Below are 114,148 nucleotides of genomic sequence, written 5' to 3'. Positions count from 1 at the left end.
CGGTTACGTCCTGTCCGACGAGGACGAGGACGACGCGCCGCCGCAGCAGGTCGCGGTCGCGGGCGCCACCGCCGACCCGGTCAAGGACTACCTCAAGCTCATCGGCAAGGTGCCGCTGCTCAACGCCGAGCAGGAGGTGGAGCTGGCCAAGCGCATCGAGGCCGGTCTCTTCTCCGAGCACAAGCTCGACGGCGAGGACGGCGAGGCCACGGAGGAGCTGACCCCGCAGTTCCGCCGCGAGCTGGAGATCCTGGTCGAGGACGGCCGCCGCGCCAAGAACCACCTCCTGGAGGCCAACCTCCGTCTGGTGGTCTCGCTGGCGAAGCGTTACACCGGCCGCGGCATGCTGTTCCTGGACCTCATCCAGGAGGGCAACGTCGGTCTGATCCGCGCGGTCGAGAAGTTCGACTACACCAAGGGCTTCAAGTTCTCGACGTACGCCACCTGGTGGATCCGGCAGGCGATCACCCGAGCGATGGCCGACCAGGCCCGCACCATCCGCATCCCGGTGCACATGGTCGAGGTCATCAACAAGCTGGCCCGCGTCCAGCGCCAGATGCTCCAGGACCTGGGCCGCGAGCCCACCCCGGAGGAGCTGGCCAAGGAACTCGACATGACCCCCGAGAAGGTCATCGAGGTCCAGAAGTACGGCCGCGAGCCCATCTCCCTGCACACGCCGCTGGGCGAGGAGGGCGACAGCGAGTTCGGCGACCTCATCGAGGACTCGGAGGCCGTGGTTCCGGCCGACGCCGTCTCCTTCACCTTCCTCCAGGAGCAGCTCCACTCGGTGCTGGACACCCTCTCGGAGCGCGAGGCGGGCGTCGTCTCGATGCGCTTCGGCCTGGCGGACGGCCAGCCCAAGACGCTGGACGAGATCGGCAAGGTCTACGGCGTGACGCGTGAGCGCATCCGCCAGATCGAGTCCAAGACGATGTCCAAGCTGCGTCACCCGTCGCGCTCGCAGGTCCTGCGCGACTACCTGGACTGATGCCCGCCCGGCTGTTCGGCCGGGAAGGACAGGTGCAGCGCCTGGGGCGAGCGATGGATCAGAGTGGGCCGTACGACGACCTGCTGGTCCGCCGCTCGCCCCAGGCGCAGGTGCGGGAACCGGCGGGTGAACAGCTCCAGGGTGATGCGCAGTTGCGCGCGGCCCAGGTGCGCGCCGGGGCAGCCGTGGACGCCGCGGCCGAAGCCGAGGTGCTTGGCGGGGGCGGTGCGGGCGATGTCGAAGCTGTCGGGGTCGGCGTGGCGGGCGGGGTCGCGGTTGGCGGAGCCGTACGCGACGAACACGGTGGCGCCGGCGGGGAGTTCGGTGCCGGCGAGGGTGACGGTACGGGTGGTGAGCCGCCGGAAGCCCTGGATGGGGGCGTCGAAGCGGGCGCACTCCTCGACGGCGGCCGGGACGCGTTCCGGCTCGGCGCACAGCAGCTCCCACTGGGCGCGGTCGCGCAGCAGGTGGTGGAGGGCGCTGCCGATCAGGGCGGTGGTGGTGAGGTGCCCCGCGACGAGCAGGTTCTGGAACTGCGAGACGGCCTCGGCGCGTTGTTCGCGGGTGAGGTCGCCGGTGCCCGGCACGAGGGCGGCCGTCATGGTGGAGACCAGGTCGTCCCGGGGGTGCGCGCGGCGCTCGCGGATGTAGTTGTCCAGCAGGTGCTGGAGGGTGACGACGTCGCGGGCGGCGGCCACCTGCTCCTCCTCGGGCAGCGGCCGGAAGAGGAGTTCCTCGGCGCGGCGGCTGCCGTGGACGGCGGTGCGGGCGTCCTCCTCGGTCAGCCCGAGGAGACGGCCGATGACGTCGCCGGGAAGCTGCTGGGCGTACTCCCCCATGAGTTCGGCCTGTCCACGGGGGGCGAAGGCGTCCACGAGGGCTTCGGCGCGGGCGGCGGTGTACGGGAGGACCGCGTTGACGCGGGCGGAGGAGAGCCCGGAGTTGAGGGGGGCGCGGTAGGCGCGGTGGGCTTCGCCGTCGGTGCTGAGAACGGTACGGAAGCCCCCCAGGCCCCTGGCGAGCTCGGCGAGGGCGGCGGGGCCCGGGCGGACGTCGGGGCGCAGGGCGTTGGCCGAGGAGAAGTCCTCCGGACGGCGCAGGACCTCGCGGACGTCGGCGTCCCGGGCGACGAGCCAGGCGTCGAGCTCGGGCACGAAGGTGAGCCCGGGGGCCGCGCGGGCGCGGGCGCAGCGGGGGTAGGGGTCCCGGTAGAGGGCGTCGAGGCGGTGGTGATCGGCCAGGTCCACGGGGTCATGGTGCACGAGGGGGGCGGGGCAGGGGAAGGGGGTTCCGGGGCGGGTCGTGGACCACGTGCCGTGGGGACGGTGGTGAGGGGCACGCGCGGGTGAGCGCGTGCAGGGGCGGTGCCTTCGTCCCACGGGCCGGGGCGCCGGCGCTTCGCGGAGCGCGGAGAGCTGAGGCAGGGGCATGACAGGGTGGCGGGGGCGTGCGGTAGGTTTTGCGTCTCCTTCAGCATGCGATCACGGGCACTCACCCGTACGCCACTCACCTCGGGGACTGAGACTTCTCAATGGAAGACATCGTCAACGGAATCGGCCGTGCCGCCGCCTACGGCGCCCTCGGCGTCGTCCTGCTCACGCTGGGCATCTTCCTGGTCGACGCGCTGACCCCGGGCAAGCTGGGGCGGCAGATCTGGGAGCAGCGCAACCGGAACTGCGCCGTGCTGCTCAGTTCCGCGCTGCTCGGCATCGGCGGCATCGTCTTCACGTCCATCTGGACGACGTACGACGACTTCGGCAAGGGCCTGGTGTCCACCGCCGCGTTCGGTGTGCTCGGCCTGGTGATGATGGCGGTCGCGTTCTGGGTGGTGGACGTGGTGACGCCCGGCAAGCTGGGCCAGACCCTGGTCGAGCAGGAACCGCACCCGGCGGTGTGGGTGACGGCTTCCTGCAACATCGCGGTGGCCGCGGTGATTTCGGCCTCCATCGCCTGACGCGCGGGGCGCGAGACGCCTGACGGCCTGAAGTACGGGGGTTTCCCGCCCCCGCACTTCAGGCCGTCAGGCGTTCCAGGATGCGGTCCATGCCGCTGTTCCAGTTCTCCCTGAGCGCGCGGACCGCGCTCGGCAGGTCGCCGTTCACCAGGCACTCGGCGATGCGTTCGTGTTCCTCGGCCGACCGTTCCAGCACGTCCTGGTCGCCGAGGGCGACCTGTTCGTAGCGGTGCATGGTGAGTTTGAGGGAGGCGATCAGGTCCATCAGGCGGGCGTTGGGGCAGCCCGAGAGCAGCAGGGCGTGCCAGGCGTCGTCGTACCGCTCGATGACGTCGTGCCGGGCCTGCGGCGCCGAGAAGGCGCGTGCCTCTTCGAGCAGCCTCGGTGCCAGGGCGGCCAGCCGGGTCGGATCGGTGGACTCCAGGGCGAGGGATTCCAGGGTGGCGACGATGGTGGTGAGGTCGCGGAACTCCCGGGCGCTCAGGGGGGCGAAGCGAAAGCCCTTGCCGCGTTCGCTGGTGATGACGCCCTCGCGCTCCAGGGAGATCAGGGCTTCGCGGAGCGGGGTGCGGCTGACGCCGAGTTCGGTGGCGAGGCGGCCCTCGTTGATGGGTTCGCCGGTCGGGATGGTGCCGCGGCCGAGCCGTTTGATCAGTTCCTCCTTGACCTGCTCGCGCAGCGGGCGGTTCTCGATAGGCATGTCGGCGGCCCTTCCCCTCGTCCGGCTCAGATTATCGGCCACCCGGGGCGGGCGGCCGCCCCGGGTGGCCGGTGGGTGGGTGTGCGTCACGCGGTTCCGCCGCCGTCGACGGGGATGATCGCGCCGCTGAGGAACGAGGAGGCGTCGGAGGCGAGGAAGGCGACGGTCTGCGCGATGTCGCGGGGCTGCCCGATGCGGCCGAGGGGGCGGTCGGCGGCCTGCTCGTAGAACACCTCGGCGGATGCGCCGAGTTGGCGGGCCTCTTCGGCGAGCATGCCGGTGGCGGTGTCGCCGGGGCACACGCAGTTGACCCGGATCAGGTCGGGCCCGTGGTCGATGGCCATGGCGCGGGTCATGTTGACGACGGCCCCTTTGGAGGCGCAGTACGAGACGGCGCGGGCGCCGCCCGAAATCCCCCACCCGGAGCCGGTGTTGATGATGGAGCCGCCGCCCTGGGCCGCCATCCCGGGTATCACGAGGCGCGACATCAGCAGGACCGAGCGGACGTTGACGGCCATGACGAGGTCCCAGTCGTCGTCGGTGATCTCGCAGACGGTGGACCGGCGGATGATTCCGGCGTTGTTGAAGAGGACGTCGACGCCGCCGAGTTCGAAGTGGGCGGCCCGGACGGCCTGCTCGCAGTCGGTGCGCCGGGAGACGTCGCAGCGCACGAAGACGCCGCCCGCTTCCTTGGCGGTGGCCTCGCCGGCTTCGGGGTCGATGTCGGCGACGACGACGCGGGCGCCGAGTTCGGCGAGGAGGAGGGCGGAGGCGCGGCCGATGCCGGAGGCGGCGGCGGTGACGAGGGCGCGCTTGCCGGTGAGGTCGATCATGTCGGACTGGCTCCTTGGGGGTGGTTGTCCGGTGGCTGCGGCGTCTTCAGTGGCTGGGGCGTCTTCAGTGGCTGAGGCGGTAGAGGGCGGTGCGGCCCCGGCCGGTGAGGACGGTGGCGTAGCCGGAGAGTTCGGCGTCCAGGGCGTCGTCGCCGGTGTCGATGAGGAGGGGGCGGCCGTGCAGGGCGGCGAGTTTGGCTTCGGTGGCGAGGACGAGGAGCTTGCCGGGGGCGAGGGTGCGGAGGACCTCGGGGGAGATCTGCTGGTTGCCCCGGCCGAGGAGGAAGCCTTGGCCTCCGACGGGGGAGAGGGCGAGGAGGAGGGGGTGGTGCCGGGCCAGGGCGCGGAGGTGGGCGGAGGTGAGGTGGGTGGCGAGGGGGCGGTACGGGGGGAGGCCGGGGGGTGGCGGGTGTGCAGCGGCACTGGGCGGGCGAGGGGGCGGGGGTGCAAGGGCCGCCCGGGGGGACCCAAGGGGAGGGAGCGCCCCGTCAGGGGCGTGGGGAACCGCACGGTCAGCCACCGCGCACCCGCACGGCGACGGGCAGTCGCCGCGGTGGCTCGCCCCACACCCGCCGCCCGCCCGGACCAGCGCCGTGACCCCCGTCAGCGGGATCTCCGCGCCCAGGGCGGCGGCCACCGCCCGGGTGGTGGTGCCCGGGCCCAGGACCAGGAGGTCCTCCGCCGCCGCCCGGGACGCCAGCTCCGCCGCGATCCCCCCGAGCGCCTCCGGGGAGGCCCCCGTGCTGCCCGCCTTGCGCTGCTGGACGCGCACCGGCACGTACGGCACCGGCAGCCAGCCGTAGAGCCGGGAGGCCAGGCGGCCGCGCCGCAGTTCCACCTCGTCGCGGTCCATGACCTCCGCCGGGCGCAGCCGCGGCCCGCCGGACCCGGACGCCCAGCCCGCGGCGATCTCCCCGGCAGCCCGGGGGTTCACCGCGAAGACCGCCGAGTGCATCTTGACCCCGGTCGGGATGCCGAGGACCGGGAGCCGTGCCTCCTCCCCCAGCGCCTCCAGCACGTCGCGGGCGGTGCCGTCGCCCCCGGCGAACAGCAGCAGGTCCACCTCGTCCGCGAGGGCCCGCACGGCCTCGACGGTGTCACGCGGCCCGGTGGCCCCCGGGCGGCGCGGCCGGTGCACCACGCGTGCGGGCAGCCCCGCCGCGCGGGCCGACGCCTCCCCCATCGCGCCGGAGGCGGTCAGCAGCTCGACGTCCCGGGTGCGGCGGGCCAGTTCGGCGAGGGCGGCCGTGGAGCGGTCCACCGCGCACGGCGCCGCCCCCCGTTCCAGCGCCCGCCGCTGGGTCCGCGTACCGTCGCTGCCGCCCAGGCCCACCCGGCCGCCGAGCCCGGCGACCGGGTTGACCACGAGACCGAGCCGGATCATGTGGCGTCCGCGGCGCCCAGCACCTTGCGGCGGTAGGTGCGCCAGCTCGGGGACCAGCGGGCCGGGTCGTCGAGTGCCTCCGGGCGGACCCGGTGGACGGTGGAGCGGTGCGGGGCGGTGCGGACCGTCTCCGGGTCCTCGTAGGCCTCCCGTGCCACCTCGGCGAGGATCGCCGCGTACTCGTCGAGGTCGGCCCGGGAGTAGGACTCGGTGGGCTCCAGGGTCATCGGCTCGGGGACCAGGTAGGGGTGGTGGCTGGTCCAGTAGTGGGCGCCGAAGTCGGCGGCGCGCAGGCCGATCTGCTCGCTGTGGACGCCGGTGTCCGCGTTCAGCTGCTCCCAGCTGTAGCGGACCTGCTCGACGCGGGGGCGCCCGGTGGCGTACGGGACGCTGACGCCGCGGATCTGCTTGACCTTGTGCAGGAGGTAGTTGTTGTTGAGGACGGCGGTCTCAGCGACCTCGCGCAGGCCGTCGGCGCCCAGGGACATGATCCAGGCGTACGCGCGGACCAGGTTCGGGACGACGCCGTGGTGCGGGCGGATCTTGCCGACCGAGTGCGGCCGGTCGCCGTCCAGCCGGTGGCGGCCGCGGTCCGCGTCGTACTCCACGGTGGGACGCGGGAGGTACGGGGCCAGGGCCTCGGTGACGCCGCAGGCGCCGGCCGCCGGGCCGCCGCAGGCGTGCGGGGTGGAGAAGGTCTTGTGCAGGTTGAAGTGGCACAGGTCGAAGCCCGCGTCGCGGGCCCGGGTGATGCCGAGGATGCCGTTGGCGTTGGCCTGGTCGTAGGCGGCGAGGCCGCCCGCCGCGTGGACGATGTCGACGAATTCGGCGATGCGGGGGTTGTAGATGCCCGTGTCCTCGGGGTTGGTGATGAGGAGGGCGGCGGTGCGCGGGCCGACGGCCGCGCGCAGGGCCTCGATGTCCGGGTAGCCGTCGGCGTCCGGGTGGAGGGTGATGACCTTGAAGCCGGCCGTCTTGGCGCAGGCCGCGTTGGAGGGGTGGGAGAAGACGGTGGTGATGATCTCGTCACGGGTCCGGGCCTCGCCCCGGTCGGCGAAGTAGGCGCGGATCATGGCGACGTTGGCGTAGATGGCGGCGGAGCCCGCACCGGGCTGGAGGGAGACCCGGTCCATGCCGGAGACCTCCTTCAGCAGGCCCTCCAGCCGGTGCAGGATCTCCAGGACGCCCTGCACGGTGGACTCGTCCTGGAGGGGGTGCAGGCCCGCGATGCGCTCGTCCGTGACGAAGCGGTCGTTGACCTTGGGGCTGTACTTCATGGTGCAGGTGCCCTGGCCGACGTCGACGTTGAGGTCGGCGCCCAGCGTCTCCTGGGAGAGCCGCAGGTAGTGGCGGAGCACCTGCTGCTGGCCGATCTCGGGGAGGGCGGGCGCGGTGGTGCGGCGCAGCGCGGCCGGGACCTCGACCGCACCGCCGAGGGCTTCGGTGATCTCCGGGTCCACGTCGGGGACCAGGACGCCGCGCTCCCCCGGTGAGCCGAGTTCGAAGATGAGCTTCTCGTCCCAGGACGCCTGGTGGAAGCGGCGCAGCGCGGGCTTGTCCGCGATCCGGGCGTCCTCGGGGGCGACGGGCCCGGCGGCGGGGCCGGCGGGGTGGGTGTCGAAGGGGGCGCTCACTTGACGATCTCCTCCAGGGCGGCGGCCAGCTCGTCGATGTCGGCCTTGCTGTGGACTTCGGTGACGCAGTACAGCGCCTGGTCGACGGCGGTCTCGATGCCGCCGAAGATGCCGCGTTCGCGCAGGTCGGCATGGATGTCGGCGGTGCTGCGGGCGCCGGTGAAGCGGACCGGGAAGTCGGCGAAGTGGACCGCTTCGGCGTGCGGGACCGCGACGCCGGGGACGCGGGCGAGGCGCTGCTTGGCGTACGCGGTGTGGGCGAGGACCGTCTCGCCGATCTCCCGCATGCCCTGCGGGCCCATCAGGGAGAGGTAGACGCCCGCGCCGATGCCGTGCAGGGCGGCGGCGGTGCCGACCCATTCCTTGCCCTCCTCGCGCCGGGCGAAGGAGGTGCGGTCGTACGCCACGTCGCCGAAGCCGTACTCGCCCTCGACGTCGGTGGGGACCAGGCCGAAGAGGCGGGTCGGGTACTCCGCCACGAGGCGCGGGTCGTCGGCGGCGCCGATGAAGCCCGCGGTGCCGCCGCCGTAGCTCATGCGGATGCCGAGCGGTTGGATGTCGCCGCAGGTCAGGTCGGCTCCGTACGAGGACGGTGGGGCCAGCACGCCGAGGCTGACCGGGTTGCAGCCCACGACGTACAGGGCGCCGCTGCCGTGCGCCAGCCGGCCCAGCCCGGGAAGCGCCGGGTCGACCAGTCCCAGCCGGTTGGGGGCCTCCGCGTACACGGCCGCCACGTCGCCCCCGGCGAGGGCGGACCGTACCGCGTCCGCGTCGGTGCCGCCGGTCGCCGGGTCGGCGGGGACGAGGACCACCTCGTGGTCGGGGCGGACGTAGTCGCGGATCTTGGACAGCTTGTCGGGGTCGACGTCGCCGCAGATCAGCAGTCTGCGCAGGCCCGTGACGCGGCCGGCCATGCGCAGCGCCGTACCGGCGGCCTGGAAGCCGTCGTAGACGGGGACGTTGACGACGTCCACGTCGAGGAGTTCGGCCATCAGGGACTGGTACTCCCACATGGCCTGGAAGCGGCCGTGGTCCTCGTACGGCTCGCCCGCGTAGGCGGTGAGGAACTCGGACCGTCCCGTCACCTCGTCGACGACGGCGGGCACGTGATGGGGGTAGCAGCCGCCGCCGAGGAAGCTGAGGGTGCGGGTGGCGGGGGTGTTGCGGCTGAGCAACTGCTCCATGTGGCGCACGAGTCGGGCCTCGGAGCGCAGGGGTGCGGGCAGGTCGAGGGGGCGGCGGAGCCGGATCTCCTCGGGGATGTCGGCGTAGAAGTCCTCGACACCGGCCGCGCCGACGGCGTCCAGCATGGCCTGCCGTACGGCGGGAACCGCGTTCGGAATGTACGGGTGCACCGGGACCCGGGGGTGCGGGCGGTCCGGGGAATTCTCGGGTGGGGTCATGCCGCGCCTCCGCTGGCGAAGAGCTCCCGGAGCCGGGTGCTCGGTCCCGACTTCTGGGATTTCAGGGGCAGTTGACGTTCGACCTCTTGACGCGACAAGGCGTCATTCAGTGTTCTGTATACAGCATTAGGCATTCCGACGGCGGGAGACAAGGGTGTCAACTCGACCGGCACGCAGGGCAGTTCTGGCCGCCGGGCTCGCGGCGGGGGCCACGGCCGCGCTCTCCGGCTGCGCCACCGGGGGCGCCGGCGGCCGGGGCGGTCCGGCTCCGGAGGTGCCCGAGGCGGACGGGAAGCAGCTCAGGGGCACGGTCACCGTCTGGTCCTGGGACGTCGCGGCCAAGGCGATGCGGCGGCTGGCGAAGGACTTCCAGGCGAAGCACCCGGGGACGGCCGTCACGGTCCGCGACATCGGCTACGACAGCGCCTACGACAAGATCACCGTGGGCCTGAAGAGCGGCTCGGGACTGCCGGACGTGCTGACCGTCGAGGGCCCGCGCATGGCGACGTACACGGGGAACTTCCCCCGGGGCTTCTACGACCTGACGAAGCCGGCCGGTGCGCACCGGAAGAACTTCGACGAGGCGTCCTGGAAGACGGTGGTGGACCCGCGGGGCAGGACCGTCGCCCTGCCGTGGGACATCGGCCCGTGCGGGATGTTCTACCGCCGTGACTACTTCCGGGCGGCCGGGATCGAGCCGGGGTCGATCCGGACCTGGGACGACTACGTGCAGGCGGGCGAGCAGCTCAGGAAGCGCACCGGCCGCCGGATGCTCGTCCTGGACTCGGTCGAGGACTCCACCTTCGCGATGCTGCTCCAGCAGCAGGGGCGGCACTTCTACGCCGACGGCAGGGTGGCCGTCGACAGCCCGGAGGCGGTGCGGGCGGCGACACTGCTCAAGACCCTGGCCGACCGGGACCTGGTGGATTACCAGAAGGGCTGGGACGGCCTGGTCACCGCCACGAAGGCGGGCAGGGCGGCCACCGAGACGAGCGCGGCGTGGTGGATGGGCACGCTGCTCGCCGACGCGCCGGAGCTGAAGGGGAGGTTCGGCGTGCTGCCGATGCCCGCCTTCACGGCCGGCGGGGCGCGCACCTCGAACCGGGGCGGGTCCGTGCTCGCCGTGCCCGAGCAGAGCAGGAACCCCGGACTCGCCTGGGCCTTCGTGGAGTTCCTGCTCACGAGCGTGCCGAACCAGGTGTCGATGCTGAAGCGGGAGGGCCTCTTCCCGGCCTTCCTCCCGGCACTCGCCGACCCGTATCTGAGCACGCCGCAGGAGTACTTCGGCGGGCAGGCGGCCCTGAAGGTGTTCGCGGACCTCGCTCCGACGACACCGCCGGTGGAGTACACCGAGGACGGCGCGAAGGCGAGCGAGATCATGTTCTCGACGATCTCCGGAATCCTGACGCGCGACAAGGACCCCCGGGAGGCGCTGGGCTCCGCCGCCGCGCAGATCGCCTCGGCCACCGGCCGGCCGCGGATCGCGGGCTGACGCACCATGGCCGCGCCCACGCGTACGCTCCCGCCCTCCCCCGCCGTGGCGCCCCCGTCCCCGTCCGGCCGGCGCCGGCAGCGGCACCGGGTGGTTCCCTGGGTGTTCGCGGGGCCCGCCGCCGTGCTGTTCGCCGTGTTCTTCGCGTACCCGCTGGGTGCGAGCCTCTTCCAGAGCTTCACCGCCGAGCGCGACGGGGCGTCGGTGTGGGTGGGGCTCGCCCAGTACCGGCGGATGGCGTCGGACCCGGCGTTCCTGGAGTCCCTGGTCAACGTCGGGCTCATCCTGCTGGTGCAGGTGCCGCTGATGGTGGTGCTCGCGCTGCTGCTGGCGGGACTGCTCAACCAGTCCTGGCTGAGGTTCCGGGGCGCCTGGCGGGCGGTCTACTTCCTGCCCGCCGTCACCACGCTCGTCGCGTACGCGGTCGTCTTCCAGGTGCTGCTGAAGACGGACGGGGGGCCGGCGAACCAGTTCCTGTCGGTGTTCGGGCTCGGGCCCGTCGACTGGCTCAACGACCCGGCGTGGGCGCGGATCTCCCTGATCGCCTCGCTGACCTGGCGGTGGGCCGGGTACAACGCGGTGATCCTGCTGGCCGGTCTCCAGGCGATCGGCAAGGAGCAGTACGAGGCGGCCGCGCTGGACGGGGCGTCGGCCTTCGCGACGTACCGCAGGATCATCGTCCCGCAACTGCGCCCGGTGGTCCTGTTCTGCGCGGTCACCTCCACCATCGGCACACTGCAGCTCTTCGACGAGAACTACGTGCTGACGCGCGGCGGCCCCGACAACGCGACCCTCTCCCCCGTGGTCTACCTCTACAGGACCGGCTTCGAACAGCTCGACTTCGGTTACGCGGCGGCCGTCGCATGGGTGGTGGTGCTGCTGATCGCGGTGCTGTCCCTCGCCCAGTACCTCCTGTTCGGACGGCAGGAGCGCCGATGAGCACGGCCGCCCCGGCCCGGGACGCCGTACGCAGGAGCCCCGCGCGGCGGCTCGCGGGACCGGCCGTCGGGCTGGTCCTGGTGGCCGGCGCGGTGATCAGCCTGGTGCCGTTCGCCTGGATGGCGATCGCCTCCACGCACTCCACCGCGGACCTCTTCCGCTCCCCGCCCCCGCTCGTGCCGGGCGGCCGGCTCCTGGACAACCTGGCCCGGCTGGAGGAGACCGTCGGGTTCAGCCGGGTCATGCTCAACAGCGTCGGCATCGCCCTGGTGCACACCGCGCTGAGCGCGCTGATCTCGGCGATGTGCGGGTACGGGCTGGCCAAGTTCCGGTTCCGGGGGCGCGGGCTGCTGCTCGGGGTGGTCCTGGCGACGATGATGATCCCGTTCCAGGTGCTGCTCGTGCCCCTGTTCCAGATGATGGCGAGCCTGGGCTGGGTCAACACCTACCAGGCGGTGGTCCTGCCGTTCCTCGCGAGTTCCTTCGGCATCCTGCTGATGCGGCAGGGCTTCCTGGACTTCCCCGACGAACTCCTGGAGTCGGCGCGGATCGACGGCTCCGGTGAGCTGCGCACCTTCTACACCGTCGTACTGCCCTGCGTGCGCCCGCAGTTGGGAGCCCTTGTCATCTTCACCTTCATGAGTGCCTGGAACAGCTTCATCTGGCCGCTGCTCATGCTGAACTCGGAGGACGCCTACACCGTGCCCGTCGCGCTGAACACCCTGACCGGGCTCTCCCGCGTCGACCACTCCGGGCTGATGCTCGGCTCGCTGCTGGCCACGCTGCCCCTGCTGCTGCTCTTCCTGTGCTTCCAGCGGCACTTCGTCTCCGGTCTGCTGGGCGGGGCGGTGAAGCAGTGAGCCGCGGCTTTCCCGAGGGCATCCAGTACGGCGGGGACTACAACCCCGAGCAGTGGCCCGAGGAGACCTGGGCCGAGGACGCCGCGCTGATGCGGGAGGCGGGCGTCACCCTGGTCACGGTCGGCGTCTTCGCCTGGGCGAGGCTCCAGCCCGGCCCCGACTCCTGGGAGTTCGGCTGGCTCGACCGGCTGATGGACCTGTTCGCCGCGCACGGCATCGCCGTGGACCTCGCCACGGCGACCGCCTCGCCGCCCGCGTGGCTGGTGCGTTCCGCCACCTACGTCCGGCCGGTCACCGCCGACGGCGTACGCCTGGAATTCGGCTCCCGGCAGCTCTACTGCCCCTCCGACCCCACCTACGTCCGCGCCGCCGGGAAGCTGGTGCGCGCGCTGGCCGAGCGGTACGCCAAACACCCGGCGCTGGCGCTCTGGCACATCCACAACGAGTACGGCGACCACGTCACCGAGTGCTTCTGCGAGGAGTCGGCGGCCGACTTCCGCGACTGGCTCAGGAAGCGCTACCGCACCGTCGAGGAACTCAACCGCGTCTGGGGAACCGACTTCTGGTCGCAGCGCTACGGCGACTTCCGGCAGATCGAACCGCCGCGCACCGCCCCGGGCCCGGTCAACCCCACCCAGGTCCTGGACTGGCGGAGGTTCTGCTCCGACGCGCTCCTGCGGCTGCACCGGCTGGAGCGGGACGTGCTGCGCACGCACTCCCCCGACGTGCCCGCCACCACCAACTTCATGTCGATGTTCAAGGCCCTCGACCACTGGGAGTGGGCCCGGCACGAGGACATCGTCTCCGACGACGCCTACCCCGACCCGGCCGATCCGGCGGCGCACGTGGGCGCGGCCCTCAACCACGACCTGATGCGCTCCCTCAAGGGCGGCCGGCCGTGGCTGCTGCTGGAGCAGGCGCCGTCGGCGGTGAGCTGGCGGCCCGTCAACGTGCCCAAGCGCCCCGGCCTGCAACGCCTGTGGTCGCTCCAGGCGCTCGCCCGGGGTGCGGACGGGATCCTGTACTTCCAGTGGCGGCAGTCGCGGGCGGGCGCGGAGAAGTTCCACAGCGCGCTGCTGCCCCACCGGGGCACGGCCTCGCGGGGCTGGCGGGAGACGGTCCGGTTCGGGGCGGAGCTGCGCCGGCTCGCCGAGGTGGCCGGCTCCCGGATCACCGCGCGGGCCGCGATCGTCCTGGACTGGCACTCCTGGTGGGCGCTGGAGGGCACCGACCACCCCTCGGAGCGGATGCGCTGGCGGGAGCTGCTGCGCCCCTGGTACGAGGCGCTGTACGCACGCGGGATCACCGTGGACTTCGTCGCGCCGGACGCGGATCTCTCCCCGTACCGGCTGGTCCTGGCCCCGAACCTGTACCTGCTGCGCGCCGAGCACGCCCGGCGGATCGCCGACCACGTGCACGGGGGCGGGCATCTGGTGTGCGGGCCGTTCAGCGGGGTCGTGGACGAGCACGACCACCTGCACCCCGGGGGCGCGCCGGGGCCGCTGCGGGAGGTGCTCGGGGTGGTCGTCGACGAGTTCTGGCCGGTCCCGGACGGGGAGACGGTGCGGGTCGGCGAGGACGCCCGGGCAAGCGTGTGGAGCGAGTGGCTGGTGGCCGAGGGGGCCCGTCCGCTGCTGGCGTACGCCTCCGGGACGCTCGCCGGGCAGCCCGCCGTCACCCGGAACGCCTGGGGGCGGGGCAGCGCCCGCTACCTGAGCTGCCGCCTCGACGCCGAGGGCCTGGGCCGGGTGCTCGACGGGGCGCTCTGCGAGGCGGAGGTGACACCGGTGCTCGGCGCCGCGCCGCCCGCGGGGGTCGAGGCCGTACGGCGCGGCCCGTACCTCTTCCTGCTCAACCACACCGACCGGGAGGCCGACAGCCCGGCCCTGCCCGGCACCGACCTGCTCACCGGCGAGCAGGTGCACGACCGCGTCCGGCTGGGGCCGCTCGGCGCGGCCGTCGTCAGAACCGTATCCACGGAAAGGTGACCATGAACCCACGCACGCCCGCCCTCGCCGTCGCCCTGGCCTGCGGCACGCTCCTCGCCGGGGCCGTCGCGGCCCCCGCCGCCCCGGCCCCGCCCGCGGCGGCCGGCAGCCCGGGGCCGGTGGCCGGCTACGGCGACGTCCTGGACCGGCGGGGCTCCCCCGCCGCCGCCCGCCCGGACGAGTCCGACGGCCACAACAACTCCGTGAACGTCTTCGCCGACCGGGGCGCCTGGCACGCGTACGCGCTGCCCGAGGCGGGCGACACCGCCGCGTACGGGGGTTTCACCGGGCCCCTCTACATCGCGCAGGAGTACCCCTGGTGGCTGAGCAGGGCCTTCAGCCGCCTCCGCCTCACCGAGTCCGGGCAGCCGTTGGACCTCGCCGCCGGGGGCGCGCCGCGCTTCACCTCGCAGCCGGGCCGGCTGCTCCAGTCGTACGACCTCGGGGGCGGCCTGCGCCTGGAGATGGAGCTCCGCTTCTCCTCCCGGCGCACCGCGCTGGTGCGGGCCGAGATCCGCAACACCGGGCGGCAGACGCGCACCCTCGGCGCGGGCTGGACGGGGTCGCTGCTGCGCCCGCGGGCGGCGCCGATGAAGGACGCGCCGCGGCTGCGGGCGACCCGGCACGGCGTCGGAGTGGACTTCGCGAAGGTGCGCGAGACCTGGGAGTACCTGACCGACGGCACCGAGCGCTTCGAGGTCGTCCACCGGGAGCCGGTCCGCACCACCGTCGACGGCGACGCCTACCGCACCGAAGCCGTCTCCCCCGTCGTCCTGCGGCCCGGCCGCGGTCACTCCTTCGACTGGACCGAGTCGTACACCTTCACCGGGGCCGAGCGGGCCCGCGAGGCGGCGGCGGTGCGTTCCGCGCTCGCCCGGCCCGACGCGGCGGCCGCCTCCGCCGACGCCCGGTGGCGTCGCTATGTCGACTCGGTGACGCGCGGGGTGACGAAGGAGGACCGGCGGGTCGCGGTGAAGTCGCTGGAGACGCTGGTGACGAACTGGCGCGGGGCCGCGGGGAAGCTGGCGCACGACGGCATCACGCCGTCGATCTCCTACAAGTGGTTCACCGGCGGCCTGTGGGCGTGGGACACCTGGAAGCAGGCGGTGGGCACGGCGCGGTTCGAGCCCTCGCTGGCGCAGAGCCAGATCCGCTCGATGTTCGACCACCAGATACGCGCCGACAGTGCGACGCGCCCGCAGGACGCGGGCATGATCCCCGACTGCGTCTTCTACAACGACCCGGCGCGCGGGGGCGGCAACTGGAACGAGCGCAACTCCAAGCCGCCGCTGGCGGCATGGGCGGTGTGGGAGGTGTACGCGAAGTCCGGCGACCGGTCCTTCCTGCGCGAGCTGTACCCGAAGCTCGTGGCGTACCAGGAGTGGTGGTACCGCACCCGCGACCACGACGGCAACGGTCTCGCGGAGTACGGGGCGACGGTCGACCCGGGCAACGACTCCCCCACGGCGCGGTTGCTGGCGGCGGCCTGGGAGAGCGGCATGGACAACGCGCCGCGCTTCGACGCCGCCCTCGGCGCGGCGGTCGTCGCCAACACGGGGGCGGACGGGAAGGTGGTCGGCTACTCCGTCAACCAGGAGTCGGTGGACCTGAACGCCCATCTCGCCGCCGACCAGGGCCATCTGGCGAGGATCGCCCGGGAGCTGGGCAGGCCGGGCGAGGCACGGGACTGGGAGCGGAGGTCCCGGGCGACGCACACCGCCGTACGGGAGCGGATGTACGACCCGGCGACGGGCTGGTTCCACGACAAGGTGCTGGGCGGCGACCGGTTGCTGACCGCGCGCGGACGGGGCATCGAGGGCGCGACACCGCTGTGGACGGGCACGGCGTCCGCCGGGCAGGCGCGGGCGGTGCGGGCGAAGCTGACCGACCCGGCGGAATTCGCGACGAAGGTGCCGTTCCCGACGGTGGCCAGGAGTTCGCCGTACTTCCAGCCGACGCGCTACTGGCGGGGCCCGGTCTGGCTGGACCAGGCGTACTTCGCGCTGGGCGGCCTGCGGTCGTACGGCTACGGCCGCGACGCGGACAGGTTGACCGGGCAACTCCTCGCACAGGCGGCCGGTTTGCGGGGCAACGGGCCGATCATGGAGAACTACGATCCGGTGACCGGGGCCGCCCTCAACTCCACCAATTTCAGTTGGTCGGCGGCCGCGCTGCTGCCGATGCTGCCGCGCGACCGCTGACCTGGCGCCCGCCCGTCGCCCGTCCGCCGCCCGTCCGTCGACCTGTTCAGCGCCCGCCCTTCGCGGCACGAGCACGGCCCGTTCGCCCCGCCGGGGCGGGCGGGCCGTCGCGCGTTATCAAGCCCCACCCGTCACTGTCCCGCGCTTGCGGCATATTCCTTCCATCCGGTGACTCCCTGCACACAAGCGAGCGCCGAACGTACAAAGTCGGTGAGTCTATGCCGGGGACGACGATCGGTGCAGGGGCTTGGCAGAACCGGCCGACGCCCTCACGCGGGCGGGCTAAGCTCGCTGCGCAACAAGCCGAGTTGATGTGAATTCATCCACTTGTTCCCCTAGGTCGCTCTTGTTTGAAAACGTCCCCCAATCACCGCCAGAGGCTCTCCATGGTTCGGGTTGAATCCCCCCCACGTCAGGCAGCACATCAGGCGCGGCAGGCGACACATCAGGCGCATGCGGCACGACAGCAGGAGTCCACCTTCTTCCGGCCGATCGCCCTGGCCGTCGTCCTGACCGTCGCGGCCACCGCGGGCGCGGCGTTCCTCGTCGACGCGTCCGCCCGCATACCCGTCGCCTGGGCGGGGGCCGCGGCGACGGTGGTGATCGCCGCCCTCACGGGTGAGATCGTGCGGCGCGGCAGGGCCCTGCGCCAGGCGCAGGCCGACCACGCGGCGCGCGCGGCCCAGTTGGAGCGGCGGCTGGCCGAGCACGACGACGAGACGGTACGGCTGGCCAAGGAGCTGATGCCGGCCGCGATCCGGCGGCTGCGCTCCAGCGAATCGCCCGCCGAGGTGATGCGGGACGTCGTCGACGCGGACGAGCGCTACCGCGATCTGCCGTACGCGCAGCGCGAGTTGCTGCGCACCGTGCTCGACATCATCGACCTCGAAGAGGCCAGGCGGGAGTCCGCGCAGCGCGCGTTCGTCAACATCGCCCGCCGGGTGCAGGCCATCGTCCACCAGCAGGCGAGCGAGCTGCGGCAGATGGAGGAGGACCACGGGCGCAACCCGGAGGTCTTCGACGACCTGCTGCGCATCGACCACGGCACCGCCCTGATCGGCCGGCTCGCCGACTCCATCTCGGTGCTCGGCGGGGCCAGGCCCTCGCGTCAGTGGCCGCGCCCGGTACCGCTGTTCAGCGTGCTGCGCGGCGCGATGTCGCGCATCCTGGAGTACCGGCGCGTCGACCTGCACTCGATCGCCAAGGTCGCCATCATCGGCACCGCCGTCGAGCCGCTCATCCACGCCTGCGCGGAGCTCCTCGACAACGCGACCCGTTACTCGCCGCCGCAGACCCGGGTGCACGTCACCGCGGTCGAGGTGCAGACCGGCATCGCCATCGAGATCGAGGACGGCGGCGTCAGCCTCAGCGAGGAGGCCCGCCGCCGGGCGGAGAACATGCTCGTCCAGGCCCAGGCCGGCATCGACCTGAACGCGCTGGGCGACACGCCCCGCCTCGGCATGGCCGTGGTCGGACGGCTGTCGCAGATGTACAACCTCCAGGTGTCACTGCGGCAGTCCGCGTACGGCGGGGTGCGCGCAGTGCTGATCGTTCCGCGCGACATCGTCACCACCGGCCCCGCGCCCGGCATCGCCCACGGCATCGGCGCCTCCGCCGTGCCCCGCGGCGGCAAGATCGACGGCATGACGCCCGAAGAGGCCCGGGCGCCCCAGCGCAAGCCCCGTCCCGCCAGGCCGAAGCCGCCGACGCCCGCCCCCGCGGCGCCGGTCGCGCCGCCCCGGCCGGTACCGATGTCGGCCATGGAGGACGACGTTCCCGTGGTCACCGAATGGACCGAGAACGGGCTGCCCCAGCGCCGCAGCCGGGGCCGAGCGCCCCTCGGCTCCCACAACCTCCCGGCGCAGGAGCGTCAGGCCGCGGCCGAAGCCGCCGCGGCGGCAGCGGCGGCCGGCTTCCCGGTCAAGGAGGAACCCCAGCCGGGGATCTGGCTCGAAGCGTTCACCAAGGCGGCCAAGGGAGTGCCGCTGGACCCGCCGGCCGAGGCGGACGGCCCGCCCACGCACCAGGCCGACGGCACACACGACGACAACACGTGGGACAAGGGAGATCTGAAGTGATCCAGCAGCGGGCCAACTTGGACTGGATTCTGAAGGACCTGGCCACCGGCGTACCGCAGATCCACCAGATCGTGGTGCTCTCCGCGGACGGACTGCGCATCGCACGGCACGGCGGCGACCCGGACGTCGCCGACCGCCTCGCCGCCGCCTGCGCGGGGCTCCAGAGCCTGGCGTCGGCGGTCGCCGCGGAGATCCCCGACAGCGACGGGCAGATGCGGATGGTCGTCATCGAGGTGGACGGCGGCTTCTTCTACCTGATGGCGGCGGGCACGGGGGCCTACCTCGCGGTCCTCGCCGACGAGACGGTGGACGCCGGTCTGGTGGGAGCGCGGATGCGCGACCTGGTCGTACGGATCGGAGCCCACCTGACCAGCCCGCCCCGGCACGACGGGCACCACGGATGAAGACACCCCGCCGCGAACGCCGAGACAAGCTGCCCGCCGCCTCCGTCGCCGCCCCCGACCCGGGTGCGGCGAAGGGGGACCCGGAGCGGCTGTACGTCATCACCGGCGGCCCGGACGGCGGGGAGCGAGCCGCGCTCGACCTGGTCACCATGGTCGTCGCCTGTTCCACCCCGTCGCCGACCGTGCAGCCCGAACAGGCCGCGATCCTGCGGCTGTGCCGGGCCCCCCTGTCGGTGGCGGAGATCTCCGCGTACCTGCGCCTGCCCTTCAGCGTGGTCACCTCGCTGCTGACCGACCTCCTCGCCACCGAACTGGTGGAGTCGCGCGCCCCGATCGTGCGCGCCGTACTTCCCGACCGGTCCCTTCTCGAAGCGGTGATGCATGGACTTCAACGGCTCTGACACCATTACGGGCCCCCGTACCGAGGACGTACTGCCCAGCACTGCCACCGCCGCGGTGAAGGTGGTGATCGTCGGCGGTTTCGGCGTCGGGAAGACGACGATGGTCGGCGCGGTCAGCGAGATCCGCCCGCTGACCACCGAGGAGACGATGACGCAGGCCAGCATCGGCGTCGACGACAACTCGCGGATCGAGGGCAAGACGGCGACGACCGTCGCCATGGACTTCGGCCGGATCAGCATCAGCGAGCAGCTCATCCTGTACCTGTTCGGCACGCCCGGCCAGGAGCGCTTCTGGTTCCTGTGGAACGGCCTGTTCGAGGGCGCGCTCGGCGCGGTCGTGCTGGTCGACACCCGGCGGCTCGAAGTCAGCTTCGACGTGATCGGCCGGCTGGAGGAGCGCGGGGTGCCGTTCGTCGTCGCCGTGAACACCTTCCCGGACGCGCCGAGCCACCCCATGGAGACGCTGCGGCACGCGCTGGACCTGCCCGACGAGGTGCCGATGGTCAACTGCGACGCCCGGCTGCGGGCGTCCAGCCGCGATGTGCTGCTGACCCTCATGAACTACCTGCACGCGCTCGCCCTCCAGCGGTCCTGACGCCCGCCGGACCCTCGACTTCCCGATGCTCTTCAGGAGTTGCGATGACTTCCCCCTTCGATCCGACCCCGCTGCCGCCGCCCGAGTGCCCGGCGCACGCCTCGGGCGGCGCGCCCGAACCGGAGGTGAGCGAGATCGGCCCCGGCGGGCTGCGCAGGCTCTACGGCCCGGCGCACGAGAAGGACCCGATGGGCCTGTACGAGAAGCTGCGCGCCGAGCACGGGCCGGTGGCCCCCGTCCTGCTCAACGGCGACGTTCCGGCCTGGCTGGTGCTCGGCCACAGCGAGAACCTGCACATGACGCGCACCCCCTCGCTGTACTCCCGCGATTCGCGGCGCTGGCGGATGCTGCAGGACGGCTCGCTGGACATGACCAACCCGCTCGCGCCGATCTTCGCGTACCAGCCGGTGTGCGTCTTCGCGGACGGCGCGGAGCACGAGCGTCAGCGGGGCGCGGTCACCGACTCCATCGCCCGCATCGACCACCGGGGGGTGCGCCGCTTCATCAACCGGTTCAGCAACCGCCTGGTCAACGACTTCTGCGAGAGCGGGCAGGCCGACCTGGTCAGCCAGTTCGCCGAGCACCTGCCGATGATGGTGATGTGCCAGATCATCGGCATGCCCGAGGAGTACGACGAGGAGCTGGTGCAGGCCGCGCGCGAGATGCTCAAGGGCTCCGAGAAGGCGATCGCGGCCAACGAGCACGTGATGGGGGCCCTGTACCGGCTGGTGGCGCGCCGCCGGGCGGAACCCGAGGAGGACTTCGCGACGTGGCTGGTGGAGCACCCCGCGCAGTTCACCGACGACGAGGCCGCCCACCATCTGCGCCTGGTGCTGATCGCCGCGTACGAGACGACGGCGAACCTGATCGCCAACGTGCTGCGCATGGTGCTCACCGACCCCCGCTTCCGCGCCCAGCTCAGCGGCGGGCACATGACGCTGCCGGAGGCGGTGGAGCAGACGCTGTGGGACGAGCCGCCGTTCACGACGATCCTGGGCCGGTGGGCCGCCGGTGACTCCGAGCTCGGCGGGCAGAAGATCAAGGCGGGCGACGCCCTGATCGTCGGCATCGCCCCCGCCAACGTGGACCCGGTGGTGCGCCCCGAGCCGTCGGCCTCGATGCAGGGCAACCGCGCCCATCTCGCGTTCAGCGGCGGGCCGCACGAGTGCCCCGGCCAGGACATCGGGCGTGCCATCGCCGACACGGGTGTCGACGCCCTGCTGATGCGCCTGCCGGACATTCAGCTCTCGGTCGAGGAGGACGAGTTGAGGTGGCGCAGCACCCTGATGTCGCGTCACCTGATCGAGCTGCCGGTGTCCTTCGCGCCGCGACCGCCGCAGGAGATCACCGGCCCCGTCATTCCCGAGCGGGCCGGGGCCGCGGCCCGCGACTGGCAGATCAGCTCTCCGCGCAGGCCCGACCCGGCCGCATCCGGCACGGTGCCGCAGCCCGGCCCGGTACCGGCGGCGCCCCGGACCGCGCCGCCGGCGGCGACGGTCCCGGCGCAGCGTCGGGGGTCGGCGCCGGTGCGGGCCTGGCGCACGCTGGTCACCTGGTGGCGGGGCTACTAGCAGCCGTCGTACGCGTCCGGGGCCCGGCAGCGCCGGGCCGGGCCGGGGCCGTTCGCGCGTCGTCTCAGGCGGCGTGGCGGACGGCCTCGACGTGTTCGGCCACCTGGTCCCACCACCAGGAGATGGTCGGCAGCGGCAGGGCGTCGGCGCTGTCGTCGGCCGGGCGGTGCTTCCACCAGCCGGCCGGTTTGGCGAGCGGGGTGACCTGCTGGGGCGCCACCCGGTAGCGCGGGCAGCGGGCGGCCCAGTCGAGGTGGCCGCGCACGAACTGCCCCAGGTCGTGGACGTATCGCCGCAGTTCGGCGCCTCCATCGCACAGGACCTGCGCGCGCAGGCGCAGGAAGAGCACCATCACGCGGTCGCGCATGGCGACGGCGTGCTGGAGCGCCTCGGCGGGGGCGCAGTCCAGTTCGTGGCACAGGACGTCGACCAGGTTGAGGTCGTCGTCGGCGCGCAGGAGTTCCTTGTTGCGCGAGTAGAGGTCGTTGTCCCAGCTGACGAGGGTCCAGGTGATCTCGGTGAGGGCCCGCACCCGGGGGTCCTCCAGGTCCTCGTCGGGGACCGAGTAGCCGGCGACTATCTCCATCATCGCGGTGGAGGGGGCCATCCCGATGGCCCGCATCCACAGGGTGACGTAGTCGTTCACGGAGGGCTGGCCGGGGCTGCGCCGGCACTCCGCCTCCCAGACCAGACCGGAGGTGTAGACGCGCATGGCGTCGACCCAGCGGCGGATCTGGCGGGCGGTGGCGTACCGCTCCAGTTCGACGCGCAGGTCGCGCAGGACGGCGGCGTGCCGCGACTCGCCGGGGACGGGGTCGCCGGGGGCCTCGACGGCCCGCATGATGTGGCCGACCTCCCGGGCGAGCTGTCCTGCGGTGGGCCGGGCCTCGTCGCAGACGCCGTCGTCGAGGGAGAAGAGGACGGCGTGGAACTTCGCCATCAGGGTGAGCGGGGCGAGGCGGCCGTAGGGCATGGTGAAGGCGGTGAGCCCGCCGAAGTCGCAGCGCGCGAGCCGGGCGCGCTGGTCCGCGTCGGTGTCGAGGTCCTGCCGGAACATCCAGTCGACGGTCAGCTCGTTCAGCACCTCCGCCGCCGGGTGCGCCGCGGACGGCACCGGGCAGTAGAAGGGCGTGTGCGGCAGGGGCTGAACAAGCCGGTGATCCGAAGTGACGTGCATGGGAATTCCCCCTGGAGTCCAGGTTTCAGCGTGCAGTGCGGTGTTCTGGTCCGTGCTGTGGCCTATCTGCCCATGTCGGATCGTCAATAACGATGCAATTGCCCGCCATCTGCAGAAAGTTGAGCGCGGGGTGTCCGGAGCTGTCGATGGGCCGGACTTCGGGACCGGTGCGCGCTGCGGATGATCTCCAGGGGGCGTACGAGGCCACCGGGACGAATCTTTACCCGTACACCTCTTGCCATCGAGCCGCCCCGGGGGGCCGGATCCGTGATTCCGTACGGTGGACGCACGTACGGGCACGGAAAGGGTTCACGAAGCGCGCGGGTGGGCACGGGTGGCTGCCATGTGGCCGGATATCGCCTTGTTCCGAACGGGATGTTCGAAGGGTCCGGCCCTTACCCGTCCGGGTCCGCGCCGTTGCACGCCTCCGTTCGCGCCGCGAGCGCCGGGTGCGGTGCGCTCCGGTGCGCACTGCCGCGTTCGAATCGCTTCGGACGCCCTCGGGCAGGACACCGGGCCGGCACGCGCGGCGCACCGCCGCACGGTGTCAACAAGGGGCGGGTCCGGACCCGGGCGGATCAGCCGGTGCCGAACCAGGTCTCGGCGACCGCGTCCCACGTCGGCTCGGGCGGCGCGGGCAGTTCGCGGAAGTACCAGGGCAGGTTGGCGTAGACGTGGAGCAGGGTGTACGCGAGGAGCAGGCGCGGGTCGAAGGCGCGGCCGTACTCCTGCTGGAAGCGGGCCATCAGGCCGGGTTCGCCCCTGGTGAGGAAGAGCCCGACGCCGACCAGGTCGTAGGCCGGGTCGCCGAGCATGGCGGGTTCGAAGTCGAAGAGCCCGGTGAGCCGCCAGGTGGCGGGGTCGACCACGAAGTGCTGTCGCATCGGCTCGGTGTGCAGCAGGACGCGGGGCGCGTCGGCGGGCAGGTCGACGGAGTCGAGGAAGGCGGGGATCGTCTCGACCCACTCCTCGGGCAGGCCCCGGGTGCGCTGGCGTTCGACGGCGCCGGCCCGCTGCCGGGCGAGGAAGTGGGCCCAGTCGGCGGGGCCGAGGGTGGTGGCGAGGGGCTGCGGATCGAGGGCGTGCAGGGCGGCCAGCGCCCCGGCGGCCTGGGCGACGACGCCGGCCCGGGCGGCGGTGGGGATGCGCGGCCAGGCCCGGGCCAGGTCTTCGCCCGGGAGGCGGGACATGAGGACGTACCGCCAGCCGTTCTCGTACCCGCCGGTGGAGTGGAGGGCGGGCGTGGCGACGGGGAGGCGTCCGTGGAGGTGGGCCAGGACGCGGCTCTCCGTGTCGGCGTCCGGGGCGTCGACACCGGGGAAGAGCTTGAGGACGTGGGTGTCGCCGACGGCGTAGACGGGCTGCGAGCCCTCGGAGAAGCGCATCAGCGGCAGGTCGCCGAGGCCGAGGCGGGCGCAGAGGTCCTGCGCTCCGGGGCGTACGCGCGCGTCGTCGGGGACGACGGCGTCCCACTCTTCTTCGGTGTTCACCTCGGGAAGCATGACGCGGACAGTAGGCGGATGATCAGCACGGCGGCAATCGAATTGGGGGGCGGCTGCGTTAGGCTGCGGGTCACTCACGCCCGATTTGCACCGTTTTGGGAGCTCCGGGCGTGCCGTGGTGCCGCTCGTGCCGTCCGTACCACGCAGGCCGCTCCCGCCGCTTCGGTTCGCCGCCTGTCGGTTTGCTCCCTGGAGGTCCTCTTGCTTTCGAGCCGCCCCCGCACCGGCCGCTCCTCCGCCGGCCGCTCCCCCGTCGGCCGGGGCCCCTTCCGGCGTCGGCGTCGGCTGGCGCTCGCGGTGCTGCTGGTGGCCTCGCTGGCCGCCGGGTCCCTTCCGGCGACGGCCGACGCCCCCGCCCCGTACACCCTCGTGCACGACGGCACGCTGTCCCCGGACGCGCTGGCGGCGCCGGGGACGAACCTGCTGGTCGTGGGCATCGACCGGCGCACGGGGATGACGCGGGAGCAGATCGCCAGGCTCCATGTCGGCGGCAAGGAGTGCGACTGCACCGACACGATGATGCTGGTGCACTTCTCCCGCGACGGCGACCGGATGAGCGTGGTCTCGCTGCCCCGCGACTCGTACGTACCGTTCGCCCCGCACGACCATCCGCGGCATTCGGGCAAGATCAACGGCGCGTACCTGCACGGCGGGCCCGACCTCGCGGTGCGCACGGTCGAGCAGGCCACCGGACTGCGGATCGACCACTACCTGGAGACGGACTTCGTCCGCTTCGCGGACGCGGTCGACGCGCTGGGCGGCGCCGAGGTCTGCACCGACAGACCGCTGGAGGACCTGAACGCGGGGCTGAGCCTGCGGCCCGGCACCCGTGTGCTCCAGGGCGTGGAGGCACTGCGGTACGCACGGGCCCGCAAGGTGTCGCCGCCCGGCGACCTCGGCCGGGTGCGCCGTCAGCAGCGGTTGCTGCTCGGGATGCTGACCCGGCTGGCGGAGGCGGGTGCGCTGAGCGACCCGGTGAAGCTGGCCGCCGCGGCCTCCGCGCTGCTCCCGCAGGTGCGCACGGACGCGGGGACGGGCGTGGCGACGCTGTTCGGGCTGGGCTGGGGGCTGCGCGAACTGCGTGCCGACCGGGTGGAGTTCGCGACGGTGCCGATGAGGGCCTTCGACCACCGGGTGCCGTCGTGGGGCTCGACGCTGCTGTGGGACGAGGTACGGGCGAGCCGGATGTTCGCCGCGGTGCGGGAGGACCGGCCGGTCGCCGACGAACTCACGCTGCGGGCGGTGCCGGTGGCGATGGACCCGGGCACGGTTCTGGTGCGGGCGGACGACCCGGACGTGGCCGAGGGGCTGCGCAGGAGCGGTTTCGCCGTGACGAAGGCGGAAGCCCCGGCGGTGCGGGCCGAGCAGCCGACCGTGATCGTGTACGACCCGTACTGGGAGCGGTACGCCTCGACGCTGGCGGCGGCGCTCCCGGGCGCGCTGCTGCGGCCGGTCCGGGGGAACGGGCGCACCTTCGAGGTGCGGGTCGGGAGCGCCGGGCAGCCGGTGGCCGAGGTGATGTACGACAGGAGCATGGTCGAGGGGGCGCCGATGACGGGGGAGCAACTGCGCTGCCGTTGAGCTCCGGCCGTGGGTGAAGGGCAACCCCGCGTAGTTCTGGGCGAGTTCGGCCGCGGCGTGCCGTGAGGAGGCGATGCGGTCGAGCTGGGAGATCTGCAAGCGGGTCCGGAACGGGGACTGGCCGGGCTCCGGGTGCAGGGTCGTCGTCATGAAGTACGAGAAGTGCTCGGCCCGCCAGATCCGGCGCAGCGCGGCGTCCGAGGAGGCGTCGAGGAGGTCGCCGCCGGTGAACGGCAGCGCGTAGCCGTAGAAGGGGCCGACCGTCTGGGAGGGGGTGTTGCGGGCGACGGCCCCGGGCATCGAGGCGGACCTCGCGCAGGCCGGGAGGTTCACCCGCACGGCGGCTTGCTGAAAGCACCGCGAAACGCACTCGAAAGGGGTGCGCGAGTGCGGCGGGTCGGCTGCGGCGGCCCCGCTCGCGGGTGGAGGATCGGGAGCGCCGGGGGCGATGTGCGCGCTTCGCCCGCGCGGTCCCGTTCCCTGCCCGCGCGTCGCCGGAGGTGAGTTGCGGCATGGCCCGCACTTCTGTCGTCGGTCCCCGCCTTCGGTACTGGTTCGACAACACGATGACCCGGGGCACCCCCGCCCTGATCGGCTGGCTCTCGCTGGTCTGCCTGGGGCTCGTCGTTCCGGTGAGCGCCCTGCTGGTGCGGGCGGACACCGGCCGGTCCGGCACGCCGCGCAGCCAGCTCGGGGAGATCTGGAAGAACGTGAGCTCGACGCTCAAGCTGGGCGGCGCGGTCGGCGCCCCGGCGTTCGTGCTGCTGTCGATCCTGCTCGCCCTGGTGGGGCTGTTCTTCGCGAGCACCCTGGTCGGGCTGATCGCGGCCGGCGTCAACCGCAAGATCATGGATCTGCGGCGCGGCCGCTCCGTGGTCCTCGAAGACCAGCACACCGTGCTCCTGGGCTGGTCGGAGCAGGTCTACCCGGTCATCAGGCAGTTGGTGGAGGCCAACGTCAACAAGCGCCGGGCGGCCGTCGCGGTCCTCGCCGACAAGGACAAGGCCGAGATGGAGGACCTGATCCGGGTCCGGGTGCCGAACACCCGCAACACCCGGGTGATCTGCCGCACCGGAAGCCCCGTGGACCCCGCCGACATCCAGCGGGTCAATCCGCGGGGCGCGCGGGCGGTGATCGTGCTGACGCCGGGCGTCGAGGACGGTGACGCCGACATCGTCAAGACGCTGCTGGCCGTCACCCGCAGCCCCGGCATGCAGGAGGGCCCGCGGCATGTGCTGGCCGCCGTGCAGAACGTACGCAACCGGGACGCGGCGCGGCTCGCGGCAGGCGCCGGGGCCTGCGTGCTGAGCATCGACGACGTCGCGGCCCGCCTCATCGTGCAGACCTGCCGGCAGCCGGGCCTCTCGGTGGTCTACATGGACCTCCTCACCTTCGAGGGCAACGAGTTCTACCTGACCGCCGAACCGGGGCTGACGGGCCGCACCTACGGCGACGCGCTCCTGTCGTACGCCACCTCCTCGGTGGTCGGCCTGCGCCGGGCCGACGGCGCACTGGAGCTCAACCCGCCCTCCACCAGCCTCATCCACGAGGGCGACGAGATCGTCGCGATCTCGCAGGACGACGACACGATCGTCCTCTGCGACCGCCCGTGGACCGTGGACCGGACGGCGATCGTCACCTCGGCGCCGCCCGCCCGCCGGCCCGAGCGGACCCTGATGCTGGGCTGGAACCGGCGCGCCGCCACCGTCATCGCGGAGCTCGACCAGTACGTCGCCGAGGGCTCGGTCATCGACGTGGTCGCCCGGGAGACGGAGGTCGCCCGGACCCTCACGTCCGTGCCGCTGGAGCGCGGCGCGCTGACCGCGTCCTTCCGGACGGGCGACGTCACGGAGCCGGACGTGCTGCGCGGCCTGGACCTCCCCTCGTACGACCGCGTGATCGTCCTCAGCGACGACGCCGACGGCACGATGGGCCTGCGCGCCGACAACCGCACCCTGGTGACGCTGCTCCAGCTGCGCGGCATCGCCGACGGCACGGGCCGCGCGCTGCCGGTGGTCGCGGAGCTGAGCGACGACCGCAACCGGGCGCTGGCGCCGATCAGCGAGAGGGACGACTTCATCGTCAGCGACAAGCTGATCAGCCTGCTGATGACGCAGGTCTCGGAGAACCGCGGCCTGGCCGACCTGTTCGAGCACCTCTTCCGCGCGCAGGGCAGCGAGGTCTACCTCAAGCCCGCCCGGGACTACGTGGCGGCGGAGCGCGAGGTGAACTTCTACACGGTGGTGGAGTCGGCCCGCCTCCAGGGGCACTCCGCGATCGGCTACCGGCGGCTCTCGGAGGCCGCGCGGCCGCCGGAGTACGGCATCCACCTCAACCCGGACAAGGCGGAGCGGCTGCGCTTCACCGAGGGGGACAGCGTGATCGTGGTGGCGGACGGCTGAGCGGCCGGCCCGCGAACGGCCTCCGCGGAGCGCTGACCGGGCAGGACGCGAGGATTCCGGATCTCAGGGCAGACCCTGATGCCAGGGCCGCACGGGCTGCCTATGGTTGCTTTCACCGGCACCGTTCCGCGGACGACGACGGGGGATCACGGGGGATTTCACGGGGGAGACGTCGTCCCGGAACGGATCGCTGGTACTTCTTGCCGCGTGCCCGGACCCGGTCCGTACGGACCGGGTCCGGGCACGCGGACATTCGGCCGCGCCGACGCTCAGCCAGGTGCTCGGGCGGACGCTCAGGCACGCAGGTACGTCAGCACGGCCCGTACTCTGCGGTGGTCGTGCAGATCGGTCTCCAGCGCCAGCTTGGCGAAGATGTTGCGCACATGCGTCTCGACCGTCTTCGCGCCGATGACCAGGTGCCGGGCGATGGCGTCGTTGCTGCGCCCCTCGGCCATCAGCCCCAGCACCTCCCGTTCGCGGCCGGTGAGTTCGTCCAGCGGGCCCGGTGCGCGCGGGGCGGCCAGCAGCCGGGCCACCACCTGCGGGTCCAGCACGCTCCCCCCCGCGGCGACCCGCTTCAGCGCGCTGCCCAGTTCGTCGATGTCGGCGACGCGCTCCTTGAGCAGGTAGCCGAAGCCGCGCGGGTCGCGGGCCAGTTCGCGCACCGTGTCGGTGGTCTCCACGTACTGCGAGAGCAGCAGGATGCCGGTGCCGGGGTGCCGCTCGCGGATCGTGGCGGCGGCGCGCAGGCCCTCGTCGGTGTGGGTGGGCGGCATCCGGATGTCCAGGAGGACGGAGTCCGGCCGGTGCCGGTCGACGAGCGCGGGCAGCGCTTGGGCGTCGCCGAGTTCGGCGGCCACCTCGAATCCCGCATCGGTCAGCAGCCGTACGATCCCCTGCCGGAGGAGCGCCGAGTCCTCTGCCACGATCACGCGCACGCCGCACCCGCCCCGCCGAGGCCCACTGTCAACCGCACGGCAACTCCGCCCTGATCCGCGTCCCGCCGCCTGCGGGACTGTCGACGTGCAGTATCCCGTCCACGGCGGCGAGCCGGTCGGCCAGCCCCCGCAGCCCGCTCCCCGCGGCGGTGTCCGCGCCGCCGATGCCGTCGTCGACGGTCTCCACGACGAGCCGGTCCCCGGTGTGCCGGGCGGAGACGCTGACCGCGCGGGCACGGGCGTGCTTGGCCACGTTGGCGAGGGCCTCGCAGACGGTGAAGTAGGCGGTGGACTCCACGACCGGGTCGTAGCGCCGGGGTTCGGCGGCGACCACCACGGGCACGGCGGCCTGCTGGGCGAGGGCGGTGAGCGCGGGGCCCAGTCCCTCGCGGGTGAGGACGGCGGGGTGGATGCCGTGGGCGATGCCGCGCAGCTCCTCCAGGGCGAGGGTGAGGCTCTCCTCCACCTCGGCGAGGGAGGCGCGCAGGGAGGGGTCGGGGTGGTCGGCGAGGGCGCGGTCGACGCGGCGCAGCGCCATCTTCGCGAAGACCAGGCGGGCCTGCGCCCCATCGTGCAGGTCGCGTTCCAGGCGGCCCCGTTCGGCGTCGGCGGCGCGCACGATGCGGGAGGTGACCTCCTTGGCCTGGGTGCGCAGCCACACGTTCTCCAGGGCCAGCCGCAGGGCCGCGCCGACCGCCTCCAGGAGGGCGGGGTCCTGGGCGAGCGCCGGGTCGTGGTGCAGCAGGGCCAGCGGGGTGCCGCGGGAGGAGTCGACGCGGGTGCGCCCGGGGCCGTCGCCGCGCACGCTCTGGCCCGATCCGTCGACGTACTCCCCCTTCTCCTCCGCCCACAGGCCGAGCCGCAGGCCGGGGTCGCCCAGGACCCGGCCGAGGGCGGCGCGCAGCCTGTCCTGGTCGGGGTCGCTGCCGAGGTCCATGACGAGGTCGCCGACCTCGGCGCGCTGGAGCCGCATCCGCAGCAGTCCGACGAGGAAGGCGACCGGGACGGCGACCTGGGTGACGTCGGAGAGCAGGAAGACGGCGCTCTGCAGGAGGCCGGCCGGGGGCGACGGCAGCAGCAGGAGCAGCAGGTCCCACAGCAGGAACGCGGAGGCGATCGCGATGGCGATCCACGCGGGCAGCAGCGCCCGGCGGCGCGCCACCGACGCCTGCTGCCAGCGGCGCACGATGGCGACGACCAGCACGATCGACAGCAGCCAGCCGAGCGCCCGGTAGACGGTGTCGACCGGCGTGAAGAGGCCGGCGAGAGCCGGGACGTGCAGGAGGTTGGGGCCGCAGTCGTTGCAGGAGAGGTACGTCGCCTCGACGGCGACGACCGCCGGGTCGTACGTCAGCGCGCGCAGCAGACCGCCGACGGCGACGAGACCGTACGAGAAGACCACCAGGCGGCGGGCGGGCGCGGAGCCGGGGCGGCCGTCGGGGAAGGAGAGGACCAGGTGGACGAGGACGGCCATGTTGAGCGCCTCCCACCAGGCGCCGACCGCGAAGAGGGCGGGCACGCCGGTGCCCTGGAGGTTGCCCAGGAACCAGGCGACGCCCTCGGCGACCATGAGCGGTCCGGTGCGGTTGGCGGGCCGGTGCCACCAGGCGGTGAGGCCGCCGCCCGCGTAGGCGAGGCCGACCGCGAGGTCGCGGGCGATGTCGCCCGCGCTGCCGCCCGCACGGTGGTACGCCCAGGCTCCGGCGGACGCGGAGACGGCCGCCGCGAGGGCCGCCGCGGCCAGACGTATGCGCAGGGGGCCGGGCGGGACGGGAGGTCTGTTTTGGTGCCTTTCCACGGCCCACACGGTAGGGCATGGCCGGGCCAGGCGGCCCCGTCGGCGCTGCCGGCCCCCCGTGCGTGCGCCGGACGGGCCGGCCGCGGGGGACGAGCCGACGGGGCCGGACGAGGGGTTCCTACGCCGATTGGGAGGGGGGCGGGCCCTCACTCCGTACTCCCCGGACCGCCACCGCACATCACCCCGCCGCATCCGGACACACGCAAGGCATGACTCGCCACGACGAAGACCCCACCACTCCCCCGCCCGACACCGTCGGCGCCCGCTCCCGCACCGAGGTGGAGACCACCCTGCGGGAACTGGAGGCGGAAGCCGCCGCCCCGCACCGGCAGACCCAGATCAGCCGCGGCGCCCTCGCGGGCTACATCTGGGCCCTGGGCAGCGCCCAGACCACTCCGGTCACCGGCAGCCACTGCTCGGTGGCGCCCAACGACGCCGAACTCGCCGCCGAACTGGCCGCGACGGAGGACCAGTTGGCCGACCCGGTGCACCGGGACATCCCCCGCGAGTACGTCCAGGGCGTGTGCGACGCGCTCGCGTGGGTGACCGGGCGGAGCGACAAGAAGGCCTGACGCCGCCCAGGCGCCCGGCGCCATCCGGCTGACGGACGGCGCGGACCGACGCCGACGCGGCTGCGCGCGGACTCCGGGCAGGACGTCGGGGAGCAGACGTCCGCGCCGTCCACCCCCGCGCACTGTGATGCTCAACGCATCGGCGCACGGCCCCGCTTCCCGCATCCAGGGCTACGCTCGACCTGTCTGCACCTGCCACGAACCCGTACCGGCACCCGCCGCCGCCCGCACCTGCCACCGCCCCGGAGCGCCCCTTGGCACAGCCCCGCACGGAACGGTCCGGGGCCCTCCCCGACCAGCCCGACCACTGGACGGAACCCGGCGCCCACCTCGTGCGCGAGGGTGTGTACCGGATCCCGCTGCCCCTGCCCCTCGAAGGCCTGAACGCGGTCAACGTCTACCTGGTCGAGGACCGCGAGGGCCCCGTCCTCATCGACTCGGGCTGGGCGGGCCCGGAGACCGGCAAGGCCCTCGCCGAGGCCCTGCGCCCCCTGGGGCACACACTCGGCGACCTCGCCCAGATCCTGGTGACGCACGCCCACTGGGACCACTACACCCAGGCCCTCCTGCTGCGCGAGTCCCTGGGCGTACGGGTACGGATCGGCCGGGGCGAACGGCACTCCATCGAGGGCCTGGACCTGAACCGGGGCGCGCACCCGGCGCAGGCCGCCCAGCTCCGCCGCTGCGGCGCGAAGGACCTCGCGGACGCCGTGGCGGCGATGCCGGTGACGGCCGAGGAGTGGGCGATGCCCTTCGGCCCGCCGGACGCCTGGCTGGACGACCACGAGGAAGTGCCCCTCACGGAACGGACGTTGAAGGTGCTGGCCACCCCCGGGCACACCCGGGGGCACGTGGTCTTCGGCGACCCCGGCGCCGGACTGCTCTTCGCGGGCGACCACGTGCTGCCGCACATCACCCCGTCGATCGGCTTCGAGCGCAGCCCCGAACGCTCACCGCTGCGTTCGTACCGGCAGTCCCTGCGCCTGGTGCGGGAGTTGCCGGACGCGCTGCTCCTGCCCGCGCACGGACCGGTGACCACGAGCACGCACACCCGCGTCGACGCCCTCCTCGCCCATCACGAGGAACGCCTCGACGCGGTGGCCCGCGCGGTCCGCGGGGGCGCCCGCAGCGCGCTGGACGTGGCCCGCGCCCTGCCGTGGACCCGCCGCCGACGCCGGCTGGACGACCTGCCGGACCAGCACCGGATGCTGGCGGTGCTGGAGATCGACGCGCACCTGGAGGTGCTGGCCGAGACGGGGGTGCTGTGCTGGGAGCCGGTGGCCGGGGTGCGGCACTTCGCCGTGGCGGGGTGAGGGCGGGGCGGTTGCGTTCCGCGCCCCGGGCCGCGGGTATGCTCCGGCCTTCCGCACCCCGTCCGGAAGGAACGTCGCGTGATCGTCGTCGCAGGTGAGGCCCTGATCGACCTGGTGCCCGGGTCCCGGGGCGACGCACTGGCCCCGCTGCTGCCCGCCCGGGGCGGCGGCCCGTACAACACGGCCGTGGCGCTGGGACGGCTGGGCGCGGACGTCGCATTCTGTTCGCGGATCTCCACCGACGCCTTCGGCGACTCGCTCGTGGAGCGGCTGCGGGCGGAGAACGTCTCCACCGAGCTGCTCCAGCGCGGCCCCGAGCCCACCTCGCTGGCCGTCGCCTCCCTCGGCGCGGACGGCTCGGCGTCGTACGCCTTCCACGTCGCGGAGTGCGCGGACCGCCTCTTCACCACGCCCGGCCGGCTGCCCGCCGGGGTCCGCGCCCTGTCCTTCGGCACGTGCTCCCTGGTGCTGGAGCCGGGCGCGAGCGCGTACGAGGAGCTGATGCGACGGGAGGCCGGACGCGGGGTGTTCGTCGCGCTGGACCCGAACATCAGGGCCGGGCTGATCGCCGACCCGGACGCCTACCGGGAGCGCTTCCGCGGCTGGCTGCCGTACGTCTCCCTGCTCAAGCTGAGCGAGGAGGACGCCCACTGGCTCGGCCCGGACGTGCCGGGCTGGCTCGCGGCGGGCCCTGCGGCGGTGGTCGTCACACGGGGCGGCAAGGGCCTCACCGCGTTCACGGCGGGCGGTGAGTTCTCGGTGCCGGGCGTCCGGGTGGACGTGGCGGACACGATCGGCGCGGGCGACACCGTGAACGCGGCGCTCCTCCACGGCCTCTCCGCCCGCGGCCTGCTGTCGGCGGAGGCGGTGGCAGGCCTGGACGGCGACGCCTGGACCGAGCTGCTGGGCCTCGCCGCGCGCGCCGCGGCGCTCACCTGCTCGCGCGCGGGCGCGGAACCTCCGTACGCCTCCGAGCTGCACGCGTGAGCCGGCCGCGGAGTTGCGCCGCTCCGCTCGCACTTCAACGCAGAGGGCCGGTTCGGATTTCTCCGAACCGGCCCTCTGCACACGACTCCTTCGAGTCGGGACGACAGGATTTGAACCTGCGACCCCTTGACCCCCAGTCAAGTGCGCTACCAAGCTGCGCCACGTCCCGTTACTCGCCTGACCTGGGGTTTTCCCTGGCTGAGCGCGTACGAGAACAATACCGCACATCAGGTCGTGGTCGCGAACGGCTTTGCCGGGACGCGGGGGCTTGACCTCAAGTCCACTTGATGTCCGAGAGTCCTCCACATGAGCACACAAACACCGGCACGGACATCTCCGCAGCAGCCTTCCTACGGATACGCCGACCTGGGCCGCCTGATGGGCCTGATGACCGGCGACGAGAAGCACGGCCCCGCCGCCACCTCGACGCTGGACGCCCTCTGGGTGCTCTACGACCGGGTCCTGCGGGTGACCCCCGGAACCGCGGAGGACCGGGCGCGGGACCGGTTCCTGCTGTCCAAGGGGCACGGCCCGATGGCGTACTACGCGGTGCTGGCCGCGAAGGGGTTCTTCGGGGAGGAGGTGCTGGCGGGGTTCGGCTCGTACGACTCACCCCTCGGGCACCACCCGGACCGCGTCCTGGTCCCCGGCGCGGAGATCGGCAGCGGGTCGCTCGGGCACGGGCTGCCGCTGGCGGTCGGCACGGCACTGGGGCTGCGGGCGCAGGGGCTGACGGACCCCGCGGTGTGGGTGCTGATCGGGGACGCGGAGCTGGACGAGGGCAGCAACCACGAGGCGATCGCCTTCGCGGGTCCGGCAGGGCTCGACCGGCTGCACGCGCTCGTTGTGGACAACTCCTCCGCCACGCACGGGTGGCCCGGCGGCATCGCCTCACGCTTCGAGGCGGCCGGCTGGTCCGCCGCCACCGTCGACGGCCGCGACCACGAGGCGCTGCACGCCGCGTACACCGCCCCGCATCCGGGCCGCCCGCACGTGGTCGTGGCCCGCGTCGAGCCCAAGAACTGACACCGCCGACAGCAACAGACCGACCGGAAAAGGACATTGACCATGGACACGATGCGGGACCGGTTCATCGCCACCACCTCGCGACTGCTGGACGAGGACCCCCGGGTCGCGGTCGTCCTCGCCGACATCAGCGTCGACGGATTCTCCGCCGCCCGGCGCCGGCACCCCACGAGGGTGGTGAACGTCGGCATCCGGGAGCAGTTGCTCGTCGGCGCGGGCGCCGGGATGGCGCTGACCGGTCTGCGGCCGGTGGTGCACACCTTCGCCAGCTTCCTGGTGGAGCGGCCCTTCGAGCAGGTGAAGCTGGACTTCGGGCACCAGGGCGTGGGCGGTGTGCTGGTGAGCGCGGGCGCTTCGTACGACTGGCCCGCGGGCGGGTTCACCCACATGGCGCCCGGTGATGTGGCGCTCCTCGACACGCTCGACGGATGGACGGTGCATGTGCCCGGCCACCCCGACGAGGCGGAGGCGCTGCTGCGGCACGCGGTCGCCGACGGGGACGAACGGGTCTACGTACGGCTGTCGTTGCAGAGCAACGCCCGGGCCCGGGAGGTGCGGGGCGGCGGGGGGTTCGTCACCGTGCGCGAAGGACGTGGCGGGACGGTGGTCGCCGTCGGGCCGATGCTCGACGCCGTGCTGGACGCGGTGGCGGACCTGGACGTGACCGTCCTGTACGCGGCCACCGTGCGGCCCTTCGACGGGGCGGCGCTGAGGGCCGCCGGGCACACCGATGTCGTCCTCGTCGAGCCCTGCCTCGCCGGGACCTCGACCACCGCCGCGAACGACGCGCTCGCCGGCCTCCCGCACCGGGTGCTCGGCCTGGGCGTGGGACAGCGCGAGCTGCGCCGGTACGGGGACATGGCCGACCACCTCGCGGCGCACGGGCTCGACGCGGCCTCGCTGCAGGAGCGGATCAGCGTCTTCCTGAAGGCGTAGCGCAGTCGAGGAGGCCGGCGTGGAGTTCCCGCCCCCTCGCGCTCAGACGTGCTTGTCGAGCCAGGCCGTCAGGTCGTCCTGGACCTCGTCCCTGTTCGTCTCGTTGAGGATTTCGTGGCGGGCCCCCGCGTACCCCTTCCAGGTGAGGTCCTCGACGCCCGCGTACCGCAGGTCTTCCAGGAGTTCGTGGACGAGTGTCATGCCCTGGTGGCACGGGTCCTCGGTGCCGACCGCGAGGTGGAAGGGGAGGTCGGCGGGGACGCGGGCCAGGTTGCGCGGGTCGTTCAGCTTGCGGATGCCGCGCACCCAGTCGAGCGAGAGGCCCGTGCTGAACGGGAATCCGCAGCGGTCGTCGGCGGCGTACGCGTCGACCTCGCTCTCGTCGCGGGAGAGCCACTCGAAGCCGGTGCGATGGGTGAACGCGTCGTTGAAGTGGGCGAACCGGTCGGCGGTGAAGGAGGCGGTCGCGTCCCGGCCCTCGGTCCTCGCCTGCCGCTCCAGGTGCGCGACCGCCGCTTCGAGGTCGGTGCCGGGCAGCGTGCGGAAGACCCCCGACAGGATCACCCCGGCGAGCCCGTCGGGATGTTCCTGCGCGTAGTCGCGGGCCAGCATCGCGCCGAGGCTGTGCCCGAGCAGCACCACCGGCACGCCCGGGTGCAGGGCGCGGGCCTGGTCGCCGACCGTGCGCAGGTCGGCGACCATGTTCCGCCAGCCGTCGTCGCCCGCGACGCCGAGCCCACCGGTGCCGGCGGCGGTCGCGCCGTGGCCCCGGTGGTCCGAGGCGAGCACCCCGTACCCGTGGGAGACGAGATGGCGGGCGAACCGGTCGTAGCGCTGGGCGTGTTCGGCCGCTCCGTGCGCGATCTGCACCAGTGCGCGCGGGCGTCCGCTGCCGGGCAGCCAGGTGTACGTGGCGAGCTGGACGCCGTCGTGTGCGGTCGCCGTGCCGGGGGTGCCGGGAGCGGTCATGGTCGGCCTGCCTCTCTGAGCTGACTGTCGCATCGCGGGTGGGGTGACGCTGCGGGTACGGTGCTGACCCTCCCCCGGACCCGCGCGGTCATGCCGGGCGCCCGTCCCCCGGCCCTGCGACCGTTCGGCGTACGCCACCTGCTCCGGGGCCGGTGGACGGCCGTGCGACGCCCCGGCGGGGCCGCCTCAGATGCCGCCCTCCTCGCGCCGCCCGATCTGCGTCATCAGTTCGGCGGCCATCGCCTTGATCGTCTCCAGGCCCTCGCGCCCCCACTGCCGGGGCTTGACGTCCACCACGCAGATCGCGCCCAGCGCGATGCCGTCCCGGTCGATGAGCGGTGCGCCGAGGTAGGAACGGATGCCGATCTCGTCGACGACCGGGTTGCCCGCGAAGCGCGGGTAGTCGCAGACGTCCTCCAGGACGAGGGCCTTTCTGCGGGCCACCACGTGCGGGCAGTACCCGTGGTCGCGGGCCATCGCCCGGCCGATCCGCCCGGCGGCGGCCGCGGCCCCCAGGTCGCTGCCGGAGTGGGTGCCGTTCGGGGTGTGCAGCCCGGCGAAGAACTGCCGGTTCTCGTCGATGAAGTTGACCATCGAGTACGGTGCCCGGGTCGCCTCCGCGAGCCGTACGGCGAACGCGTCCAGCATCGGGTCCGGCCGCCCGCCGAGACCCAGCTCCCTGAGTCTGCGCGCCCGTTCGGGCCCCTCCCGGTCGGCCGGGGTGAGCAGCAGGTGGCCGATCCTGTCGTACGTCATGGGTGTGCTCCGTGGGCCGTGGTGGGGGCGGCGGGCGCGTGCGCGAGGAGGTGCTTGACGAGGGTGACGAGGGTGGCGACACCGGAGCTGGCGAGCCGGGCGTCGCAGATCACGATGGGGATCTCCGGGTTGAGGTCGAGGGCGCCGCGCACCTCCTCGGGCTCGTACCGGAAGGCCCCGTCGAACTCGTTGACGGCGACGACGAAGCCGATGCCGCGCTGCTCGAAGAAGTCGACGGCGGCGAAGCAGTCCTCCAGGCGGCGGGTGTCGGCGAGGACGACCGCGCCCAGCGCCCCCTTGGAGAGCTCGTCCCACATGAACCAGAAGCGTTCCTGCCCCGGTGTGCCGAAGAGGTACAGGACGTGGTCCTTGTCGAGGGTCATGCGGCCGAAGTCCATGGCGACGGTGGTCATGGACTTGTTCTCGACGCCCTCCAGGCTGTCGGTGCCGGCGCTCGCCTGGGTGAGGAGCTCCTCGGTGCTGAGCGGGTCGATCTCGCTGACCGCGCCGACGAAGGTGGTCTTGCCGACGCCGAAGCCGCCCGCGACGAGGACCTTCAGCGCGGTGGGGAAGACCTCCTCGGGGCCGGGCCCGCCGCCTCCGGGTCCGTCGCCCCCGCCCTCGCGGCTGTCGTCGTCCCCGGGTCCGAACGCGGAGCCGTAGTCAGAGTTGTCGTCGTAGACCATCGAGCACTGCCTCCAGCAAGTCGCGGTCGGTCGGGGGGTGTTGGAGGATCGGGGCGTGGGTGAGGACCGCCCCGCAGTCCACCAGGTCGCTCAGTACGACCTTGGTGACGACGGCGGGCAGGCGCAGGTGTGCCGCGATCTCCGCCACCGACATGGGGTCGTCGCACAGGCCGATCGCCTGCGTGTGCTCGGGGCCGAGGTGCAGCGGCAGGCCGGTGCCGGTGGCCATCACCATCGTCAGCAGGTCGAGTTCCACGCTGGGGCGGGTGCGGCCGTTGCTCACCGTGAACGGGCGGATCAGCCGGCCTGCCGCGTCGTCGAGCCAGGGCCCGTCCTGCGGGGCCGCCACGTTCAGTACCCCGGGGCGTTCGGCACACTGCCCGCCCGCTGCCGTGCCGGGGTCGCCAGGTACGGACGTACGCTCTTGACCAGCATCGCCATCTCGTACCCGAGGACCGCGGCGTCCGCCTCGCGTCCGGCCAGCACGGCGAGGAAGGTGCCGGACCCCGCGGTCGAGACGAACAGCAGCGTCGAGTCCAGCTCGACCACCACCTGCCGCACCTCGCCGCCGTCCCCGAACCGCATTCCGGCGCTGCGGCCGAGCGAGTAGAGCCCGGAGGCGAGGGCCGCCATGTGGTCGGCGCTGTCGGTGTCCAGGCCGTGCACGGACTTCACCAGTCCGTCGGAGGAGAGCAGTACGGCGCTGCGGGTGTACGGAACCCGTTGTACGAGTCCGCTCAGCAGCCAGTCCAGATCGGTTGCTTGGCCGGTCGGCGCGTCGCTCGCCATGGGGGTCACTCCTTGGGGGTGGGGAAGTGCGTGAAGTGCGGGTCGTCGGGCTGTCGGGAGTCGGGCCCGGCGGCGGCAGCGTCGTCGGCGGGGTATTCCTCCGTGCGCGGGCCGGCCGCCTCGGCCAGTCCGATGCCGCGCTGGAAGGCGGCCATCAGTCCGGGGTCGTGCAGCACGGGCTGCTCGTCGTCCTTGCGCGGGGCGGGTCCGTCCTTCAGTTGCGGTACGAGGTGCTCCTGGCTCCTGCGCCTGGGCAGCCGGGGCTTGCCGGCCCGGCCGCGCACCGCGCCGTCGGGCGCGCCGCGCGCGGTGCTGTGCACCGGTTCGGCCGGGACCGTGAACTCCGGTGGTGCGGTGGTCCCGTGGGTGACGCCGGGCACGGCGGCCGCCGGGTTGGGCCGGTCGGCGCCCTGGCCGCGCACGGGCAGGGGGGTGTGGCCGGCGGCCGGGGCGGGGCGGGCGGGCTCCTGCCGGGGGCCGGGCGCCCCGTCGCCGGGTTCCTGCCGCGGGTCGGGCACCCGGTCGTCCGGCTCCTGCCGCGGGTCGGGCGTCCGGTCGCGGGACGGCAGGGGCGGGGCGCTCCGCCGGTCCGCGGGTGCGGCGGATATCGGGGGCGGGCCGCCCTGCGGGGAGGCGGCGGAGGCGGCGGAGGCGGGCTGCCGGGACGTCCCCGGGCCAGCGGCGTCGTACTCCTCGCCCAGCAGTGCCTCCGGGAGGACGAGGACGGCCTGCACTCCGCCGTAGATGTTGTTCTGGAGGCGGACGGCGATGCCGTGCCTGCGGGCCAGCGCGGACACCACGAACAGGCCGATCCGGCCGTCCTGGAGGAGGTGCTGCACATTGACCTGGTCGGGGTCGGCGAGCAGGGCGTTCATCTTGTTCTGCTCGGTGACCGGCATGCCGAGACCCCGGTCCTCGACCTCGATGGCGAGGCCCGCGGTGACCGACTGGGCGCGCAGCAGCACGGTGGTGTGCGGGGCGCTGAACACCGTGGCGTTCTCCACGAGTTCGGCGAGCAGGTGGATGACGTCGGCGACGGCGTGGCCGCGCAGGGTGCCGTCGATCGGCGGCACCAGCTTGACCCGGGAGTACTGCTCGACCTCGGCGATCGAGGAGCGCATGACCTCACTCATGGAGACCGGGTTGCTCCACTGGCGGCGCGAGACGGCCCCGCCGAGCACGGCCAGGTTCTCGGCGTGCCGGCGGATGCGGGTGGCCAGGTGGTCGACGTGGAAGAGGCCCTTGAGCAGGTCCGGGTCCTCGACCTCGTTCTCCAGTTCGTCCAGGAGCTGGATCTCGCGGTGCACGAGCGACTGAAGACGCCGTGCGAGGTTGACGAAGACCTCGACCTTCTGGTCGGTGCCCGCGCTGCTGGAGAACTGGGACGCCTGCACGACGGCGGTCACCGCCGTGTCGTGGGCGCGTCCCATCTCCCGGGCGAGCTGGTCGAACTCGTCGCCGCCGCGGGGTGCGCCCACCGGCACGGTGCGCCGTATGTCGGGCTCCTCGCCCCGCCGCAGCACCTCGACGACGGCGCGCAGCTCGTCCTGGCGGCGGGCGCTGGTGCGGCGCAGTTCGACGCAGCGCGATGTGACCGAACGGGCCGCGCGCAGGGCCGCCACCACGGCGACGAGCACGGCGACGGCAGCGAGCACGGCGGCTGCCGCGAGGCCGATCCATAAGCTCTGCGTCGGGCGGATCCCGGCGGTGCGGACCGTGTGCAGCACGGCCCCGGTGCCGCTGAGGGCGACCACCAGGGCGGGGAGCACGGCGGCGCGCAGCAGTTGGGGACGCAGCTGCGCCTCGGAGGTGGACGCCGCGGAGGGGCGGGTTCCGGGCCGGCCGTGCCGCCCGCCCTCGCGGCGGTCTGCTCGCGCGGCTGGTGCGCGAAGATGAGACATCAGCGTCCTCGGTACGTGGGGCCCCACGGATTGCGGAGTGCAGGGCCCTCCTGGTCTCAGGGCCTGCGGCCGGCCCGGTTTTCCGGGCCTGGGGCAGGGCTGGGCTCAACTCGGGTGATGCGGGCCCCCGTTGATCACCGGGCACTCACAGTAGTCGGGAACATTCCATGGGTGAGGGGCAGTTGCCAAACTTGCCCGCCCGGCGTCCCGCTCTGGTATGACATCTCGCACTGGCATACGGACCCCCGACTGGCGTGGACGGCCGTCTGCGGCACTCCATGACAGCCGGGCGGACGCCGCTGCCTCCTTCTGCCCGACGGCCGGGAAGGCCGACCGCGCCGCCGGGGCGCCGACGGCACGGAACCAGACGTGGGTTCGAAGGGCTCTCCCCACGGGTGCGGGGCGATATCGAGAATGCCCCGGTGGATCGGCAGCAGCACGCCGCACGGGGCGCCGCCCCGGAGGTCCAGGTGGGGAGCCCCGCGCGGTACGGCACCCCCGGAGCTCGGTGCGCTCCCGGACCTGCCGGCCCGTGCCGACACAACCGCCTCCGCGCCCTTACGGCACCTCGGCGCACAACAACCGGCAAGGGCCACGTCCTTGACGAATAGAGAGAAAGCCCGCCCTTGGCGATGAACGCTGGAAAATCATGATGGGCTAGCGTGAATCATCGTTTATCGGTCAGAATTACGGGGGACTCCAACGTGGCCACGGTGAACGTCATGATCGTCGACGACGACGTCCTCCTGCGTCATGGATTGCAGCGCATTCTGGAGACCGCCGGAGACATTCGAGTCTCTGCCGCGTGCGGCGGGGGCGAGGCCGTGGCCGCTGCCGTGCGGCACCGCCCCGACGTGGCGCTGGTCGACATCCACATGCCCGACGTCAACGGGCTGACGGTCCTGAAGGACCTGCGCGCCCTGCCCGAGCCACCGGCCGTGGCAATGCTGACGGGGTTCGGCAGCGACGAGAACGTGACCCGGGCACTGGCCGCAGGCGCGGCGGGTTTCCTGCTCAAGGACCGGGCGGTGAACGAACTCATACCGGGAGTGAGGCTGTTGGCCGTCGGGGGAAGCGCGCTGTCGGCACGCGTCACTCATGCGGTGCGGGCCACCCCGCGAACTCAGCCCGTAGCCCCGGCTCCACTCGCGGTACGCGGTTACGCCACCTTGAGCGAGCGGGAGCGAGCGGTGCTGGAGCTGCTGCCCACGGGACTGTCGAACGAAGAGATCGGCCGTCGGCTCTTCCTCAGCAGAACGACGGTCCGGGACCACGTCAGCGCCCTGTTGGCCAAGCTCGGCGTGACGAACAGGGTGCAGGCCGCCATCGTGGCCCACACCGCGCGCACGGGGACGGGATCACTTCGGGGGCAACCGTCCACGCCCGTAACCGCTGTACCCGCACCCTCCCCGCCCGAGCCGGAGCGGTGAAGCGTCCGCCGACCTCGCTGGTGGAATCGCCCGCCGCCCTGGTCGCGCCTGTGGAGCCGTACACGGTGCGGGACCGGATCGGACCCGGGGCGCAGGCTGCCTGCCCGCTCACCGTAAACCTGCCGAGCGCACGTCGACGCCGGCCGTCGGCAGCAGCCGTCGCGGAACGGGCTCGGGCCGCCCGAGGCCGAACATGCCGTCTACTGCATGGTGCAGGAAGCCCTGACGAGTCCGGTCACGGGCTGACCGGCCTGCGGGAACGAGCGGCATTCCCGGCAGCACCCCCTAGCGCGGAGCGGACCGAGCGCCGCGGCTTCCTCGCGCGTATGCGCCGTTCCTACCCCCCGACATGTGTCGGGTGCCTCCCAACACTTGTCCACACAATAAGGACAGAGCTTCACGAAGGGCGCAAATGCTGATCAATCCATGTTGTCGTCAAGAGGGGCCGCGACGAGAGTTCTTCACGACCGCCCAAGCCTGTACGGAACAGAACGTCCCGACGGCGGCATGAACTGCTGGTAGTGGCTGAGTCGGGAGGAGAGCGGGTGTGATGACCATGGCTGTGGCAGCGTCCGTCCTGCGTTGGGGGTTTCTGGTCGCGGGGTGCGCCGTCCTCGTCGCCTTTTCGATTGCCGCTTTGCGTCGCCGGCGGGCGGGTTCCGGGTTCGGCCAACTGGTCGAGGTCATGGAGAGCGAGTGGTTCAGTGCGGGAAAGGTGTTCTTCGCCGTGCTCGTCGGGATCGCCGGTTCTTGGGTTTCCGCGTACGTGGGCGGGGCACGGACCGGCCTGGCGGAGGCCGTTCCCGTGGTCTTTCCCATGGGGATCGTCGCTTCGTTCGTCGTGTGCCGGTACGCGCGGGAGGGCGGCAGCCCGATGCGGGTGAAGGTGTGCGCCCTCGTTTTCGTACCGCTGACGTTCGGGGCCGTGATGACGGGTTGGTGAGGTGACATCCCGCGGGTGCGCCGAGCGGCCTCATGGGCGCGCACGGCGGTAGGGGGAATGCGCTGTGGATCTCGTCGGTGCCGCCCGGCCGGTGCCATGGCCGGACCGCGGTCCGCGTCCACCGGGTCGTCCCCGTCTGTCCCCGGGCAGCGGGTTCCCGTACGCGCTGACCGCGCCGGCAAAGGCGCCGGATCGTGGACGACCACCAGGAAGAAGCGCGCGCCCGGCGGGAGACCGGCCGCCGCCTCGGTCATGACCGAATGATCCGGGTGCGGACCTCGATGCGCGGCGGGCCGCGCGGGCTCGGCAGCGGAAGAACCTCTTTCGCCGCCGCCGGACGCGCATCCCGCCGCGCACACGCGCGCTCATCGTCCGGCCGGACCCTCCTTGTTCTACGTCAGCGCTCCGTCAGGAGCTCGCGCTCTTCCCGGGGCTCCCGCGCATCCGCCCGCGCCCCCTCGGGGCCGCGCCACGGCCGTGCGATCGGCCTCGACACAGCGCGCCACCACGGAACCGCCGGATGCTCCCCGGCGGGCTCGAAAGGCTGGCCCGGGCACGGGAAGGCCACCGCCTGCCCCGCCGCCCCGGCGACGTCACGCGTCCACTCCGCCGGCTCCGCCCACGCGTGCATCGCCAGGTTGAACGTTCCCCAGTGAATCGGCAGAAGCACCCCCGTGGCCTGCTGTCCCTGCAGGTCGAGGTGGGCACGAAGCCCCTCGGCGGGCGTCATGTGAATGTCCGGCCACGCACCCGGCACCGGCGTGGCATCCGTGTGGTTCTCCGGCCAGTACGGGCTGTACGCGCCGATCTGGATCATCGTGGCGTCGAAGGGGCCGTGCGCCGCGCCGATGTCCTTGAAGCCCTCGAAGTAGCCGGTGTCGCCGCTGTGGAAGATCCGGTGCGCGGGGCCCGCGACCGCCCAGGACGCCCAGAGGGTGTGCTGCTGGTTGCGCAGGCCGCGCCCGCAGAAGTGGCGGGCGGGGGTGGCGGTGAGGGTGAGCCCGGCGATCTCGGTGGACTCGTTCCAGTCGAGTTCGCGGATGCGCTCCGGGGGGACGCCCCAGCGCTCCAGGTGCGCGCCGACGCCGAGCGGGACCGCGAAGAGCGCGCCGCTCGCCCTGAGGGCGCGGATGCTGGGCATGTCGAGGTGGTCGTAGTGGTCGTGCGAGATCACGACGGCGTCGAGCTCGCCGAGGGAGCCCAGTGGCACGGGCACCGGGTGCAGCCGCTTGGGCCCGGCGAAGTCGAACGGGGAGCAGCGCTCGCTCCACACCGGGTCGAAGAGCACCCGGCTGCCGTCGATCTCGGCGAGGACGCTGGAGTGCCCCATCCAGGTCAGGCGCAGCCCGGAGGCGGGCGGCTCCTTGATGTCGGCGAGCGTGGTGGCGTGCACGGGGACGGTGCCCGCGGGTGCGCGCCGGATCCGCTCGTCCTTGCGGAAGTACGTCTTGAGCAGGCCGGAGGTCGATTTGGGCGAGGGCCGGTCGGCCCGGGTGCCCTCGGGGTTCTGGAAGACGCCGTCGGCGAAGTTCGGCGAACGGCGGATGCGCTCCATGCGCTCCCCGGCGGGATCGGCTCCGAACGCCGCGGTCCGCAGCCCGCGCAGTTTCTCGCGCAGCGGCGTCAGCGGGGAATCCGCACTGGTCACGGCACCTCCAAGGTCGGCTTCAGTCCATTATCGGCACGCCTGTACGACGCCCGGGAAACGGGCCCGTGACGGCGGACCGCACGGCAGGCGGCGCTTTCCCCGGGGAGAACGGCCGCCGGCTCTCACGTATGCCCGGTCGTCCTCCCCGTGGAACGCGCGTCGCCGCCGAAAGGGGTCAGCCGAAAGGGGTCAGTCGAGTTCGTAGACGGCGGTCACGACGACCTGTTCCTTGACCTGGCCGGGGGCGACGGGCACCGACGGAGGCGCGTCGGCGAGGGCCCCCGCCGGCACCTCCACCGGGCGCGGGCGGCCGGAGTCGGACTCGGTGAGGGAGACCAGCCTGCCGAGCGGGCGGCCGCTGAGCCGGGCGTACTGTGCGGCCTTCTCGCGGGCGTCGTCGTGGGCGGCCCGGCGGGCGGCGGCGCGCAGCGGGGCGGGGTCGGCGACGTCGAAGGTCACGCCGTGGACCCGGCCCGCGTCACCCGCGGCGTCCATGGCCGCCCGGATGACGGCCCCGGTGCGGGAGAGGTCGCGCACGCGGACCGAGAAGCCCTGTCCGGCCTGGTAGCCGGTCAGCCGCTGGTTGCCGTTGTCGTCCCGGTGGACGGGGTTCAGGGAGAGGCTCTCGGTGCGTACGTCACGGTCGGCGACGCCCTGGGCCCGGACCGCGGCGAGCAGCGCCCGGGCCGCGGCCGACTGGGCGGCGAGCGCTTCCTCGGTGGTGGGCGCGGTCGCCTCGACTCCGAGGTTGACGAACGCCGTGTCGGGCGTCGCCGTGGCCTCCCCCGATCCGGTGACGGTCACGGTGGCGGGCGCGGGGCGCGCGACCCCGGCGGTGACCGGGGCCGGGGTGAGCGCGGACGCGGGCGCCGCACCGGCGGCCAGCAGCCCGCCGACGAGGGTGGCGGCGACGAGCAGGCGTGAGGACGTCCGGCGCGGGGCAGGCGGGATCGGGGACATGGAGGGGGTCCTTCCGGGAGCCGGGGCCGCGAGGAACCCCGGCGGAACAGGGTTGCGGGACATCCCAGCACTCCCCGCGTCCGGCCGGGCCGCGCCACTCTGGCGACGTCCCCCGAATGTGTCTTCCGGGTCTCCGCGGGACGCGGGGGCGCGGCCGTCCCCGGCTCCGCCGCCGAAAACCGCCATACTGGGCCGCGTCGGCCACATCCGGGCAGGGAGAGGGGAACGCGGTGTCACAGCAGGTGCAGCAGCAGGACGGTCCGGACGGGGTCGGTGCGTACGACGTCCTGGTGATCGGCGGCAGCGGCGTGGACACGGTGGTGCGGGTGGACCAGTTGCCGGTGCCGCTGGCGGACTCGGTGGGCGTCGCCCCCATCAGCGAGTGGCCGGGGCACACGGGCGGCAACGTCGCGCTGGGCCTGCGGGCGCTGGGCCTGGGCGTGAAGTTCCTGGACGTGATCGGGGACGACTGGATCGGCGGGCAGGTGCGCGAGCGGCTCGCCAAGGGCGATGTCGACTTCGAGCCGCTGATCTCGCCCGCGGGCACCCGCCGGGCGGTCAACCTGGTGGACTCGACGGGCGGCCGGATGTCGTTCTACGACTCCCGGGACCCCGCTGACCTGCGGCTGCCGCAGGACTTCTACCTGCCGCACCTGAACCGGGCCCGGCACGTCCACGTCTCGATCGTGGACTTCGCCCGGCACCTGCTGGACGACGTGGTGGCGTCGGGCGTTCCGCTCTCCACCGATCTGCACGACTGGGACGGGACCGCCGACCACCACCGCGACTTCGCGCTCCGCGCCGACCTGGTGTTCCTGAGCGCGGCCGGCGCGGGCGAGCGGATCGGCGAGGTGATGCGGGAGATCCTGCGCGAGGGCCGGGCGCAGGCGGTGGTGGCGACGGCGGGCGCGGGCGGCTCGTACCTGCTGGCCCGGGACGACGGCAGCACCCCGCGCCCGGTTCCGGCGACCGTCCCGCCCGGCCGGGTGGTCGACTCCAACGGCGCGGGGGACGCCTACGTCTCCGGTTTCCTGTACGGGCGCCTGACCGGCCGCAGCCTTCAGGAGTGCGCCCACTTCGGCGCCCTCGCCGGGGCCTACGCCTGCACGGTCCCCGGCAACACCTCGCTGATCGGTCCCGAGGCCCTGCTGTCGGAGCCGTCGGACCCCTCGGCGTAGCCGCGCCGCGGGCTCAGAGCGGCAGCAGGTCCGGCCGCTTCGCCTCGACGTGGTCGCCCGAGCTCTCGCCGCGCAGCCGTCGCCCGATCCACGGCACCAGGTGCTCGCGCGCCCAGTCGATGTTGTCGCGGCGCGCGTCGAGCCTGCGGCGCGGCGCCATCGGCGGCCAGGGCTGGTCGGGGTCGGCCGGGATCTCCAGGCCGAGGACCTGACCGGCCCGCAGCGCCACCCGGGTGTGCCCCTCCGGGGAGAGGTGCAGCCGGTCGGAGTCCCAGGCCCGCCGGTCCTGCACCGACCTCAGCGACCACAGGTCCAGGACCGGGCAGCCGTACCGGTCGGCGATGGCCCGTACGTGTGCCGAGTACGTGGCGACCTTGCCGCGCAGGTGGCGCAGCACGGGGATGCCCCGGGTGTCGAAGCCGGTGGTCACCATGACCGTGCCGACGGCCGAGGTGAGGTCGGCGACGGCCCTCTCGAACCGTTCGGCGACGTCGTCGGGGTCGGAGCCGGGCCGGATGATGTCGTTGCCGCCCGCGCAGAAGCTGACCAGGTCGGGGGCGAGCTGCTTGGCCCGGGGGACCTGGTCGGCCACGATCTGGTCGAGCAGTTTGCCGCGTACGGCGAGGTTTGCGTAACGGAAGGTGTGTTCGGGTACCCGGTCGTCCAGGAGGACGGCAAGCCGGTCGGCCCACCCGATGAACGCGCCGCCGGGGCCGGGGTCGCCGACCCCTTCGGTGAAGCTGTCCCCGATCGCCGCGTACGACCCGATGGTGCCTGCGCTGAATGATGTCGAATCGTCTGCCACGTCGACACATCCTTCACTTTCGCAAGTGACCTACGCCACCGTAGGGAGGGGTTGACGGAGGGTGAGATATGCCACCGGTCAAGATTCACCCAACCCGGAATACGCGGGTGGCGCTTCGGGATACGCGTCTCGCCCCCGCACCGGGGCCGGTGCGGGGGCGAGTGGGCCGTGGGGGGCGGTCCGTACTAGAGCGGGACGCCGTTGTTGCGCAGGTAGCCCAGCGGGTCGATGTCCGAGCCGTAGCCGGGGCCGGTGCGGATCTCGAAGTGCAGGTGCGGGCCGGAGGAGTTGCCGGTGGAGCCGGAGTAGCCGATCTGCTGGCCGCCGGAGACGCTCTGGCCGGAGCGGACGCCCAGCGCGGAGAGGTGGGCGTACTGCGAGTAGCGGCCGTCGTTGTGCCGGATGACGACCTCGTTGCCGTACGCGCCGCCCCAGCCGGCGGAGACCACGGTGCCCGCGGCGACGGCCTTGACCGGGGTGCCCGAGGACGCGCGGAAGTCGACACCGGTGTGGTAACCGCTGGACCAGCTTCCGCCGGAGGCGCGGTAGGGGGTGGAGACGCCCGAGGGGACGGGGGCGCTGAAGCCGGAGCGCTGCGTCTGCCGCTTGCTCTCGGTGCGCTGCTCGGCCCGCTTCTCCGTCCGCTTCTGGGAGCGCTGCTCGACGCGGCTCTCGGTGCGCTGCTCGGCGCGCTTGTCGGTGCGCTCCACGCGCTCGGTCCGCTGCTGCTGCGGGGCCGGGGCGGTGGCCTTCCGCTCGGCGGCCGCGGGGGCCTTGCCGCCGAGGGTGAGCTTCATGCCGGGGAAGATCAGCGAGGGGTTCTCACCGACGACCTCCCTGTTGTCGCCGTAGACCTTCTGCCAGCCGCCGCGCACGTCCTGGTCCGTGGCGATCTTCGAGAGGCTGTCGCCGGACACCACGGAGTACGTACGGGTGCCGGTCTTCGGCGCGGCGGCGGGGGCCGCCTGCCGGGGCTCGGCCGCGCGCTGCTGCGGAAGCTGCGCCTCGGCGGCGGCCTGCGGCAGCGCGACGGGGGCGGCGCCCTGGTCGGCGGCGTTCGCACCGGTGGCGCCGATGAGCGGAAGGGCCAGTGCGGCGCCGCCCGTGCCGGCGGCGACGAAGCCCCGGGTGAGCGGGGAACTGGACTTCGGGCGGCGGTGCTTACCCTGAGCAGGCATGACGATGTCCTCTCCGGCGCCTGCGAGGTGAGCTGTCGGGTTCGGGCTGGAGATGCCCGGCCGCGCTCCACATCCGGGAGCGCTGCTTCACCCCGAGCCGTTCCGGCGGACTGTCGTCCTCCGGTACGGCGTACTACCTGGGTCCCCCGCTCCTGCCACACGAAGAAAAAGGGAAAGTGACTCCGAGCGGTGGCAGGATTCGGCGGTCCACCCGGATTGACGGTGACCGTAAGCGAGTGCGGACCGCCGGAACAAGCCGTTCCCCTTTTCTCCCTCGCCAGAACACGCCTTCTTCACGATTCTCCCGGTGGCGCGCAATCGTCCCGGGTGCCATCTCCCGCCTCTGGCCTGCCGTTTGACGCTTCGGCAGCAGACGTCACGGTTCGCTCTATGATTCTGCTCACTCGCACCCCCGTACGACCCAGACGGTTGCCTCAGGCACCCATATGGGGACGCTTCTGTCGTATCGTCGGCCCGTGGCCCTCGTCGGCGTGCCCGCGTCGGCGGACGACCTTGAGGAGCACTCGTGACGCAGCAGGCATCGCCGTCGGCCGAGCCGGATCTCGCAGGCGTACGGAACTTCCGCGACGTGGGCGGGCTGCCCACCGCGGACAGCCGGCGGACGCGTTACGGACGGCTCTTCCGCAGCGGCCACCTGGCGCACGCCACCGAGTCCGACACGGCGTTCTTCCACTCGCTCGGACTCCACACGATCTTCGACTTCCGCAACGCGGCGGACCAGGAGCTGGAGGGCCCGGACGTCGAGCTGACCGGTGTGCGGAACGTGAACATCCCGCTGAGCGACCCCGCGGACGGCGCCGAGTTCTGGATGATGGTGCGCGACGGCAACCTCGACCAGTTGCGCGAGATCCTCGACGACGGCAAGGCCGCGGCGCGCATGACGGCGTCGTACCGCCGCATGATCAAGGACCGCACCGCGGAGCACAGCCGGGTGCTGCACGCCCTGGCCGAGGACAGTGTGCCGGCGCTGATGCACTGCGCGGCGGGCAAGGACCGCGCGGGTCTGTCGATCGCGGTGACGCTGCTGGCCGTGGGCGTGGAGCCGGACGCGATCCGGGCGGACTACGTGAAGTCCAACGACCCGCACCGCCGCTACCGGGTGCGCCGCTCCAGCGCCTCGCCGGAGGCCATGAACGGCGAGGTGATGCGCCTGCTCGCACCGCTCTTCGACGCCCGGGCGGAGTACCTGGACGCGGCCTTCGCCACCATCGAGGAGACCTGGGGCACCACGGACGCCTACCTGGAACGGGGACTGCGGGTGACGCCCGGGGTCCGCGAGGCGCTGCGCGAGCGGCTCACGGAGTGACCGGGCCGCTCAGGCGTCGCCGATCGTGAACAGCAGGAAGATGAACGCCGCGACGATGTGCCCGACCACGATGTAGAGGAAGACCCGCACCACGAGGCCGTGCGGCGCCTTGTCCGCGACGAATCCGTCCGGGCCGGCCCTGCCCGCGCCGTCCTGCCACTCGGCGCCCCGGTCGGAGCCGGGGCGGGCGGCGCGGGCCGCCTCGTCGGCGGCGCGGGCGATGGCGCTCAGGGCGGTGGTCTGCGCCTCGGTGAGCTGCTGGGCGGGGGCGGGTCCGGGAGCCTTCACGAAGCCCTGCGCGGGGGCGAGTCCCGGCGGCTGTGCGGTGGACTCGGTCATCATGACTCCTGGGGCAGGCAGAGCCCGGCGACGGTGCTCTGCATCAGTGTGTGGAGGAACAGCAGCTCGGCCCCCTGCGGCGTCACCGCGGTGATCCGGTGCGGGGTGAGCGAGTCGAAGTGGGCGCTGTCGCCCTCGTCCAGGGTGTGCACGCGCTCCCCGAGCACCAGGCGCAGCCGCCCCTCGAGCACGTACAGCCACTCCTCGCCGGGATGGACCCGTACGAGATCCCGCTGGGCGGCGTGCGGCACGTGGACGCGCAGCGCCTGCATGGCCCGGCCGTGGCTGCCGGCCTGCCGGTACGTCCAGCCGTCGGCCTCGCGGGCGGTCATCTCGCCGGCCCGCACGACGGCGTCCGGGGCGGCCGCCGTCTCGCCGAGGACCTCGGAGACGGTCGTGCCGTAGACCCGGGCCAGCGCGAGGAGCATCGGCAGCGAGGGCTGGCGCTGTCCGGTCTCCAGCCGGGAGAGGTGCGCGGGCGAGAGCCCGGCGCGGCGGGCCGCGGCCTCCAGCGTGAATCCGCCGCGGCGGCGGAGTTCTCGCAGGTGGGGAGCGACGGAGGGCAGTTCCGCCGAGCCCTCGGCCGCCTCTTCGAGGCGTGGCGTCATACGGTCCATTGAGCCAGAGTGCTTACCTCTGGGGCAAACTTCTTGCCCCAGAGGCAAAAGAGGCCGGTTCAACGGTGGGCGACCGCCTGCTTCACCAGTGTCCGGCCGAAGTCCCACATCAGGCCACCGCCGGAGTGTGCGTCGTCCATCACGGCGGTGAAGGCGTCCACGAAGCGGTCGACCTCCTTCTCCCCCACGGTCAGCGGTGGAATCAGTTTGATCACTTCCAGGTGGTCGCCGGACACCTGGGTGAGGATCCGGTGCTTCTGCAGCAGCGGCACGACGACCATCTGCGCGAAGAGCCCCTTGCGGGCCGCCTGGAGCATCGCCCAGCGCCCGCGCAGCGCGAGCGAGGCCGGCCGCCCGAACTCGATGCCGATCATGAGGCCGCGCCCGCGGACGTCGTGCAGCAGCTCGTACTTCCCCGTCAGCGCGGCCAGCCGCGTCTTCAGCAGGCCGCCGGTGCGCCGGGCGTTGGCCACGATCTGCTCGTCCTCCATGACCGAGAGCACGGCGAGGCCGGCCGCCATCGCTTGGGCGTTGGACCCGAAGCTGGCCGAGTGGACCAGCACCCGGTCCATGGAGGAGTAGACCTTCTTGAAGATCCAGTCCTTGCCGAGCGTCGCCCCGACGGGCACGTAGCCGCCGGAGAGCGCCTTGGCGACGCACACCAGGTCGGGTTCCACGCCCGCCTCGTGCTGGTAGGCGTAGAAGTCGCCGGTGCGGCCGAGCCCGGTCTGCACCTCGTCGGCGATGAGCAGCGCCCCGTGCCGGTGCAGCAGTTCCTGGGCGGCGCGCAGGAAGCCGGGCGGGGACTCCAGCACCCCCTTGCCCTGGATGGGCTCCACGACGAATCCGGCGACGTCGCCGCGCCGCAGCTCCCGCTCCAGCGCGTCCAGGTCCCCGAGTTCGATCGCGGTGTCGGGCAGCAGCGGGGCGAACCCGTCCCGGAACCCCTTCTCGCCGTTGACCGAGAGCGCGCCGGTGGTGAGCCCGTGGAAGGCGTGCGAGCAGTAGAGGACGCGCGGCCTGCCCGTCGCGTACCGGGCGAACTTCAGCGCGGTCTCGACCGCTTCCGTACCGCTGTTGCCGAAGAAGACGCGGTCCAGGTGCGGGCTGTGCGCGAGGAGCTTCTCGGCGAGCAGCCCCGGCAGCGGCTGGCAGTCGAAGCGGGTGAGGTCGGCGAGCGAGGCGTCCAGCACGTCGTGCAGGGCCTTGCGGACGACGGGGTGGTGGCGGCCGAGGCCCATCACTCCGAATCCGGCGAGCATGTCGAGGTAGTCGTTGCCGTCGGCGTCCCAGAAGTACGCGCCCTCGGCCCGCTCGTACACCCGGTCGAAGCCGATGGTGCGGAGCATGCGCGGGAGCTGGTGGTTGAGGTGCCGGGAGTGCAGCTCGTACCGTTCGCCGCCGCGGGCCGCGAGCAGTTCCGCCAGGTCGAATCCCCGGGAGGCCCCGGCGGGCCCGCTCCCGGCGGGTGCGGGAGCCTCGGGCGCGTCTTCGGTCATTCCGTCAGTTCTCCTTCGTTCTCCGCCGATGCGTGCTGTGACGGTGCTGGATTCTTCGTCGTTGACGGGTTCTTCGTCGCTGACGGGCTCTTCGTCGCTGTCACGTTCTTCGTCGTCCCGGTTCCGTACGGGGCCGTCGCCGCGCCGATCCGGCCGGCGATCTCGACGGGCGTGAGTCCGATGTCGGCCAGCACCTCGCTCCGCCTGGCGTGCGCCAGGAACTGCTCCGGAATTCCGAAGGTCCGCAGCGGCACGTCCACGGAGGCGTCGCCCAGGGACTGCCCCACCGCCGAACCGACGCCCCCGGCCCGGGAGTTGTCCTCGATCACGGCGACGAGCGCGTGCAGGGCGGCGAGCGGCGCCAGCGCCGGGTCGACGGGCTTGACCCAGCGCGGGTCGACGACCGTGCACCCGATGCCCCGCTCCCCCAGCAGCTTCGCCGTCTCCAGGGCGACCCCGGCGAGCGCCCCGACCGACACCAGGAGCACCCGCGCATCCGCGTCCCGGTGCAGCACGTCGAGCCCGCCGATCCGGTCCAGGGCGGGGTACTCGGGCCCCACCGACTCCTTGGGGAAGCGCACCACCGTCGGCGCGTCGTCGACGGCGACCGCCTCCCGCAACTGGGCCCGCAACTGTTCGGCGTCGCGCGGGGCGGCGATCCGCAGACCCGGCACGACCTGGAGGACCGACATGTCCCACACGCCGTTGTGCGAGGGCCCGTCGGTTCCGGTGACCCCGGCCCGGTCCAGTACGAAGGTCACCCCGCACCGGTGGAGGGCGACATCCATCAGGACCTGGTCGAAGGCACGGTTGAGGAAGGTCGCGTACACCGCGAACACGGGATGCAGGCCGCCGGTCGCCAGGCCCGCCGCCGACACCGCGCCGTGCTGCTCCGCGATCCCGACGTCCCACACCCGGTCGGGGTAGGCCTCGGCGAACGCGGTCAGCCCCACCGGATGCAGCATGGCCGCCGTCAGCGCCACCACGTCCGGCCGCTCGGCCCCCACCTTCACCATCTCCTCGCCGAACACCGAGGTCCAAGACGGCCCGCCGGAGGGGCTCAGCGGCTCGCAGGTCAGCGGGTCCATGGCGCCCACCGCGTGGAAGCGGTCGGCCTCGTCCTGCTCGGCGAAGGCGTACCCGCGCCCCTTCTGGGTGAGGCAGTGCACCAGCACGGGGCCGTGGAAGCGCTTGGCGCGGCGCAGCGCGGACTCCACGGCCGCGATGTCGTGCCCGTCGACGGGGCCGACGTACTTCAGGCCCAGGTCCTCGAACATGCCCTGCGGTGCGAAGGCGTCCTTGAACCCCTTCTTCGCGCCGTGCAGCGATTCGTAGAGCGGCTGTCCGACGACCGGGGTGCGCTGGAGCACCTCCTTGCCCCAGGACAGGAAACGCTCGTAGCCGTCGGTGGTCCTGAGCGTCGCGAGGTGGTCGGCGAGTCCGCCGATGGTCGGCGCGTACGAGCGTTCGTTGTCGTTGACCACGATGATCAGCGGGCGGTCCCGGGCGGCGGCGATGTTGTTGAGCGCCTCCCACGCCATGCCGCCGGTGAGCGCCCCGTCCCCGATGACGGCGACGACGTGGTCGGGCCTGCCCAGCACCTCGTTGGCCTTGGCCAGCCCGTCCGCCCAGCCGAGCACGGTGGACGCGTGCGAGTTCTCGATGACGTCGTGCACGGACTCCTCGCGCGAGGGGTAGCCGGACAGGCCGCCCTTGCCGCGGAGCTTGGAGAAGTCCTGCCGCCCGGTCAGCAGCTTGTGCACATAGCTCTGGTGGCCGGTGTCCCACAGGATGCGGTCCACCGGCGACTCGAAGACCCGGTGCAGGGCGACGGTCAGCTCCACCACGCCCAGATTGGGACCGAGGTGGCCCCCGGTCCTGGCCACCGCCTCGATCAGGAACTGCCGTATCTCTCCGGCCAGTTCGACCAGTTCCGCTTCGTCCAATGCCTTCAGGTCCCGCGGCCCCCGGATGCCTTCCAGGATCGTCACGTCGGCCCCCTCTCGGATCGTCCAGCTCACCGTGACGTCGGGGCTGCCCGAGGGCACTCCGGCGTCCTCCCCGCTCGCGGCGGTCCTCACCGCCTCTGCGCTCCCCCTGCCGGAGGCGGCCGCCGGACGCGCCGCGAGGGGCGGCGCGTCGCGGACGGCCGGGCCGGCGCCGCGGGGAGCCCCGGCCGCGCCGGAGCCCCCCGCGGCCGTCACGTCACCCGCGGTTGCCCGAAACGGTCTCGCGGGCGGCGCGGATGGACTCCTTGAGCGAGCCCATCGTGGCGAGGACGGCCGTCGGCTCGTAGCCGCAGTGCGCCATGCAGTTCGCGCACCGCGGGTCCTTGCCGCGCCCGTACTTCTCCCAGTCGGTCTTCTCGATGAGCTCGCGGTACGTGGGAACGTACCCGTCGCTCATCAGGTAGCAGGGCCGCTGCCAGCCGAACAGGGAGTAGTTCGGGATGGCCCAGGCCGTGCAGGAGAAGTCGGCCCTGCCTTCCAGGAAGTCCAGGAAGAGCGGCGAGTGGTTGAGCCGCCACTTCTTCCGGTTCCCCCCGGCGAACGCCTTGCGGAAGAGCTCCCGGGTCTGCTCGACGCCCAGGAAGTGCTCCTGGTCGGGGGCCTTCTCGTAGGCGTAGGCGGGCGAGATCATCATCTCGTCCACCTCCAGCTCGTCATTGAGGAAGTCGAGCACCTCGATGATGGTCTGGGGGGTGTCGGTGTTGAAGAAGGTCGAGTTGGTGGTGACCCGGAAGCCGCGCCGCTTGGCCTCCTTGATCGCCTCCACCGCCTCGTCGAAGACGCCTTCCTTGGCCACCGACTCGTCGTGCCGCTCGCGCAGCCCGTCGATGTGCACGGCGAACGCGAAGTAGGGCGAGGGCGTGAACTTCTCGATCTTCTTGCGCAGCAGCATGGCGTTGGTGCAGAGGAAGACGTACTTCCTCTTCGCCACCAACTGCCGCACGATCTCGTCGATCTGCGGGTGCATCAGCGGTTCGCCGCCGGCGATGGAGACCATCGGGGCGCCCGATTCGAGCACCGCCCCCACGGCCTGCGCCACCGGCATGCGCTGCTTGAGCACTCCCGCGGGGTGCTGGATCTTTCCGCAGCCCTCGCACTTGAGGTTGCACGCGAAGAGCGGTTCCAGCTCGACGATCAGCGGGAACTTCTCCCGCTTGCGGACCTTCTGTTCGAACAGGTACGTCCCGACCCTGATGGTTTGACGGAGCGGCATTGCCATCTGGCTCACCTCCTGGGGAGCAGCGAAGAACGGTGCCATTCGTAGAACGCCGGAAGAACATGGCGCAGAACACGGAAAGCCGATATTCCACCGCTGAGGGTGCCGAGCCGCAGGAGCTCGTGCCCGGGTGCGTCCACGACCACCCGGACGGCGGCAACGGGCCTGGGCCCGGCCCGCAGGGCGCCTGCGAGGACCGCCGCGGACTCCATGTCCACGGCGATCGCGCCCTCCGCGTGCAGCGCGGCCCGTTCGGCCGTCCCGCGCACGACGTGGTCGCTGCCGGTCAGCGGCCCGGTGTGGACCGCCCGCTCCGGGAGCGCTCTGGCCACCGCGTCGGCCAGCAGCGCCACGTCCGTACAGGCCGTGGCACCGCGGCGGTCGCGGGTCTCGGTGGCGACCACGAGGTCGCCGGGGCGCATGCCGGCGGCGAGCCCGGCGCAGAAACCGGACGCGATGACGGCGGCGTCCCTGGCCGGGCCCCCCTCGGCGAGGGTGCGGGCGACGGCGTAGTCGGCGGCCTCGGGGCCCATTCCGGTACGGAGCACGAGGACGGGCCCCGCCGCGCCGCCGCGGTCGCCGCCGCGCAGGGCGAGGCGTTCGACGCCGAGCGCGCAGGCGATCAGCAGCGGCCGGGTACTGCCGGGCCCGGGTGCACCCGGGGTTCGGGTCAATGCGGCCCCCTTGAGCGGGCGGTGGTCCTCTTCAGGACCGGGAGGTCGGGAAGACGGGCTCCCCGTGGACGTACCGGCCGAGCGCGGTGAGCGGGAACACCTGCCGGTAGAGGTGGTAGTTGATGGAGAAGTCCCAGGGGAAGCCGGTGCCGGTGAAGTACGGCTCGTCCCAGGAGCCGTCGGGAAGCTGGGTCTCGGCGAGCCAGGCCACGCCCCGCTCGGTGGCCTTCGACCCGCTCTCCCCGGCCGCGATCAGCGCGAGGAGCGCCCAGGCGGTCTGCGAGGCGGTGGACACCCCGTGCCCGGCCCAGCCCGGTTCCTTGTACGAGCGCAGGTCCTCGCCCCAGCCGCCGTCGTCGTTCTGCACGGATTCCAGCCAGGCCACCGCGCGGCGGATCGCGGGGTGCGATCCGGGCAGTCCGGCGGCGGTGAGGGCGGGCACCACGGAGCCGGTTCCGTAGACGTAGTTGACGCCCCAGCGGCCGAACCAGGCGCCGCTGGGCTCCTGTTCGGCGAGCAGCCAGGTGATGCCGCGCCGGGTGCGCGGGTGGTGGGCCTTGCCCTCGACGGCCAGCATCTCCACCACGTGGGCGGTGACGTCGGCGGACGGCGGGTCGATGACCTCGCCGAAGTCGCAGAACGGCAGCCGGTTGGGGAAGCCGCTGGTGTTGTCGGCGTCGAAGGCGCCCCAGGCGCCGTTCTTGGACTGCATCCCGAGGTTCCAGCGCACTCCGCGCGCGATGGCGCCCTCCATCCGGTCGCGGTCGGGGTGGGCGACGCGGCGCAGGGCGAGGATGACTTCGGCGGTGTCGTCGATGTCGGGGTAGTTGTCGTTGTGGAACTCGAACGCCCAGCCGCCCGGCGGGAGTTCGGGCCTGCGCACCGCCCAGTCGCCGGGCCGTACGATCTCCTCCGCCAGCATCCAGTCGGCGGCCTTGACCAGCGCCGGGTGGTCGGCGGGAACTCCGGCGTCGGCGAGCGCGATGGTGGCCAGGCAGGTGTCCCAGACCGGGGACTGGCAGGCCTCGACCATGCGGGCCCCGTCCTCGCGCCAGACCGCGAACCGGTCCAGCGACGCCAGCCCGGCCTTCATCACCGGGTGTTCGAGGTCGTATCCCAGCAGGTGGAGGGCGATCAGCGAGTACACGGCGGGCGGCTGGATGCCGCCCCAGCAGCCGTCGTTCTCCTGCCGCTCGATGATCCACCGGGCGGCCGCCTTCATCGCGACGCGCCGCAGCGGCGGCGGGGCAATGCGGTGGTAGACGTGCAGCGCCTTGTCGAGCCGCTGGAAGAAGCCGTCCCAACTGGCCGGTGGGGCGAGCGGCTTGAGCGGCGCGGGGTTGCGCCGGTCCGTGTGCAGCTCGTCCAGCGCGAAGGGCGCGGGCCGCACGGGGCGCTGCGCGGAGACCACCGTGAGCGGCACGATCGTCTGCCGTGCCCAACAGCCGAAGTCGTAGATGTTGAGAGGGACCCACTTGGGGAAGAAGATCAGCTCGGGTGGGAGTTCCGGCAGGTCGTCCCACTTCCACCAGCCGAAGAGGGCCAGCCAGATCCGGGTGAAGACCCGGCTCGCGGCGATCCCGCCCCGGGCCCGCACCCAGGCCGCGGCCCGCGCCATGTGGGGCTCGTCGGGGAGGTCCCCGGCCAGCCGCAGGGCGACGTACGCCTCGATGGTGGCGGAGAGGTCCCCGGGTCCCTGGTAGAAGGTGGCCCAGGTGCCGTCCTCGCGCTGTTCGCCCCGGATGAACAGGGCGGCCGCCTGGACGGTCCGCTCGTCCTGGATCCCGAGGAACTGCCGCAGCAGCAAGTCTTCGGCGTCCATGGTCACATTGGTTTCCAGGTCGCCCTTCCACCAACCCTGCGCGTCCTGCCGGGCGAGCAGGTTCTCGGTCGCACGCTCCACGGCCAGCCGGGCCGCGTCGCGCACGTCGGGTGCGGCGGCGGCCGTGGCGGTGGTGGTCGTAGCGGCGGTGGTCGTCGTAGGAATCGAAATGGTCGTCTGGCTGGCCGAAGTCGCCCCGGGGTCCACAACCCCGCTGCTTCCGTCGGTCGTCGCTGTCATGGTTTCCCCTTCGTGCAGGTGGACTTCTGCTGTGCTGGGGTTTCCGTCGTCCGGGCCGCCGTTCAAGGCGGCCCGGACGGCGACTGCTCGGGGGTCCGGGGGCTAGCCCCCGGGAGAGCCGTGGGTGCGCCGGGCGGCCGTCACCTCTTGCGTACGACCACGAAGTCGGCGAGCGCGGTCAACTGCGCCCGCACCCGTTCCGGCATGTCGACGCCGTGCAGTGCCTCGATGGCGACCGCGTGCTGGCGGCGGGCCTCCTGAGTGGTCCACTCGCGGCCGCCCGCTTCCTCGATGAGGGCCGCGCGCATGGCGAACTCCTCCTCGGAGAAGGTGTCGAAGTCCTGGGACTCGGCGTCCGCCTTGAGCAGTTCGCCGAGCTTCTCGGAGGCGGTTCCGCCCGCGGCGAGCGCGGCGACGACCGGCAGCGACTTCTTGCGCTGGCGCAGGTCGCTCCAGGTCTGCTTGCCGGTCGAGCCGGGGTCGCCCCAGATGCCGAGCAGGTCGTCGACGGCCTGGAAGGCGAGGCCGAGGTGGTAGCCGTACGCCTCCAGGGTGTCGGCGGTCCTGTCGTCGGCGCCGCCGAGGACCGCGCCGATGGACACCGCGCAGGCGAGGAGGGCGCCGGTCTTGTTGCCCTCCATCTCCAGGCACTCCTCGACGGTGACCCGCTCGCGGTGCTCGAAGGAGATGTCCTGCGCCTGGCCGTCGATCAGCTTGCGCGTCGCGGTGGTCAGCCGGCGGGTGGCCCGTCCCGCCTCGACCGTGCCGATCTCCAGCAGGATTTCGTTGGCGAGCGCGAAGAGCGCGTCGCCCACGAGGATCGCCTGGGCCGGGCCGTGCACCTTCCACACGGTGTCGCGGTGGCGGCGCTGCTCGTCGCCGTCCATCAGGTCGTCGTGCAGCAGCGAGAAGTTGTGCACGAGCTCCACGGCCACCGCGCCGGGCACGCCGACCTCGGGGGTGGCGCCCGCGGCCTCCGCGGACAGCAGGGCCAGCGCCGGGCGCACGGCCTTGCCGCCGTCGCCGTCGGCGGGCCGGCCCTGGGCGTCGATCCACCCGAAGTGGTAGGCCGCGACGGTGTCCATGGGCGGCGCGAGCCGGTCCACGGCGGCACGCAGCACCGGGGCGGACAGGTCCCTGCCGCGCTCCAACAGCGCCGCGATGTCCACGGTGTCGACAGCCGGGTTCGCCGGGGTCACAGGCTCTCCTCTTGTTCCATAACTGATGCTCATGCCGCCTCCAGTGGCGGAAGTTCATAGGGGCGGCCGAGTGCGGAGAGCGTCGCCTGCGCGGCACTGAGACCGCTGCGCACGGCGCCTTCCATGGTCGCGGGCCAGCCGGTGGCGGTCCACGCCCCGGCCAGGTACAGCCCCGGCGCACGGGTGCGCGCTCCGGGGCGCAGGCGCCCGACGCCGGGTGTGGGGGCGAACGTCGCGGTGCGCTCCCGGGTGACGAAGAAGTCCCGTACCTGCGCCGTCCGCGTCGCGGGCAGCAGCCGCTCCAGTTCGGGCAGGTAGCGCTGCCTCAGCTCGGCGACGGGCGCGTCGATCTCGTCGACGGCGTCGGACTGCGAGAGGGCCAGGTACTGGCCGCCGCCGGTGAGCCCCGAGGCCCCGGTGCGGTCGAAGACCCACTGGACGGGCGTGCCGAGGGCGGCGAAGAAGGGCTTGCGCAGCACCTTGCGGTCGTACACGACGTGGACGTTGAGGATCGGCGAGACGCCGATCTCCCGGATCCGGTCCTGCTCGTCCAGCGCCCCCTTGGGCAGCAGGGCGTGCGTCTCCTTCTGCGGCACGGCCAGCACGACGGCGTCGGCCGCGATCCGCTCCCCGCCCGCCTCGACGACCCAGCCGCCCTTCTTCGTACGGGTCAGGGCGTCCGCCCTGGTGCGCACCTCGGTCCGCACCCCGGCCGCGTCGAGGGCCTTGCGGGCCCGGGTGTCGTGCAGCTCGCCGAGCGGGACGTGGGCCCAGCCGATGTCGGCGGCTCCGGGGTCGGAGAGCAGTCCGGTCTTGAAGACCTTGGCGGCGAGCCCGAGCGAGGCCTGCGGCGCGCGCACGTTGAGGGTGGCGACGCCGACCAGGTCCCAGAGCGCCTCGATGGTGCGCGGCGACTGGCCGTGCTGGGCGAGCCAGGTCGCGAAGTCGACGTCGTCCAGCGCGGGGTCGTCCGGGTCGAGCCCCTTGAGCGCGAGCGCCGCCCGCCCGACGGAGGCCCGTTCGGCCATCGACAGGTGCGGGTAGGTGGCGAGGCTCGCGGCCAGGTGCAGCGGTACGGGCAGGGCCGCACGCCGCAGCGTCCCCAGCCGGGGCCCGCGCGGGTCGCCGACGTCGAGCACCGGCACTTCGAGCCGGCGTTGCAGCGGCGCGAGCGCGGCGGCGTCCACGCGGTCCAGGAACCACCGGTAGGCGGTGCAGCAGCGCAGGTAGACGTGCTGTCCGTTGTCGACGGTCAGGTCGCCGCGCTGGAAGGAGAACGCGAGACCGCCGAGCCGGGGCCGCCCCTCCAGCAGCGTGACGCGCACGCCCGCGGCCGCGAGTTCGAGGGCGGCCGTGACGCCGGCGAGGCCTCCGCCGACGACGACGGCAGTGGGCGCGGGCGGCATGGTGTGGTCCGTCATGCACCCTCCCCCGGGTGTTGTGCCGTGCGGAACGCCGCTGCGGCCGGTGCGGCCGCAGTCGTTGCCTTCAGGGACGCGTCAGGCCGGCGGAGGGTTGCGCACCGGTTCGACGCATTCGGCGGATTCTGCCGCTTTCGCTCGTTGCGCACCGTGCACCCCGTGTGCGGCTTGCGCGCCGAGTTCGGATGTTTCACGTGAAACGCTCTTCCCGGCCCCTTCAAGGACGCCTCCGGGCGGTCTGCCGGGCGATGTGGCGCGCGTCGAGCCCGGAGAGGCCGCGCACGGCGACGTACGCCTTCTCGTGCCCGGGCAGCGAGACGCGGCCGCGCAGGACCGCCTCGGGGTCGCGCTCGATGCGGTCCAGGAGCCTGCGGTAGATGCCCGCCATGGCGGCGACGCAGGCGCCGGAGCGCCGGTCGAGGTGGGGCAGCAGCCGGTAGCCCTCGGCGAAGAGGGCGCGGGCGCGCCGTACTTCGAAGTGCACCAGACCCGCGAAGTCGGAGCCGGGCGGCGGGGCGGAGCCGTGGAAGCCGTCCGCGCAGCCGAACTTGGCGAGGTCCTCGGCCGGCAGGTAGGTGCGCCCGTTGCCGGCGTCCTCGCGGACGTCGCGCAGGATGTTGGTGAGCTGGAGGGCGAGGCCGAGCGTATCGGCGTACTCGGGGGCGCGGTCGGCGTCCCGTGCGCCGGACGGCGTGCCGAACACGCCGAGCGAGAGCCGCCCGATGGCGCCGGCGACGCACCGGCAGTAGACCTTCAGGTCGTCCCAGGTCTCGTACGTCGCCTCGTGGACGTCCATCAGGACGCCGTCGATGAGTTCGTCGAGCCCGCCGAGCGGGATCGGGAAGCGGCGGGCGGCGTCGGTGAGCGCGACGGCCACCGGGTCGGTGTCGTCCTCCTCGATGTCGCCCGCGCTGATCCGCGCGAGCAGGGCCCGGGTCTCCCCGAGCCGCTTCTCCTTGACCTCGGGCGGCAGCGTGCCGTCGCCGATGTCGTCCACGCGCCGGGAGAAGGCGTAGAGCGCGGACATCGCGTTGCGCTTGTCGGTGGGCAGCAGCCGGATGCCGTACGCGAAGTTGCGTGCCTGCTGTCCGGTCACCGCCTCGCAGTAGCTGTACGCGGCGAGTACCGGTGCGGACGTCTCGTGGTGTTGCTCCATGGTCCGGCTCACCCCTCTCTTCGCAGAGTCGCTCCCACTTCGCGCAGCAGACTGAGCTTGGTGGGCTTGGGCGGTCCAGAAAGCACGTCGAAACCGGCGGTGTGCACCGCCTTGAGGGCGGCGCGGCCGCCGGCGACGAAACCGGCCAGCAGAAGCCTCAGTCTGCCGTGCACGCTACCCACGAGCGGGGGCCCTTCATTCAGCAGGCGCGCGGCACGTTCGGCCTCGAAGGCGATCAGCGAGCGCACCGAGGAGTTGGCGCTCGGCGCGGCGAGATCGTGCTCGGACACGCGGAAGCGCCGCATGTCCTCGGCCGGGAGGTAGATCCGGTCCCGGGCCAGGTCCTCGGCAACGTCCTGGAGGTGCTCGACGATCTGGAGCCCGGTGCAGACGGCGTCGGAGCGGCGGACGCGTTCGGGGCTGGTGGTGCCGGTGAGGGCGAGGACCAGGCGGCCGACCGGGTTGGCGGACTTCTCGCAGTAGGCGAGGAGGTCCTCGTACGTCGCGTAGCGCGTGACCTTCTGGTCCTGTCGGTTGGCCTCGATCAGCCCGAGGAAGGGCCCGGGGGTGAGGGCGCGGCGGCGGACGGTGGGCTGGAGGGCCAGCAGCAGCGGGTGGCGCGGCGTGGAGTCGAAGACCCGGTGCAGGTCGGCCTCGAAGGCGTCCAGCAGGGCGAGCCGGTCGTCCGTCTGCCGCGGGTCGAGGCCGAGGAGTTCCGCGTCCCGGCCGCCGGGGGCGAGGTCGCCGTCGCCGATGTCGTCGACCAGGCGCGCGTACCCGTAGACGGCCATGAGGTCGTCGCGCCAGGCGCGGGGCAGGAAGAAGGGGGCCACGGGGAAGTTCTCGTCCGCGGCCTTGTCGAGGGTGCTGCGCTCAGGGGCGCCGGGGGACGCCTCCCGGACTCCGGTCATCGCCGACCGCCCTCCACGAGGACGGCGAGAGCATCTCGGAGCTGGAGAATTCCCACTGCCATTGCCGTCACACCTCCCGTTCTACACTGCCGACTCAAAACATCCCATTTCGGACACGCCGCCCGTCGACCGACGGCGGAGAGTGCTCTGAGGCGGGGCCCCGGGGGAGCAATAGCCCCACTTGCCGCGAATCAGCACCGGTACAGCTTACGTCGTACAACGCGAAGCATCTCCTCGGGGTGTTGCGCGCATCACGACAACGCGCCCGAGGGGCCCAACCTTCCCCGGGGGCGGGCCAGTTGCCGCGGCGGCCGGATCCTGACGCCCCGTCGGGCCGGTCCGGACGCCCGCCGCGCCCCGACGCACCGGCAGGGCCCCCACCGGTTCCGGCGGGGGCCCTGCGGGGAGGGAGCCGGCGCTACTTGCCGGTCTCCTTCTCGTACGCCTTGACGACCTCGTCGGTGGGGCCGTCCATCAGCAGTTCGCCCTTCTCCAGCCACAGGACGCGGTCGCAGGTGTCCCTGATCGACTTGTTGCTGTGGCTGACCAGGAAGACCGTGCCGGCCTCCTTGCGGAGCTCCCGGATCCGCTGCTCCGAGCGGATCTGGAACTTCCGGTCACCGGTGGCCAGCGCCTCGTCGATCATCAGGACGTCGTGGTCCTTGGCCGCCGCGATGGAGAAGCGCAGGCGCGCCGCCATGCCGGAGGAGTACGTCCGCATCGGAAGGGTGATGAAGTCGCCCTTCTCGTTGATGCCGGAGAAGTCGACGATGCCCTGGTAGCGCTCGCGGATCTGCTCGCGCGACATGCCCATGGCGAGACCGCCGAGGATGACGTTGCGCTCGCCGGTCAGGTCGTTCATCAGCGCCGCGTTGACGCCCAGCAGCGAGGGCTGGCCGTCGGTGTAGACCTTGCCGCTCTCGGCGGGCAGGAGCCCGGCGATGGCGCGCAGCAGGGTGGACTTGCCGGAGCCGTTGGAGCCGATGAGGCCGATGGCCTCGCCGCGGTAGGCGGTGAAGGTCACCCCGCGCACGGCGTGCACCTTGCGCACGCCGCGGGCCTCGTCGGCCTTCTTGCCGCGCAGGATGCGGTTGAGGGCGGCGGTCGCGCCGCCCTTGCCGCCGCCACCGGTGTTGACCCGGTAGACGATGTGCACGTCGTCGGCGATGACCGTGGGGACGCGGCCCTTGTTGTTGTCCTCAGCCACGGCCGTAACGCTCCTCAGACTTCCAGAAGTACACGAAGCCGAGCGCCCCGAAGAGCACCGCCCAGACCACCGCGGCCAGCCAGACGTGCGGCGGGAGGTTCTCCGAGCCGTACCCGTCGATCAGTGCGAAGCGCATCAGGTCCATGTAGACGGCGGCCGGGTTCCACTGGAGGACGTCGGCGATCCAGGCCGGCCGGTCCTTCAGCATCTCCGTGATGCTGAACATGACGCCGGAGGCGTACATCCAGGTGCGCATGATGAAGGGCATCAACTGCGCGAGGTCCGGGGTCTTGGACCCCAGCCGCGCCATGATCAGCGCCAGGCCGGTGTTGAAGGTGAACTGGAGCACCAGCGTCGGGATCACCAGCAGCCACGACAGCCGCGGGAGGTTGCCGAAGCCCACCACGATCAGCACCAGCACGATCATCGAGTACAGCAACTGCTGGAGCTGCTGCAACGAGAACGAGATGGGCAGCGAGGCCCGGGGGAAGTGCAGGGCGCGCACCAGCCCCAGGTTCCCGGAGATGGCCCGCACGCCCGCCATCGCCGAGCTCTGGGTGAAGGTGAACACGAAGATGCCGGTGACCAGGAACGGGATGTAGACCTCGGTGCTCATCCCCCGCCCGGCCTTCAGGATCAGCCCGAAGATCAGGAAGTAGACCAGCGCGTTGAGCAGCGGGGTCGCCACCTGCCAGAGCTGGCCCAGCTTGGCCTGGCTGTACTGGGCCGCCAGCTTGGCCGAGGAGAACGCCATGATGAAGTGGCGCCGCCCCCACAACTGCTTGACGTACTCGACCAGTCCGGGCCGGGCGCCGCTCACCGAGAGGTGGTACTTGGCGGCGAGCTCCGCCGGGGTCAGTCCCTCGTCGGGAGAGGGAGGGACGCTCATAGCGACCGCTCCGTCTTGGGAAGTGTCACTCACAAGTGGAAACTTTCGTCTTCAAAGATGCGCGAACCGGTGGGCGCCGGAGCGCGGATATCCGGATCCCGGGAGACAGAACCCGGTGCCGGCCGCCCCGGGAGGACTGTTCCGAGCCTGTCAGACGACGGGTGGTCGGCCCAGACGGGTCAGCCGCCATACCGTACGCCACTTCATGGGACGGCGCGGACCCGCGGGGGTGCGCCAGCCCTCCTTGAAACCGCCGAACCAGGCCTTGAGCGCCTCCCCCGAGGGACGCCGGGCGAGGGTGAGCAGCAGCCAGACGCCGAGGTAGACCGGCACCAGGGGCGCGGGCAGGTTGCGGCGGGCCAGCCAGACCCGGTTGCGGGCCACCATGCGGTGGTAGGTCGCGTGCCGGGCCGGCGAGGTGGTGGGGTGGTGCAGGACCATGTCGGCGCGGTAGTCGATCGCCCAGCCCGCGTCGAGGGCCCGCCAGGCCAGGTCGGTCTCCTCGTGGGCGTAGAAGAACTCGTCCGGGAGACCGCCGACCTCCGCGAAGACCTTCGTGCGGACGGCGTTGGCGCCGCCGAGGAAGGTGGTCACGCGGGAGGAGCGCATCGGGTCGGCGGCGCGCAGCCGCGGGACGTGCCGGCGCTGGGTGACGCCGGTGTCCGGGTCGGCGATGCGGAAGCTGATGATGCCGAGCGACGGGTCGGCCTCGAAGGCCCCGCGGCACAGCTCGGCGGTGTCGGTCTTCGGCAGGAGGCCGTCGTCGTCCAGGAAGAGCAGGACGTCGACGTCCGATCCGCCGGGCCCGAACGCCTCGATGCCGACGTTGCGGCCGCCGGGGATGCCGAGGTTCTCGGGCAGGTCCACGGTGCGTACGTCGTCGGGGACGCCGGTGACGGGGGCGCCGTTGCCGACGACCACGATGTCGACCGGGTCGCCGTCCTGCTTGCGGACGGAGTCGATCAGGGCGTTGAGGTCGTCGGGGCGGGTGCCCATCGTGATGACGACCGCGCCCACCTTGAGGGGCCCGGACCCCTGGGCGGCGCTCACTTCAGCCTGCTGGAGGCGAGGATGGACACCAGGTGCAGCAGCGTCTGGAGCAGCGCGACGCCCGCGAAGACGGCGACGCCGAGGCGGGTGAAGAACAGGTCGTCGCGGACCGCGTCGAAGACCGCCAGGACCAGGATCAGCAGCGAGGCCTCGATGCCGAGGATCAGCCGGTGGAACTGGAGCATGGAGGCCAGCCGGCGGGCCAGCGCCATCTTCGAGGAGCGCGGCACGCTCGCCGACTCCGCGACCGGCGGCTTGCCGCCCTGGTGGCGGGCGACGGCGACGAGGTCGGTCTCCGCCTTGATCAGGATCGCGCCGAGCGCGGCCAGGGTGCCGAGGAAGGCCCACAGCCAGTCGATGCGGCCGCTCCCCCAGAGGTCGGCGGCGCGCAGGCCGACGCCCACGAGCACGGCGGCGTCCGTCAGGTACGCGCCGACGCGGTCCAGGTAGACGCCGTTCAGCGAGAACTGCTTCTTCCAGCGGGCCACTTCGCCGTCGACGCAGTCGAGCAGCAGGTAGAGCTGCACGGCGACGACGCCGAGCACCGCGCCCCAGATCCCGGGCACCAGCAGCGCCGGTGCGGCGAGGACGCCGCACACGGTCATGACGTACGTCAACTGGTTGGGGGTGACGCGGGTGTTGACCAAGTACCGGTCGACGCGCAGGGAGATCTCGCGCATGTACAGGCGGCCGCCCCAGTGCTCGCCGCTGCGCCGGTCCTTGACGCCCGCGGGGTGCACGACGGGACGGAGTTCAGCTACTGATGGTCGTCTTGACATAGTCGGCGTAAGCGTCCCTGATCTGGTCTGCGGACAGGTCGAGGTGTTCCAGGATGGTGAAGCGTCCCGGACGGGTCTGGGGGGCGTACTCGACGGCCTGGACGAACTCGTCGACGGTGAAACCGATGTCGCCGGGCAGTACGGGCAGCTCGTGCCTGCGCAGTACGTCGGCGAAGAGCGCGGCCTCCTCCCGGGCGCCGCGCAGGTGCATGGCGAAGGTGGCGCCGATGGCGACCTGTTCGCCGTGCGGGGCGGCGCGCCTGGGGAAGAGCAGGTCGAAGGCGTGGCTGATCTCGTGGCAGCCGCCGGACGCGGGGCGGCTGTCGCCGGCCACGGTCATGGAGATGCCGGTGAGCACCAGGCCCTCGGCGAGCACCTTGAGGAAGGAGTCGTCGCGGATGGTGCCGGGGTGGCGCAGCACCGCTTCGCCGGCCTGGCGGGCCATCGCGGCGGCGAGGCCGTCGATGGGGTCGCCGTGCACCTCGTGGGCGAGTTCCCAGTCGGCGACGCAGGAGATGTTGGAGACCGCGTCGCCGATTCCGGAGCGTACGAAACGGTCCGGGGCCTCGCGGATCACGTCGAGGTCGATGACCACGGCGATCGGGGTGGGCACCCCGTAGGAGCCGCGCCCGTTGTCGTTGTCGAGGGTGGCGACCGGGGAGCACAGGCCGTCGTGGGCGAGGTTGGTGGCGACGGCGACCATGGGCAGGCCGACGCGGGCCGCCGCGTACTTCGCGACGTCGATGATCTTGCCGCCGCCGAGGCCGACGACCGCGTCGTAGCGCTGCTTGCCCTTGATGTCGTCGGCGAGCTTGACCGCCGAGTCCAGGGTGCCGTCGGCGACCGGGTACCAGTCGGCGTCGGGCAGGTCGGGCGCGAGGCGCTCGCGCAGGGCCTGCCCGGAGCCGCCGCTGATGGCGATGGCGAGGCAGCCCGAGCCGGAGATCCGCTGGTCCGCGAGGAGGCCGGCGAGGTCGTCCAGGGCGCCCCGGGAGACGTCGACGGTCAGCGGGGAGGGGATCAGGCGGGTCAGTACTGGCACGCGATCTCCCGGCCCTTGGCGAGGTCGTCGTGGTTGTCGATCTCGACCCACTTCACGTCGCCGATCGGGGCGACGTCGATGCGGAAGCCGCGGTTGACGAGCTCCTGGTAGCCGTCCTCGTAGTAGAGGTCGGGGTCGCGCTCGAAGGTCGTCTTCAGGGCGTCGGCCAGCTCGTCGGCGGCCTCGCCCTCGATGAGGGTGACGCCGATGTACTCACCGGTGGCGGTCGCCGGGTCCATCAGCTTGGTGATCCGGCTGACGCCCGTGGCGGGGTCGACGATCACCTTCATCTCCTCGTCGGCGAGCTGCTTCTCCGTGTCCAGCGCGAGGATGATCTTCTTGCCGTCGCCGCGGGCGGCGAGCAGCGTCCGCTCGACGGAGACGGGGTGCACGGTGTCGCCGTTGGCGAGGATCACCGTGTGCCGGACGGAGTCCCGGCCGCACCACAGGGAGTAGGCGTTGTTCCACTCCTCGGCCTTGTCGTTGTCGATCAGGGTGATGCTGAGGCCGTACTTCGCCTCCAGGGCCGCCTTGCGGTCGTAGACGGCCTCCTTGCGGTAGCCGACGATGATCGCGACGTCGGTGAGGCCGATCTCGGCGAAGTTGCCGAGGGTGAGGTCGAGGATCGTGGTGTCGCCGTCCACCGGCACGAGGGCCTTGGGGAGCGTGTCGGTGTAGGGACGCAGACGCCGTCCGGCGCCCGCCGCCAAAACCAGGCCGATCATGCGGTTTCTCCTTCGTCGTGTACGGCGGGTGCTCCCGAGGAGACCCAGAAACGGATGCTCTCGGCGCCCGCCACCAGGGCGATGACCACGGCCAGGACCGTGAGCGCGAGGGGGAGGTCGACGGTGGCCGAGAGGGTGGCGAGGACGACCACCAGCAGGGTGCGGCCCTCGTGTCCGCCGATCGCCCGCACCAGCCGGGCGGGCGGCGCTCCGGTGCCGCCCTTGATGCGGTACACGGTGTCGTAGTGATGGTAGGCGACCGCTGCGACCAGCCCGAATGCGGCGGGAAGGGCGCCTGCGAGGTCCGCCTTGACCGCGAGGACGAGGATCGTGCAGTACTCGGCGATCCGGAAGACCGGCGGGACCAGCCAGTCGAGGGCGCCCTTGAGGGGGCCGCTGACGGCGAGGCCGGAGAGGCCGGCGTAGACGACCGCGCCGGGGATCAGGCGCCAGTCGCCGAACGGCAGGACGAGGGCCGGGACCAGCACCAGGAGCGCGCCGAGACCCGCGACGACGAAGGCGGGCTTCCAGCGCCCGCCCCCGGCCCCGGCGGCCAGTTCGGCCAGCGGCCCGGAGTCGGCCAGGTCCGCCAGTGCCTGCGCGGCCCGGTCGGTGCGGGTGGCGCGCCGGGTCAGCGAGCGCAGGACACGGCCGGCGGTGGTGTAGCAGGCGGCGAAGGCACAGCCGACGAGCAGGGCGTAGAAGACGACGCGGGGGGTGGTGAACGCCGTCAGGACGGCGATCATGGCCCAGCGTTCACCGATGGGCAGCACGATCATGCGCCGCACCCAGACCGTCCAGCCGACGCTGTCCAGCTTGTCGGAGAGGGCGGCGGTGGGGCTGGTGTTGCCGGTGGCGTCGTGGTTGGCCTCGTTGAAGGAGAAGTCCACGACGTGCCGGCAGGTCTGGAGCACCATCGCGCCCAGCGCCAGGGCCCATACGTCGTCGCCGCCGCGGATCGCGCCGAGGGCGAGGCCCGCGTAGTAGGCGTACTCCTTGGCGCGGTCGAACGTGGCGTCGAGCCAGGCGCCCATCGTCGAGTACTGGAGCGAGTAGCGGGCGAGCTGCCCGTCGGTGCAGTCCAGGACGAAGGAGAACAGCAGCAGGAGGCCGGCCGCGACGTAGCCGCCCCGGGTGCCGGTGGCCGCGCAGCCCGCCGCGATCAGCGCGGTGACCAGGGAGGCGGTGGTGACCTGGTTCGGGGTGAAGCCGCGGCGCGCGCACCAGCGGGCGAGGTAGCGGGAGTAGGGGCTGACGCAGTACGTGGTGAAGAACCCGTCGCGGGACTTCACGGCGGTGCGCAGCCGGATCGCCTCGTCGTCGACGGCGGCGACGGCCCGCTCGGCGGCGGTGCGGGACGCGGTGTCGGCCGGCACGGCCGCGACGAGCGAGCCGAGTTCCGGACGCTGCACGGCGACGCCCTCGGCGTCGAGCGCGGCCGCGAGCTCGTCGGGCGAGCCCGGTGCGGTGCGCGCGGCCCGGCTGAGGGCGGCGCGCGCCTCGGGCTGCGCGGTGAGCGCGCCGGTGACGGCGGCCGCCGGGAAGCGGGGATCGGTCAGGCCCAGGCGCAGGGAATGCAGGTGGCCGACGAACCGGGGGTCGACGAGCGCGACGCGTTCACCCGCGGGCGTCTCGTCGAGCAGCCTCGCGGCCTGGGAGGGGTCGGCTGCGGACCGTACGTCGAATCCCAGCGACCGCAGCTCGCCTTCGAGCGACGACCCGGGTACCGGCGGGCCCGTGAGGATGGCGGTCGACAGACGAACTCACTCCTTGGACAAGGCTGACAGGGCTTCGGAAAACCGCAACGGGAAAGCCCGCGCACGGGCGGGCGGGGCGGCATCGGCAGAGGCTATCGGATGAACGGAACCTTGATTTCACTGCCGTTCAGGCTTCCGGCAGCACCTCGCCGGGCGACGCCGGGGCCGCCGCGATCATCATGGTCGATTCCCGCCCCGGCTAACAAACCGCCTCTGCGGGGCCGGGCCCCCGGCCGGGCGCGGCCGGGGGCGCGAGATCGTTCCGGCGCTCTGACCTGCGTACATTTTCCCAGGTCAGAGCACATGACAACGGTGTTCAGTCCCGGCTTGCCCATACCCCCCACCCGTAGTTCACTGGGTGGCGGGCCGCACGGTCCGACACCATTCGTCATGTCTCAGGAGGCGGCTCTTCATGGGGGCTGGGCACGATCACGGGCATTCGCACGGCGGGCCGCCGCCCACGGGCACGGCGGCCGCGGCCTACAAGGGGCGACTGCGCATGGCCCTGGCCATCACCCTGAGTGTGATGGTGGTCGAGATCGTCGGCGGCGTGCTGTCCGACTCCCTCGCCCTCATCGCCGACGCCGCGCACATGGCGACGGACGCGCTGGGGCTGGCGATGGCGCTCCTGGCGATCCACTTCGCCAACCGGCCGCCCACCCGGAACGCCACGTTCGGGTACGCCCGGGCGGAGATCCTGGCGGCGCTGGCGAACTGTCTGCTGCTGCTCGGGGTCGGCGGGTACGTCCTGATCGAGGCGGTGCAGCGGTTCATCACTCCCGCCGAGACCAAGGGCGGCCTGGCTATCGTCTTCGCCCTGGTCGGCCTGGTGGCCAACATGATCTCGCTGTCGCTGCTGGTCAAGGGGCAGAAGGACAGCCTGAACGTGCGCGGCGCCTATCTGGAGGTGCTGGCGGACGCGCTCGGCTCGGTGACCGTGCTGGTGTCGGCGACCGTGATCCTGCTGACGGGGTGGACGTACGCGGACCCGATCGCCTCGCTGGTGATCGGCCTGATGATCGTCCCCCGCACGGTGAAGCTGCTGCGCGAGACCCTCTCGGTGCTGCTGGAGGCGGCGCCCAAGGGCGTGGACATGGCGGAGGTCCGTGAGCACATCCTGGGGACGCCCGGCGTGGAGGACGTGCACGACCTGCACGCCTGGACGATCACCTCGGGGATGCCGGTGCTGTCGGCGCACGTGGTGGTCAGTCAGGACGTGCTGGACTCGGTGGGGTACGAGAAGGTGCTGCACGAGTTGCAGGGGTGCCTCGGGGACCACTTCGACGTCGAGCACTGCACCTTCCAACTGGAGCCGGGCGGACACGCGGTGCACGAGGCGAAGGTCTGCCACTGAGGCCGCCGGGGCGCCGGGGCGGCTGTTAAAGTGATCGAAGAGACGTTCGGTCTCGGACGAAACGCGAGTGATGAAGGGTGATGAGTCGATGACTGTCGTGACGCGCGCTGCTGCCCGCGGCATACGGACCGTCCTCATCGCCCGGCCCCTCGGCTGACCCCGTCACCTTTCCGGTTCATCCGTGGGGGCCCTTTCCTGACAAGGGATCCACGTTGTCCGACAACGTCTTCTTCGACGCCTTCATGACCCTGCACCGCGGCCTGCCCCGGCAGAGCCCCGGTTCGGACCGCACCACCCGGCACCTCCTCTCCCTGGCCGCCCTCGCGGGCCCGCTGCCCGAACGGCCGCGCGTCCTGGACCTGGGCTGCGGCCCCGGCCGGGCGTCGCTGCTGCTCGCCGAGGAGGCCGGTGCGCGGGTGACCGCCGTCGACCTCCACGAGCCGTTCCTCGACGAGCTGCGCGAGGCCGCCGCCGCCCGGGGGCTCGGCGACGCGATCCAGGCCGTCAACGCCGACATGGGCGTCCTCGACGGGCCCGCGTTCCCGGACGGGTCCTTCGACCTGGTCTGGGCCGAGGGTTCGGCGTACAGCATCGGCTTCGACACCGCTCTGGCGCGGTGGAAGCGGCTGCTCGCCCCGGGCGGCGTGCTCGTCGCCTCCGACTGCGAATGGGTCGCCGAGCGGCCGTCGGCGGGCGCCCGCGCCTTCTGGGACCCGCGGTACCCGCTGCGCTCGCGCGCCGACCACGCGGCGGCGGCCGTCGCCGCCGGGTACGACGTCCTCGGTGCGTACCTCCAGCCGGAGAGCGACTGGGACGAGTACTACGGCCCCCTGAGCGAGCGCGTCGAGCGCGCCGACCCGGCCGTGCCCGGCATGGCCGGGGCCCTCGCGACGAGCCGTGAGGAGATCGCGGTCCGCCGTGCGCACGGAGCGGACTACGGGTACACCGGGTACGTGCTGCGGCCCGTCGACCCGCGCTGGCGGACCCGGCCGGAGACGGCCGCCGACATCGCGGCCGTGCACGCCGTCAACGCCGCCGCCTTCGCGACCGGGGCCGAGGCGGACCTGGTGGAGGCGCTGCGCGAGGACCCCGGCGCCTGGCTGGACGGACTCTCCTACGTCGCCGAGGCGCCGGACGGCACGGTGGCGGCGTACGCCCTGATCACCCGCTGCCACGTCGGCGGCGCCCCGGCGGCCGCGCTGGCGCCCGTCGCGGTCCACCCCCGGTTCCAGCGGCAGGGCGCGGGGGCCGCGGTCGTCCGGGCGGTGACCGACGCCGCCCGCGCCCGTGGGGAGAAGCTGCTGCTGGTGCTGGGGCACCCGGAGTACTACCCGAGGTTCGGGTTCGCCCCGGCGTCCCGGCTGGGCATCAGGCCCGGTTTCCAGGTGCCGGACGAGGCCATGACGGCGCTCGTGCTGGACGACGGGGCGCGACTGCCGCGCGGTGAGATCACGTACCCGGCGGCGTTCGGGGTCTGATCCGGCCGCCGGAGGGGAAGTCCTGCCCCTGTCGCACCCGCGACAGGGGCAGGCTCCCGCGGCCCCGCGCGTATTTCGCCCGCCCGTGCGGACGACGTCCGGGCGAAGTACGGACAAGAGGCTTTTGTACGGCAGACTTGGCAGCCGGGCACCGAAGCGAAGGATGGTTATGCCGACCACACCAGCCACTGCGGCGAACAGCGCTCAGAACGGATCAGCGGGCGCCGAGGCCCCCGAGATCCTCCTCGAACTGGTCGACGAGAGCGGCAACACCATCGGCACCGCGGAGAAGCTCTCCGCCCACCAGCCCCCCGGGCAGTTGCACCGCGCGTTCTCCGTCTTCCTCTTCGACGAGACGGGACGGCTGCTGCTCCAGCAGCGCGCGCTCGGCAAGTACCACTCCCCCGGCGTGTGGTCCAACACCTGCTGCGGCCACCCGTACCCCGACGAGGGCCCCTTCGCGGCGGCCGCCCGGCGTACGCACGAGGAGCTGGGCGTCTCCCCCACGCTCCTCGCGGAGGCCGGCACGGTCCGCTACAACCACCCGGACCCGGCGTCCGGGCTGGTCGAGCAGGAGTTCAACCACCTCTTCGTCGGGCTGGTGCAGTCGTCGCTGCGCCCGGACCCGGAGGAGGTCGGGGACACCGCGTTCGTGACGCCCCGGGAACTGGCCGAGCAGCACGCGAAGGACCCGTTCTCCGCGTGGTTCATGACCGTGCTGGACGCGGCGCGGCCCGCCATCCGGGAGCTGACCGGCGACGCGGTGGGCTGGTAGCCCCGTTTCAGCGCGGAGTGAGCGGCAGGGCGGCCCAGATGACCTTGCCGCCGCTCGCGGTGTGCTCGACGTCGCAGGCGCCGCCGGACTCGGCGGCGACCTCCCGCACCAGCAGCAGGCCGCGCCCGCCGGTCTGCGCGTAGTCCGTCTCCAGCGGCCGCGGGCGGTAGGGGTGGCTGTCCTCCACGGACACCCGTATCCAGTCCGCGCCGACCGCCACCTCCACGGCCAGCTCCGGGGAGAGCAGCGCCGCGTGCTTGACGGCGTTGGTGACGAGCTCGGAGACGATCAGCAGGAGGCCCTGCACGAGGTCGTCGGACGCGGGCACCCGCTGGCGCCGGATCAGGTCGCGGACGGCGTGCCGGGCCTGGGGCACGGAGATGTCGACAGCGGGGGCGGTGAAGCGCCAGACGCCCTCGTAGGGCCGGGGCGGTCCCGCGGACTCCTCCGGGTCCGCCGGCCCGTCGCCCGGTGGGGCGTCCACGGCCCCGTCCGGGGGTGGGGCGCTCCCACGGCTCTCCATCATCGGGCACCCGCCCTCACGCTCGGTCGTGACCACGGTTCGAGTGTTCGCGGCCCAGCGGTCCGTACCAGCGCGCTGATCACAAGTTGACGGCAATCGACGGATGGCGACCGGAACTGCAAGCACTGACGGCGGTTTCCGTCCGTTTGGCCGTCAGTGCGCCGACCGGTCCTGGCCTTCCGGCTTCTGGAAGCCGGTCCTGTGCGGAGGCTGTACGGGAGGCCGCCCGGGGGTGGCTGCGGTGCCGGGCTCCATCGCCTCCGACACCATGGACACCACCCGGCGGCCGCCGAACCCGATGGAGACCAGGCCGAGTCCGTCGAAGAGCAGCGCCAGCGAGAAGAAGGTGCCGAGCACGTACAGGCTGGAGTGCGGCCAGTCGAAGAGCACCAGGATGCCCAGCAGCAGGCCGAACGCGCCCTGCACGAGGGTCCACCCGAACTGCGGGCCGCGCACCACCAGGCTGCCGACCACCCGGAAGAGACCGCCGGTGAGGAAGAGCAGCGCGGCGAACATGGTCAGGGCTTCCGCGCTGCCGACGGGATTGCGGATGACGACGATGCCGGCGGCGATGTTGAGGGCGGCGACGACGACGCCGAGCCAGAAGAAGCTGGTGCCGCGCGACTGGACGGACTGGAGCAGTCCGACGAGTCCGCCGACCAGCAGCAGCCAGCCGAACAGCAGCATGGAGGTGAGGGTGGCGAGGCCGGTGTAGACGAGCCCGACGACGCCGCCGATCACCAGCAGGATGCCGAGGAACGCCAGCCAGCCGAAGTCGCGGCTCAGTTTCTTGCTCTCGCGGGTCTGTCGCATCATGTGCGCGCTCCTCGGTAGGCCCCCGTGGCTGCCTCGGCCCCCCGATGCACCGATCATAGGTTCGGGCGGGGCGGATAGCATCCGGCCCATGCAACGGCTTCCCCGGGTGACGCACTCCCTCGCCGGCTCGACCGCGACGGTGGTGCTGAGCAACCCCGCCAAACGCAACGCGATGACCGCGGACATGTGGCGCGAGCTGCCGGAACTGCTGGCCCGGCTGGCCGCCGATCCGACGGTGCGGGCACTGGTCCTCACGGGTGACGGGCCGACGTTCTGCGCGGGGGCGGACATCTCCTCCCTGCGCGATGCCGCGGCGGCCGGCAGTGCGCCGCAGGAGCTGGCGGTACGGGCCGAGGAGGCGCTGGCCGCCTTTCCGAAGCCGACGCTGGCGGCGGTGCGGGGGTACTGCGTGGGCGGCGGCAGCCAGCTCGCGGCGGCCTGCGACCTCAGGTTCGCGGAGGAGGGGGCCCTCTTCGGGGTGACGCCGGCGAAGCTGGGGATCGTCTACCCGGCGTCCTCGACCCGGCGGCTGGCGGCGCTGATCGGCCCGGCGGCCACCAAGTACCTGCTCTTCTCGGGCGAGCTGATCGACACCGGCCGCGCGCTGCGCACGGGCCTGGTGGACGAGGTGCTGCCGGAGGGCGAGCTCGGCAAGCGGGTGGCGGAGTTCACGCGCGTCCTGGTGTCGCGGTCGCAGCTCACGCAGGCGGCGGCGAAGGAGTTCGCGGACGGGCGCACCGACCGCGACGGGCACTGGGCCGAACAGGCGCGCGGCAGCGGCGACACCGCGGAGGGGGTCGCCGCCTTCCTGGAGCGCAGGTCGCCGCGCTTCACCTGGAGCCCCTGAGAGAAGGGGTGGTGACGTCGCGTCAGGTCTGGAGTTCGCTCCGGCAGAACGCGACCACCTCGGCCGGGGCCTTGTCCGGCGAGCCTGCGTCGTACGGCGGCTGCGGGTCGTACTCGGTCATCAGCTGGATGACCTGCGCGACCATGTCCCCCTGGAGGCGGCCCGCCAGGGTCAGGCCCATGTCGATGCCGGAGGAGACGCCGGCGGCGGTGACGTACTTGCCGTCGAAGACGACCCGCTCCCCGGTCGGGCGGGCGCCTAGGGACTCCAGGGTGTCCATCGCCAGCCAGTGGGTGGTGGCGCGGCGGCCGGTGAGGAGGCCCGCGGCGGCGAGGGCCAGCGAGCCGGTGCAGACGGAGGTGGTCCAGGTCGTGGTGGGGTCGACGGCCCGGAGCCAGTCCAGGAGGGCCTTGTTCCCGGTCTGGTTCACCGGGTCGGGGCCGCCGGGGACGACGACGACGTCGGGGCGGGTCACCTCGGCGAAGGTCCTGGTGGCGACCACGGAGAGGCCGCCCCGGTCGTTGCGGACGGGGCCGGTCCGCTCGGCCACGAGGACGGTCTCGGCGCCGGGCAGGTTGCCGAGGGTCTCGTAGGGGCCGACGGCGTCGAGGGCGGTGAAGTTCTCGTACAGGGCGATGGCGATCTGCATGACGGTGCACGCCTTTCGGGGTGGCAGGGCTGATGGTGCGTCAGCCGGTGGGGGTCGTGCCGCGGAAGCGGCGGCGGTATTCGGCGGGAGCCGTGCCGAGCGCCTTGACGAAGGCGCGGCGCATCGCCTCGGGAGTGCCGTAGCCGCAGGCGCGGGAGACGCACTCGACGCCGTCGGGGCCGTCCTCCAGGAGGCGGCGGGCGTGTTCGAGGCGCACCCGGTCCACGTAGCGGCCGGGGGTGACGCCCGTCTCGGCCTGGAAGGCGCGGGCGAAGTGGCGGGGCGAGAGGCGGGCGCGGGCGGCCAGGGCCTCCACGGACAGGTCGGCCTCGGGGTGCTCGGAGACGTACTGCTGAACGTCGCGCAGGGGTGCGCGCCGGGCGGTCTGGGCGGAGAGCTGGGCGCTGAACTGGGCCTGGTTGCCCGGGCGGCGCAGGAACACGACGAGGTGGCGGGCGACGGTCAGGGCGGTGTCCCGGCCGTGGTCCTCCTCGACGAGGGCGAGCGCGAGGTCGATTCCGGCGGTGACACCGGCGGAGGTGGCGATGCGGCCGTCGCGGACGTAGACGGCGTCGGGGTCGACGTCGATCTTCGGATAGGCGCGGGCGAGGTGGCCGGCGACGTCCCAGTGCGTGGCCGCCCGCCGCCCGTCGAGCAGTCCGGCCTCGGCGAGGTAGAAGGCCCCGCTGCACACGGAGACGAGCCGGTCCGCCCGGAGCGCGTGGGCGCGCAGCCAGGCCACGAGCCGGGGGTCGAGGTGCACGGTGCCCGGGCCGCCGGGGACCAGGAGCGTGACGCGGGTGTGCTCGGGCGGGTCGAGCAGGGCGGCGAGGCGGTCGAGGCCGGTGTCCGGGAGGAGGGTGAGGCCGCTGCTGGTGCGGACCGGTCCGCCGTCCACGGAGGCGGTGCGGACCTCGTACGGGGTGCCCGTCGCGACTCCGGCTCCGGCGAAGACCTCGACCGGGCCGGTCACGTCGAGACTCAGCACGCCCTCGAAGAGGACGGCCAGGACGAGATGGCGGTACGCGGTCACGGGGCGGGCTCCTCTCCGGGGCGGTCGGGACGGTGTCCTCATGGTTCCGCGGGGCGGCGCACGGCCGCAATGACGGGTTCCCCACCTTTCCTGCCGTCGGGACGCGTCCTCCCGCGCCGGGCCGACCCGCCCCGGGCGACGTACTGAGCAGTCGGTAACGTGCAGGTATGACGACTTCCCCGCTGCCCGAACGTGCCGGCCGCCGCTGCCACGGCCCCCTCAACTCGTTGCACTCCACGGTCTACTTCTCGCCCGAGTACGCCCAGGAGCTGTCCGCCGTCGGCATCGTGGACGACGCGGCCCCGTTCATGGTGGGCCGGCTGGCCGCGCTGGGCGCGGTCGGGCCCGGCGTGGTCGCCGCGGCCTTCTACAACTACAACTACGACCTGATCGCCCGGGTCGTCCCCGCGGTCTGGGAGACCGCATCCCCCGAGGCCGTGCTCGGCGCGCGCCTGCGGGCCGCCGACGCGGCGCTGCGCAGGCTGCTCGGGGACGAGGTGATCCGCTCCGCGGAGATGGCGGAGGCGGCGGAGCTGGCCCGCACGGCGACCGAGGCCTGCACCCGGCACGCCCGGCCGCTGTACGCCGCCCACGCCGACCTGCCGTTCCCCGAAGAGGCGCACCTCGCGTTCTGGCACGCGGCGACGCTGCTGCGCGAGCACCGGGGCGACGGCCACCTCGCCGCCCTGCTGCACGCCGGTCTCGACCCGGTGGAGGCGCTGGTCAGCCACACCGCGACCGGACGGGGCATGAACCCGCGCTGGGTGCTGCGCACCCGGGGCTGGCGGCGCGCCGACTGGGAGGCGGCCGCCGGACGGCTGCGGGCGCGCGGGCTGCTGGACGCCGACGGCGAACTGACGGAGGCCGGCACCCGGCTGCGGGCCGACGTCGAGGACGTCACCGACCGGCTCGACCTCGCTCCGTACGAACACCTGGGGGCGGCGGGCGTGGCCCGGCTGACCGACCTCGGCCGCGGATTCCTGATGACGGCCGCCGCCGCGGGGGCCTTCCCGGACTCGCTGGTGGGCAAGGGCTGAGACCGGGCGGGTTCGCCCGGGGCGCGGACGGCCACCCGTACCGGGACCGACGTACGGCGTCCGTGCCGGACCCGTCCTTGCGGCGGCCGAGGGAGGACCCCGTGTTCCGAGCCGTCGCCGACGCCCTGCGCACCGTGGGCGGAGCGGTCGCCACCGTCGTGACGCTGCCGTTCCGTCTGCCCGCCGAGCTGTTCGGCGGGGCCTTGGGGGGGGGCGGGCGCGGGACCCGTCGGGTGTGAGCCCGTGACCTGCCTGTCGGTCCCGCACGGCAGAATGCAGGTGCGCCCCCGGTGACACAGCCGGGCGGCGCGCCATGCACTGCCCGCAGGAGAAGGCGAGTCGGTAACACCGTGACGACGTCCATCGAAAGCATCGAAAGCAGGATCGCCGGGGAACTCGGCGTCAAGGAGCGGCAGGTCAGGGCCGCCGTCGAGCTGCTCGACGGCGGCTCGACCGTGCCGTTCATCGCGCGCTACCGCAAGGAAGCGACCGAGATGCTCGACGACGCGCAGTTGCGCACGTTGGAGGAGCGGCTGCGGTATCTGCGCGAGCTGGAGGACCGCCGGACGGCGATCCTCGACTCCGTGCGGGAGCAGGGCAGGCTGGACGCCGCCCTGGAGGCGCAGATCCGCAGCGCCGAGACCAAGGCGCGTCTGGAGGACATCTACCTCCCCTTCAAGCCCAAGCGCCGCACGAAGGCGCAGATCGCCCGGGAGGCGGGGCTGACGCCGCTGGCGGATGGCCTGCTGGGCGACCCGTCGGCCGACCCCCTGGCGGCCGCCGCCGCGTTCGTGGACGCGGACAAGGGCGTCGCGGACGCCGCGGCCGCGCTGGAGGGCGCCCGCTCGATCCTCACCGAGCGCTTCTCGGAGGACGCCGACCTGATCGGCGAGGTCCGCGAGCGGATGTGGACGCGGGGGCGGCTGGCGGCGAAGGTGCGCGCGGGCAAGGAGGAGGCGGGCGCGAAGTTCGCCGACTACTTCGACTTCGCGGAGCCGTTCACGGCGCTGCCCTCGCACCGGGTGCTGGCGATGCTGCGCGGTGAGAAGGAGGACGTGCTCGACCTGGTGCTGGAGCCGGAGGAGCCGTCCGACGCCCCGGGCCCGACCGCGTACGAGAACATGATCGCCCGGCGCTTCGGCATCGCGGACCGGGGCCGTCCGGGCGACAAGTGGCTCGCGGACACGGTGCGTTGGGCATGGCGCACGCGGATCCTGGTGCACGTGGGCATCGATCTGCGGCTCCGTCTTCGTACGGCTGCCGAGGACGAGGCCGTACGGGTCTTCGCCGCGAACCTGCGTGACCTGCTGCTCGCGGCCCCCGCCGGGACGCGGGCGACGCTGGGACTCGACCCCGGCTTCCGCACGGGTGTGAAGGTCGCCGTCGTGGACGCCACCGGCAAGGTCGTCGCCACGGACGTCGTCCACCCGCACGTGCCGGCCAACCGGTGGGACGAGGCGCTGGGGAAGCTGGCGCGGCTGGCGAAGGAGCACGCGGTCGAGCTGATCGCGATCGGCAACGGGACGGCGTCCCGGGAGACCGACAAGCTGGCCGGTGAGCTGATCGCGAAGCACCCGGAGCTGAACCTCACGAAGGTGATGGTGTCGGAGGCGGGGGCCTCGGTCTACTCGGCTTCGGCCTTCGCCTCGCAGGAACTGCCGGACATGGACGTGTCGCTGCGCGGGGCGGTCTCCATCGCGCGGCGGCTACAGGACCCGCTGGCGGAACTGGTGAAGATCGACCCGAAGTCGATCGGGGTGGGCCAGTACCAGCACGACCTGTCGGAGGTGAAGCTCTCGCGGTCGCTGGACGCGGTGGTCGAGGACTGTGTGAACGGGGTGGGGGTGGACGTCAACACGGCGTCCGCGCCGCTGCTTTCGCGGGTTTCGGGCATCGGCTCCGGGCTGGCGGAGAACATCGTCGCGCACCGGGACGCGAACGGGCCCTTCCGGTCGCGCAAGGCGCTCAAGGACGTGGCGCGGCTGGGCCCCAAGGCGTACGAGCAGTGTGCGGGCTTCCTGCGGATCCGCGACGGCGAGGACCCGCTGGACGCGTCGAGCGTGCACCCGGAGGCGTATCCGGTGGTGCGGGCGATGACGAAGGCGGCGGGTGTCGATTCGCTGGTCGGGAACGTGGGCGTGCTGCGCGGGCTGCGGCCGGACACGTTCGTGAACGAGAAGTTCGGCCTGCCGACCGTGTCGGACATCCTCCGGGAGCTGGAGAAGCCGGGGCGCGACCCGCGGCCCGCGTTCAGGACGGCCACCTTCAAGGAGGGCGTCGAGAAGATCGGCGACCTGGCTCCCGGGATGATTCTGGAGGGGGTCGTCACGAACGTGGCGGCGTTCGGGGCCTTCGTGGACGTCGGCGTGCACCAGGACGGGCTGGTGCACGTGTCGGCGCTGTCGAAGAACTTCGTGAAGGATCCGCGGGACGTGGTCAAGCCCGGCGACGTGGTGCGGGTGAAGGTGAGGGACGTCGACATCGCGCGGAAGCGCATCTCGCTGACGCTGCGGCTGGAGGACGAGGCGGGTTCCTCGGCGTCCTCGCGCGGCGCGGGGGGCGGCCGGGCGGGCGACTCCGGTCCGCGGTCCGGCGCCGGGGGCTCGCAGGGGAGGGCTCCGCAGCAGCGGCGGGGCGGGGAGGCACGGCAGCGCGGGCAGGGCGGAGACGCGCGGCAGCGCGGGCAGGGCGGGGGCGGCCAGGGCGCGGGACGGTCCGCGGCGCCCGCGCCGGCCAACAGCGCGATGGCGGACGCGCTGCGGAAGGCGGGGCTGGTGGACCGGGGGAAGCGGGGCTGAGGGGTCCGGGGGCGGGACCTGCGCGGGGCGGGGGCCGGTGCCGGGGCGGGGTTCTTCCCTGCCCCGGCCGGCCCTCCCGCGGGGGCCCGCGGGGTGGTGAACGGCTCCGTGCGGGTGTGTTGCGGCTGGTCGGGCCCTCACGGCGGAGCCGCGCTCCGGCCTGGGGGTCTGACTCCCGACCCGGAAGTCTGACCCCCGGCCCGGGGTCAGACCTCCGTGACCTGCCCGTCCTCCACCAGCACCCGGCGGGTCACGTGGACCGCGTCCAGCATGCGGCGGTCGTGGGTGACCAGCAGGAGTGTTCCCTCGTAGGAGTCGAGGGCGGACTCCAACTGCTCGATGGCCGGCAGGTCGAGGTGGTTGGTCGGCTCGTCCAGGACCAGGAGGTTGACTCCTCGGCCCTGGAGGAGGGCGAGGGCCGCGCGGGTGCGTTCGCCCGGGGAGAGCGTGGTGGCCGGGCGCCTCACGTGGTCCGCCTTCAGGCCGAACTTCGCGAGGAGGGTGCGGACTTCGGCCGGTTCCGTCTCGGGGACGGCGGCGGAGAAGGCGTCCAGGAGGGTCTCCGCCCCGTAGAAGAGACCGCGGGCCTGGTCGACCTCGCCGACGACCACGCCGGGCCCGAGGGCCGAGTCGCCCGCGTCGAGCGGCAGCCGGCCGAGCATGGCGGCCAGCAGGGTCGACTTGCCCGAGCCGTTGGCGCCGGTGATGGCGACGCGGTCGGCCCAGTCGATCTGGAGGGAGACCGGGCCGAAGGTGAAGTCGCCCCGGCGCACGGTCGCCTGGCGCATCGTCGAGACGACCGCGCCGGAGCGCGGCGCGGCGGCGATCTCCATGTGCAGCTCCCACTCCTTGCGGGGCTCCTCGACCACGTCCAGCCGTTCGATCATGCGCTGCGTCTGGCGGGCCTTCGCGGCCTGCTTCTCGCTGGCCTCGCTGCGCATGTTGCGGCCGATCTTGTCGCCGTCGGTGGACTTGCGGCGCGCGTTGCGCACGCCCTTGTCCATCCAGCCGCGCTGCATCTGGGCGCGGCCTTCGAGGGACGCCTTCTTGTCGGCGTACTCGTCGTACTCCTCGCGCGCGTGGCGGCGGGCCGTCTCGCGCTCCTCCAGGTAGGCCGCGTAGCCGCCGCCGAACAGCTTGATCTGCTGCTGGGCGAGGTCCAGTTCGAGGACCTTGGTGACGGTGCGGGTGAGGAACTCGCGGTCGTGGGAGATCACGACGGTGCCCGCGCGCAGGCCGGTGACGAAGGACTCCAGGCGGTCCAGGCCGTCCAGGTCGAGGTCGTTGGTGGGCTCGTCGAGGAGGAAGACGTCGTACCGGGAGAGCAGGAGGGAGGCGAGGCCGGCGCGGGCGGCCTGGCCGCCGGAGAGGCCGGTCATGGGCTGGTCCAGGCCGACGGTGAGGCCGAGGGACGCGGCCACCTCCTCGGCGCGTTCGTCCAGGTCGGCGCCGCCGAGGTCGAGCCAGCGGTCGAGCCCGGTGGCGTACGCGTCGTCCGCGCCCGGCGCGCCGTCGACGAGGGCCTGGGTGGCGGCGTCCAGGGCGAGCTGGGCGGCGGCGACGCCGGTGCGGCGGGCGAGGAAGTCCCGCACGGTCTCGCCTTCGCGGCGCTCGGGCTCCTGGGGGAGGTGGCCGACGGTGGCGGTGGGCGGGGAGAGGCGGAGCGTGCCGGCCTCGGGGGTGTCCAGACCGGCCAGCAGGCGCAGGAGGGTGGACTTGCCGGCTCCGTTGACTCCGACGAGGCCGATGACGTCGCCGGGGGCGACGACGAGGTCGAGGTCGGCGAAGAGGGTGCGGTCGCCGTGGCCGGCGGCGAGGTCTTTGGCGACGAGGGTTGCAGTCATGAGGAGCTGATCCTATTCGAGGGTCGGGACGGGCTTCCCCTGCGCGGGGGGCTTGGGCTCTTGCCGGGGGCGCGGGGAGCTGCGCGCCGGGCCGCGATGCTCCCGGGGGTGCGCCCCTTCAGGGGCGCGGGGAACTGCGCGAGCAACCACGACGCACCCGCACGGAACCGTGCACCTGGCTGCGCGGCGAGCGCTTTAGGGGAAGGGGCGGGTCCGGGGCCTCTTCTGCCCGAGCGGCATGGGCTGAGGCATCCGGCACGGGGGCTGGGCTCCCAGCCTCGGCGGAGGAGTGTGCCCGGCACAGGCGCTTGCGCAGGGGGCGGCACCCGGGTGGGCCGGGAGCGGGAGGGGCCGCCCCCTTGCCCGCCCGTCCCGCCCCCTTGGGGCGGCCCCGTCGCCCAAGGGAGCGGAGGCGGCAGGGCGGCTGCGAAAGCCCAAGGGGGAGCTGCGACGCCAAGGGGGCGAGGGGGACGGGGCACGCAGGTCAGCGGGACGCAGGGGGAACGAGTCAGCGGGACGCAGAGGGAACGGGGCAGCGGGACGGAAGGGAACGGGGCACGTCGGCGAGCGGGACACAGGGGAAGGGGGCACCGAAGCACCGAGGCACAGGGCAGCGGGGCAGGGAAACGGGTCAGGGGGAGGTGGGGGTGGTGAGGACGGAGCCCAGGGTGCGGGCGATGAGGTAGGAGGGGCCGCGGGTGGCCCTCTCGTCCAGGGCGATGCGGTGCCCGCCCGGCTCCAGGAGGCCCTCGAAGACCAGCCGGCCGTGCGTGCGGTGCAGGCGGTCCTGCCGGTAGGCGTAGAGCTGCACCCGGCAGGTGGAGGCGACCTCGACGCCCGCCTCGCCGTCGGCCGCGACCAGGCGGACCAGGCGGCGCTGTTCCGGCGGGGTGGGGTCCAGCGCGTGTTCGACCTGCGCGACGAGGACCGGGACGAGTGGGGCCAGGCCGTCCAGGTAGGCGGGCTCGGCTCCCGCCCGGCCGAAGGCGGCGCGTACCGCCGCCTTCTCGTGTTCGGCGATCGAGGCGCCGAAGAGGACGGCCGCGTAGGTGCGGATCTCCGTGGGCGGCACCCGGTCCGCGTCGGCGGCGATCTCCGCGCCGATGTTGATCGTACGGAGCGCGGCGGCCAGCTTCGCGAGGACGGCGACGCGCGAGCCGATGAGCAGGACCCGGCGGCGGAGCAGGGGCGGCGAGTCGTCGGCCGCGCCTTCGGGGGGCAGCAGGCGGGCGAGTTCGGCCCGGTACTGGGCGGCGTCGAAGCGGAACGGGCCGACTCCGTGGTAGCCGTCGCGTGCGAAGTCGAGGGTGTGCGTGGTCTGCCAGGCGAAGTCGCGCCAGAGGATGTCGCAGCCCCGCTGCTCGATGACGGCCGTGACCGCGCCGCATTCCAGGCCCTCGCACTCCGGGCAGCCGTAGATGACGTACCGGTTGTCCGGGAGCGGGGGCGCGGCTTCGAGGAGGAGTCTGCGGACGTGCGTGACGAAGATCGCGGGCGGGATGTCGGAGGCGAGGGGGGAGACGGCGTCGAGGTCCGAGAGCTGGTGCAGGAGGGGGCGGCCGTCCACGACGAAGTCCATGAAGTCGCGGTGGAGTCGTTGGACCCCGTTGGTCAGGACTCCTCCGGCCCGCGCGGCCGGGGCCAGTCCGAAGGTCGCGTACGCGGCGGCAGACATGGGGGGAGCATTCCCCGGAAAGGGTGGTTGTGTGCGGGGGGCGGGGAATTCGACCGCCCGCTCCTGGCACGGGGGCGCCGGTCTCCGTGGGCGAGCGCCGGTCCCGTGCTCCGCGGAGGGCGCACGGGACCGGACCCGTCAGCGCTGCTTCGCCACCTCCGCCTCCGTCGCCCCCGAGTCCCCGGTGCCCGGACCGATGCGGATCTCGAAGTCGCCGTCGTACTTGTGGTGGCCCTCGATGACGGCCGCCTCGACGGCCTCCACGCCCAGTTCGCCCCGTACGATCAGCGGATCGGAGCGCAGGTCGCGCATCAGGGCCCAGCACATGCCGACCATGACCACCGCGAACGGGGCCGCGACCAGGATGGTGAGGTTCTGGAGGCCCTTGAGGGCGTCTCCCCCGCCGTCGCCGATCAGCAGCATGATGGCGGCGACCGCGCCGGTCACCACGCCCCAGAAGACGACGACCGGCTTGGTCGGTTCGAAGGAGCCCTTCTGGGAGAGCGTGCCCATCACGATGGAGGCGGCGTCCGCGCCGGAGACGAAGAAGATGCCGACGAGGATCATGACCAGGATGCTCGTGACGGTGGCCGCGGGGAACTCGCGGAGCAGGCCGAAGAGCTGGCCCTCGGGCGTCGCCTCGTCGGGCAGGTTGCCCGCGGCCTTCATCTTCATCGCCGTACCGCCGAAGACCGCGAACCACAGCAGGCTGACGGTGCTGGGCACGAGGATGACGCCGCCGATGAACTGGCGGATCGTACGGCCCCGGCTGATGCGCGCGATGAACATGCCGACGAAGGGCGTCCAGGAGATCCACCACGCCCAGTAGAAGACGGTCCAGCTGCTGAGCCACGTCGCGACCTCCTCGCCGCCGGTGGCCTCGGTGCGGCCGATGAGCTGCGGGAGGTCACCGAGGTACGCGCCGATGGAGGTGGGCAGGAGGTCCAGGACGATGACCGTGGGGCCGGCGACGAAGACGAAGACCACCAGCAGCAGGGCCAGCACCATGTTGGTGTTGGACAGCCACTGGATGCCCTTCTCGACGCCGGAGACGGCCGAGGCCACGAAGGCGACCGTGAGGACGGCGATGACGGAGATGAGCAGGCCGGTGCCCGCCTTCTCCATCCAGCCGACCTCCTTCATTCCGCTGCCGATCTGGAGCGCGCCCAGGCCCAGGGAGGCCGCCGAGCCGAAGAGGGTGGCGAAGATGGCGAGGATGTCGATGAAGCGGCCGACTCCGCCGTGGGCGTGCTTCTCGCCGATGAGCGGGGTGAACACCGCGCTGATGGTCTGGCGGCGGCGACGGCGGAAGGTGCTGTACGCGATGGCCAGGCCGACCACCGCGTAGATCGCCCACGGGTGCAGGGTCCAGTGGAAGAGGGTGGTCGCCATGGCGGTCTGCATGGCCTCCTCCGCCCCCTTGGGCGTGGTGCCCGGCGGCGGCGAGGAGAAGTGTCCCAGCGGTTCGCTGACGCCGTAGAACATCAGGCCGATGCCCATGCCGGCGCTGAACATCATCGCGACCCACGAGACCGTCTTGAACTCGGGCTTCTCGCCCTCGTCGCCGAGCGTGATCTTGCCGTAGCGGCTGATCGCGAGCCACAGCGCGAAGACCACGAAGGCGGACGCGGCCAGTATGAACGCCCAGCCGCCGTTGTGGATGAGGCCGTTGAGGAGCTTGGTGGAGACCGACTCCAGGGAGTCGGTGGCCAGGGCGCCCCACAGCACGAACGCGAGCGTCAGGGCGGCGGTGACGCCGAACACGACGCGGTCCGTGTGCGGTCTGTGGGTGGTGTGCGGGCTGCCGGGCAGGTCCGCCATGAGCGGCGAAGCTGCCCGGCCGTTGCCCGGCGGCTGGTCGTCGTGGGACACGTGGGTCACCTTTCGGGTAGGGAGGATTCCCTGCCGCTACCCGGTATCACAGGTGGCGCACGTCACGGTCGGCTAACAGCGCGTGTCGGGTTTTCCCTTCGTGAGGCGGTATGTCGCACCCGGGTCGAGGAGGAGGGCGACCAGGGCGCGCTGCGACTGCCGCAGGGGTACGTACGCCCCGTCCCTGGTGGTGCGGAACGTGACGCCGTGCAGGGTCAGTTCGTCCCGTACGTCGGTGATCTGGGCCTTCGTCAGGCGGTAGCAGGGGGGCGGGTCGGCCAGGACCTCGGCCGGTTCGGCGGGGTCGTTGTCGGCGCCGCCGAGGTGGACCGGGCCGCGGTCGGCGAAGCCCGCCAGCCGGGCCCGCGCGGTGGCCAGGGCGAGCGGGGTCCGGCGCTCGGCCGCGTACCGCAGCGCGCCGTCGAGCGAGACGGCGTGGGAAGTGACCCTGCGCCGTTTGTTGACTGCCTGGTCCTGCTGCTCGGCCTCGGTGAGGGCGTCGACCCGGCTCTCGATGAGCAGGCCCGCGGAGTGCTTGACGCCGGAGGCGTTGCGCAGGATGCGTTCCTGGCCGTCGCCCGCGACCTGCCGGGTGGGCTCGCCGGTGACCGGGTCGGTCCAGATGCCGTACGTGCCGGTGGTGAAGCCGGCGGCGTGGGCGGCGGGCCGGACGTACCCGCCGGAGAGCTTCCGGGACTCCTCGTGGAGGCGGGGGTCGGTGTTGAGGTTGCGGGGCCACAGGTCGAAGAGGTCCTTGTCGTAGACCTTCGGCGTGGAGCCGTACTCGTGCAGGTCGTAGACGAGGTCGGGCCTGTGGTCGCGCAGTACGGCGGCCATGGCGCGGCCTTCGGCGGTGGCGAGCGCGAGGTGGTCGCGGTTGACGTCGACGCCGTCGGCGTTGCCCCGGGTGTTCGCGGCGCGGCCGTCGGGGTTGGCGTTGGGGACGACCAGGACGGTGGTGCCGCGCAGGAAGTCCCGGGTGCGGCGGTCGGTGGCGTACGACAGGTCGCGCACCCGGCTCAGGCAGGCTTCCCGGCCGGCGGGTTCGTCGCCGTGCTGGCTGCAGATCAGGAGCATGGTGGAGGTGGTGTGCCGGCGCTCCGCGATGCGGACGAGCTGGAGCGGGCGGCCCTGCCGGGTGGTGCCGACGGTGGTGAGGGCGGTGCGGGCGGCCGCCCGGTCGACGGTCCGCAGGAACTCCTGTTCCTCGGCTTCGGTGGTCCAGCGGGCGCCGTCGGAGGTCTCGAATCCGGTACGGGGAGCAGGGGTGCGGCCGGTGTCCGCGCCGTGTGCGGGCGCGGCGGACAGCGGGACGACGAGGGCCGCCGCGCCGAGCAGGGCGCCGGTCAGGCGTGCCTTCATCGGGTCTCCCCCGGCAGTCGGGACAGGTGGCGCGGTACGGGTACGGAGTCCCGCGCGCCCGGTGACAGCGGGGCCGCCTGCGCGTGGCCGGAGGTGGCGCGGGCGAAGGCGCGCTCGCCGCCGACGACCGGCAGCCGCGCCGACGTGCCGGAGAGGGAGATGTCGACGGTGGGGCGGCTGCCGGGGGCTTCGACGAGGCCGGCGTCGGTGCCGCCGACGATCAGGGCGAGGCGGTGCCCCTTGGGGACGACGTGGTCGGATGCGGCGAGGTCGACGGTGATCTCGTACGTCCTGCCGGGGGTCAGCGGGCGCGCCCGGCCGTCGCCCCGGTAGTGGGCGAGGCTCGCCCAGCCGCGGCTGAAGACGGTGTGGTCGACGGCCTTGGTGTTGGCCTTCGTCTCCTTGAAGCAGGCGCTGTCGGCGCCTGTGCTCGCGCCCCAGCAGGTGCGTTCGGCGAGGGTGGTGATGCCTTCGCCGGCGGCGGCGTAGTCGCGGATGGTGTCGGGGCCGAGGTCGACCAGGACCGCGCTGAGGGTGGCGCTCGCGGTGGAGGGGGTGACCTTCAGGGTGACCTTGCCGGTGCCGGAGAGGCGCAGGTCGCGGGAGAGCGGCCGGGTGGCGAAGCCGGCCTTCTCCGGGGTGGCGGTGTCGATCGTCGCGGCCCAGGCGTCCTCGTCGCGGGCCGGGTCGTCGGTGAAGGTCTCGGTGGCGCCGGGCCCGGCGGGCTTCAGGCCGAGGGTGCCGACGCCGTCCGAACCGCCCTTGTCCGGGCGGAGCGCGGTGGCGTCGGTGCCGCGCGGGGGCCAGACCTTGTCGGTGGTCCACCGGTCGGGTGCGCGTTCGATGTCGGCCATCGGTTCGCGGTCGATCCCGTTGTCGTAGCCCATCAGCTCGTGGTCGAACCAGCGGTGCAGGGTCCTGACCCACTCGGCGCGCCGGAAGTCGAAGGGGTCGACGTGTCCGGCCTGGGAGAGCCACACCTTGCGGTCGACGCCGTTCTTGGCGAGCGCGTCCCACCAGGTGCCGAAGTGGCGCATCCGGACGTTGAGGTCCTGCTGGCCGTGCACGGCGAAGACGCTCGCCCTCACCTTGCGGGCGTCGGGCACGAAGTCGCGGTCGGCCCACATGCGGGTGCGGTCGCCGTTGAGGGGCGCGTTGTCGGCGAGGTGCTTCTTCACCGGGGCGCAGCGCTGGGCGTACTCCGGGTTCTCGATGCCCGCGGCAAGGCCTTCGGGGCCGCCCCGGTAGAGGTCGGCGCCCTGCTGGAAGTAGTAGTCGTACCAGGAGGAGATCGCGCCGATCGGCACGATGGTCCGCAGGCCCTCGACGCCGGTGGCGGCGACCCCGTTGGCGACGGTGCCGTCCCAGCTCTTGCCGATCATGCCGGTGTCGCCGTTGGACCAGGAGGCGCGGGTGCGCTCGGTGCCGGTGCGGGTGGTGTAGCCGGTGCCGCGCCCGTTGAGCCAGTCGACGACGGCCTTGGCGGAGGCGATCTCGGAGCGGCCGCCGACGTCGAGGCAGCCGTCGGAGCGGCCGGTGCCGGTGAAGTCGACGGCGACGTAGCCGTAGCCGCGCGGCACGAAGTAGTTGTCGTAGAACAACGGCAGTTGGAGGGGCCTGCCGTCGGCGTCGTACGTCTTCTTCTGGCTCTCGTTGCCGCGTCCGCAGCAGCGGTAGTACGGGCTGGCGTCCATGATGACGGGGACGCGGCGGCCGGTGCGGTCGAGCTCGCGGGGGCGGACGACGTCGACGGCGACCCGGTCGGTCTTCCCGTCCTTGTCGCCGTCGACGCGGGTGTCGACCCAGACCGACTCGCGGACGGCCTTGCCGTAGTCGTAGACCGGCTTGCTCTCGGTGGGGCGGCCCGCCGCGGCGGGCGCGTCGGCGCCCTGGGCGGATCCCGCGGGCGCCAGCAGGACGGCCGTCATCGCGGCCACGGTCAGAGGGACGAGGGGGCTTCGTCTCGGGCGCCGGGCCCGCGCTGGTATCGGCATGGCCGGACGGTAACCCGGTCAACTCCCTTGCAAAAGAGGGCAGTAGGGAGACGGGGAGGGACGGAGGCGGCAAAGGGGACACGGGCGGCCATGTCGGCCGTATGGCAATCGTGTGACCACGTGTGACAGCAGCAACCATGGACATGACTGGTGGCCAAGGGGCTGAATAGAGTGCCAATACGTCGCAACCACCGACCACTTGGAGCACTCGTGCACCGCAGACACCTCGTCCCGGGCGTCCTCGCCGCGGCCACCGTCCTGCTGGCGATCCCGGCATCGGCCGCCTCCTCCTCCCCCGGCGCGCCGGGCATCGGCGACCCCTACTACCCGGCCAGCGGCAACGGCGGCTACGACGTGTCGCACTACGACCTGCGGCTGAAGTACCAGCCGAAGACGGACCTCCTGGAGGGCACGGCGACGCTGAACGCGACCGCCAAGCAGGACCTGTCGCGCTTCAACCTGGACCTGGGCCTCGCGGTCAGCGAGGTGCGGGTCAACGGCAGGCTCGCGAAGTTCGCCAGGGAGGGCGAGCAGGAGCTGGTGATCACCCCGGCCACGCCGCTCCAGAAGGGCAAGTCCCTCTCGATCGTGGTCCGTTACGCGGGCAAGCCGTCCGAGGTGAGGATCGGCGGCTACACCGCCTGGGCCCGCACTCCGGACGGCGGCGTCGCCGCGCAGGAGCCGGAATCGGCCGCCTGGTGGTTCCCGAGCAACGACCACCCGCTCGACAAGGCCACGTACGACGTCTCGGTCTCGGTGCCGGACGGCCACCAGGCGATCTCCAACGGCGTGCTCCAGTCGCAGAGTTCGAAGCTGGGCTGGACCCGCTTCAACTGGCGCTCCAACAAGCCGCAGGCGCCCTACCTGGCCACGCTCGCCGTCGGCAAGTTCGACATCACCACCGACAAGACGGCCTCCGGGCTGCCGGTCCTCAACGCGTACAGCAAGGACCTCGGCGACAACGACGGCGCGGCCCGTGCGAGCATCGAGCGCTCCACCGAGGTCACCGAGTGGCTGGAGGGCGTCTTCGGCCCCTACCCCTTCAACGCCGTCGGCGGTTACGTCCCCAACGTGACCAGCGGTTTCGCGCTGGAGACGCAGACCCGCCCGTTCTACAGCCCGCGCCAGTTCGCCAACGGCGCGAACGTCTCGGTGGTCGTGCACGAGCTGGCCCACCAGTGGTACGGCGACAGCGTCTCGGTGCACCACTGGAAGGACATCTGGGTCAACGAGGGCTTCGCCCGCTACAGCCAGTGGCTGTGGTCGGAGAAGGAGGGCGAGGGCACGGCGCAGGAGCTGGCCGACTACGTCTACGCCACCCGCCCGGCCGAGGACCCGTTCTGGCAGGTCAAGCCCGGTGACCCGGGCCCGGACAAGCAGTTCGACATCGCTGTCTACGACCGGGGCGCGCTCGCCGTCCAGGCGCTGCGCAACGAGGTGGGCGACGACGCGTTCTTCGAGATCCTCAAGGGCTGGCCGAAGAAGTACGCGTACGGCAACGCGAAGGTCTCCGACTTCGTGAAGTACGCGGAGAAGGTCTCCGGCAAGCCGCTCGCCGAGCTCTTCGACACCTGGCTGTACGAGCCCTCGAAGCCGGCCGCCCCGGCCGCCGCCGAGTCGCGGATCGCGCGGGGCCTGGCGGCGTCTCCGGCCGCGAAGCCGGTGCAGCCGAAGTCCTGGAAGAAGATCGCCGAGACGAACACGATCCACGACCACTGATCGCGTTCGGCCCGTGACCCCTCCGCGCCGCCGTCCGCTGCCGTACGTACGTCAGCGGGCGGCGGCGCGGTGCCGCGCCCTGGCCCGCCGCGCCGTGGGCAGGTAGCGCAGCCGCTCCGGCAGCAGGGGTACGACGCCGCGCACGACCCGGCTGAAGCGGCGCAGCCCGCGCTCCTGCGCGGGCGACCAGGCGAAACCGAGCGCCTGGCGTGCGTCGGGCGGCAGGTAGCCGACGGTGACGAAGGAGCGGAACGCGGCGAGCGGCGGCAGCAGCACGGGCCACAGCGCGCGCAGCACCAGCCGCACCGGCAGCGGCCCCCGGTCGGGCGGCGGCACCCGCTGGCCCGGGTCGGTCAACTCCTCCACCACGGCGGTGCGTTCGACGACCTCGGCCAGCATCTTTCGGTAGTACGGCCAGAACTCCTCGACGGTCTGCGGCATGTCCCGGTCGTGGATGCCGAGGATCCGGCCGACCTGGAGCCACTCGGCGTAGAGCTGCCGTTCCTGGGCGGCAGTGAGCGGGCGGCGGCCCAGGTACCGCAGGGCGTGCCGGTAACAGGGGAAGCCGGTGGCGTGCACCCAGGCGTAGTTCGCGGGGGTCAGCGCGTGGTACCGGTGGCCGTGCGCGTCCGTGCCCGTGATCGTCCTGTGCAGGGCGCGCAGCCTGCGGCCCTCCGCGGCGGCGGCCTCGCCCCCGTACACCCAGAGCATCACCGACCGCAGCGAGCGTTCGCCGCGCCCCCAGGGGTCGGTGCGGAAGACGGAGTGCTCGTCGACGCCCGCGCCGACCGCCGGGTGCGCCACCTGGAGGGTGAGGGCGGCGGGCAGCATCAGCAGGGCGCGGACGTCGCCCGCGACGGACCAGAGGATGCCGCCGGGCGGGGGCGGGGCGGGATCGGCGGCCCGGCGGGCGGACGGGCGTGCACCGGGTTCGGTCGTCATGCGGGGCTCCCGGGGTGGGCGGGCCCGGGGCTGTGCCGGGTTTGTCCGTGATCCAGTATGCGCCGGTGGGGGGCGCCGGGAAACGGCCGCCCCCGCCGTGACCGGTGTCGGGCTTCCGCCGGCGGACGGTGCGGGTGCAGGCTGTGGCGGGACGGGTACGGGCCGGGCGGCCGGCGGTGCACGCGACAGCCACCGGGGCGGTCCGGCGCCCGCCCGTCCGCCCTTCGCCCCCACTCCCCCAGGAGTCCCGATGTCCTCCCTGCCCTCCCTGCCCCGGGCGACCGACGGCACGACCTTCGACGTGCGCTCCCCGGTGGACGGCGCCGTGCTCGGCACGCATCCGGTGCACGGTCCCGCGGAGGTACGGGAAGCCGTGCGGCGCTGCCGGGCGGCGGCCCGGCGCTGGGCCGCGGCCGGATGGGACGGGCGGCGGGCGGCCCTCCTGGCCTGGAAGCGGTCACTGGCGCGGCGGATGGACGAGGTCGCGGAGGCGGTGGCGGCGGAGACGGGCAAGCCGGTGCACGACGCGCGGGCCGAGGTCCTGCTCGCCCTGGTCCACCTGGACTGGGCGGCGCGCAACGCCAGGCGGGTGCTGGGGCGGCGGCGGGTGCCGTCGGGGCCCGCGGCGTTCGGCCGGCGGGCGCTGCTCGCGTACCGGCCGGTGGGCGTGGTCGGGGTGATCGGCCCGTGGAACTACCCGGTGCACACCCCGATGGGCTCGATCGGGTACGCCCTGGCCGCAGGCAACGGGGTCGTCTTCAAGCCGTCCGAACTGACGCCGGGCGTCGGCGAGCTGCTCGCCTCCTCGTTCGCGGACGCGGTTCCGGCGGAGTTCGCGGACCTGTTCCTGGTGGTGACCGGGTTCGGCGGCACGGGGTCGGCGCTCGCGGAGTCGGGGGTGGACAAGGTGGCCTTCACGGGGTCGCCGGGCACCGCGCGGAAGGTGGCGGAGGTGTGCGCCCGGACGCTGACGCCGCTTCTGGCGGAGTGCGGCGGCAAGGACGCCGTCCTGGTGGGCGCGGACGCCGACCTGGAGGCGGCGGCGAACGCGATCGTGTGGGGGGCGATGGCGAACGCGGGGCAGACCTGCGCGGGCGTGGAGCGGGTGTACGCGGTCGCCTCGGTGCACGGCGACCTGGTGGAGCGGATCGTCCGCAAGGCACGCGAGCTGACACCGGGTCGGCACTACGGCCCGATGACCCTGCCCTCCCAACTGGCCGTGGTGGAGCGGCACCTGAAGGAGGCGCTGGCCGGTGGCGCGCACGCTCCGCTCGGCGGCCCGGAGTCGCTGCGCGCGCCGTATGTGCACCCGGTGGTGCTGGTGGGGGTGGCCGAGGACGCGGCGGCGATGCGCGAGGAGACGTTCGGTCCCGTGGTGGCGGTGAACGCGGTGCGGGACCTGGCGGAGGCCGTGGAGCGGGCGAACGCGTCGCCCTACGCGCTGGGCGCGGCGGTGTTCACCGGCACCCGCGAGGAGGGGCTCGCGGTGGCGGAGCGGCTGACGGCGGGCGGGGTGTCGGTGGGCTCGGTCCTCGGGTACGCGGCGGTGCCCTCGCTGCCGTTCGGCGGGACGGGCGAGTCGGGGTACGGGCGGGTCCACGGCGCGGAGGGGCTGCGGGCCTTCGCCTCGGCCCGGTCGATCACGGTGCGGCGGCGGGCGGGTGGCGGGACGGACCTGATGTCGTTCGCCACCTCGCGGGAGGCGGCGGAGCGGATGGTGGAGCTGGGGAGGAAGCTGCACGCGTGGCGGTGAGGGCGCGCGCCGCCGAGATGTGGCGGTGTGGAGGGGTGGGCGTCGCGCACTGTCTACCGGGAAGTAACTCCGCCTGGTTTGATGTGCCGCACCAGTACGTGCCGCACCTCTCGCCCCACCTTTCACGGGAGAACTCTGTGCCGATTTCCTCGCGTTCCCTGCGTCCCCCGCGCTCCGCTCGACGCCCTGTGCTGGCAGCCGCCGTGGCCGTGGCGGCGACGCTGGCGACCGCCGTTCCGGGTGCGGCGGCGGCCCCGGCGGGACCGGACGCCGCCGGGGTGCCGGCGCTCGGCGTCCTGTCGTACAACGCCTTCCTCTTCAGCAAGAACCTGTACCCCAACTGGGGCCAGGACTTCCGCGCGAAGGCGATACCGGCGGCGCCCTTCTTCCGGGGCCACGACGTGGTGGTGCTGCAGGAGGCGTTCGACAACTCCGCCTCCGAGGCGCTGGGACGCAACGCGGCCGCCCAGTACCCGTACCAGAGCCCGGTCGTGGGCCGGAGCAGGAGCGGCTGGGACGCCACCGGGGGCGCGTACACGGCGACCTCCTCGGAGGACGGCGGGGTCACGGTCTACAGCAAGTGGCCGATCGTGCGGCAGGAGCAGTACGTCTACCGGCAGGCGTGCGGCGCGGACTGGTTCTCCAACAAGGGCTTCGCGTACGTCGTCCTGGACGTGCGGGGCGTGAAGGTGCACGTGGTGGGCACGCACCTCCAGTCCACCGACCCGGGCTGCGCGGCGGGCGAGGCGGCGGCGAAGCGCAGCGCCCAGCTCAAGGAGCTGGACGCGTTCCTGGACGCGAAGAAGATCCCGGCCTCGGAGCAGGTGCTGGTGGCCGGTGACCTGAACGTCGACTCGCACAGTGCGGAGTACGCGTCGATGCTGGCCGACGGGGGCCTCGACGGGGCCGCTTCCCGTACCGGGCACGCGTACTCCTTCGACACCGACGACAACTCCATCGCCGCCGAGCGCTACCCGGACGACCCGCGCGAGGACCTGGACTACGTCCTGCCGCGCGCGGGGCACGCCCGGCCCGCCGGGTGGAACAACGACGTCGTCAAGGAGCAGAGCGCTCCGTGGACGGTGTCGAGCTGGGGCAAGCAGTACACGTACACGAACCTGAGCGACCACTACCCGGTGGTGGGCTCGGCCCGCTGACGGGCGGCCCGCGGGGCCCGGCGGGGGCTCGGGCCGCTGGGGGCGCGGGGGCGCGTTCCGCTGGGCTCGCCCCCGTGCGTCGTTCCCCGGCGCCCCCCCGAGCGCCCCGTCCCGCCGGGCCTACGGCCCGGCCCGCAACGCCGACCTCGTCGGCAGCAGGCTTCCCGCCAGGGCCAGCAGGAGGCACGCTCCCGCTGCCCCCAGCACCGGCGGCCACGGGACGACGAGGTCGACGGGCATCCCGAGCAGCCCGCTCAGCCCCGCCCTGATGCCCAGCAGCGACGGCAGGGCGACCAGCCCGCCGAGAAGTGTTCCGAGGGCGACCACGAAGGCCGTCTCCGCCGCCACCGTCCGCAGCACCTGCCGGTCCGTCGCCCCCGACAGCCGCAGCACCCGGGAGTCCGCCCGGCGGCCGGCCGTGGCCATGAGCAGCGTGTTGGCCACGGCCGGCGCCGGGTACCCCGCGGTGAGCCCCACCAGCAGCAGCGTGAACACCCACACCAAGCGGTCCTCCTCGGCGTCCGCGCTGCCCGCGTGCGCGGCCACGCTCACCTCCCGGCCGCCGGGCATCTCGCCCGGCGGCCCCGTGCGGTGGACGACCTCGGCGAGCGCGGACGGATCGTGCGCCCGGACCGTGCTCCGGTCCAGCAGCACCTGATACGGGCTGGAACGGTCGTCCAGCACCGCCACCACCCGCAGCGTCCGCGTCCGCCCGTCCTCGAAAGCGGCCCGGAGCGTCGGCCCCAGCGTGCGCCGCACGGACTCCCCCACCGCCACGGTCGTCGACCCGGAGGCCGTGCGCCAGTTGCTCGCCCGTCGCCGGGACCCGCTGGGGCGGATCACGCCGCGCGAGCGGGAGGTGCTGGGGCTGATGGCGGAGGGCAGGTCGAACGCGGCGATCGCGCGGGCCCCGGTGGTGACGGAGGCGGCGGTGGCCAAGCACATCGCGGGCATCCTCCAGAAGCTGGACCTGCCTCCGGCGCCGGACGACCACCGCCGGGTGCCGGCGGTGCTGGCCTGCCTCCGGGGCTGAGCCTCCCGCCCGGTGTCACATCTGCGGCCGCCCGGTCCGTCCAGGGAGCGGAGGGGCACCGGGCCCCTGCGGAGGAGGATCGCGATGAACGGGAACGTGACGGTCGTCGGGGGCGGGATCGCCGGGCTGGTGGCGGCGATCACCGTCGCGGAGGCGGGCGTGGGCGTGGACCTGTACGAGGCGCACGGCTCGCTGGGCGGGCGGGGCCGGGCGACCCCGGCGCCGTACGTGGCGCACGAGGGACCGCACGTCTTCTACGCCGACCTGCCGCACTGGGACTGGCTGGTGGAGCGGGGCCTGGTGGGACGGCTGGGCAGGCCGCCGGTCCGCGACCTGAAGTTCGGTTTCGTACGGGACGGGAGGCTGCGGGCGCTGCCGCCCGCCGGGCTGGTGCGGATGACACTGCCGGGGCGGCCCGCCGCCGCGCCGGTGGACATGACCTTCCACGCGTGGGCGTCGGGCCGGTACGGGGAGGAGGCGGCGCGGGCGGCGGCTCGGGCGATCTCGGCGGTGACGTACGACGCCGACACCGGGCGGTTGTCGGCGGCCTTCGTCTGGGAGCTGTTCCGCAGGGTGTTCGCGCCGTCCGTGCCGGCCGTGCGGTGGGTGGTGGGCGGCTGGCAGGCGGTGCTGGGACGGATGGAGGCGCGGGCCAGGGGGCTGGGGGTGCGGGTGCACCTGGGCGAGCGGGTGACCGAGCTGCCCTCGGACCGGCCGGTGGTCGTGGCGACCGGACCGGCCTCCGCCCGGCGGCTGCTCGGGGACTCCTCGCTCGGCTGGGAGAGCGGTCACTGCGTCCTGCTGGACCTGGCGGTGCGCTCCGGCCGGCGGGACCGCTTCATCGCGTTCGACCTGGACGGGGGCGGGTTCCACGAGTCGTACTCGATGCAGGACGCGACGGTGGCGCCGCGCGGGGAGTCCTTGTTCCAACTGGACATGCCGGTACGGGAGGGGGAGCCGCTCGCTTCGGCGCGCGGCCGGGTGGAGGCGCTGGCGGACCTGACGGTGCCGGAGTGGCGGTCGCGGACGACGTGGAGCCGCACGGCGACGGCGAAGGGCCGGACGGGGGCCCTGGACCTGCCGGGCCTGACGTGGCGGGACCGCCCGGCGGTGGAGCGGGGCGACGGGGTGTTCCTGGCCGGGGACATGGTCGCGGCGCCGGGGATGCGGGGCGAGATCGCGATGCTGAGCGGGGCGGCGGCGGGAAGGGGCGCGGTGCGGGCCCTGCGGGGGCGGGCGGGACGGCGGAGGGCGGGGTGAGGGCGGGCCGGGACGGGGTGGGGCTGCCCGGAGGGCGTCCCGTCAGGGCGCGGGGAACCGCGCGACCGGCCGCAGCACACCCGCACGGAACCGTTCACGCCCCCGGGAGGCTTTCACAAGGGTGGTGAGACAGCAATACTGTTGCACTGCATCACCGCTGCGCGGCGGCACCGCGCGGACCGGCGGCAGCGGGACGGTCAGAGGAACGGGGCACTCGCATGACGACGACCACGGGTACCGGGGAGCCGACGCTCACGGTCGACGAACTGGCCGCACGGGCCGGCGTCACCGTCCGCACCATTCGCTTCTACAGCACCAAGGGGCTCCTCCCTCCCCCGGTGATCGGCCCGCGCCGGGTCGGCCACTACGGCCCCGAGCACCTGTCCCGGCTCGCCCTCATCGAGGAGCTCCAGCACCACGGGATGACCCTGGCCGCCATCGAACGGTACCTGGAACAGCTCCCGCCGGACCTGAGCGCGCACGATCTCGCCATCCACCGCGCGGTGGTGGCCTCCTGGGCGCCCGACTCGGCGGAGCTCGCCACCCGGGCGGAGCTGGAGCGCCGGGCGGGCGGACCGCTGTCGGACGACGACATCGGCCGGCTGGCCGCGATGAACGTGCTGGAGCGCGCCGGGGACCCGGACACCTTCCGGGTGGACCCCGGCCTGCTGGCGCTGGGCGTGCAACTGCTGGGCGTACCGATCGCGCACGAGACGATCCTCGCGGCCCGCACGATCCTCATGGAGCACACGCGCTCGGCGGCGCGGGAGCTCACGCACCTGTTCCGGGACGAGGTGTGGAGCCCCTACCGGGAGCGCGAGTCGGACCCGGAGCACGTGGAGGCGATGAGGTCGCTGTCCGCGTACATGCAGCCGATGGTGCTCCAGGCGCTGGTCACGGCGTTCCAGCGGTCCTTGAAGGAGGAGCTGCGGGCGGCGTTCGTGGACGAGGAGCGCTAGCGACGGCCGAAGGGGGACGCGGGGGGGCGGGCTGCGGGAGCACCCGCCCCGGCCCCCGCCCCGCCCCCGTCACGCGCAATCCGCTCAGGCGTCGCTGAACTTCTCGCCCTTCTCCGCCTTCTCGACCAGCAGCGCCGGCGGCTCGAAGCGCTCGCCGTACGCCGCCGCCAGTTCGCGGGCGCGCGCGACGAATCCCGGCAGGCCGCCCTCGTAACCGTTGATGTACTGGATGACGCCACCGGTCCACGCCGGGAAGCCGATGCCCATGATGGAGCCGATGTTCGCGTCGGCGACCGTCATCAGCACGCCCTCCTCGAAGCAGCGGACCGTGTCGAGGGCCTCCGAGAACAGCATCCGCTCCTGCATGTCGCGGAACGGGATTTCCGTGCCCGGCTTGGTGAAGTGCTCCCGCAGGCCCGGCCACAGACGCGTGCGCCTCCCGTCCTCGCCGTACTCGTAGAAGCCGCCGCCCCCGCTGCGCCCCGGGCGTCCGAACTCGTCGACCATCCGGTCGACGACCTCGTCCGAGGGGTGGCCCGGCCAGGTGCCGCCCGCCGCCTCGACGGCCTTCTTGGTCTCGTTGCGGATCTTGCGCGGCAGGGTGAGGGTCAGCTCGTCCATCAGGGAGAGGACCTTCGCCGGGTAGCCGGCCTGGGCCGCCGCCTGCTCGATGGACGCGGGCTCGATGCCCTCGCCGACCATGGCGACGCCCTCGTTGATGAACTGGCCGATGACGCGCGAGGTGAAGAAGCCCCGGCTGTCGTTGACGACGATCGGGGTCTTCTTGATCTGGCGGACCAGGTCGAAGGCGCGGGCCAGGGCCTCGTCGCCGGTCCGTTCGCCCTTGATGATCTCGACCAGCGGCATCTTGTCGACCGGCGAGAAGAAGTGCAGCCCGATGAAGTCGGCGGGGCGCGAGACGCCCTCCGCGAGGCCCGTGATGGGCAGGGTCGAGGTGTTGGAGCACAGGAGCGCGTCGGGGTCGACGACGTCCTGGATCTCCTGGAACACCTTGTGCTTGAGGCCGGTGTCCTCGAACACCGCCTCGATCACCGCGTCGCAGCCCGCCAGGTCGGCGGGGTCGGCGGTCGGGGTGATGCGGGCGAGGAGTTCGTCGCGCTGGGCCTCGGTGGTGCGGCCCCGGCTGAGCGCCTTGGCGAGGAGCTTCTCGCTGTACGCCTTGCCCTTGGCGGCGGCCTCCGGGGAGACGTCCTTGAGGACGACGTCGATGCCGGCCCGCGCGCAGGAGTAGGCGATGCCCGCGCCCATCATGCCCGCGCCGAGCACGGCGACCTTGCGGACCGTGCGGCGCTCGGTCTCCTTGGGACGGCTGGCGCCGGAGTTGACGGCCTGGAGGTCGAAGAAGAACGCCTGGATCATGTTCTTGGCGACCTGGCCGGTGACCAGCTCGGTGAAGTAGCGGGCTTCGATGGTCAGCGCGGTGTCGAAGTCCACCTGGGAGCCCTCGACGGCGGCGGCCAGGATGTTGCGCGGGGCGGGGTAGTTGGCTCCGCCCGTCTGCTTCTTGAGGTTCGCGGGGAACGCCGGGAGGTTCGCGGCGAAACGCGGGTGGGAGGGGGTGCCGCCGGGGATCCTGTAGCCCTTGACGTCCCAGGGCTGCTGCGACTCGGGGTGCGCGTCGATGAAGGCGTGCGCCTTGGCGAGCATCTCCTCGGGGGTGGCCGCGACCTCGTGGACCAGGCCGTTCTCCAGCGCGCGCCGCGGGCTGTACTGGGTGCCCTGGAGCAGGACCTTGAGCAGCGCGTCGGCGATGCCCATGAGCCGTACGGTACGGGTGACTCCGCCGCCCGCCGGGAGCAGGCCGAGCGTGACCTCCGGCAGGCCGATCTTGGAGCCCGGCGCGTCGAGGGCGACGCGGTGGTGCGCGGCGAGGGCGATCTCGTAACCGCCGCCGAGGGCCGCGCCGTTGATGGCGGCGACGACGGGCTTGCCGAGGGTTTCGATCCTGCGCAGGGCGGCCTTGATGGCGGTGCCGGTGTCGAAGGCCTGCTGGGCGTGCTCGGGGCCGACCTGGATCATGTCCTTGAGGTCGCCGCCGGCGAAGAAGGTCTTCTTCGCGGAGGTGTAGATGATGCCCCGGATGGAGTCCTTCTCGGCCTCGGCGCGGTCGGCGACGGCCGCGATGGAGGCCTTGAAGGCGGCGTTCATCGTGTTCGCGGACTGGTTGGGGTCGTCCAGGACGAGGGTGACGACGCCGGTCTCGTCCTGCTCCCAGCGGATGGTGGTGGACTCGCTCATGGTGTGGCTGCTCCGTAAGGGGTGGCGGGAGGGACGGGGTGTCAGACGCGCTCGACGACCGTGGCGACGCCCATGCCGCCGCCAACGCACAGGGTGGCGAGGCCGTAGCGCTTGTCCTGGCGTTCCAGTTCGTCCACGAGGGTGCCCAGGATCATCGCGCCGGTGGCGCCCAGCGGATGGCCCATGGCGATCGCGCCGCCGTTGACGTTGATCCTGTCGAGGGACAGGCCCATGTCCTTGGCGAAGCGCAGCACGACGCCCGCGAAGGCCTCGTTGATCTCGACCAGGTCGATGTCGTCGATGGTCAGGCCCGCCTTGGCGAGGGCCTTGCGGGTGGCCGGGGCGGGGCCGGTGAGCATGATGGTGGGCTCGGAGCCGGAGACGGCGGCGGAGACGATACGGGCCCGGGGGGTCAGGCCGTAGCGCTCGCCGACCTCCTTGGTGCCGACGGCGACGAGGGCGGCGCCGTCCACGATGCCGGAGGAGTTGCCCGCGTGGTGGACGTGGTCGATCGCTTCCACCCAGTGGTACTTCTGGAGCGCGACCGCGTCGAAGCCGCCCATCTCGCCGATCGCGGCGAAAGAGGGCTTGAGGGCGGCGAGCGAGTCGGCGGTGGTGCCGGGCCGCATGTGCTCGTCGTGGTCGAGGACCAGCAGGCCGTTGCGGTCGCGGACCGGGACGACGGAGCGGTGGAAGCGGCCGTCCTTCCAGGCCGCGGCGGCACGCTCCTGGGAGAGGGCGGCGTACTCGTCCACGTCGCGCCGCGAGTAGCCCTCGATGGTGGCGATGAGGTCGGCGCCGATGCCCTGCGGGACGAAGCCGTTCTCGTAGTTGGTGATCGGGTCGTTGAACCAGGCGCCGCCGTCGGAGCCCATCGGCACGCGCGACATGGACTCGACGCCGCCCGCCAGGACCAGGTCCTCCCAGCCGGACCGGACCTTCATGGCGGCCAGGTTGACGGCTTCCAGGCCCGAGGCGCAGAAGCGGTTCTCCTGGACGCCCGCGACCGTGTCGGGGAGTCCGGCGGAGATGGCGGCGGTGCGGGCGATGTCGGAGCCCTGGTCGCCGACCGGGCCGACGACGCCGAGGACGATGTCGTCGATGGCCGCGGGGTCGAGGCCGGGGAAGCGGGCGGTGATCTCGTGGATGAGGCCGACGACGAGGTCGATCGGCTTGGTGCCGTGCAGGGCGCCGCCGGCCTTGCCGCGGCCGCGCGGGGTGCGGATCGCGTCGTACACGTACGCTTCGGTGCTCAAGACGAGTGCCTTTCGGGAGGGGCTGTCGGGAGGGTCTTTCCGGGGAAGCCTGGTGGCGGGGACCCGGGTCAGCCGAGCAGGGAGCGGCCGATGATCTCCTTCATGATCTCGGTCGTACCGCCGTAGATGGTCTGGATGCGGCCGTCCGTGAAGGCCTTGGCGACCCGGTACTCGGTCATGTAGCCGTAGCCGCCGTGCAGTTGCAGACAGCGGTCGGCGACCCGCTTCTGGAGTTCGGTGGCCCACCACTTGGCCATGGAGGCGTGGACGGCGTCGAGTTCCCCGTCCCGGTGATCCACGATGCAGCGGTCGAGGAACGTACGGGTGACGGCGCACTCGGTGGCCATCTCGGCGATCTCGAAGCGGATGTGCTGGAGCTTGGCCAGCGGCCGTCCGAACGCCTCGCGTTCCTTGACGTACCGGGTGGTGATCTCCAGGAGGTGTTCGGCGGCGGCGATGGCGGCGACCGCGATGCCCATGCGCTCCTGGGCGAGGTTGGTCATCAGGTGGACGAACGCGCCGTTGAGCTCGCCGAGGAGGTTCTCCTTGGGGACCTTGACGTCGTGGAAGAACAGTTCGGCGGTGTCCTGGGCCTTCTGGCCGATCTTGTCGAGGTTGCGGCCGCGCTCGAAGCCCGCCGTGCCGCGCTCCACGACCAGCAGGGAGAGGCCCTTCGCGCCGCCCTCCGGGGAGGTCCTGGCGACGACGATCACCAGGTCGGCGAGGATGCCGTTGGAGATGAAGGTCTTGCTGCCGTTGAGCAGCCAGTGGTCGCCCTTGTCCTCCGCGGTGGTGCGGATGCCCTGGAGGTCGGAGCCCGCGCCGGGCTCGGTCATGGCGATGGCGGTGATCGTCTCGCCCGTGCAGAACCCGGGCAGCCAGCGCCGCTTCTGCTCCTCGGTGGCCAGGCCCGTGAGATAGGGGCCGACGATGTCGTTGTGCAGGCCGACCGCGAGACCGGAGGCTCCGGCGCGGGTGAACTCCTCGGCCAGGACGGCGCTGTAGACGAAGTCGGTGTTGCCCCCGCCGCCGTACTCCTCGGGCACGGCGAGCCCGAGCAGGCCCTGCCGTCCGGCGGCGAGCCAGGCATCGCGGCTGACGATGCCGTCCTTCTCCCACTGCTCGTGGTGCGGCAGGACCTCCTTGGCGAGGAAGGTGCGGACGGTCTCGCGGAAGGCCTCGTGCTCGGCGTCGAAAAGCTGACGTTTCATCGGATACCAGTCCTCTGGAGCCAGTTGTAGCAGGTCAGAGCCAGTTCTTGACGGTCTCGACGAGCTGCGCGGGCTCGGGTCCGACCGGAATGACGTGGAGCACGGTGACGCCCGCCGCGCGGAGGGCCCCGACGCGCCGGGGCCGAGTAGTGCCCGGCCGCCGGTCCGGGCGACGGGGGCGGGGGTGCGGGAGCGGACGTCGAGGACGCCCGCGCCGATCCGCATGCGGGGATGCGGGCGGCGGGGCAGCGCCTGACCGTGGACGAGGCGAAGCCGGGCGCCTCGGCGGCCCGGACGGCGTCGGGTCCCGCGGGCTCCGGGGCCGCGACCCGGCCGCGGCCCTCGCGGGGGCCGCCCGCGCAGCCCGACGGGACGGGGGTGTCCATCGGCGGGTCTCACCCTTCCAGCAGGTTCGGTACGTCCCAGTCGGCGGCCACCTCGGCCGTGTCGGCCCCGGGCAGCGCGGGCCCCCGGGCGATCGCGCCCGGGGTGACGGAGAAGCGGGGCGCGGGGGCGGGCTGGGTGACGCCGCCGTGCTCGACATAGGTGGCGCGGGCGGCGAGGTGGGGGTGGTGCGGCGCCTCGCGCATGGACAGCACCGGGGCGACGCAGGCGTCGGAGGCCGCGAAGACCTCGGTCCACTCCTCGCGCGTACGTTCCGCGAAGCGGGCGGCGATGACCTCGCGCAGCTCCCCCCACCGGGCGAGGTCGGCGCGGTCGGGTGCGCGCTCGGCGATGCCCAGCAGGCGGGTGAACTCCGCGTAGAAGCGCGGTTCCAGGGCTCCGACCGCCATGTACTGGCCGTCGGAGGTCTCGTACGTGCCGTAGAACGGGCAGCCCCCGTCGAGCAGGTTCGCCCCGCGCCGGTCCTGCCAGCCGCCGGCCGCGAGCATCCCGTGCAGCATGGTGGCCAGATGGCTCGCGCCGTCCACGATCGCCGCGTCCACGACCTGCCCCGTCCCCGCGGGAGTGCGGGCGTGCTGGAGGGCGGCGAGGACGCCGATGACGAGGTAGAGGGAGCCGCCCGCGTAGTCGCCGACCAGGTTGGCGGGGACGGCCGGGGGCTCACCGGCCCTGCCGATCATGCCGAGGGTGCCGGTCGTGGCGAGGTAGGAGATGTCGTGCCCGGCGCGCCGGGCGAGCGGGCCCTCCTGCCCCCAGCCGGTCATCCGCCCGTACACGAGCTTCGGATTGCGGGCGAGGCAGGCGTCGGGGCCGACACCGAGGCGCTCGGCGACGCCGGGGCGGTAGCCCTCGATCAGGATGTCGGCGCGCTCGACGAGGTCGAGGACCTGGGCGCTTCCCGCCGGGTCCTTCAGATCGACGAGCACGGAGCGCTTCCCCCGGTTGGTGAGGTCCTGCGCCGGATCGACGCCGAGCCCCGCGCCGCCGGGCCGGTCCACCCGTACGACGTCCGCACCGAGGTCGGCGAGGCACATCGCGGCGAACGGGCCCGGACCGATGCCCGCCAGTTCGACCACCCGCACCCCGGCGAGCGGCCCCCGGTCGGGTGTGCGACGCGTGCCTGCTGTTCCTGCCATCGAGCCCCCAGCACTGTGACACAACTGATGTAACAGCAGTGATGCTAAGAACGTGTTCCACTCTGCACAAGCCCTTCGCCCACTTTGGCCAAGCGAGCGCTTAGCCTGCTAGACACCTGCACCCGAACCCCTGGAGGAGCGGCATGCCGCGTCCGTACGACATCGTGCTGTTCGGAGCGAGCGGCTTCGTGGGCGAGCTCACCGCCGCCCACCTGGCCGAGCACGCACCCGCCGACTGCCGTTGGGCCCTCGCGGGCCGCAGCCTGACGAAGCTGGAACGGTTGCGGGAGCGGTTGGCGAAGACCCGTCCCGCCTGCGCGGACGTGCCGCTGGTCCAGGCCGACTCGGCGGACGCGGCCGGCTTGCGCGAACTCGCGCGCAGCACGCGGGTGCTGGCCACGACGGTCGGCCCCTACCTCAGGTACGGGGAGGCCCTGGTGGCAGCCTGCGCGGAGGCGGGCACCGACTATCTGGACCTGACGGGCGAGCCGGAGTTCGTGGACCGGATGTACCTGGGGTACGACGCGGTGGCCCGGCGCAGCGGGGCCCGGCTGGTGCACTCCTGCGGTTTCGACTCCGTACCCCACGACCTGGGCGCGTACTTCACCGTGCGGCAGCTCCCGGAGGGGGTTCCCCTGCGGGTGGACGGTTACGTGCGCACCAACGCGCGCTTCTCCGGGGGTACGTTCGCCTCCGCGCTGGAGGCGATGGGGCGCGGGCGCCAGATGCTGCGCGCGGCACGGGAGCGGCGCGCGGCGGAACCACGGCCCGAGGGCGGGCGGCGGGCGCGCGCCTCGTTCGGGGCGCCGCACCGCAGCGGTGAACTGGGGATGTGGGCGCTGCCGCTGCCGACGATCGACGCACAGGTGGTGGAGCGGTCGGCGTCAGCGCTGGAGCGGTACGGTCCCGACTTCCGCTACCGGCACTTCGCGGCGGTGAAGTGGCTGCCGGTCGCGGTGGGCGGCGCGGCGGCGGTGGGCTCGGTTCTCGCGCTGGCGCAGGTGCCGGCGGCGCGGCGGTGGCTGGGCTCGCTGGTCGCGCCGGGGACGGGGCCGGACGCGGAGCTACGGGCCAGGAGCTGGTTCACCGTGCGCTTCGTCGGCGAGGGCGGCGGGCGGCGGGTCTACACGGAGGTATCGGGCGGCGACCCCGGGTACGGGGAGACGGCGAAGATCCTCGCGGAGTCGGCGCTGTCGCTGGCCTTCGACGAACTGCCGGGGACTGCCGGGCAGGTGACACCGGCGGCGGCGATGGGTGACGCGCTGGTGGAACGGCTGCGGGCGGTCGGGATCCGGTTCCGGGTGGCGGCGGTGCGGTAGGGCGGGGGCGTCGCGGGCCGGCCCGGGGCGGGCGCGCGCACGGTTCGAGGTGTGCGGTGCGCGGTCAGTGCCCGGATATCCAGCCGGAGATCGTGTAGATCATGCCGCCGGTCCAGCCCAGCATGGCCAGCAGGCCGACGAACATGGTCACCGCCAGCTTGTGTCCGGCCCGGTGGACGGTGACGGACTCGAAGTACTCGGCGGCGGCGGGGGCGGTGGGTGCGCTCGTGCTGATGCTCATGGTGATGACCCTGTCCCGGGAATTCGATTTCAACATCCGTAGAAGTACTCAGTTACACGCCTGTTGCTTCGGACAGGGCGCGTCTGCACAGGGAGTCCGCGTGGCGGGTGGTCTCCGGCTGGCGGTAGGAGGCGGCCAGCCGGAGCGTGTGCGCGCAGGCGTTGTCCAGGGAGATCCGGTGGCCGACGGAGACGAACACCGGCTTCACCCCGGGTTGGGTGCGCAGGGCACGGCCGACCTCCGTGCCGTCGTCGGCGTCGAACAGCGGGGAGAAGTCGCCACGGGCGGGGCCGGGTGGTTCGTGGTGGAAGGTGAGCGGGTTCTTCGCGACGCCCAGGGTGGGCAGGCCCGTCAGGACGCCGAGGTGGCTGGCCAGACCGAAGCGGCGCGGATGCGCCAGCCCGTACCCGTCGCAGACGACGAGGCCCGGGTCGGCGGTGAGGCGCTCCAGGGCCGCCAGGACCGTCGGGATCTCACGGAACGCCAGCAGTCCCGGCACGTACGGAAACGTCACGCGGCCCGTGGCCGTGGCCTCCTCGACCACCGTGAGCGTCGCCGCGTCGAGCACCACGGCGGCGGCCACGACGATGTCGCGCTCGTCGTCGTACGCCACGTCGACGCCCGTGACGTGGCCGGTGCCGGGGGCCGGTCCGGTCTCGTCGAGGACGACGCGGGTACGGAGGGTGTCCTGGAGGGAGCGGGCGGTGGCTTCGTCGGGTGGCGTCGAGTGCTGGTTCATCGTGCTCGCCACTGTAGGAGGGGGGTCTGACAACGGGCCTCGGTAGGGTGGCGATCATGTTCGTACTCGAATTGACCTACACCGCACCCGTCGAGCAGGTGGACGCGCTGATGACCGATCACGTGGCGTGGCTGGACGCGCAGTACGAGGCGGGGGTCTTCCTCGCGTCGGGGCGCAAGCAGCCGAGGGACGGCGGGGTGATTCTCGCGGTGGCGCCGTCACGGGCCGACGTCGAGGCCGTCGCGGCGGCGGACCCGTTCGTGACGGGCGGGGTGTGCGCGTACCGCATCACGGAGTTCGTGGCGACGAAGACGGCGCCGGGGCTGGAGGCCTACCGGCAGGCCCCGGTCGCCTAGGCCCCCAGGCGCTCGTCGCGCGGCTTGTGGCGGGTTGCTCACGCGGTTCCCCGCGCCCCTGAGGGGCGCGGGGCTGCGTCGAGGTGCGGCTCCGCCGCGCGGGCGCGGCCGGCCACCGCGCACCCGCACGAAAACCCGGGCCCCGCAGGGTTACGGGAAGGGGCGGGGAGGGGGAAACCCGCCCCGCCCCGCGCCCAGCGGCCCCGGGCCCGTCACCCGGTCAGAACTCCAGCCGGGCGACCCTCCCCTTCTCCCCCGAAGCCCAGCACCCGAAGTCCGCCGTGCACGACACCGTGTCGAAGGAACCGGCGTCGATCTTCCGCCACGACCGCCCCGCGTTGAGCGTGACGTCCGTGCCCGTCGGCCCCACCGCCAGCGCGACCGCGCGCGAGTGCGGCAGCCAGGCGACCCCCGAGCGGTACTCGGCCGGCGGCACCGCGGACGCCTTCCACGTGCGTCCGCCGTCCCCGGTGAGCGCGGCAGCCCGCGGCGACGGCTGGCCGGCCCGGTAGTCGCCGCCGACCGCGATCCCGTGCTCGCGGTCGCGGAAGGCCAGTCCGAAGACGCCGCGCGCCGGGTCCCCCGCCGGAATGGACACCTCCGCGGCCTTCCAGGTCAGGCCCCGGTCGGCGGAGTGCAGCACCCGGCCGCGCGGGCCCCCGCCGGTGGCCAGCCACACGTCCCGCGGGCCGTTGCTCACCAGGCACTGGCCCGACGCCGCGAAGCCCGCCTCGCCGGGCAGGGCCTCCGGCATGCCCTTGTTCGGCAGGACCTTCCAGGACCTGCCGCCGTCGGCGGTCGACAGGATGCGGTACTTGCCGTCGACCGGGTCGCTCATCGCCAGCCCGTTGCGGCTGTCGAAGAAGGTGAGGCAGTCGTAGAAGGCCTTCGGGTCGGGGTTGCGGAAGGTCTCCGTCCAGGTGCGCCCGCCGTCCTCGGTGCGGTACGTCCGCGAGGCCTCCCCCTCGCCGATCGCGAGCACCACCGCACGCCGCCCGTCGAACGCCTCGATGTCCCGGAACTCCAGCTCGCCCGCCCCCGGCGGAGAGACGTCGCGCCAGCTACGGCCCCCGTCGGCGGTGCGCAGCACGGTGCCCTTGGAGCCCGCCACCCACGCCGTGCGCCGGTCCACCGCGGCCAGGCCCCGGAACCGTACGTCCGTCACGCCCGTGTCCCCCAGCCGCCATCCGGCGGGCGACTGCGCCCGGTCCGCCGGGGCCGGCGGTGCGGCCTGCGCGGGAACGGAGCCCAGTGCCGCGGCCACCGCCGCCACGCTCAGTCCCACGGCCATCATGCGTCTCGTCTTCCCCATACCCCTCATGGCGCTGGAAGCTAGCCCACCGGACTGCCGTCGTCCAGAGTGCGGGCCGGGGCGGCCGTTCCTGTGGTGGATGCAGAGCCGAGGGGGCGATGGCACGGCGGTCGACGTGGTGGACGCCCCGGAGTCCGGGCGGCACGGGGCCCGGGTCGACGGCGCGGAGGAGCTCGCGGGCATCGCGCAGTACCTCCATACGCCCGAACTGATCGCCTTCGTGCACACCGAGGTCGAGCCCGCCCACGAGGGCCGGGGCGTCGGCGGCGCGCTCGCCCGGGCGTCGCTGGACGCGGCACGGGCCGAGGGGCTTCGCGTGCGGCCGTCCGCCCCTTCTCCGCGGGCCGGCTCCGGCGCCGTCCGGAGTACGCGGACCTGCTCTACCAGAGCCGCAGCTCGGTCGCGGACCGAGGAGGCGCGCGACCCGTGGGCGAACGGACGCCGCAGGAGCGGGAGCACCGGGGCGAGCGTGCGCAGCCGGTCGAGAAGGAGTACCGGGGCGAGCAGGTGGACGTCACCTTCCGGCCCGGCCGCTGTCTGCACGCCGCCGAGTGCGTGCGCGGGCTGCCGGAGGTCTTCGACCTGCGGAAGCGTCCCTGGGGCACGCCGGACGCGGCGGCCCCCGAGCAGGTCGCCGAGGTGATCCGGCGGTGTCCGGGCGGGGCGCTGCGGTACCGGCTGCGGAACGGGCCGCCCGAGGCGGCCGAGCACCCCGCGGTGATCACCCGCGACGGGTTGGGGCAGTTGTTCGTCAGGGGAGATCTGAGGGTGGTCGATTCACAGGGTCCCCACGACGAGACACGGGTGATGCTGTGTGGCTGCGGTGCCAGCGGGAACCAGCCGTATTGCGACCACGCAGGTGTCTGCGGCACGACGTGATCAGGCAGAGCCGGTGTGGGTGATGCAGGTCACGCCTGGTTCGTGTGCACGGATTCGCGCGTTCCGGCGTCTTTTCGGACGGCAGGACGCATCCACCGAGCATGAGAGGTGCTGGCCTTGTCCACCGTCATTGAGCAGGCCGTACAGGCCCGTCTGATTTCTTCCGCGCCACAGCTGGAGAACGTCCCCGCGACGCTCAGCTACCACCGCGCCGACCCGTTTGCCGTGCACATGACCTTCCCGCCCCCGGCGACGCTGGAGGGCGTCGAGGTGGTGTGGATCTTCGCGCGGGAACTGCTGGCCGCCGGGCTCGACGAGCCGGCCGGTGTCGGCGACGTACAACTGCGCCCCTACGGCTACGGGCGGACCGTGCTGGAACTGCACGCCACGGAGGGCGTGGCCATGGTCCACATCCGCACGGCCGAGCTGCGGCGCTTCCTGCAGCAGACGCAGGAGCTGGTGCCGGCCGGTTCCGAGCACCTCCATCTCGACGTGGACCAGGATCTGGCACAGCTCCTCAGCAGGTGAGGGACCGCGTGGTCATGCCGTTCGCCGCAAGAAGCACTCTGTTAACCGTTTGCGTCCGCCGAGGGGCGGGCGTACCGTTCGTTTCGCCCTGTTGTCGTCGAACGGAGAAGGACGTTGCTCGTCTGAGGTCTGGGACACCGTGCCGCGAGGCAGCCACCCATGCGTGGTCTGCGATCCTCCGCGTGCCGCGTGCGACCTCGGCGTTCGAGCCGTCAGCTCCGCTTCAGGGCCTCTCTGCGCAGTTCGTGATCTCTTGAGACCTCTTGGGATTTCCTGAGCCCTTGCTGCGCCATGGCCCCCGATCCGAGGTCTTCGCGTCCTGCCGGTGTCTCCACCAGTTGCTCCGCACCACCCACCGCAACCTGGAGGCCCTTTTGTCCACCCACCCCTCGCCCGCGCAGCCGCAGAGCGCGTCGCTGACCGCCACCGGCCTGGTCTTCGCCTGGCCCGACGGCACTCCCGTCTTCGACGACTTCCAGATCGCCGTCGGCCCCGGCCGCACCGGTCTCGTCGGCGTCAACGGGTCGGGCAAGTCCACCCTGCTGAAACTCCTCGCCGGGGAGCTCAGCCCGACCGGCGGCAAGGTCAAGGCCGCCGGAAGCATCGGCTACCTGCCGCAGAACCTGGTGCTCGACACCGGGCTCAGGGTCGACGCGGCCCTGGAGATCGCCGGGAAGCGGGCCGCGCTGCACGCCATCGAGGCCGGCGACGCGAGCGAGGCCAACTTCGACGCCGTCGGCGACGACTGGGACGTCGAGGAGCGCGCCCGCGCCACCCTTGACGGCCTCGGCCTCGGCCACATCGGCCTGGACCGCACCATCGGCGAGGTCTCGGGCGGCGAGTCCGTCCTGCTGCGCCTGGCCGCCCTGCTGCTGCGCCGGCCCGACGTGCTGCTGCTCGACGAGCCGACGAACAACCTCGACCGGTACGCCCGGCAGCGGCTGTACGACGCCGTGTCCGCCTGGTCGGGCGTCCTCGTCGTGGTCAGCCACGACCGGGAGCTGCTGGAGCGCGTCGACCAGATCGCCGATCTGCGCGACGGCGAGGTCCGCTGGTACGGAGGCACCTTCTCGCAGTACGAGGAGGCGCTCGCCGTGGAGCAGGAGGCGGCGGAGCGCATGGTGCGCGTCGCCGAGGCCGACGTGCAGAAGCAGAAGCGCGAACTGGCCGACGCCCAGGTCAAGCTGGCCCGCCGCAAGCGGTACGGGCAGAAGATGTACGACCAGAAACGCGAACCGAAGATCGTGATGGGCCTGCGCAAGCGGTCGGCCCAGGAGTCGGCCGGCAAGCACAGGATCATGCACACCGAGAAGCTGAAGGAGGCGCGCGAACGGCTGGGCGATGCCGAGGAGTTGGTGCGCGAGGACGCCGAGATCCGGATCGAACTGCCGTACACGACGGTTCACCCGGGGCGCGGAGTCCTGCGCGTACGGGAACTGGAGATGCCGTACGGGGCGGGCCTGCCCGGTGAGTTCGAGCTGCGCGGCCCCGAGCGGGTGGCGCTGACCGGGCGCAACGGGGCGGGCAAGACGACCCTGCTGCGCACGATCGCGGGGCAGTTGGAGCCGGTGTCGGGCGAGGTGGAGAAGCTGGTCACGACCCGGTTCCTGCCGCAGCGGCTCGACGTGCTGGACGACACGCTGAGCGTCGCGCAGAACGTGGCCCTGCTGGCGCCGAACGCGACGAACAACCTGATCAGGGCGCGGCTCGCCCGCTTCCTGTTCAAGGGCGCGAAGGCGGACCAGGCGGTCGGCACGCTGTCCGGCGGCGAGCGCTTCCGGGCGACGCTGGCGGCCCTGCTGCTGGCCGATCCGGCACCGCAGTTGCTGATGCTGGACGAGCCGACGAACAACCTCGACCTGGCGAGCGTGCGGCAGTTGACGGAGGCGCTGCGGGCGTACGAGGGCGCGCTGATCGTGGCGAGCCACGACGAACCGTTCCTGGAGTCGATCGGGATCACCCGGCGGCTGCACCTGGGGGCGGAGCCGGCGGACGGGCCGGAGCCGGCGGACGAGGAGGAGGCCGCGGTGGCGGAGTGAGAGCGCGAGAGCCCCGGCGCACAGGGCCGGGCTCCGTCGTCGGAGGCGGCGCGGACGCGGAGACGGAATCGGCGGTCATACCCGACAGAAGGTGTCCGGTATAGCTCCTAGCGTCGCTGCCATGGCATCGAACATCGTGGTCACAGGGGCGCGGGAGAACAACCTCCGGGACGTCTCCCTCGCCCTCCCCAAAGGAAAGATCGTCGTCTTCACCGGCGTCTCCGGCTCCGGCAAGTCCTCCGTCGTCTTCGACACGATCGCCGTGGAGTCCCAGCGCCAGCTCAACGAGACCTTCACCTGGTTCATCCGCAACCGGCTGCCGAAGTACGAGCGGCCGTCGGTGGACGCGATCGACGACCTGTCGGTGGCGATCGTCGTCAGTCAGAAGCCGATCGGCGGCAACGTCCGCTCGACGGTCGGCACGATGACCGACATCTACTCGATCGTCCGGGTGCTGTTCTCGCGGTACGGGGTCCCCAGTGCCGGGCCCGCGACCGCCTACTCCTTCAACGACCCGAGCGGCATGTGCCCGGCCTGCGACGGCGTCGGCAAGACCGTGCGCCTGGACCTGGACCGGGCGGTCGACTGGTCGAAGTCGCTGAACGAGGGCGCGCTGCGGGTGCCCGGCTCCTCGGTCGGCAGCTGGCAGTGGAAGCTGTACGCGCACAACGACTTCTTCGATCCCGACAAACCGCTGCACGCCTATACCCGCGAGGAGCGGGAACGCCTGTTGTACGGGGTGCGGGGCGCGGACGGCGCCAAGGTGTCGGTGCGGACGAGGACCGGCACGTTCGAGATGGACTCCGAAG

The 114,148-nt window shown here is 72.9% G+C and carries 97 protein-coding genes, 1 tRNA gene, 3 pseudogenes and 1 riboswitch (2 of these 102 cut by a window edge); of the genes and pseudogenes, 43 read left to right on the top strand and 58 right to left on the bottom strand.

Annotation, left to right across the window (positions count from 1 at the left end; translation table 11 throughout):
* A protein-coding gene (locus ACIP93_RS16785) for an RNA polymerase sigma factor (protein WP_345218780.1) crosses the window boundary here: on the top strand, positions 1-988 show its 3' portion. The gene continues 554 nt to the left of window position 1, outside the view; the window shows 988 of its 1,542 coding nt (coding positions 555-1,542); the start codon falls outside the window, past its left edge; it ends in the stop codon at positions 986-988.
* On the opposite strand, the gene ACIP93_RS16780 is transcribed toward ACIP93_RS16785, so the two are convergent.
* Complete coding sequence (locus ACIP93_RS16780) at positions 976-2,235, bottom strand: cytochrome P450 (RefSeq protein ID WP_401759453.1); 1,260 nt, start codon at positions 2,233-2,235, stop codon at positions 976-978. The two genes, ACIP93_RS16785 and ACIP93_RS16780, sit on opposite strands and share 13 nt — an antisense overlap.
* Positions 2,236-2,519: 284 nt before the next feature.
* On the opposite strand from ACIP93_RS16780, the gene ACIP93_RS16775 reads away from it, so the two are divergent.
* Complete coding sequence (locus ACIP93_RS16775) at positions 2,520-2,942, top strand: DUF350 domain-containing protein (RefSeq protein WP_345218775.1); 423 nt, start codon at positions 2,520-2,522, stop codon at positions 2,940-2,942.
* A 58-nt stretch (positions 2,943-3,000) separates the two neighbouring features.
* Here ACIP93_RS16775 and ACIP93_RS16770 read toward each other — a convergent pair whose 3' ends face one another.
* The 5 genes from ACIP93_RS16770 to gcvPA form a co-directional block, all read right to left on the bottom strand.
* Positions 3,001-3,642: a GntR family transcriptional regulator gene (locus ACIP93_RS16770; protein WP_401759450.1), complete on the bottom strand. Its 642-nt coding sequence runs from the start codon at positions 3,640-3,642 to the stop codon at positions 3,001-3,003.
* 86 nt (positions 3,643-3,728) lie between these two features.
* Positions 3,729-4,475 (bottom strand): SDR family NAD(P)-dependent oxidoreductase, encoded by a 747-nt coding sequence (locus ACIP93_RS16765; RefSeq protein WP_401759447.1) that lies wholly within the window; start codon positions 4,473-4,475, stop codon positions 3,729-3,731.
* Between the two features lie 64 nt (positions 4,476-4,539).
* Positions 4,540-5,859 carry an ATP-NAD kinase family protein gene (locus ACIP93_RS16760; protein ID WP_401759444.1) on the bottom strand — a complete coding sequence of 440 codons (1,320 nt, stop codon included), beginning with the start codon at positions 5,857-5,859 and terminating at the stop codon, positions 4,540-4,542.
* Positions 5,856-7,493, bottom strand: coding sequence for an aminomethyl-transferring glycine dehydrogenase subunit GcvPB (gene gcvPB, locus ACIP93_RS16755; RefSeq protein ID WP_401759441.1), 1,638 nt, complete (start codon positions 7,491-7,493; stop codon positions 5,856-5,858). Before gcvPB ends, ACIP93_RS16760 begins: the two co-directional genes overlap by 4 nt.
* Entirely contained in the window at positions 7,490-8,896 is a 1,407-nt protein-coding gene (gene gcvPA, locus ACIP93_RS16750; RefSeq protein WP_401759438.1) for an aminomethyl-transferring glycine dehydrogenase subunit GcvPA, read from the bottom strand. Before gcvPA ends, gcvPB begins: the two co-directional genes overlap by 4 nt.
* A 154-nt stretch (positions 8,897-9,050) precedes the next feature.
* On the opposite strand from gcvPA, the gene ACIP93_RS16745 reads away from it, so the two are divergent.
* From ACIP93_RS16745 to ACIP93_RS16700, 10 genes are all read left to right on the top strand, one after another.
* Positions 9,051-10,388: an ABC transporter substrate-binding protein gene (locus ACIP93_RS16745; RefSeq protein WP_401759436.1), complete on the top strand. Its 1,338-nt coding sequence runs from the start codon at positions 9,051-9,053 to the stop codon at positions 10,386-10,388.
* A gap of 102 nt (positions 10,389-10,490) precedes the next feature.
* Positions 10,491-11,327, top strand: coding sequence for a carbohydrate ABC transporter permease (locus ACIP93_RS16740; RefSeq protein ID WP_401759433.1), 837 nt, complete (start codon positions 10,491-10,493; stop codon positions 11,325-11,327).
* Positions 11,324-12,187, top strand: a complete 864-nt coding sequence (locus tag ACIP93_RS16735; protein WP_401759430.1) for a carbohydrate ABC transporter permease — start codon at positions 11,324-11,326, stop codon at positions 12,185-12,187. Before ACIP93_RS16740 ends, ACIP93_RS16735 begins: the two co-directional genes overlap by 4 nt.
* The gene (locus tag ACIP93_RS16730; protein WP_401759428.1) at positions 12,184-14,175 is read left to right on the top strand and encodes a beta-galactosidase; all 1,992 of its coding nucleotides are present in this window, start codon (positions 12,184-12,186) and stop codon (positions 14,173-14,175) included. The genes ACIP93_RS16735 and ACIP93_RS16730 overlap by 4 nt, the downstream gene beginning before the upstream one ends.
* A gap of 2 nt (positions 14,176-14,177) precedes the next feature.
* A complete protein-coding gene (locus ACIP93_RS16725) occupies positions 14,178-16,376 on the top strand; it encodes an MGH1-like glycoside hydrolase domain-containing protein (protein ID WP_401759425.1) in 2,199 nt (732 codons plus the stop codon).
* Between the two features lie 386 nt (positions 16,377-16,762).
* Positions 16,763-18,454 (top strand): sensor histidine kinase, encoded by a 1,692-nt coding sequence (locus ACIP93_RS16720; RefSeq protein ID WP_401759422.1) that lies wholly within the window; start codon positions 16,763-16,765, stop codon positions 18,452-18,454.
* A complete protein-coding gene (locus ACIP93_RS16715) occupies positions 18,451-18,858 on the top strand; it encodes a roadblock/LC7 domain-containing protein (RefSeq protein ID WP_345218749.1) in 408 nt (135 codons plus the stop codon). Before ACIP93_RS16720 ends, ACIP93_RS16715 begins: the two co-directional genes overlap by 4 nt.
* Complete coding sequence (locus ACIP93_RS16710; RefSeq protein WP_345218747.1) at positions 18,855-19,259, top strand: DUF742 domain-containing protein; 405 nt, start codon at positions 18,855-18,857, stop codon at positions 19,257-19,259. The genes ACIP93_RS16715 and ACIP93_RS16710 overlap by 4 nt, the downstream gene beginning before the upstream one ends.
* Positions 19,240-19,854, top strand: coding sequence for an ATP/GTP-binding protein (locus ACIP93_RS16705; protein ID WP_345218745.1), 615 nt, complete (start codon positions 19,240-19,242; stop codon positions 19,852-19,854). The genes ACIP93_RS16710 and ACIP93_RS16705 overlap by 20 nt, the downstream gene beginning before the upstream one ends.
* A 44-nt stretch (positions 19,855-19,898) precedes the next feature.
* Positions 19,899-21,425: a cytochrome P450 gene (locus tag ACIP93_RS16700; RefSeq protein ID WP_380837689.1), complete on the top strand. Its 1,527-nt coding sequence runs from the start codon at positions 19,899-19,901 to the stop codon at positions 21,423-21,425.
* A 64-nt stretch (positions 21,426-21,489) separates the two neighbouring features.
* Here the strand turns inward: ACIP93_RS16700 and ACIP93_RS16695 are convergent, their stop codons facing one another.
* Both ACIP93_RS16695 and ACIP93_RS16690 read right to left on the bottom strand, forming a co-directional pair.
* A complete protein-coding gene (locus tag ACIP93_RS16695; protein WP_345218742.1) occupies positions 21,490-22,602 on the bottom strand; it encodes a terpene synthase family protein in 1,113 nt (370 codons plus the stop codon).
* A gap of 578 nt (positions 22,603-23,180) precedes the next feature.
* Positions 23,181-24,104 carry a phosphotransferase family protein gene (locus ACIP93_RS16690; RefSeq protein ID WP_401759773.1) on the bottom strand — a complete coding sequence of 308 codons (924 nt, stop codon included), beginning with the start codon at positions 24,102-24,104 and terminating at the stop codon, positions 23,181-23,183.
* Between the two features lie 201 nt (positions 24,105-24,305).
* Between ACIP93_RS16690 and ACIP93_RS16685 the strand changes: the two genes are divergently transcribed.
* On the top strand, positions 24,306-25,685 hold the full coding sequence (locus tag ACIP93_RS16685) for an LCP family protein (RefSeq protein WP_401759770.1): 1,380 nt from the start codon (positions 24,306-24,308) through the stop codon (positions 25,683-25,685).
* Between the two features lie 18 nt (positions 25,686-25,703).
* On the opposite strand, the pseudogene ACIP93_RS16680 reads toward ACIP93_RS16685, so the two are convergent.
* Positions 25,704-25,904: pseudogene (locus ACIP93_RS16680) on the bottom strand (4-hydroxybenzoate 3-monooxygenase); the annotation flags it as partial.
* Between the two features lie 293 nt (positions 25,905-26,197).
* On the opposite strand from ACIP93_RS16680, the gene ACIP93_RS16675 reads away from it, so the two are divergent.
* Positions 26,198-28,087: a CASTOR/POLLUX-related putative ion channel gene (locus ACIP93_RS16675; RefSeq protein WP_345218738.1), complete on the top strand. Its 1,890-nt coding sequence runs from the start codon at positions 26,198-26,200 to the stop codon at positions 28,085-28,087.
* A gap of 293 nt (positions 28,088-28,380) precedes the next feature.
* Here ACIP93_RS16675 and ACIP93_RS16670 read toward each other — a convergent pair whose 3' ends face one another.
* A complete protein-coding gene (locus tag ACIP93_RS16670; protein ID WP_345218735.1) occupies positions 28,381-29,019 on the bottom strand; it encodes a response regulator transcription factor in 639 nt (212 codons plus the stop codon).
* Positions 29,020-29,053: 34 nt separating this feature from the next.
* Positions 29,054-30,823 (bottom strand): sensor histidine kinase, encoded by a 1,770-nt coding sequence (locus tag ACIP93_RS16665; protein WP_401759416.1) that lies wholly within the window; start codon positions 30,821-30,823, stop codon positions 29,054-29,056.
* 209 nt (positions 30,824-31,032) lie between these two features.
* Here ACIP93_RS16665 and ACIP93_RS16660 point away from each other — a divergent pair, with 209 nt between their 5' ends.
* From ACIP93_RS16660 to ACIP93_RS16650, 3 genes are all read left to right on the top strand, one after another.
* Complete coding sequence (locus ACIP93_RS16660; protein ID WP_401759414.1) at positions 31,033-31,395, top strand: hypothetical protein; 363 nt, start codon at positions 31,033-31,035, stop codon at positions 31,393-31,395.
* 254 nt (positions 31,396-31,649) lie between these two features.
* Entirely contained in the window at positions 31,650-32,708 is a 1,059-nt protein-coding gene (locus ACIP93_RS16655) for an MBL fold metallo-hydrolase (protein ID WP_401759411.1), read from the top strand.
* A 78-nt stretch (positions 32,709-32,786) separates the two neighbouring features.
* Positions 32,787-33,695, top strand: a complete 909-nt coding sequence (locus ACIP93_RS16650) for a carbohydrate kinase (protein ID WP_401759408.1) — start codon at positions 32,787-32,789, stop codon at positions 33,693-33,695.
* A gap of 95 nt (positions 33,696-33,790) precedes the next feature.
* Here ACIP93_RS16650 and ACIP93_RS16645 read toward each other — a convergent pair.
* Positions 33,791-33,864, bottom strand: a tRNA-Pro gene (locus ACIP93_RS16645).
* A 137-nt stretch (positions 33,865-34,001) separates the two neighbouring features.
* Between ACIP93_RS16645 and ACIP93_RS16640 the strand changes: the two genes are divergently transcribed.
* Together ACIP93_RS16640 and ACIP93_RS16635 are read left to right on the top strand one after the other, a co-directional pair.
* On the top strand, positions 34,002-34,721 hold the full coding sequence (locus ACIP93_RS16640; protein ID WP_345218723.1) for a transketolase: 720 nt from the start codon (positions 34,002-34,004) through the stop codon (positions 34,719-34,721).
* A gap of 42 nt (positions 34,722-34,763) precedes the next feature.
* Entirely contained in the window at positions 34,764-35,657 is an 894-nt protein-coding gene (locus ACIP93_RS16635; protein WP_401759405.1) for a transketolase family protein, read from the top strand.
* Between the two features lie 42 nt (positions 35,658-35,699).
* Here the strand turns inward: ACIP93_RS16635 and ACIP93_RS16630 are convergent, their stop codons facing one another.
* From ACIP93_RS16630 to ACIP93_RS16605, 6 genes are all read right to left on the bottom strand, one after another.
* A complete protein-coding gene (locus ACIP93_RS16630; RefSeq protein ID WP_401759402.1) occupies positions 35,700-36,626 on the bottom strand; it encodes an alpha/beta fold hydrolase in 927 nt (308 codons plus the stop codon).
* A 186-nt stretch (positions 36,627-36,812) separates the two neighbouring features.
* A complete protein-coding gene (locus tag ACIP93_RS16625; protein WP_380837691.1) occupies positions 36,813-37,382 on the bottom strand; it encodes a GAF domain-containing protein in 570 nt (189 codons plus the stop codon).
* A complete protein-coding gene (locus ACIP93_RS16620) occupies positions 37,379-38,068 on the bottom strand; it encodes an ATP/GTP-binding protein (protein WP_380837693.1) in 690 nt (229 codons plus the stop codon). Before ACIP93_RS16620 ends, ACIP93_RS16625 begins: the two co-directional genes overlap by 4 nt.
* Positions 38,046-38,417 (bottom strand): DUF742 domain-containing protein, encoded by a 372-nt coding sequence (locus ACIP93_RS16615; protein ID WP_345218717.1) that lies wholly within the window; start codon positions 38,415-38,417, stop codon positions 38,046-38,048. The genes ACIP93_RS16620 and ACIP93_RS16615 overlap by 23 nt, the downstream gene beginning before the upstream one ends.
* 2 nt (positions 38,418-38,419) lie before the next feature.
* Positions 38,420-38,857: a roadblock/LC7 domain-containing protein gene (locus ACIP93_RS16610; protein WP_345218715.1), complete on the bottom strand. Its 438-nt coding sequence runs from the start codon at positions 38,855-38,857 to the stop codon at positions 38,420-38,422.
* A 5-nt stretch (positions 38,858-38,862) separates the two neighbouring features.
* Positions 38,863-40,758: an ATP-binding protein gene (locus ACIP93_RS16605; protein WP_401759397.1), complete on the bottom strand. Its 1,896-nt coding sequence runs from the start codon at positions 40,756-40,758 to the stop codon at positions 38,863-38,865.
* A gap of 704 nt (positions 40,759-41,462) precedes the next feature.
* Here ACIP93_RS16605 and ACIP93_RS16600 point away from each other — a divergent pair.
* Entirely contained in the window at positions 41,463-42,188 is a 726-nt protein-coding gene (locus ACIP93_RS16600; protein ID WP_401759394.1) for a response regulator, read from the top strand.
* 550 nt (positions 42,189-42,738) lie between these two features.
* Positions 42,739-43,131 (top strand): hypothetical protein, encoded by a 393-nt coding sequence (locus tag ACIP93_RS16595; protein WP_401759391.1) that lies wholly within the window; start codon positions 42,739-42,741, stop codon positions 43,129-43,131.
* A gap of 397 nt (positions 43,132-43,528) precedes the next feature.
* Here the strand turns inward: ACIP93_RS16595 and ACIP93_RS16590 are convergent, their stop codons facing one another.
* A complete protein-coding gene (locus ACIP93_RS16590) occupies positions 43,529-44,779 on the bottom strand; it encodes an MBL fold metallo-hydrolase (RefSeq protein ID WP_401759389.1) in 1,251 nt (416 codons plus the stop codon).
* Between the two features lie 189 nt (positions 44,780-44,968).
* On the bottom strand, positions 44,969-45,739 hold the full coding sequence (locus ACIP93_RS16585) for an SIMPL domain-containing protein (RefSeq protein WP_401759386.1): 771 nt from the start codon (positions 45,737-45,739) through the stop codon (positions 44,969-44,971).
* A 287-nt stretch (positions 45,740-46,026) separates the two neighbouring features.
* Here ACIP93_RS16585 and ACIP93_RS16580 point away from each other — a divergent pair, with 287 nt between their 5' ends.
* The gene (locus ACIP93_RS16580; protein WP_345219110.1) at positions 46,027-46,917 is read left to right on the top strand and encodes a PfkB family carbohydrate kinase; all 891 of its coding nucleotides are present in this window, start codon (positions 46,027-46,029) and stop codon (positions 46,915-46,917) included.
* Positions 46,918-46,930: 13 nt separating this feature from the next.
* Here the strand turns inward: ACIP93_RS16580 and ACIP93_RS16575 are convergent, their stop codons facing one another.
* Both ACIP93_RS16575 and ACIP93_RS16570 read right to left on the bottom strand, forming a co-directional pair.
* Positions 46,931-47,722, bottom strand: coding sequence for an SGNH/GDSL hydrolase family protein (locus ACIP93_RS16575; protein WP_401759384.1), 792 nt, complete (start codon positions 47,720-47,722; stop codon positions 46,931-46,933).
* Between the two features lie 185 nt (positions 47,723-47,907).
* A complete protein-coding gene (locus ACIP93_RS16570) occupies positions 47,908-48,900 on the bottom strand; it encodes a peptidoglycan DD-metalloendopeptidase family protein (protein WP_401759381.1) in 993 nt (330 codons plus the stop codon).
* 4 nt (positions 48,901-48,904) lie between these two features.
* A riboswitch (cyclic di-AMP (ydaO/yuaA leader) is annotated at positions 48,905-49,115 on the bottom strand.
* A gap of 311 nt (positions 49,116-49,426) precedes the next feature.
* Between ACIP93_RS16570 and ACIP93_RS16565 the strand changes: the two genes are divergently transcribed.
* Positions 49,427-50,227, top strand: a complete 801-nt coding sequence (locus tag ACIP93_RS16565; RefSeq protein WP_401759378.1) for a tyrosine-protein phosphatase — start codon at positions 49,427-49,429, stop codon at positions 50,225-50,227.
* A 9-nt stretch (positions 50,228-50,236) separates the two neighbouring features.
* On the opposite strand, the gene ACIP93_RS16560 is transcribed toward ACIP93_RS16565, so the two are convergent.
* From ACIP93_RS16560 to ACIP93_RS16475, 18 genes are all read right to left on the bottom strand, one after another.
* Positions 50,237-50,566 carry a DUF6126 family protein gene (locus ACIP93_RS16560; protein WP_401759375.1) on the bottom strand — a complete coding sequence of 110 codons (330 nt, stop codon included), beginning with the start codon at positions 50,564-50,566 and terminating at the stop codon, positions 50,237-50,239.
* Positions 50,566-51,174 carry a helix-turn-helix domain-containing protein gene (locus ACIP93_RS16555; protein ID WP_401759766.1) on the bottom strand — a complete coding sequence of 203 codons (609 nt, stop codon included), beginning with the start codon at positions 51,172-51,174 and terminating at the stop codon, positions 50,566-50,568. Before ACIP93_RS16555 ends, ACIP93_RS16560 begins: the two co-directional genes overlap by 1 nt.
* A gap of 68 nt (positions 51,175-51,242) precedes the next feature.
* Entirely contained in the window at positions 51,243-52,682 is a 1,440-nt protein-coding gene (locus ACIP93_RS16550; RefSeq protein ID WP_401759372.1) for an aspartate aminotransferase family protein, read from the bottom strand.
* Positions 52,679-54,673 carry a 1-deoxy-D-xylulose-5-phosphate synthase gene (gene dxs, locus ACIP93_RS16545; protein ID WP_401759763.1) on the bottom strand — a complete coding sequence of 665 codons (1,995 nt, stop codon included), beginning with the start codon at positions 54,671-54,673 and terminating at the stop codon, positions 52,679-52,681. The genes ACIP93_RS16550 and dxs overlap by 4 nt, the downstream gene beginning before the upstream one ends.
* Positions 54,674-54,887: 214 nt before the next feature.
* The gene (gene hpnH, locus ACIP93_RS16540) at positions 54,888-55,910 is read right to left on the bottom strand and encodes an adenosyl-hopene transferase HpnH (RefSeq protein WP_345218691.1); all 1,023 of its coding nucleotides are present in this window, start codon (positions 55,908-55,910) and stop codon (positions 54,888-54,890) included.
* 5 nt (positions 55,911-55,915) lie between these two features.
* Positions 55,916-56,581, bottom strand: coding sequence for a 1-hydroxy-2-methyl-2-butenyl 4-diphosphate reductase (locus ACIP93_RS16535; protein ID WP_401759369.1), 666 nt, complete (start codon positions 56,579-56,581; stop codon positions 55,916-55,918).
* A gap of 31 nt (positions 56,582-56,612) precedes the next feature.
* Entirely contained in the window at positions 56,613-58,643 is a 2,031-nt protein-coding gene (shc, locus tag ACIP93_RS16530; RefSeq protein ID WP_401759366.1) for a squalene--hopene cyclase, read from the bottom strand.
* Positions 58,644-58,783: 140 nt separating this feature from the next.
* The gene (locus tag ACIP93_RS16525) at positions 58,784-59,875 is read right to left on the bottom strand and encodes a polyprenyl synthetase family protein (RefSeq protein ID WP_345218683.1); all 1,092 of its coding nucleotides are present in this window, start codon (positions 59,873-59,875) and stop codon (positions 58,784-58,786) included.
* The gene (gene hpnE, locus ACIP93_RS16520; protein ID WP_345218682.1) at positions 59,872-61,263 is read right to left on the bottom strand and encodes a hydroxysqualene dehydroxylase HpnE; all 1,392 of its coding nucleotides are present in this window, start codon (positions 61,261-61,263) and stop codon (positions 59,872-59,874) included. Before hpnE ends, ACIP93_RS16525 begins: the two co-directional genes overlap by 4 nt.
* A 217-nt stretch (positions 61,264-61,480) precedes the next feature.
* Positions 61,481-62,419, bottom strand: coding sequence for a presqualene diphosphate synthase HpnD (hpnD, locus tag ACIP93_RS16515; RefSeq protein WP_401759361.1), 939 nt, complete (start codon positions 62,417-62,419; stop codon positions 61,481-61,483).
* A gap of 8 nt (positions 62,420-62,427) precedes the next feature.
* Complete coding sequence (gene hpnC, locus ACIP93_RS16510; protein WP_401759358.1) at positions 62,428-63,330, bottom strand: squalene synthase HpnC; 903 nt, start codon at positions 63,328-63,330, stop codon at positions 62,428-62,430.
* A gap of 418 nt (positions 63,331-63,748) precedes the next feature.
* Complete coding sequence (locus ACIP93_RS16505; protein WP_345218675.1) at positions 63,749-64,537, bottom strand: ABC transporter ATP-binding protein; 789 nt, start codon at positions 64,535-64,537, stop codon at positions 63,749-63,751.
* On the bottom strand, positions 64,530-65,459 hold the full coding sequence (locus ACIP93_RS16500) for an ABC transporter permease (protein ID WP_345218672.1): 930 nt from the start codon (positions 65,457-65,459) through the stop codon (positions 64,530-64,532). Before ACIP93_RS16500 ends, ACIP93_RS16505 begins: the two co-directional genes overlap by 8 nt.
* 117 nt (positions 65,460-65,576) lie before the next feature.
* Entirely contained in the window at positions 65,577-66,422 is an 846-nt protein-coding gene (locus tag ACIP93_RS16495; protein ID WP_345219106.1) for a glycosyltransferase, read from the bottom strand.
* Between the two features lie 50 nt (positions 66,423-66,472).
* On the bottom strand, positions 66,473-67,216 hold the full coding sequence (locus ACIP93_RS16490; RefSeq protein ID WP_401759354.1) for a CDP-alcohol phosphatidyltransferase family protein: 744 nt from the start codon (positions 67,214-67,216) through the stop codon (positions 66,473-66,475).
* A gap of 13 nt (positions 67,217-67,229) precedes the next feature.
* Entirely contained in the window at positions 67,230-68,297 is a 1,068-nt protein-coding gene (locus ACIP93_RS16485) for an iron-containing alcohol dehydrogenase family protein (RefSeq protein WP_345218668.1), read from the bottom strand.
* On the bottom strand, positions 68,285-69,022 hold the full coding sequence (locus ACIP93_RS16480) for a sugar phosphate nucleotidyltransferase (RefSeq protein ID WP_401759351.1): 738 nt from the start codon (positions 69,020-69,022) through the stop codon (positions 68,285-68,287). Before ACIP93_RS16480 ends, ACIP93_RS16485 begins: the two co-directional genes overlap by 13 nt.
* Positions 69,019-70,779, bottom strand: a complete 1,761-nt coding sequence (locus tag ACIP93_RS16475) for a DUF5941 domain-containing protein (RefSeq protein WP_345219104.1) — start codon at positions 70,777-70,779, stop codon at positions 69,019-69,021. Before ACIP93_RS16475 ends, ACIP93_RS16480 begins: the two co-directional genes overlap by 4 nt.
* Positions 70,780-71,191: 412 nt before the next feature.
* Between ACIP93_RS16475 and ACIP93_RS16470 the strand changes: the two genes are divergently transcribed.
* The 3 genes from ACIP93_RS16470 to idi all read left to right on the top strand — a co-directional run bounded on the left by ACIP93_RS16470 (position 71,192) and on the right by idi (position 74,386).
* Entirely contained in the window at positions 71,192-72,133 is a 942-nt protein-coding gene (locus tag ACIP93_RS16470; RefSeq protein WP_345218665.1) for a cation diffusion facilitator family transporter, read from the top strand.
* Positions 72,134-72,375: 242 nt separating this feature from the next.
* Positions 72,376-73,611, top strand: a complete 1,236-nt coding sequence (locus tag ACIP93_RS16465; RefSeq protein WP_401759759.1) for a GNAT family N-acetyltransferase — start codon at positions 72,376-72,378, stop codon at positions 73,609-73,611.
* A gap of 169 nt (positions 73,612-73,780) precedes the next feature.
* The gene (gene idi, locus ACIP93_RS16460; RefSeq protein WP_345218663.1) at positions 73,781-74,386 is read left to right on the top strand and encodes an isopentenyl-diphosphate Delta-isomerase; all 606 of its coding nucleotides are present in this window, start codon (positions 73,781-73,783) and stop codon (positions 74,384-74,386) included.
* A 7-nt stretch (positions 74,387-74,393) separates the two neighbouring features.
* On the opposite strand, the gene ACIP93_RS16455 is transcribed toward idi, so the two are convergent.
* Both ACIP93_RS16455 and ACIP93_RS16450 read right to left on the bottom strand, forming a co-directional pair.
* Positions 74,394-74,945 (bottom strand): ATP-binding protein, encoded by a 552-nt coding sequence (locus tag ACIP93_RS16455; RefSeq protein WP_401759347.1) that lies wholly within the window; start codon positions 74,943-74,945, stop codon positions 74,394-74,396.
* Between the two features lie 117 nt (positions 74,946-75,062).
* Positions 75,063-75,725, bottom strand: coding sequence for an HdeD family acid-resistance protein (locus ACIP93_RS16450; protein WP_401759345.1), 663 nt, complete (start codon positions 75,723-75,725; stop codon positions 75,063-75,065).
* 88 nt (positions 75,726-75,813) lie between these two features.
* Here ACIP93_RS16450 and ACIP93_RS16445 point away from each other — a divergent pair, with 88 nt between their 5' ends.
* Positions 75,814-76,572 carry an enoyl-CoA hydratase/isomerase family protein gene (locus ACIP93_RS16445; protein ID WP_401759343.1) on the top strand — a complete coding sequence of 253 codons (759 nt, stop codon included), beginning with the start codon at positions 75,814-75,816 and terminating at the stop codon, positions 76,570-76,572.
* A gap of 22 nt (positions 76,573-76,594) precedes the next feature.
* Here ACIP93_RS16445 and ACIP93_RS16440 read toward each other — a convergent pair whose 3' ends face one another.
* Positions 76,595-77,221, bottom strand: coding sequence for a DJ-1/PfpI family protein (locus ACIP93_RS16440; RefSeq protein ID WP_345218656.1), 627 nt, complete (start codon positions 77,219-77,221; stop codon positions 76,595-76,597).
* A 40-nt stretch (positions 77,222-77,261) separates the two neighbouring features.
* Positions 77,262-78,254 (bottom strand): GlxA family transcriptional regulator, encoded by a 993-nt coding sequence (locus tag ACIP93_RS16435; protein ID WP_345218652.1) that lies wholly within the window; start codon positions 78,252-78,254, stop codon positions 77,262-77,264.
* 167 nt (positions 78,255-78,421) lie between these two features.
* On the opposite strand from ACIP93_RS16435, the gene ACIP93_RS16430 reads away from it, so the two are divergent.
* The 3 genes from ACIP93_RS16430 (at position 78,422) to ACIP93_RS16420 (ending at position 82,089) form a co-directional block, all read left to right on the top strand.
* Positions 78,422-79,291: an SCO6745 family protein gene (locus ACIP93_RS16430; RefSeq protein WP_345218649.1), complete on the top strand. Its 870-nt coding sequence runs from the start codon at positions 78,422-78,424 to the stop codon at positions 79,289-79,291.
* Positions 79,292-79,392: 101 nt separating this feature from the next.
* Positions 79,393-79,530, top strand: coding sequence for an LPFR motif small protein (locus tag ACIP93_RS16425; RefSeq protein ID WP_401759339.1), 138 nt, complete (start codon positions 79,393-79,395; stop codon positions 79,528-79,530).
* A gap of 111 nt (positions 79,531-79,641) precedes the next feature.
* Positions 79,642-82,089, top strand: a complete 2,448-nt coding sequence (locus tag ACIP93_RS16420; protein ID WP_401759337.1) for a Tex family protein — start codon at positions 79,642-79,644, stop codon at positions 82,087-82,089.
* A 206-nt stretch (positions 82,090-82,295) separates the two neighbouring features.
* On the opposite strand, the gene ACIP93_RS16415 is transcribed toward ACIP93_RS16420, so the two are convergent.
* The 5 genes from ACIP93_RS16415 to ACIP93_RS16395 all read right to left on the bottom strand — a co-directional run bounded on the left by ACIP93_RS16415 (position 82,296) and on the right by ACIP93_RS16395 (position 90,836).
* Entirely contained in the window at positions 82,296-83,933 is a 1,638-nt protein-coding gene (locus ACIP93_RS16415) for an ABC-F family ATP-binding cassette domain-containing protein (RefSeq protein WP_401759334.1), read from the bottom strand.
* A gap of 631 nt (positions 83,934-84,564) precedes the next feature.
* Positions 84,565-85,608: an oxidoreductase gene (locus ACIP93_RS16410; protein WP_401759331.1), complete on the bottom strand. Its 1,044-nt coding sequence runs from the start codon at positions 85,606-85,608 to the stop codon at positions 84,565-84,567.
* Between the two features lie 138 nt (positions 85,609-85,746).
* Positions 85,747-87,480 (bottom strand): BCCT family transporter, encoded by a 1,734-nt coding sequence (locus tag ACIP93_RS16405; RefSeq protein WP_380837702.1) that lies wholly within the window; start codon positions 87,478-87,480, stop codon positions 85,747-85,749.
* Positions 87,481-87,552: 72 nt separating this feature from the next.
* The gene (locus tag ACIP93_RS16400; RefSeq protein ID WP_401759328.1) at positions 87,553-88,842 is read right to left on the bottom strand and encodes a M14 family metallocarboxypeptidase; all 1,290 of its coding nucleotides are present in this window, start codon (positions 88,840-88,842) and stop codon (positions 87,553-87,555) included.
* Positions 88,839-90,836, bottom strand: a complete 1,998-nt coding sequence (locus tag ACIP93_RS16395; RefSeq protein ID WP_401759326.1) for a Xaa-Pro dipeptidyl-peptidase — start codon at positions 90,834-90,836, stop codon at positions 88,839-88,841. The genes ACIP93_RS16400 and ACIP93_RS16395 overlap by 4 nt, the downstream gene beginning before the upstream one ends.
* A gap of 210 nt (positions 90,837-91,046) precedes the next feature.
* Here ACIP93_RS16395 and ACIP93_RS16390 point away from each other — a divergent pair, with 210 nt between their 5' ends.
* Entirely contained in the window at positions 91,047-92,555 is a 1,509-nt protein-coding gene (locus tag ACIP93_RS16390) for a M1 family metallopeptidase (protein ID WP_401759323.1), read from the top strand.
* A gap of 51 nt (positions 92,556-92,606) precedes the next feature.
* On the opposite strand, the gene ACIP93_RS16385 is transcribed toward ACIP93_RS16390, so the two are convergent.
* Positions 92,607-93,497 (bottom strand): oxygenase MpaB family protein, encoded by an 891-nt coding sequence (locus tag ACIP93_RS16385; RefSeq protein ID WP_401759320.1) that lies wholly within the window; start codon positions 93,495-93,497, stop codon positions 92,607-92,609.
* 250 nt (positions 93,498-93,747) lie between these two features.
* On the opposite strand from ACIP93_RS16385, the gene ACIP93_RS16380 reads away from it, so the two are divergent.
* Together ACIP93_RS16380 and sph are read left to right on the top strand one after the other, a co-directional pair.
* The gene (locus tag ACIP93_RS16380; protein WP_401759318.1) at positions 93,748-95,250 is read left to right on the top strand and encodes an aldehyde dehydrogenase family protein; all 1,503 of its coding nucleotides are present in this window, start codon (positions 93,748-93,750) and stop codon (positions 95,248-95,250) included.
* Positions 95,251-95,438: 188 nt separating this feature from the next.
* On the top strand, positions 95,439-96,407 hold the full coding sequence (gene sph, locus ACIP93_RS16375) for a sphingomyelin phosphodiesterase (RefSeq protein WP_401759316.1): 969 nt from the start codon (positions 95,439-95,441) through the stop codon (positions 96,405-96,407).
* Between the two features lie 120 nt (positions 96,408-96,527).
* On the opposite strand, the gene ACIP93_RS16370 is transcribed toward sph, so the two are convergent.
* A complete protein-coding gene (locus tag ACIP93_RS16370; protein WP_401759313.1) occupies positions 96,528-97,166 on the bottom strand; it encodes an FtsX-like permease family protein in 639 nt (212 codons plus the stop codon).
* Between the two features lie 16 nt (positions 97,167-97,182).
* Between ACIP93_RS16370 and ACIP93_RS16365 the strand changes: the two are divergent.
* The 3 genes and pseudogenes from ACIP93_RS16365 to ACIP93_RS16355 form a co-directional block, all read left to right on the top strand.
* Positions 97,183-97,440: pseudogene (locus ACIP93_RS16365) on the top strand (response regulator transcription factor); the annotation flags it as partial.
* Positions 97,441-97,524: 84 nt separating this feature from the next.
* Positions 97,525-98,700: an NAD(P)-binding protein gene (locus ACIP93_RS16360; RefSeq protein WP_401759310.1), complete on the top strand. Its 1,176-nt coding sequence runs from the start codon at positions 97,525-97,527 to the stop codon at positions 98,698-98,700.
* A 218-nt stretch (positions 98,701-98,918) separates the two neighbouring features.
* Positions 98,919-99,659 (top strand): MerR family transcriptional regulator, encoded by a 741-nt coding sequence (locus ACIP93_RS16355; RefSeq protein WP_401759308.1) that lies wholly within the window; start codon positions 98,919-98,921, stop codon positions 99,657-99,659.
* 84 nt (positions 99,660-99,743) lie between these two features.
* Here ACIP93_RS16355 and ACIP93_RS16350 read toward each other — a convergent pair whose 3' ends face one another.
* The 4 genes from ACIP93_RS16350 to ACIP93_RS16335 form a co-directional block, all read right to left on the bottom strand.
* On the bottom strand, positions 99,744-101,918 hold the full coding sequence (locus ACIP93_RS16350) for a 3-hydroxyacyl-CoA dehydrogenase NAD-binding domain-containing protein (protein WP_401759307.1): 2,175 nt from the start codon (positions 101,916-101,918) through the stop codon (positions 99,744-99,746).
* A 41-nt stretch (positions 101,919-101,959) separates the two neighbouring features.
* Positions 101,960-103,174, bottom strand: coding sequence for an acetyl-CoA C-acetyltransferase (locus ACIP93_RS16345; RefSeq protein ID WP_401759304.1), 1,215 nt, complete (start codon positions 103,172-103,174; stop codon positions 101,960-101,962).
* A gap of 68 nt (positions 103,175-103,242) precedes the next feature.
* Positions 103,243-104,385 (bottom strand): acyl-CoA dehydrogenase family protein, encoded by a 1,143-nt coding sequence (locus ACIP93_RS16340; protein ID WP_401759302.1) that lies wholly within the window; start codon positions 104,383-104,385, stop codon positions 103,243-103,245.
* A gap of 395 nt (positions 104,386-104,780) precedes the next feature.
* Entirely contained in the window at positions 104,781-105,926 is a 1,146-nt protein-coding gene (locus ACIP93_RS16335) for a CaiB/BaiF CoA transferase family protein (RefSeq protein WP_401759299.1), read from the bottom strand.
* Between the two features lie 143 nt (positions 105,927-106,069).
* Here ACIP93_RS16335 and ACIP93_RS16330 point away from each other — a divergent pair, with 143 nt between their 5' ends.
* Complete coding sequence (locus tag ACIP93_RS16330) at positions 106,070-107,245, top strand: saccharopine dehydrogenase NADP-binding domain-containing protein (protein ID WP_345218613.1); 1,176 nt, start codon at positions 106,070-106,072, stop codon at positions 107,243-107,245.
* 64 nt (positions 107,246-107,309) lie between these two features.
* On the opposite strand, the gene mmpA is transcribed toward ACIP93_RS16330, so the two are convergent.
* Entirely contained in the window at positions 107,310-107,486 is a 177-nt protein-coding gene (gene mmpA / locus ACIP93_RS16325) for a morphogenic membrane protein MmpA (RefSeq protein WP_345218610.1), read from the bottom strand.
* Positions 107,487-107,538: 52 nt separating this feature from the next.
* Entirely contained in the window at positions 107,539-108,225 is a 687-nt protein-coding gene (locus tag ACIP93_RS16320; protein WP_401759296.1) for an endonuclease V, read from the bottom strand.
* 56 nt (positions 108,226-108,281) lie between these two features.
* On the opposite strand from ACIP93_RS16320, the gene ACIP93_RS16315 reads away from it, so the two are divergent.
* Entirely contained in the window at positions 108,282-108,581 is a 300-nt protein-coding gene (locus tag ACIP93_RS16315; RefSeq protein ID WP_345218608.1) for a YciI family protein, read from the top strand.
* A gap of 220 nt (positions 108,582-108,801) precedes the next feature.
* Here ACIP93_RS16315 and ACIP93_RS16310 read toward each other — a convergent pair whose 3' ends face one another.
* On the bottom strand, positions 108,802-109,872 hold the full coding sequence (locus ACIP93_RS16310; protein ID WP_401759757.1) for a WD40/YVTN/BNR-like repeat-containing protein: 1,071 nt from the start codon (positions 109,870-109,872) through the stop codon (positions 108,802-108,804).
* Between the two features lie 100 nt (positions 109,873-109,972).
* Here ACIP93_RS16310 and ACIP93_RS16305 point away from each other — a divergent pair.
* The 5 genes and pseudogenes from ACIP93_RS16305 to ACIP93_RS16285 all read left to right on the top strand — a co-directional run.
* Positions 109,973-110,301 (top strand): annotated as a pseudogene (locus tag ACIP93_RS16305) (GNAT family N-acetyltransferase); the annotation flags it as partial.
* 18 nt (positions 110,302-110,319) lie between these two features.
* The gene (locus tag ACIP93_RS16300) at positions 110,320-110,772 is read left to right on the top strand and encodes a (4Fe-4S)-binding protein (RefSeq protein WP_401759750.1); all 453 of its coding nucleotides are present in this window, start codon (positions 110,320-110,322) and stop codon (positions 110,770-110,772) included.
* 117 nt (positions 110,773-110,889) lie between these two features.
* Entirely contained in the window at positions 110,890-111,300 is a 411-nt protein-coding gene (locus tag ACIP93_RS16295) for an SsgA family sporulation/cell division regulator (RefSeq protein WP_345218606.1), read from the top strand.
* A gap of 374 nt (positions 111,301-111,674) precedes the next feature.
* Positions 111,675-113,339, top strand: a complete 1,665-nt coding sequence (locus ACIP93_RS16290; protein WP_401759748.1) for an ABC-F family ATP-binding cassette domain-containing protein — start codon at positions 111,675-111,677, stop codon at positions 113,337-113,339.
* A gap of 121 nt (positions 113,340-113,460) precedes the next feature.
* A protein-coding gene (locus ACIP93_RS16285; protein WP_401759292.1) for an ATP-binding cassette domain-containing protein crosses the window boundary here: on the top strand, positions 113,461-114,148 show its 5' portion. The gene runs 1,583 nt beyond the window's last position; 688 of the gene's 2,271 nt are visible here — the first part of the coding sequence; the start codon lies at positions 113,461-113,463; the stop codon falls past the right edge of the window.

Origin of the sequence: Streptomyces sp. NPDC088745, assembly GCF_044751045.1 — a bacterium.
Taxonomy (GTDB): domain Bacteria; phylum Actinomycetota; class Actinomycetes; order Streptomycetales; family Streptomycetaceae; genus Streptomyces; species Streptomyces cremeus.
This window is presented reverse-complemented; position numbering and strand designations above follow the sequence as displayed.

Coding starts and splice junctions, on each gene's coding strand:
- ACIP93_RS16775 (WP_345218775.1), top strand. CDS start 2,520: ATGGAAGACATCGTCAACGGAATCGGCCGTGCCGCCGCCTACGGCGCC.
- ACIP93_RS16770 (WP_401759450.1), bottom strand. CDS start 3,642: ATGCCTATCGAGAACCGCCCGCTGCGCGAGCAGGTCAAGGAGGAACTG.
- ACIP93_RS16765 (WP_401759447.1), bottom strand. CDS start 4,475: ATGATCGACCTCACCGGCAAGCGCGCCCTCGTCACCGCCGCCGCCTCC.
- ACIP93_RS16760 (WP_401759444.1), bottom strand. CDS start 5,859: ATGATCCGGCTCGGTCTCGTGGTCAACCCGGTCGCCGGGCTCGGCGGC.
- gcvPA (WP_401759438.1), bottom strand. CDS start 8,896: ATGACCCCACCCGAGAATTCCCCGGACCGCCCGCACCCCCGGGTCCCG.
- ACIP93_RS16735 (WP_401759430.1), top strand. CDS start 11,324: ATGAGCACGGCCGCCCCGGCCCGGGACGCCGTACGCAGGAGCCCCGCG.
- ACIP93_RS16725 (WP_401759425.1), top strand. CDS start 14,178: ATGAACCCACGCACGCCCGCCCTCGCCGTCGCCCTGGCCTGCGGCACG.
- ACIP93_RS16720 (WP_401759422.1), top strand. CDS start 16,763: ATGGTTCGGGTTGAATCCCCCCCACGTCAGGCAGCACATCAGGCGCGG.
- ACIP93_RS16710 (WP_345218747.1), top strand. CDS start 18,855: ATGAAGACACCCCGCCGCGAACGCCGAGACAAGCTGCCCGCCGCCTCC.
- ACIP93_RS16705 (WP_345218745.1), top strand. CDS start 19,240: ATGGACTTCAACGGCTCTGACACCATTACGGGCCCCCGTACCGAGGAC.
- ACIP93_RS16700 (WP_380837689.1), top strand. CDS start 19,899: ATGACTTCCCCCTTCGATCCGACCCCGCTGCCGCCGCCCGAGTGCCCG.
- ACIP93_RS16695 (WP_345218742.1), bottom strand. CDS start 22,602: ATGCACGTCACTTCGGATCACCGGCTTGTTCAGCCCCTGCCGCACACG.
- ACIP93_RS16690 (WP_401759773.1), bottom strand. CDS start 24,104: ATGCTTCCCGAGGTGAACACCGAAGAAGAGTGGGACGCCGTCGTCCCC.
- ACIP93_RS16675 (WP_345218738.1), top strand. CDS start 26,198: ATGGCCCGCACTTCTGTCGTCGGTCCCCGCCTTCGGTACTGGTTCGAC.
- ACIP93_RS16660 (WP_401759414.1), top strand. CDS start 31,033: ATGACTCGCCACGACGAAGACCCCACCACTCCCCCGCCCGACACCGTC.
- ACIP93_RS16640 (WP_345218723.1), top strand. CDS start 34,002: ATGAGCACACAAACACCGGCACGGACATCTCCGCAGCAGCCTTCCTAC.
- ACIP93_RS16635 (WP_401759405.1), top strand. CDS start 34,764: ATGGACACGATGCGGGACCGGTTCATCGCCACCACCTCGCGACTGCTG.
- ACIP93_RS16630 (WP_401759402.1), bottom strand. CDS start 36,626: ATGACCGCTCCCGGCACCCCCGGCACGGCGACCGCACACGACGGCGTC.
- ACIP93_RS16625 (WP_380837691.1), bottom strand. CDS start 37,382: ATGACGTACGACAGGATCGGCCACCTGCTGCTCACCCCGGCCGACCGG.
- ACIP93_RS16620 (WP_380837693.1), bottom strand. CDS start 38,068: ATGGTCTACGACGACAACTCTGACTACGGCTCCGCGTTCGGACCCGGG.
- ACIP93_RS16610 (WP_345218715.1), bottom strand. CDS start 38,857: ATGGCGAGCGACGCGCCGACCGGCCAAGCAACCGATCTGGACTGGCTG.
- ACIP93_RS16605 (WP_401759397.1), bottom strand. CDS start 40,758: ATGTCTCATCTTCGCGCACCAGCCGCGCGAGCAGACCGCCGCGAGGGC.
- ACIP93_RS16595 (WP_401759391.1), top strand. CDS start 42,739: ATGACCATGGCTGTGGCAGCGTCCGTCCTGCGTTGGGGGTTTCTGGTC.
- ACIP93_RS16585 (WP_401759386.1), bottom strand. CDS start 45,739: ATGTCCCCGATCCCGCCTGCCCCGCGCCGGACGTCCTCACGCCTGCTC.
- ACIP93_RS16570 (WP_401759381.1), bottom strand. CDS start 48,900: ATGCCTGCTCAGGGTAAGCACCGCCGCCCGAAGTCCAGTTCCCCGCTC.
- ACIP93_RS16560 (WP_401759375.1), bottom strand. CDS start 50,566: ATGACCGAGTCCACCGCACAGCCGCCGGGACTCGCCCCCGCGCAGGGC.
- ACIP93_RS16555 (WP_401759766.1), bottom strand. CDS start 51,174: ATGACGCCACGCCTCGAAGAGGCGGCCGAGGGCTCGGCGGAACTGCCC.
- ACIP93_RS16550 (WP_401759372.1), bottom strand. CDS start 52,682: ATGACCGAAGACGCGCCCGAGGCTCCCGCACCCGCCGGGAGCGGGCCC.
- hpnH (WP_345218691.1), bottom strand. CDS start 55,910: ATGGCAATGCCGCTCCGTCAAACCATCAGGGTCGGGACGTACCTGTTC.
- shc (WP_401759366.1), bottom strand. CDS start 58,643: ATGACAGCGACGACCGACGGAAGCAGCGGGGTTGTGGACCCCGGGGCG.
- ACIP93_RS16525 (WP_345218683.1), bottom strand. CDS start 59,875: ATGAGCATCAGTTATGGAACAAGAGGAGAGCCTGTGACCCCGGCGAAC.
- hpnE (WP_345218682.1), bottom strand. CDS start 61,263: ATGACGGACCACACCATGCCGCCCGCGCCCACTGCCGTCGTCGTCGGC.
- hpnD (WP_401759361.1), bottom strand. CDS start 62,419: ATGGAGCAACACCACGAGACGTCCGCACCGGTACTCGCCGCGTACAGC.
- hpnC (WP_401759358.1), bottom strand. CDS start 63,330: ATGACCGGAGTCCGGGAGGCGTCCCCCGGCGCCCCTGAGCGCAGCACC.
- ACIP93_RS16495 (WP_345219106.1), bottom strand. CDS start 66,422: ATGGGCACCCGCCCCGACGACCTCAACGCCCTGATCGACTCCGTCCGC.
- ACIP93_RS16480 (WP_401759351.1), bottom strand. CDS start 69,022: ATGATCGGCCTGGTTTTGGCGGCGGGCGCCGGACGGCGTCTGCGTCCC.
- ACIP93_RS16470 (WP_345218665.1), top strand. CDS start 71,192: ATGGGGGCTGGGCACGATCACGGGCATTCGCACGGCGGGCCGCCGCCC.
- ACIP93_RS16465 (WP_401759759.1), top strand. CDS start 72,376: ATGACCCTGCACCGCGGCCTGCCCCGGCAGAGCCCCGGTTCGGACCGC.
- idi (WP_345218663.1), top strand. CDS start 73,781: ATGCCGACCACACCAGCCACTGCGGCGAACAGCGCTCAGAACGGATCA.
- ACIP93_RS16450 (WP_401759345.1), bottom strand. CDS start 75,725: ATGATGCGACAGACCCGCGAGAGCAAGAAACTGAGCCGCGACTTCGGC.
- ACIP93_RS16445 (WP_401759343.1), top strand. CDS start 75,814: ATGCAACGGCTTCCCCGGGTGACGCACTCCCTCGCCGGCTCGACCGCG.
- ACIP93_RS16440 (WP_345218656.1), bottom strand. CDS start 77,221: ATGCAGATCGCCATCGCCCTGTACGAGAACTTCACCGCCCTCGACGCC.
- ACIP93_RS16430 (WP_345218649.1), top strand. CDS start 78,422: ATGACGACTTCCCCGCTGCCCGAACGTGCCGGCCGCCGCTGCCACGGC.
- ACIP93_RS16415 (WP_401759334.1), bottom strand. CDS start 83,933: ATGACTGCAACCCTCGTCGCCAAAGACCTCGCCGCCGGCCACGGCGAC.
- ACIP93_RS16410 (WP_401759331.1), bottom strand. CDS start 85,608: ATGTCTGCCGCCGCGTACGCGACCTTCGGACTGGCCCCGGCCGCGCGG.
- ACIP93_RS16400 (WP_401759328.1), bottom strand. CDS start 88,842: ATGAAGGCACGCCTGACCGGCGCCCTGCTCGGCGCGGCGGCCCTCGTC.
- ACIP93_RS16395 (WP_401759326.1), bottom strand. CDS start 90,836: ATGCCGATACCAGCGCGGGCCCGGCGCCCGAGACGAAGCCCCCTCGTC.
- ACIP93_RS16385 (WP_401759320.1), bottom strand. CDS start 93,497: ATGACGACCGAACCCGGTGCACGCCCGTCCGCCCGCCGGGCCGCCGAT.
- ACIP93_RS16380 (WP_401759318.1), top strand. CDS start 93,748: ATGTCCTCCCTGCCCTCCCTGCCCCGGGCGACCGACGGCACGACCTTC.
- ACIP93_RS16360 (WP_401759310.1), top strand. CDS start 97,525: ATGAACGGGAACGTGACGGTCGTCGGGGGCGGGATCGCCGGGCTGGTG.
- ACIP93_RS16355 (WP_401759308.1), top strand. CDS start 98,919: ATGACGACGACCACGGGTACCGGGGAGCCGACGCTCACGGTCGACGAA.
- ACIP93_RS16350 (WP_401759307.1), bottom strand. CDS start 101,918: ATGAGCGAGTCCACCACCATCCGCTGGGAGCAGGACGAGACCGGCGTC.
- ACIP93_RS16340 (WP_401759302.1), bottom strand. CDS start 104,385: ATGAAACGTCAGCTTTTCGACGCCGAGCACGAGGCCTTCCGCGAGACC.
- ACIP93_RS16335 (WP_401759299.1), bottom strand. CDS start 105,926: ATGGCAGGAACAGCAGGCACGCGTCGCACACCCGACCGGGGGCCGCTC.
- ACIP93_RS16330 (WP_345218613.1), top strand. CDS start 106,070: ATGCCGCGTCCGTACGACATCGTGCTGTTCGGAGCGAGCGGCTTCGTG.
- mmpA (WP_345218610.1), bottom strand. CDS start 107,486: ATGAGCATCAGCACGAGCGCACCCACCGCCCCCGCCGCCGCCGAGTAC.
- ACIP93_RS16320 (WP_401759296.1), bottom strand. CDS start 108,225: ATGAACCAGCACTCGACGCCACCCGACGAAGCCACCGCCCGCTCCCTC.
- ACIP93_RS16315 (WP_345218608.1), top strand. CDS start 108,282: ATGTTCGTACTCGAATTGACCTACACCGCACCCGTCGAGCAGGTGGAC.
- ACIP93_RS16310 (WP_401759757.1), bottom strand. CDS start 109,872: ATGGCCGTGGGACTGAGCGTGGCGGCGGTGGCCGCGGCACTGGGCTCC.